The sequence below is a fragment of the Vreelandella populi genome, assembly GCF_003989825.1.
GTDB classification, from domain to species: domain Bacteria; phylum Pseudomonadota; class Gammaproteobacteria; order Pseudomonadales; family Halomonadaceae; genus Vreelandella; species Vreelandella populi.
The window spans coordinates 1-113,431 of record NZ_RZHE01000006.1 but is presented as its reverse complement, the minus strand read 5'-3'; the positions used below and the strand labels follow the sequence as shown (position 1 = coordinate 113,431).

Below are 113,431 nucleotides of genomic sequence, written 5' to 3'. Positions count from 1 at the left end.
GTGAGCTAGCGAAAGTACGCACTCAGTTGGGAATGGTTTTTCAAAGCTTTAATTTATGGCCCCATTTAAATGTCCTCCGTAACGTGACAGAAGCGTTGATCTACGTACAGGGGCTTAAAAAGAGCGATGCGGTTGAACGTGCCATGGCATTTCTACATAAAGTCGGTATGGCTGAAAAAGCTGCGAGTTACCCCGCGACACTTTCTGGCGGGCAAAAGCAGCGGGTAGCCATTGCTAGAGCATTGGCCATGCAGCCAAAGGTAATGCTGTTTGATGAACCGACCTCAGCACTTGACCCGGAATTAGTAGGGGAGGTTCTGAGTGTAATGAAAGATCTTTCAAGCGAAGGTTACACTATGATTATTGTGACCCATGAGATGGATTTTGCCCGCAATGTTTCGGATCAAGTAGTGTTCCTTGAAAAGGGAATTATTATAGAAAAATCGGCTCCTGAGATCTTTTTCCACTCCCCAAGAAGTGAACGTGTACGACGTTTCTTGGAGCTAGATAAAGTTGTATAAAGCTATCCTCGATAGAGCATTTAGCGTTATGGGCCTGAGGCCAGCTACTCAATGCTTGGCACAAAAAAGGTAATGGCTAGGTTTATAAATCCGTACCGCCCAACTCCCGTTTAAGCCACTCGGCCAGCTGTTCACTGCGTTGGCTATTGTGGTGGCGGGGCAGCCATAGGCAAAGCTTGGCGGGTGTTTCGATAAACCCCCAGGGCGCAATGAGCCGTCCGCTTTTCAAGTCATCTTCCACCAGCAGTTTTGGCGCAATGGCCACGCCCAGGCCTGCCACGGCGGCTTCCATTAAATAGTAGAGATGATCAAACCCCTGGCCTTTACGTAACGCCTCTTCAAGGTGTGCCAACTCAAGTTTTTGGGCGCTTGCCCACTGCGGCCAGGCCTGAGGGCGTGAGGCGGTGTATAACAGCTTGCTGGAAAAAAGCGTCTCGGGCTTTGCGGGGTCGAGCTTGTCTTGCTGGTGAGGGCTTACCACCGCGCCAATCTGCTCAGGCATTAACTCTACGACGTCTACCTCGGCGGGCCAGGGCGGCTCGGAAAAGGCCAGAGTAGCGCTGATAGTGTCCTGCTTGGCGGGCAGTTCACTTTCGCTGACTACAACCTGCAGTTTGAGCTGGGGAAGCTCGCGATTCAGGCGGCCCAGCCGGGGAATCAACCAGCGCGCCAACAGGCTGCCCGGGCAGGCGAGTGTGAACGGCGCTTCCTCCACATCTCGCTTGAGATCTGCGCAACTATCGCGCAGGCGAGTAAACGCCTCGCCAATGCCGTGATAAAGCCGTTCGCCATGGTGGGTAAGCTCAATGCCTCGGCCCGCTTTGGCAAACAGCGCGACGCCGAAATGTTCATCCAGGCTGCGAAGCTGGCGGCTAACCGCGCCGTGGGTCACGCTTAGCTCATCCGCCGCGGCGGTCACGCTGCCAAGCCTCGCGGTGGCTTCAAAGGCTCGCAGAGCGCTTAAGGGTGGCATGCTGTGTTGCATCGACAGTTGACTCCAGCTCACATATTAACGATATCTTATCGATTTTTATCTCGGCCTGCTTGCGCTACTTTCAATGCAACTGTTACTCCGCTTTGAGAGGTCATCATGAACCAATCTGCGATCCAGCCTGATATCAACGGCCTGTTTGGCCAATTCGGTGGCCGCTTTGTTGCCGAAACGCTGATGCCGCTGATTCTTGAGCTGCAGGCCGAATACGACACTGCCAAAGATGACCCCGAATTCCAGCGCCAGCTCGCCTACTTTCAGAGCGACTACGTAGGTCGGCCCAACCCGCTCTATTTCGCCGAGCGGCTTACCGAGCACTTTGGCGGTGCGAAGATTTATCTCAAGCGTGAAGAGCTTAACCATACCGGCGCGCACAAGATTAATAACTGCATTGGCCAGGTGCTGCTAGCCAAACGCATGGGCAAAAAACGCATCATCGCCGAAACCGGCGCCGGTATGCACGGCGTGGCGACCGCCACCGTGGCGGCGCGGTTTGGCTTACCCTGCGTGATTTACATGGGCTCAACGGATATCGAACGCCAGCAGCCCAACGTATTTCGCATGAAGCTGTTGGGTGCTGAAGTGATTCCGGTCACCTCAGGCACCGGCACTTTGAAAGACGCCATGAACGAAGCGCTGCGCGACTGGGTCACCAATGTGGATGACACTTTCTACATCATCGGCACCGTGGCCGGCCCGCATCCGTATCCTGCCATGGTGCGCGATTTCCAGGCAGTGATTGGTCACGAGACCCGCGCGCAAATGCAGGAAAAAGAAGGCCGCTTGCCGGACTCTTTGGTTGCCTGCATTGGAGGCGGCTCCAACGCCATGGGGCTGTTCCATCCATTCCTGAACGATGCCTCGGTCGAGATGATTGGCGTTGAAGCTGGCGGCAAGGGCGTTGAGAGCGGTCAGCACGCGGCAAGCCTGAATGGCGGCGCACCCGGTGTGCTTCACGGTAACCGCACCTACCTGCTGCAGGATGAAGACGGTCAGATTATCGACGCCCACTCCATCTCGGCAGGCCTGGATTACCCAGGCATCGGCCCAGAACACGCGTGGTTGCACGAGCAGGGCCGCGTTGAGTACGTGTCGGCCACCGACGACGAAGCGCTTGAAGCCTTCCAAACCTGCTGCCGCCTTGAAGGGATTATCCCCGCCCTTGAAACCGCCCACGCCTTGGCCGAAGTTGCCAAGCGGGCGCCGAATCTGCCCAGCGATCACCTGATGGTGGTCAATCTGAGCGGACGTGGCGATAAAGACATGATGAGCGTGGCCCACTACCTGGGGGAAAAATTCAAATGAGCGTACATAAGGAGACTGCCATGAATCCCAACTCGCGTCTTGCAGCACGCTTTGCCGCGCTCAAAGCCGAAAACCGTCCGGCGCTGGTGAGCTACGTCACGGCGGGCGATCCGGACATGGCTACGTCACAGCGTATTCTTGACGGCCTGCCCGGTACCGGGGTGGACGTGATCGAACTGGGCATGCCGTTCAGCGACCCTATGGCCGATGGCCCTGCGATTCAAAAAGCCGCCCTACGTGCCCTCAAAGAAGGCCAGACCCAGGCCAAAACCCTGGAGATGGTGCGCGCCTTTCGCGAGAAAGACACCACCACGCCCATCGTACTGATGGGTTACTACAACCCCATCTACCGCTATGGCGTTGAGCGCTTTTTGACCGACGCTGCCCGCGCCGGGGTAGATGGTCTGATTGTGGTCGATATACCGCCTGAGCATGACGACGAGCTTTGCCAGCCCGCTGCCCAGCACGGTATCGATTTTATCCGCCTGGCCACGCCCACCACGGACGCCAAGCGCCTGCCCAAGGTGCTGGGCAACGCCTCCGGGTTTGTCTACTACGTCTCGGTGGCAGGTGTCACCGGTGGCAGCGCGCCCACGCCCGAAAAACTGGAACGCTCGGTGAGCCAACTTCGCGAACATACCCAGCTTCCCATCGCGGTCGGCTTTGGTATTCGTACGCCCGAGCAGGCCGCCATCATTGGCCGATTCAGCGATGCGGTTGTCGTTGGCTCTGCGCTGGTGGATTGCATCGAACAGGCCGCAACGCCTGATGAAGCTGTCAAAGGTGTGCATGATCTTGCCCGCGAACTGGCACAAAGCGTTCGGGACTGCCGCGAGGTGCGCGAGCCACAGGTTAGCTAACCGATATAGTAACGCAGCAAACGCATGCTATAAGAGCAGGCCACTGAGCCTGCTCTTTTTTGTGCCTAACTTTTAATAGAGTTTCAGATGGAAGCCGCTCAGGCTCGCGAGCGTTCAAGCACAATCTATTCTCAGGTAAATAAAGCGTCTTGCTTTCTTATGCTTGTACGCGTCTATTGCCCTAGGCATTATCTGCGTTCTCAACTACCTGCCATGTTGGCAACCCAGGTTTTGTATTCAAGAGGACATAATGGGAAAGCTTATTTCACTGATTGTGCTGGTCGCGCTGGGCTATACCGAAGTGTACTTCTATTACGGCCATGCCGTTAAACAGGAAGTTCAGCAACAGCTGGATAACCGCGGCTTATCTTCCGTCAGCGTCGATAACGTTGAGTACGGTGTGCTGGCGCCTATTAGCACCTCCGCGAACCTTACGGTAAGTATTACCTATCGCGGAACTCAGGCTGACCTGGATTTAACCGTGGAAGGCCACCCCGTGTTTTCTGATGAGGTAAGCGTCAGGCTTGATGGCCTGCAAGCGCTGCGCTTGGGCATCGGCTTCTAAAATCAAAACCAACACTCATACAAAAGAGTAGGGCGCTAAGAGTAGGCTGAACGGTATCAATTTTGCCACGGCTAATCTCACACCACGGGAATAGTGCCGCCATCAATCACGTACTCCGCTCCCGTGATGGTGGCTGCTAGTGGTGACGCTAGAAACGCAATCAGATTGGCCACCTCAGCAGGTTTTGAGGGTCGGCCAATCGGGATGCCGCCCAGCGATTCCATGATGATCTGCTTGCCGCCTTCGTAATCAGTGCCTGCCTGCAGAGCAAGCCGCTCCGCCAAGGCAACGGATGCTTCTGTCTCAATCCAGCCCGGCGCTACTCGCACTACGCGCACGCCTTTGGGCGATACCTCTTTGGATAGGCTCTTGCTATAGGTGGACAGCGCCGCTTTGGCAGCCGCGTAAGCCGTCGTCGACTCAGGCAGGGGAAGCTCACGCTGAATAGACGTCACGTGGATGATCACCCCTTCGCCCTGGGCCAGCATGCCGGGCAACAAGGCACGGTCCAGCCGCACGGCTGGAAAGAGATTGAGATCAAGTTCCCTCTGCCACTCCGCTTCTCCAAGTGCTGCGAACCCACCGCCCGGTGCTGATGAGCCGCCTAACACATGCACGATAATATCCACGCCACCCAACCGCGCGTTGACCGCATCGGCCACCGTGGCGCAACCCTCGGGAGCCGTGAGATCAGCGGCAATAAACAGCTCTTCAGGCAGTGCGGCGGTGCGGGCGCGTGCGGTTGTCAGTACCTTTGCTCCTGCTTCGCGAAAGAGCGCCACCACGGCTGCGCCCATCCCTTTGCTCCCGCCGGTTATCAATACGCGACGTCCATCCAGGTTCAGGTTCATTAGTGGATCTCCAATGACTGAATTTGCTCACCAGCTAGCTGGAAGGTTTGATCAAGCTGAACCGGGCTGCCAGGAAAGTTACCGGTGACGGTCGTGGCAACCATAACGGTACTGCCTTGTTGATCAACACTGGCTGGCGTAACGCGATATTCAAACTTACGACGAGCGGCGCGTAACCAGGATTGAATAGCCGTGTGGCCTTGGTGTGTTTCTTCCTCATCAAACACCCGGGCATCTTGCGTAAAGCAATCGACAAGGTGAGTATCATCCCCACCGTTGCTGATCTCAAAATAGGTGGCGATGGATTCAGGTAGCGACAAATTCATGATAGGCATCTCTTCAAGCGTTGATGAGCGCCAATCTTCTGCCTAGGCTTACTGGTTAACAAGAACGCACAAAAAGGTAAGTGACTCACCAATGAGAAAGATTTATACGCCTACTAGCGCCGCAAGCGATGTAGAAAATATATTAAAAATGCTGGAAGGGCGCTGGAAGCTCATCATTCTCTTCCACCTCTTTGATGGCAACGTTCAGCGCTACTCAGATTTTGAAAAACTAATCCCCGGTATCTCCCAGAAAATGCTGGCCCAACAGCTACGCCAGCTGGAAGCGGATGGAATTGTGGCTCGCAAGGTCTATCCACAGGTGCCGCCAAAAGTGGAGTATCGCCTTACCGAATGGGGGCAAATGCTCTGCCCGGCGCTTGATGCTTTGCTGAAGTGGGCAGAGCAGAAGGATGACTTTGCCAGCCCTGCCCAGCAGAACGATCAAGATGTAGCTACCTGTTGAGAACCCCCTGATGCACTACCGCCCCATGACGATTGAAGATTACGACGCGGCCGTAGCGCTATGGTTGAATACGCAAGGCGTGCGGTTGCGCGATGCGGATTCCCGCGAGGGCATTGCCCGGTATCTGCAGCGTAACCCCTGTTTAAGCTTTGTGGCCTAGGCAGCGGGAGAAGTGGTAGGCACCATTATGGGCGGTCATGACGCGCACTGGGGCTTTATTCAGCACCTGGCGGTCGCGGTATCCCATCGCAATATGGGCATCGGCTCGAAACTGGTAACCCTGTGCCTGGATGCGCTTAAAAATGAAGGCATCCAGAAATCTCATAATGCTGTTGATCGACAACGAAGCCGGTAGGCGCTTTTGGAGCAAGCTGGGCTGGGAGTTTCGAACCGATATCGCGCTCTACTCGTTTATCAACGGCGGCGGCCCCAATGCCTAAGAGCCGCGCGTTCTAGCGAATTGTTTTTAGTGTTTAAAGGCCTTGGGCGCCGCGTCGTAACCACTCATGCACAAAGGCAAGCTTGTGCATTGCCACGTCAGATAACACGAACGGATAAATATCTGAAAGCCCCATGGAGCGGTTAACGTGATTGACCCCGGCCACCAGGGCCGCTGCAATATGGATCAGGCGCTCGGCGTCCGGCTCGGCGTAGGCATCCCACTTGTGGTCGCGGGGTAGCTCCGGTGAATCCATGCCGGATGACACGAAGCTGTCGGTAATGTCGGTTAAATGCAGTAGGTGAGACGTGGTTTCGGCCCAGTCCTCATGAGGGTGGGATGAGGCATAGGTAGAGAGAAACCGTTCACGCCAATCTGCTGGCGGGCCTTGTGTGTAGTGGCGTTTAAGGGCGGCCGGATAGTCGGCACGTTCATCGCCAAACTCCTTACGAAAGGCGTCTAGAAAATCTTCCCGCAGACTTAACCGCCACCACAGCATATGGGCGATTTCATGGCGCATATGGCCAATCATGGTGCGGTAGGGTTCTTCCAGCGCTTCGCGGCGCGTGGTGCTCAGTACTGGGTCCGCCTCCGCTACGCTAATCGTTACCACACCGCCTACATGGCCCATGGGCACCGGCGTGGCACCTTCGGCCAGCATATGAAACGTGGGCGGCGCACCCGGATCTTCCGGCCTAAACCAATGCCAGCGGCCCAGGTTATCAATCACCCAGCGCTTGGCGGCTTCAGTTTTCGCCCAGTTAGCAATCGCGTTAGGGATTTCAGGGTCCGGAGCCAATGCGGTCATTGCACAGGCGCGGCAGAACTCGCCCTCTTTAGGGGCAACCCAGTTACAGCCAATCACTTCACGGTTCGCGCAGAAGGGCGGCATGGGAATAAACGCCCGTGCCTGGGGGTCGTAAGCCACCGGCACGCCATCGGCCGTCACCAGATTATCAAACCACAACGAACCGGCACCGACCGGGTTAGAGAAAACGCGCATGTGCCGGGTACTCATAAGAAAGGAGGTTTGAGTCTAGGCAGTGATGCGCAAGTGCGTCCAATGACTTCTGCACACAAGTAAAGCTCAACGCTTATCATCCGAATAATCTGTAGGCGCAGGCTTTAGCCCGCGACGATTCCAGCGCGTGCTATAAATAACCGCACGTGTATAAGACCCTGCTTAATCTTTGATCTAAAGGTGCCTCATGGCGATAAGCGAACACCCCTGGGCAGAAGAGCTGCCGCTACTCTATGACCACCTTTGGGCGCGCCTGACCCTAAGCGTAAACGACCGCCACGCACCGTCCCGTTATCCCACTTTGGCCACCGTTAGCGAAAATGGTATGCCGCAAGCGCGCACGGTAGTGTTGCGCGATGCTGATAAGCAGGCGGCAACGCTTGCCATCTATACGGATATTCACTCAGAAAAGATAAGCGCCCTGCGCGCCACACCCGTAGCCGCGTTGCACGTATGGGATGCGGCTGAGCAGTTGCAAATACGTATAGAGGCCAATGTCACCCTACTGACTGGCGAAGCAATCAGCGAGCAGTGGCAGCGCTTGCCTGAACATGCCCGCAGCGCCTACAGCAGCGGCCCGGCGCCGGGCGAGCCGATTGCTGATTCACTGGCCTATACCAAAACGCCAGACGAAAACGCTTTTGCGGTGCTGTGGTTGGATATTCAAGCGATAGAAGCATTGCACCTGGGCCAAAGCCATCGACGCGCAGAGTTCTCACGCGCCAATAATTGGGTAGGGCAGTGGCTGGTTCCTTGATACCTGCACTTTGGTGGCATGTAGGAGCAGGCTGCACTCGGCTGATAAACGCGTAGTCGCTTTTATCCATTCATCCAGCACGCCATCTAACACCTGTTAGGTAAAGGTATAGCAATGGCATTCGTTTCGGTGACTCGGTTGCGGATTCGTTCATTACGTTATATTCCGCTGTTCATGATCTACACGTTGAAAACCGCACTCCAGGCAAAAAGAGCACCTGGGAATCTTGGCGTTCGATTAAGGAAAACAAAAGGGCTCACCTTCTGGACGTTAACCTCCTGGCACGACCAACAAGTGATGTCCGCCTATCGTGCTACTAATCCCCACCGCAACGTAATGCCTAAACTCAAACTTTGGTGCGACGAGGCTTCGGTAGTAAACTGGTCACAAGAGACTAGTGTATTGCCAAATTGGGACTACGCAGTGACTCAAATGTTGAAGTCTGGTCGTCTATCAACAGTCGACAACCCATCGAATGTTCAGGCAAGCGGACAAATTAACGTTACCTAAGTACGCTGCAGCCGATTGGCTAAACCTCATTCGGCCTTGGCGGCGATAGGCGAGCTGGGAAGTGTAGTACTTGGAACTTGAACGATGCCGCGCTCATGCGCGCGGTTGCATGACTAAATAATCCCAGGAGCCTTATGCCCGCCTCTAAGCCGAACGACCACGACATGCCTAGCTTTAACACCCCCGCTGGCGAGATTATTGGCTGGCGCGACCGTGGCGTTATACGCGCGACGGGCATTCTCTACGCCCGCACTCAGCGCTTCTGCGCCCCAGAAGACGAACCGCCAGCCACCGATCTCATCTACGCCACCAAGTGGTCGCCAGCATTACCGCAAAATACTATTCCTGAGCTGAATGAAGCGCTTGGCGTTACCGCCCGAGAGTTTCACCCCCGCGAAGGTGAACTGCATTTGTCGGTCACCGTGCCGGATAGCCCCTCCACAGCGCCGCGCCCTGTAATGGTATGGATACACGGTGGCTCCTATGTGTTTGGCGCCGGGGATCTCTCGGTGTTCGATGTGCGCCCGCTCGCGCTTGAACAAGACGTGATCGTGGTGGCTGTGAACTACCGGCTCGGCCTGTTGGGTTTTCTGGGCGGCTACGCTAACCGGCCTGCCAACCTGGGGCTGCTTGATATTATTTCAGCTCTACGCTGGATCAATACCAACATCGCATCCATGGGCGGTGACCCCGGCAATGTCACCTTGTTCGGCCATTCGTCTGGCGGGGAAGCGGCGGCCCATTTGATGATTGCTGAAGGCACAGAAGGGCTTTTTCAGCGCGTGATCATCCAAAGCGCGCCGCTGGGCATCAGCCGCGGCCGGGCGAAAATGAACGCTAAGATGAGCCAAAAAGCCGCCACCTTAAAAGATGATGCGCCGCTGGATGAAATATTGCGCACACAGCCTCACGTGGCGAAAGCCGCACGGGGTTTTGGGCTGAAATCGTCCATGCCGTTTGGCACCCAGTACGGCCACTATCCGCTGCCTGCTGAATCCCAAGCTGACGCCGCCTGGCGCCGCGCTGCGCCGAAGTTTGACGTCTTCATTGGCCACACCGAAGAAGAAACCGCCATGTTTCTGGTGATGTCACCCAACCTGATGCGGCTGCGTAAGCTTCCTTTAATAGGCGAGACGGCCACCAAGGCGATGGTGGCCTCCACGACGCACAAGGTGTACAAGCGGGAGGCACTTAAATTTGCCCGCCGACACGCGAAGGCCGGGGGCAACGCCTACATTTACAGGCTGGACTGGGGCAAGGGCCGCTACCCGTTTGGCGCCGCGCACACGATTGAGCTTCCGCTGCTGCTGGGCGAACCCGCCAGCTGGCAGTATGCCGACCTGGTAAAACACGTGGATGAAGCCACCTTGCTTGAGCACGGCCAGCGCCTGCGCGCCCTATGGGCCGACTTCGCGCGAGATGGGCAACTACCGCCCACCGGTCAGCTTGAGCCGCAAATAGTGCAGTGGTGGCAGGCTAGCTAGGCTGTGCACGGACCTGCTAGCCGTTCATAACTCTTGAAAGGGTTATTCGTCACTCTTACCTACATTCGCCTGCGAAGCGTCGTAATCCTGGGTATCGTCCGAGTCGGACCCAGGTTCGCTTGAGGTTTCGGCCTCGTAGAGCCGCGCCGCTTCAATAGCCTCGGGCTCAAGGTTGTGTCGTGAAATTTCCTGCGGGGCGTCGGGGTCGGTAACGTCTATGACACGCCACGCTAAACCCATGATGGCATCCTCTTGATCTTCGCTGACGGACTCTACGCGTGTGGTACGGGTCATGTTCTCTTCTCCATGAGTGCGGCTGCTGGGTAGTCTTTTACTATGGCAGAGCAGGGTGAAACCTGCCGGGCTTGCGAATAAATTTAACCAAGCGCGGGGTAAGCGCTCGCCACCTTGGCCGCCACTTCCTTTCGTGGGTGTGAAATAAAGCAAAGTATGCTCAGCTGAAGCATTCTGATTGCTATAACGTTACCACTAATAACAACTATCCCTTGAGGAGGCATTAATGAAAGCCATCGTGTTTGACGTGTTCGGCACGGTTGTCGACTGGCGAACCAGCCTGATTCATCAGTTCGCAGAACTTGGAAAAGAGCTGGAGAAAGAGCTGGGCTTCGAGCTGTCCGGTGAAGCGCTGGCGGATCAATGGCGGCAGCTTTACGCGCCTTCGATGGATAGGGTACGCAAGGGCGAAATCCCCTGGACGGACCTCGACGATCTGCATCGCGAAAGCCTGGTTCAGCTTCTTGGTCAACACGGTATTGCGCTGGACGAGGCAACCATTGATCGCATCAACCTATTCTGGCATCGGTTGACGCCCTGGCCGGACGTGCAGCGCGGTCTCACGCAACTGAAAGAAGACTACATCATCGCTACGCTAACCAACGGCAACATTTCACTGATGGTGGATGTGGCCCGCCACGCCGAGCTGCCCTGGGACATGATCTTCTGCGCCGAGCTATTCGAGCACTACAAGCCAGACGCGGAGGTTTATCTGGGCGCGTGCCGTTTGCTGGGTTTGCCGCCCGAAAAGGTGATGCTGTGCGCCGCACACAACGCCGACCTGCGGGCCGCGCGAGCACTCGGCATGAAAACGGCATTCATCCCCCGGCCCACGGAGTACGGCCCGCAGCAGCAAAAGGATTTAGCTGCCGAGGAAGCGTGGGATTTCGTGGCGGAAGATTTTATTGCGCTGAGCGAGCAGCTAAGAAAGTAACCAGGGAAATCTACCTGAACGCACATCCCTCTACGCGCGCCACATCTTAAAGATAATTCGGAAAAAGCCATTGCCAACGCCAATGTCTTCGACTAAAAAACTAAGCCGCCGCGATGGGATTAATCTAAATTAACTGCTAGCCTCGAAATATTAGAGCGAAAAACGCCGCAGGGAATACACGATGCAGAATTCTCGCCAACGGTTCACGCTACCAAGCAGCTCATACAAGGGCAGGCCAACGGCATTCTGCCGGCCGGCTCTACGGACGGTTGCCCCCCGCGAACGCGGCTATCTGCCACGCCACTACTTTTCATGCAAGGGCGTGCCGGTAGACGACTTATTCAGCGTTTCAGAAACCACGACTTATCGCCCTTTTAAACGGCATACAGTATGTTTTTCGCTGAGTAAGATTAAGGGTGTTGCTTGGAGTTATAGCAGCCGGTTGAGGCTATAGTGACCGGGATAGAGTATTATGAGCCAATTGATAAATGACGCCTTTCGACCCAAAGCGGCCCTTCCAGCGAAAGCTGCATGCTGATTCAGCCGTGTGTTATACAGCTGGCACGATAATCTATGCTATGCTGCCTATTTATACTTAATTTATTTTAATTTCAACAGAATAGTTCGTGAATGATGGGCTGTATAATCTGAGTGAACGCGCCGCCGAGTTCATTCAGGTTATGTAGAGGGGTGTATAATAACTGTTATGCATCAAAGGATGATTATGTTGGAAGCAAAGAAGATTTTTGACTGGCTCAAACTATCCCCTAAGCACGCTTTCATCTTGCTAGTGCTTACCAGCATTTTACTTTTTGGTGGCGATAAACTGACAATACTGCTTGGTTTAGAAAAGGCGAAGGAGCTGGCTCAACCTTGGCTAGGTGTTGTTTGGCTTCTTTGCGTATCTCTATTAGCTGCTGAGCTTTTCATTCCTGGTTTTAAATGGGCAAAAGGTCGCATCTCCCATCTACTAAAGATGAAGTTCTATCGAGAAAAGTTGCACCAGCTAACTCCAGAAGAGAAAGTGTTTCTGAATCAGTATATTGAAAACGATACGAAAACAGTTTCGGCTCGCTATACAGATGGCATTGTCCAGGAACTCATCACAAACAGAGTTATTAGGATCGCATCGAGTATGTCGCAGTACGGTGATGTTTTTCCGTTCAACATTCAGCCATGGGCATGGCGCTACCTTAAAAAGAAGCCTCACTTAGTGAAAGTTGATGCATAACAAGCAAATCAACTAGGCACTCGTCGCTGCGCTCCTTGCGGAGACAAGTGCCACTACGCGGCGGAGCCGCTGCACTTACCCGTTATTTGGGCGTTATATTTCAAGGAGGCTGAATTGAGTTTTATTGATGAATCTAGGGCTTATCTAATTGAAATGGGTATAGATTCTGATCTATACCATGCTGATTTGTCATTGCGCTTCAATAACGATGTTGACTTAATCGATTCATTGATATCTAAGTTTGGGGTTAAAGCAGGTAGTGGTGATACTGAAGCTTTTAACTCGCATATCAAGCAATACGGTATATCTGGTGGCAGTGACATTTGTAACCACGCCTATGATATTTTTAATTACATCAGGATGTTCAAAGACGGTGGCCGTTTTGGGCTTTATAAGGGGAGACAGGCCGAATGGGAAGGGCCGGTCGTAACTCTTCGCCCAGATGATGTTCCAAAATCAGACCTAGGTGTATTAACTGAAGGCATGTCAATCTTCCGAGGTATGTCCGAAGCTGAATTCATTAGTGGTCGGTTTGGACAGTCTTAGACAACGAATCTTGACGTTGCCAAAAGATTTGCCAAAGAAACTTATAGTGACATGCAGAAAGGTATGGTTGCTAGAACCTCTCTGGACAAAAAAATGCGATCTATCGCTCTGAGCCTGATTCTGAACTAGAGGTGCTAATGGCACCGCAGAGTATAGTGTTGGGGGATAAAAATGAAACATAACAAGCCAATCAAGTCGGACGCCTAACAGTTGGCTACGTTCACTTCGTTCACAATTTTAGCCAACAATTATTCACCGCTTATTGGGGCGTTATACCTAAGGAGTTATACAATTGCAAAAAGATGAAAAGAACAATTCAGCTTCACGAGCTAGATGGCTACTTTTAAATGCTCAACGTCAAAATGATCAGAAGAAAACAATTGATGCATGGCGTGAGGTTTTAACATATGGTCAAGGAGACGAACTTGACGCATTTGAAGTTATTCGGCTAGTTGAACTTCTTAGAAATGAAGTAAAAATAACAGAGCGGCTCCTTGCAAAGGAAGGAGTGCCCGAAAACAAATATAAATCTCATATTAATAATGCATACCGAGCTACGGCTTTAGAGAATGTGAACGCCTCATGGGCAAACTACAGGAAATATATTACGCCTGAACTCCTAGTCTGTTTTTCGTTCGCTGAGTTCATTATTACCGACGACGAGCCAACATTTGACGAAGAAGAAATATTAAAAATTCAAGAGCTAATAGCAGAACTAGAAGCAAGCCTTGAGATAGGTGAGTTCTCGAATGAGTTGGTGGACTTTATAAATGACCAAATCGCGTTACTTAAGCGTGGCTTACATGATCTGTCTATTCGCGGGTCTAAGGCGCTTCAAAAATGTTACGTCGACGGTTTAGGTGAAATTATAGAAAATTCCGACGTTATTAAAGATAATCACGGGACTGAGCCGATTGAAAAGCTTCGGTCTGCATGGGAGCATATGAAGTCAGCAACGAACAAAGCCGCCGAACTTAATAAATCCATAGATACTTGGTCAAAAGTTACTGAGAAGGGTGCCAACCTTCTAGAGCATTTAGGTAATTTAATATAGGTATAATAAAGGAGCCTGTAAATAAAACTGTGTAAACCGCCTATCATTGAACCCGACTGGGTAAGGATAGGCAACAGCTTTTCTGTTGCGGCTTCGCCTCCACTCTAAAGCTACGCGTGTTGGCGGCGTTATATTGAAAGTCTGCTTCTGGCTGATAACTGACAATGCTAGAACCAGTAATATAAATTTTAATTAGCCACCGTCCCACTAACCCGCATAACCGCCCGAACAACCGCATCATTCAATATCCCGCGTTTGGCTTCCACCAAGGTAAGCCATTCGCGGGCGCGGGTGATGCCAGTGTAAACCAGCTCACGCGTCAGAATCGGATTGGGCGTTTGGGGTAGCAGTAGGGCGGTGTGTAAAAACTCCGAGCCCTGGGATTTGTGTACCGTCATCGCGAAGACGGTTTCTACCGCGTGCAGGCGCGAGGGCAGTACCCAGCGGATAGGGTTCTCAGGATCGCTGGTCGGAAAGGCGACTCGATGCAGTGAGCGGCCCGGCGTGCGCGGGTCGGGCACGGCGAGCGTAATGCCAATATCACCGTTCATTAGCCCCAGGCTGTAGTCGTTTTGCGTGACCAGCACTGGGCGGCCTTCATACCAGCCTTTCTCTAGTTCAATGTCGCCTGCGCTCAAAAGCTTATGGCTGCGTAGTACTTTGGCGATGCGTAAGTTCAAGCCCTCCACACCCCACGGCCCTTTGCGCAGCGCGCAGAGCAGTTGGAAGTGGCCGTAGGCTTTTAGCACGTCGCTGGCCCAGCTGTTATAGGTGGCGCGGTTATCTTCAAACGTTAGCGTTACGTCTGGGCGCTGTTTGTTCAACGTCGTCAGGTAGTGCCGATAACCCGTGGGCGGGGCGAGTTCTTCGTTACTTCTCTTATCGAGTCGGCCTTTACCCGCATTGGGGAAGCGCTCCGGGGAGCCGGTAACTACCAAACGCTCCAGGGCGCTGTCATCTTCACCACCCAGCACCAAATGATGCAGGTCGGCGTAGCCGTGGCGTAGCGCGCTGTGTACGGCGTTTTGTTTATCGCGCTCGTTGAGTATGGCGCTTAACGGCTGGTTGATCGCCTCGGCCAGTTGGCCAATACCGCTGGCGGCGTCAAAGCGATGGCTTACCCGCAGCATGGTAATTGCCTGGTCGAGCGCCTGGCCGTTGGGGCAGGTTAGCGCTTCGGGCAGCGGTTGGCTGGTGAGCTCGGCAAGCCACTGGGCGGTTTCCGGAGTGTAGTGGGCGGCCTCGGCGCGGCGGCATAAATCGCCCAGCACGGCACCAGCTTCCACGGATGCCAGCTGATCCTTATCGCCCAGCAGCACCAGCTTGGCGTGGGCGGGCAGGGCGCTGAGCACGGCGGTCATCATCTCGATATCCACCATGGAGGCTTCGTCGATCACCAGTACATCCAGCGCCAACGGGTTGTTGGGGTTGTGGCGGAAGTGGCGGGTATCCGGCCTTGCGCCTAGTAGCCTGTGCAGGGTGGTGACTTCCGTGGGAATAGAGGCACTTAGTTGTTCAGTGCATGAATCTTCGCCCAATGAATTGGGCTCCCACAAGGCAGCAAGCTTATCAGTGGGTAGTAAGCTGACCTGCCCGGCGATGGATTCATTCAGCCGGGCGGCGGCTTTGCCGGTAGGTGCGGCCAGGCGAATGCGCAGTGCCTGTTTGGGCGATTGGGCCAGCTGCAGGGTTTGCAGCAAAGCAAGCAGACGCACCACGGTGGTGGTCTTGCCGGTGCCGGGGCCGCCGGTAATAATCGCAAAGTGGCTGCGCGCCGCCAGCGCACAGGCTACCTTCTGCCAGTCCAGCATGTCGGTGGCGGGAAACAGCGTATCTAGGGCGTCTTTAAGCAGTAATGAGCGACCAACGCTGGGTGTTGCCTTCTGGGCAGTCCTAGCGCCAGTAACGCTTAATCGCGCAGTAATTTCCTGGTGCAGGGTTTGTTCGTACTGCCAGTAGCGGCGCAGGTAAAGCCGCGTGGTGTGCGGGGCATCCGAGCGTACCAGCGGCGTATTGCCGTGGCCGCTGCAGATCAGCGCGGGGTGCTCAAGCGCCGCCTGCCACTCGGCAAGCGTTAGCGTGGCCAGCACTTCACTGGGTAGCGGCGGCGGGTCGCTCAGGTCATCGCCTTCAGGCGGTAGCGAAAGCGCGAAATCCGGCGCGCTTAGCGTGGCGCTTAAATCCAGGCATACGTGGCCACGGCCCAACTGGTGGCTGGCAAGTGCGGTGGCAAGCAGAAGCAGTGGCGGTACCTGGCCCACCTCACGGGCGAAGAAGGCCACCAGTGCGCGGTCCAGGTCGCGCAGCCAGCCGCGGGCTACCCAGCGCTCGAAAAGCGCCAGTAGGGCGTCTCTATCGCTAAGGGCGGGGTGTGGCTTGCGGGCCGGGATTTCCACCACGCGGTTAGCCGGCTTTGAGGGGGCGGCTTCCGGCGCTGGCGGCTCGCTATCGCCGAACAGGTCCAGGGTAAGTAAATCTCTCATGCCGTTTCCTTCAGGCCTATGTTGCTGGCCGTGCCTGCAAATAACGCATCCAATGCTTCAATCAGCTCAACCGGCGCGGGCTCCGGGTGTACACCGCGCGCCACGGTGCGGCTACCGCGCAAGAATACCGTGAGGGAGCCGCCCAGGTGCTTGCGCGGGTCGTAGTCCGGCAAGCGGGCTTTTAACAACCGGTGCAGCGCCAGCAGGTAAAGCGCGGCCTGCAGGTCGTAGCGCTTTTCAAGCAGTGCCGCACTCAGTGCCTCAAAGGTGTAGGCGCTGTCGTCCGCGCCCAGGTAGTTGGATTTCCAGTCCAGCACGTAGAAGCGCCCCTCAAACTCGAACGCCAAATCAATAAAGCCTTTCAGCATACCGTTGAGCGTGTCGGCATCCAGCGCAGGCCTGGCCATGCCGGGGAGTAAGTGCTGGCTAACCAGCGCATCCAGCGCCTGGGTATCCACCTGATGGGCGGCGAACCAGAACTCCAATTCTACCTGATAGCCGCTTAGCTGGTTAAGCGCTACGCTTCCTTGCTGACTGGGAAGCGGCAGCGCGGTGCTGAGCAGATCCTCAAACCAGCCTGCCAGCGGCTCATACCACGCCTGCCAGCCGCGCAGCTGCAGGCGGCGGCGCAGGGTGTCTTCACGGGTGGCGGCGTCTTCAAGCGCCTTGGCAAAGCCCAGCTGGCCTGCCCACTCCAATAGGCCGTGCAGAAAGGTGCCGGGGCCAGGGCCGCGCGGGAAGCGGTGCAAGTGGCTGGTGGCTGCACTTGGCTGCTCACTGTCGGCCTGCAGGGGGAAGTGAAGAGAGGAGTGAAAAGAGGAGTGAGTGGTTACACTCGGGGCGCTACCGACTAGAGGGGAGCCTTTAAGCAGGTCTTGCGGCTCATCCAGCATTTCAAACGTGGTGGCTTCCTGGGGTGTGGTGGGCTCCGGCGTGGGCGAGGCGGGAGTATTGAGGTCCCCGCCTGAAATACCGCCTGTGGTACGCAGCGCCGAGTAGCTGGCAATCCACCACTGCTCACGGGCGGAACGTGTGGGCGTGCGGGCCTGCCCCAGGGCTTCGTGCTGTTGGGCGGGTGTAAAACGTAAGGCTGTAGGTTCCGGCGCAGGGCCAAAAGCTATTTCGCTTTTATCGACCAGCGTGCCAAGCGCTTTGCCGAACTCACTGGGCGCAATGGTTTTGCCACCATTAAGCAAATAGCCCAGGGCGCTGCCTTCGCCCTCTTTTAACGGCGCAAGCCCAAGCCAGGTGGCGTGGCGGGCGCGGGTCAGGGCCACGTAAAGCTTGCGTAAATCTTCGCCCAGGCGTTCGCGGTCGGCGGTGGCTAGCGTTTCATCATCAGCGCTCAGGCTTAGCTGTAGATTGCCTTCGCCATCGTGCCAGCGCAGCGGCACATCGCCCTGTTTGGTGGGGCGGTGGTTGGCAATAAAGGGTAAAAATACCAGCGGGTACTCAAGCCCCTTGGATTTATGAATGGTGACTACCTTGACCAGATCCGCATCGCTCTCCAGGCGCAGCTTGTGGCTGTCGCCGTGGCTTTCCGGGTCGGCAATCGCTTCCGCCAGAAAGCGAATCAGGGCGTGCTCGCCGTCCAGCTCCTGGCTTGCCTGCTGGAGCAATTCACCCAGGTGCAGCAAGTCGGTTAGCAAGCGCTCACCGTCGGTAAACTCAAGCAGCCGGGCGGGGATATTAAAATCCACCATCAGCTTGCGCACCAGCGGCAGCACGCCTTGGCGCTGCCACAGGCGGTGGTAGCGACTGAACTGTTCCACCCGTGCTTCCCAGGCAAGCTCGCTTTGATTGAGGTGATCTAACTCGTTCAAGCTAAGCCCGAGCAGCGAGGTGGCCAGTGCTGCGCGCAGCTTGGCCTCCGCCTGGCGCGAGTTGGCCTGGGGCTCGGCGCAGGCCCGCAGGCAGGTTTCCAGCTGCTGGGCAATCGGCGAGCTGAACACCTTGTCGTTATCCGAGAGATAAACGCTTTTAACACCCCGGCTGGCTAGCGCCAGACGAATAGCGCGGGCTTCCTGCAGGCCGTTGACCAGCACCGCCATATCGGAAGGCTTTAATGGAGTTAGCTCACCCGCCGTTTCAAAACCTGCTTTTTGGTTGCGGCCCGCTTCCAGCAGCATGGTCATATGGGAGGCGCAGCGCTCGGCCATTTCAAGCTGGTAGGCGGTTTTGGAAAGCGGCTCGTCCGCTTCCAGCTGCCACAGCGTCATGGCGGGCAGCGGCTCGCCATTCAGTACCAGCTGGTCGTCGCGGCCTTTTGCGCCCACCGGTAAAAACGGCAGCGGGTTATCGCCGCCCTCGTCACGGAATAAAAACGCGCCCGTTTCGTGCTGGTCGGCGTAGTGGAAGCAGTGGTTAACCGCCTCAACCATCGCTTTGCAGGAGCGGAAGTTGGTGCCTAGTGTGACATGGCGGCCTGCGGTGTCCTGGCGGGCTTTCAGGTAGGTAAAAATATCCGCACCGCGGAAAGCGTAAATGGCCTGCTTGGGGTCGCCAATCAGCATCACCGCGCTGTCGCGGCGGGGTTCAGCCACCTTATACACCGCGTTAAAAATGCGGTACTGAATCGGGTCGGTGTCCTGAAACTCGTCGATCAGGGCAACCGGAAACTGGCGCTGGATCTGGGCGGCCAGCGCATCACAGTTGGGGCCTTGCAGGGCGCGGTCCAGGTGGGTGAGCAGGTCGTTGGGGCCCATCTCGGCACGGCGCTCCTGCTCGCGCTCCAGGCGCTTGCGGCACCACTGCACGGCGTGAATCAGCAGGTCATTACGTGGCTCGGGCAGCGCGTTAAGCTCGCCGGGCAGTTGGGCCAAGGCTTCCCATACATAGGGACAGGGCGGCGTACCCACTTTCCAGATGTCGGCCATGCCATCAGGCGTCATGCGCTTCCAGGCGGCATCGGTCAGCGTGGGGCGGTCAGTGTCGCCTGTGCACCATTCGCGCAGCGCCCCCAGCCAGTTGGCGCGGCTTTTGGCGTTGAAGCTTTGCCCTTTGAAGGCTTTCTGCTTGGCGGCTTCTTCCAGGGCGGGCACCAGCTCATCCAGCCAGGCAGCCCAAGGAGCTTTTAACTCATTAAGCTTGGCGGCACGGGCGGCCTGGCAGGTAGTCAGCGTTTGCTCCGGCTCCGGGCGCAGCTCGCCCAGGGCATCACACTCGGGCAGCAGGCGCTGTAGGCTGGCGTGCAGGTCATCGGGGGATTGCCAGTAACCCACAATGCTTTCAAGCGAATCGCTTTCAAGGGCGTAGTAAAAGCTGCGCCAGTAGTCGCGCACTACGTCCTGCTCAAGCTCGCGCTGGTCGTTTTCCAGGTTTAGCGAGAACAGGCTGCCGCTATCAAAGGCGTGCTCGCGCAGCATGCGATAGCACCAGCTGTGAATGGTGGACACCGCGGCTTCGTCCATCCACTCGGCGGCCAGCGCCAAACGCCGGGCACAGGCGGGCCAGGCCGAGGGTGGGTAATCACTGCGCAGCTCCAGCAGCAGCTTGTCGCCGGCTGGCTGAGTAGCGCTTGCTTCATTACGAAAGACCTCGGCGGCTTCCACCAGCCGGTTGCGAATCCGCTCGCGTAGTTCCTGGGTTGCGGCGTTGGTAAACGTGACCACGAGAATTTCGGGCGGCGTCAGCGGGCGGATAAAAGCGTCGTCGTCCTCTTTGCTGCGCCCACCCAATACCAGGCGCACGTATAAAAGCGCGATGGTGAAGGTCTTACCGGTACCGGCGCTGGCTTCAATCAGGCGGCTGCCGTGCAGGGGCAAGCTCAAGGGGTTGAGTGGGGCGGGGTGGCTCATCACTGATCTCCAGGAGCAGGCGCAAGCAGACACAAAAAGCAGCACGCCCCGGCGGGAAAAGGGGCGGTTCGGGGCACTATATCGCGATGCCCCTTAGGGAGCAAAAAGCAGGGAGCAAAAGGCACTCACGAGCGGTGTGGGCTGGGAGCCGGCGCCGTCACCTGCTAATCTTGTCGGCTAGCCACTTTGCGGGCAACCGGTTTACGCTACCGCGGCTTCTGTTCACGTTGATGATGAGACTCCATGCTGACCTCGCTTCTGGATAACGACTTTTACAAAATCACGATGCAGAATGCCGTGATTAAACGCTTTCCGTATGCCCATGCGCGTTACGCCTTTATTAACCGTGGCGAACATGCGTTTCCTGATGGGTTCGGTGCTGAGCTTCGCCGCGAAATCGATAAGATGGCGAAGCTTCACCTGCGTGATGATGAAAAGCGCTATCTTGAAATAACATGCCCTTATCTTGATCCTACTTACCTCGATTTTCTTGCCGGTTTTCGCTACGACCCCACTGAAGTGATTATCGAGCAGCAGGGGGCGGATCTTTCGGTGGTCATCGAAGGCCCCTGGTATCGCACCATTCTCTGGGAAGTGCCGCTGATGGCGCTGATCAGCGAGCTTTGGTATCGGCTGCGCGGGATTACGGTCACGCCTGAAGCGGATGCGGTGATCGAGCAGCGCGCTCAGGAGAAGATCGAGCTTTACCGTCGCATGGGACTCAAAATCGCTGAATTCGGTACCCGGCGACGCTTCTCCTTTGACGTTCACGACCGTGTGGTGGGTGCGCTTCACCATCATGGCGGCGAATCGTTTACCGGCACCAGCAATGTGCTGCTGGCCATGCGCCACGGTGTCAAGCCGATTGGCACCCACGCCCACGAGTGGTTCATGTTCCACGGGGCGCGCTTTGGTTTCAAGATGGCCAATAGCCTGGCCCTCGAGCACTGGGTAGATGTGTACCGGGGCGACCTGGGCATCGCGCTAACCGATACGTTTACCACGCGGGCCTTTTTCGACAGCTTCGATAAGAAGTTTGCCAAGCTGTTCGACGGCGTGCGCCACGATAGCGGCGATCCTATCGATTTTGCCTCCCAGACGATTGCTCATTATGAGCGCCTGGGTATTGACCCGATGAGCAAGGCGATCATCTTTTCCGATGCGCTCACCCCGGAAAAGATCGAGCGCATTCATGCCTTCTGCAAAGACCGTATCGGCATGGCGTTTGGCATCGGCACCAACTTCACCAACGACGTGGGTGAGGAGCCCATGAACATGGTGATCAAGATGGTCGAGGCGCGCCCTGAAGGCCAAGGCTGGCTGCCGGTCATCAAGCTTTCCGATGTGCCCGAAAAGAACACCGGCGATCCGGAAATGATCTCGCTGGCCAAGCGGATATTTCTGGTTAACCAGCGAGATTAGACGGACCGCTATTCCTTTACCGAGCGATGCTACTCTTTCACCGCACGATAAAGGGGCGCATAGAGTACTTCTGTTAGTGAGGCGAAGGTGTGACCCTGGCCGGTAGATTCACCGGTACGTGCGTTAAATAGCGCCTCAAAGCTGGGCCATTGGCGGGCGAGGTAGGCGCTTTGTGCCACTTCGCCGGTCTGAAAACGGCCACCTTCATAAGCGTTTGCCGCTGCGCTGAAGGCGTCGCTCTCGGGCGTGCTTTCCGGGTTGCCCTCTTTGCCCAGCCAGGCAAAGGCTGCCTGGGGTGCCAGCGGCAGGGGCGCTGCCATGCCATCCTGCCAGCACTGCAAGATAGTCGTTAAATGATCCCGCGCCGTATCCGCGTCTAACGGTGCAAAGCGCACATGACCCGCCTTGGAAAGCAGTTGCGTCGTCATGGGCGAGACCGCATTGGCCGCCAGGTGCGCCACCCAAGGGCGCAGTAGATGCTGCCAGCGGTACTGCCCACGGCCGCGCCCCTGGCTAACCAAGCTATTGCTGAGCAGCAGCAGGCGGCAGCGGTTGCCGTCCTCATCCGTGCGAAGTTCGTTAATCCAGTCGTTAATCGAAAGCGCATGGGCGCTAAACGCAACCGCCTGAGGGGCTTCCTCCGGATAGGGCCATTCAGCAAGCATGTCCTGGTAATCATCGAACAGTGCCTGCATGGGTTCGGCCAGCGTTTCGCGCATGCGCTCGCCAAAGGCGCCCACGGCCAGCACGCCCTGGCCCTTGATACGCTCGAGCGCGGCAAACATGGCCTCTTCGCGAGGCTCGCCGTTATCCACCGCGCGGCGCTGGGCAGCAATCAGCTGGTCCTGCAGCTGCCAGTGCTGCAGGCCGTTAAGCACAAATGGCTCCACGTCCAGCTGGGTCAGGGCCTCCTGCTCAAAATAAACCCCCAGGCGGGTATTGAAGAACGCCTTGGCGGGTTCGCGTAAAAAGCTGCCTAGCTGGGCCAGGGTAAGCGGAATTTCCTGCTCAAAGGCGGGCAGGGCGCTTTGTTTTTCAACGATACTGTCTTGTGGGGCGTGCAACGCGTGCCACTCATGAGCATAGGTGAACAGCCGCGCCTGCGACGTCGAGCTGGCGCCAGCGGCAAAATAGCGGTGGCTGAATGGCTGCAGCGGGTGCTCGGTGGTAAGCGCATCCAGAAGCGGCTCTCTGTCTTGGTTCTGGCTTTGCCAACCAGCGGCCAAGTGGTCGCGCAGTTGCCCCACCAGCACCGAGGGCGGCATGGGGTTGTTGTCGATCTGGCTACGGCCCACCCAACTGATGTAGAGCTGATGGCGAGCGGAAAGCAGCGCTTCCAGAAACAGGTAGCGGTCATCTTCACGCCGCGAGCGGTCGCCGGGGCGGTAGTCGCTGCCCATCAGATCGAAATCCATCGGCGGCTGGGAGCGCGGATATTCGCCGTCGTTCATGCCCAGCAGGCACACCCGCTTGAACGGAATCGCGCGCATGGGCATTAACGTGGCGAAGTTGACCGCCCCGGCTAAAAAGCGCTGGGAGAGACTGTGCTCATCAATCTGCGAGAGCCAGTGTTCGCGCACCATGGAAAGTGGCAGATTCTCATTAAGCTCGGCCTCTTCGGTGCTATCGAACAGCTGTTGAAGCGCGCCTTCCAGCTTGGTCAGCATCACGCTTTCTTCGGCATCATCGGTAAGAAAGAAGGTTTCCAGCAGCTCGCGCAGCCGGATAACCCAGTTGGCCGCGGTAGTAGGCTTACAGAAAACCTCCCAGGTGGTTTCCAGCTTTTCAAGCAGCGTGGCCAGCGGCCCGGCCAGCGAGGCCTCAAGACCGCCGATGTCGTCGAACGGCTCAATCCCCTGCCACGCATCGGCCACACCTACGGTGTAGCCCAACAACAAACGGCGCAGGCCAAACGCCCAGGTGTTCTGGCTCAAGCCTTGGGGTAAATCAAGCTGCATGCGCTGCTGGGCATTCAACCCCCAGCGGATACCCGCACCTTCAATCCAGCGGTTAAGCGTGGGCAAGTCGCGCTCTTCAATGCCGAAGCGGGCACGCAGGGCGGGTACGTCCAGAAGATCGAGCAGATCGCTCACCGAAAGGCGCAGTTCCGGCAGGCGCAGCAACTTTTCCAGGGCAATCATCAGCGGCAGGCGGTGGCGGCTGGCCTGGTCTGAAAGCGTGTAGGGAATATAGCGCGGGTCATCGCGGCCAGCGGTGCGGTAGTTTGAGCGGTACTGACCAAACACCGCTTCAATATGCGGCGCGTAGCGGTCGATATCCGGCACCATGACGATGATATCCCGCGGGCGTAGTTCCGGGTCGGCGCTGAACGCGGCCAGCAACTGGTCGTGCAGAATCTCCACTTCACGCTGGGGGCCGTGGGCGATATGAAACACAATCGAGTCGTCTTGGTTTACATCAACAGCGGGCCAGGTGGTTTGGGTTTCGGCCACCGGGCGCAGCTCACGGATATCGTCCTGCAGCTGGCTGAGCAGGCAGGAGTATTCCGGCGTGCTGAAGGGCTCGAACATATCGATACGCAGCGCCTGCTGTTCAAACAGGGTTTGGTAGTTGCCTGCATCGTCATGCTCATCCAGCAGGCGCAGGTAGTCGCGCCCCTGTTTGCCCCAGGCCGCCAAGAGCGGCTGGGCATGCAGATGCAGGGCGCTGTCCACATCGCCATCACCGAGGACGTCCAGCGCTTCGGGCATGCCCGCTTTACGCTGCTGGCGGTAGCGGTTGGCGCGTAGCAAATCTTTATGTTCGATGATATCTGCCCAGTAAAACTGGCAGGGGTTGTGCACGCACAGCACAATCTGGCAGCAGCGCGAAAGCGCTGCCAAGGCTTCAAGGGTTTGCTGGGGCAGTGAGGAGATGCCAAAAATAATCAGCCGCCGAGGCAAACCTGAGGGGCAAGCCTGACCTTCAAGCTGTTCGGCCACCTCTAAAAAGCGGCTATGCACCTGGGCGCGGCTGCTGTTCAGCCCGGCCTCGCCCTGAGTGACGGCAACGTCATCACGCAGGGCGCGCCACAGCTCCGGTTGCCAGCGCTGGTGCTCTTCCAGCGGCCGGGCCTGGCCGCTGGCGGTAATCAGCACATCCTCACCTTTTGCCCAGGCCTCAAGCCAGTCGGCGCGGTACACCTGATATTGATCGAACAGATCCGCCAGACGCTCGGCCAACTGATAGTGCTTGCGCTGGTCGCGGTCAGTTTCCAGAAAGCGGGCCAACGGGGCAAACGCAGGCTTCTCTGCCAGGCTAGGCAGTAAGCGCAGCAGGCGCCATACCAAGCGCGACTTATCAAACGGCGAGGTCTCAGGCACCGCCTGGGCGTCGCCGGTGATGTGCGTTAACACCGTACGATAGGCCTGCCATAAAAAGCGCGCGGGCAGCGTAACGTTCAGCGCTGCCGCAATGCCCGCGCCACCTTGCGCCGGGTCTTCTGCCAGGGCCAGCTTCAGCCACTGGCCGATGCCGTTGCTCTGCACCAGAATCGTTTCGTTCTCAAGCGGGCCTAGCGGGTGAAGGCGCATCCACTCCACCGCTAGCCCGCGCAGGTCTTCCAGGCGGTTGGCATGCACCACCATAAAACCCGGCGTAAGGGACGATGTATTGGCAAGCAGGGAGTGTGACGACATGCAGCGGTATTTCCTTCACGGGAGTAGCGGTAAGGCATAGTGCTTAAGAGACAGTGCTATGGTGCCATAAGTTAAACGTATTGCGGGATGCGAAATAACACCTCAAGCTGTGTTGATACCGTGCACAACACAAGAGAGAGCCCTATGACCGATACATCGAACCATACTCGCCGCCATTCCGCCCCGGTGGTAGATGGCGTGGGCAAAGCCGCCAGCCGCGCCATGCTACGTGCCGTGGGTTTCACCGACGACGACTTCAAAAAGCCCCAGGTGGGCGTGGCTTCTACCTGGAGTATGGTGACGCCATGCAACAGCCATATTGGCGAGCTTGCAGAACTGGCCCGTGATGGTGCCGATGCCGCAGGCGGCAAGGGCGTCATTTTCAATACCATCACCATTTCTGACGGCATTGCCAACGGCACTGAAGGCATGAAGTACTCGCTGGTCTCGCGGGAGGTCATCGCGGATTCTATCGAGACTGTCGCGGGCTGCGAAGGCTTTGATGGCCTGGTGGCGATTGGCGGCTGCGACAAGAACATGCCGGGTTGCGTGATGGGGCTGGCGCGTTTGAATCGCCCCAGTGTGTTTGTATACGGCGGCACGATCATGCCAGGCAAAGGGCATACCGATATCGTCTCGGTATTCGAAGCCATGGGCGCCCATTCACGTGGCGATATAGACCTGATTGAGCTCAAGAACATCGAGGAAACCGCGATCCCCGGCCCCGGCTCCTGTGGAGGTATGTACACCGCCAATACCATGGCGTCGGCCATTGAAGCATTGGGAATGAGCCTGCCGGGAAGCTCGGCACAGAACGCGATTTCCCAGGAAAAGCGCGATGACTGCAAGGCCGCAGGCGAGGCGGTGCTTGAGCTGCTGGCGCGCGACATCAAACCTTCGGACATCATGACACGCAAGGCGTTTGAGAACGCGATTACCGTGGTAATTGCCTTGGGTGGCTCGACCAACGCGGTGCTGCACCTGATTGGCATGGCGCGCACTATCGGCGTTGAGCTGACGCTTGAAGACTTTACCGAGATTGGCAAGCGCGTGCCGGTAGTGGCGGATCTTCGCCCCAGCGGCCACTACATGATGAGCGAGCTGGTGGCGCTCGGCGGTATTCAACCGCTGATGAAGAATCTCTTGGAAGCAGGTTTGCTCCACGGTGACTGCCTGACGGTGACCGGCAATACTTTGGCGGAAAACCTGGCTGACGTTGCGCCTTACCCGGACGACCAGCAGATCATCGCACCGCTGGATAAGCCGATTAAGGCCGAAAGCCATCTGCGGATTCTTTACGGCAACCTGGCGCCGGAAGGTGCGGTTGCCAAGATTTCCGGCAAGGAAGGCGTGCGCTTCTCGGGTACGGCACGTGTGTTTGGTTCAGAAGAAGAAGCCCAAGCACGGATTAACGACGGCACCGTCGTGGCGGGCGATGTTGTAGTCATCCGCTATGAAGGCCCCAAAGGCGGCCCCGGCATGCGCGAAATGCTCACGCCCACCTCCGCGATCATGGGCCGTGGTTTGGGCAATGATGTCGCGCTGATTACCGATGGACGCTTCTCCGGCGGCAGCCACGGCTTTGTGGTCGGGCATGTATCGCCCGAGGCATTCGAAGGCGGCCCGCTGGCGCTGGTGGAAAATGGCGACCGCATCACCATCGATGCCGAGGCGGATACCATAGAGATGCACGTGGCCGACGACGAACTAATGCGCCGCCAGGCAGCCTGGCAGCGACCAGAACCGCGCTATACCCGCGGTGTGCTGGCCAAGTATGCACGGCTGGTAAGCTCGGCAAGCACAGGGGCGGTCACCGACCAAAGCGAATAAGGACCGTCCACCCGTTCACAAGGCTGGGGCAAGCGCCATACCCGTAGCGCGTGGTAAGCGCCAGCGCACCCGCGGAAGCAGCGCGCCCAGCGCTGCCGGGGTTGGTTATGTGGCGTAAAAGCAAGATCAGGTGGTATGGCCGGGCGGCTTAACAGCCGCCATTCGCGGGTGCCTCATTCGCTCGTGCCTCGCGAGATTCGTTACCACGCGCTACGGTTGCATTACCCAACCTTGGTGCCGTATCCGCAGCGCGTGGTAAGCCGCCAGGCGCGCCCGCAGCGGCGGCTTGGCGCGGAAACAGAGTGGCGAGCGCTGCCGGGGTTAGGTGAAGGAGGCGTAAAAGCAAGATCAGGTGGTACGGCCGGGCGGCTTAACAGCCGCCTCCCGCGGGTGCCTCATTCGCTCGTACCTCACGAGATTCGTTACCACGCGCTACGGTTACATTACCCAACATAGGCGCCGTACCCGTACCCGTACCCGTACCCGTACCCGTAGCGCGTGGTAAGCCGACAGGCGCACCCGCGGGAGCAGCGCGGCGAGCGCTGCCGGGGTTAGGTGAAGGGGGCGTAAAACAAGATTTGGTGGCACGGCCGGGCGGCTTAACATCCGCCTCTCGCGGGTGCCTTATTTGCTCGTGCCTCGCGAGATTCGTTACCACGCGCTACGGTTGCAGTGCTCTACTTGAGCGTTGTTTCCTTTGTTCATTCATTGTCATCACCGTGTCAAACGTGACGTTTATGCTCGGCATTTTATTTCAAGGAACCGGTGCCATGACGCAACAAATGGCCGCTCGTGCCCATATCGGCGAGGTCTTCAGGGTTTTCTTGCTGCTCGGTTTGACCTCTTTCGGCGGGCCGGTGGCGCATCTGGGCTATTTTCGTACTGAATTTGTGGAGCGTCGTCGCTGGCTCACTGAGACTGCCTATGCGGATTTGGTAGCGCTCTGCCAGTTTTTACCCGGCCCTGCGAGTAGTCAGGTGGGTTTTGCCATAGGGTTACTGCGCGCCGGGCCTTGGGGGGCGGCGGCCGCTTGGTTTGCCTTCACACTGCCTTCGGCCATGGTGCTGGTGCTGTTTGCCCTCGGGGCATCGCTGCTGGATGGCCCGCTTGCCAGTGGCATTATTCACGGCTTGAAAGTGGCAGCGGTCGCCATTGTGGCTCACGCGGTGTGGGGCATGGCGCGTAACCTGTGCCCCGATAAAACCCGCGCCGGTATTGCGCTGCTGGCCGTGTTGACGGTGGTGGGGGTGAGTGGGTCGCTTGGTCAGGTAAGTGCCATCATGCTCGGTGGCCTGGTGGGTTTGGTGATGTGCCGGGAGACTGCTGCTGCCTCACAAAACGCGACGCTTCACTTTGGAGTGTCGCGTTCGGTAGGCGCCATGGCCTTGGGTCTCTTTGCTGGGCTACTGATTTTGCTGCCACTGTTAGCGGAGAGCGCTATTTGGCTGGATCTTATCGACGCGTTTTACCGCTCAGGCGCGTTGGTATTTGGCGGTGGGCATGTGGTACTGCCGCTGCTTGAAGCTGAAGTGGTACAGTCAGGCTGGATAACGCCGGATGCGTTTTTAACCGGCTACGGGGCGGCGCAGGCCGTACCGGGGCCGCTGTTTACCTTTGCGGCTTATTTAGGCGCGCTGGTGCCGGGCGTTAATGGGCTGGTCGGTGCGTTATTGGCCCTGCTGGCAATTTTTGTACCCGGGTTTTTACTGCTGATCGGCGTACTGCCATTCTGGAACCGCTTTCGCCAGTGGGGCAGTGCTCAGGCGCTAATGCGCGGTGCCAATGCAGCGGTAGTGGGGATTCTGGGGGCGGCGCTCTATCAGCCGGTATGGACAAGCGCCGTGATAGGGCCTTATGAGTTTGCCTTGGCACTGACAGGCTTTTTACTGCTAACGGTATGGAAACTTCCCGCCTGGGCGGTAGTTGTGGTGATTGCGTTCGGCGGTCTCTTTATATCGACGCTATAGGTAGACCTGACTTTGCCATTAATCAAAAGCGGCCCAGCACCTTTTCCCTTAACGGTTTTGTCTTCTACGCTGGTAATACGCCAATTGTCGTAAACCCAAGGAGAGTAGAATGTCTACCCGACAAGCCCGTATCGACCCTGTGTTTGATGTCAGCGACCTGAAAGAAAAAATTACTGGCTATCAAGTCGTGGATGTATCCCAGCCGGAAAATGAGGTCGTGGTTTCTGAGCATACCTCTGAGAAAGAGGCGATTCAGGCCGCCGAAGAGTTCGAGCAGCGCGAAGTCTAGCTGGCTACCTGCTAATCGACTCAATAAAAAACGCCTCGCATTTGCGAGGCGTTTGTCGTTTGGGTCAAAGGAAGGCTACTGCTATGGCGCCTCCAATTCTAGTGTTCGACGCAGGACATTGAGTTCATCAATATCCAGGTGCTCAAGCCGGCCGGCGAGCAGGTCGCTTACCTTTTGAACTGGAAGTCCTGCCTGGCGGGCAATTTCCCGGCTTCCAAGGTCTGAAACTGCAATCAAACGCGTAATGATGCGCATCAGGCGCGTGCGTTTCTCTAGATCCCTGACATCGAGGTCAGGGCTACTTCGCGGAGGATCCAGCGTTTCTGCGCGAGCAGTCGAGTATGCCGTACTCATGTGACTCCATAAGTCTGAAATGACACGTACACAATGCCGCCAACGCAGGTGCTTTTCAATGTTTAATTTGATGAAAATTTCGCGACATTTGTGAACACCCGCTTGCCGCCTAGCTCTGGTAAACTATGCGCCTTATTTTTGCGTGCGCAGCCTCTTTCGGCGTGCGGCACTTTTATCATTTTATAAGGCCACTGGCCGGGGAGAATGGCATGTCGTCGAATAGCGCACCCAAAGTGGGCGTCATCATGGGGTCCAAATCCGATTGGCCGGTGATGGAGCACGCGGTGACGATGCTGGAGCGTTTGGGCGTGGCTTATGAAACGCGCGTGGTTTCCGCTCATCGGACGCCCGACCTGCTGTTCGACTATGCCAAAAGTGCAGCGGAACGTGGCCTGCAGGTAATTGTGGCCGGCGCTGGGGGGGCAGCTCATCTGCCAGGCATGGTGGCCTCGCAAACGCCGCTACCCGTGCTGGGCGTGCCGGTTGAGTCCAAGGCGTTGAAAGGCCTTGATTCACTTCTTTCGATCGCCCAGATGCCGGGTGGCATTGCAGTGGGCACGTTGGCGATTGGCAAGGCAGGTGCCACCAATGCGGGCCTGCTCGCCGCACAGATTGTCGGCTTGCAGGACAGTGCCGTGCGCGATGCCGTTGAGGCTTTCCGTACTGAACAGACCCAGTTGGTATTGGATAACCCGGACCCGCGCCCCGCGCCGGATACAGAATAAGGAGACATCCATGAACATTGGCGTTCTAGGCGCAGGCCAGTTAGGCCGCATGCTGGCGCTGGCGGGTTATCCGCTAGGCAACCGGTTCACCTTCCTGGATACCACGGGTAACCCAAGCGCGGGCATTGGCGAGGTTATTGTTGACCCGGATAACCAGCACCTGGCCGAGTTTCTTGCCAAGGTCGATGTCGTGACCTATGAGTTCGAACACCTACCGGTAATGCTTGTGCAGGAGATCGAAAAGCACAAGCCGGTTTACCCTAGCAGCCGGGCAATCGAGGTTTGCCAGAACCGGGTTGAAGAGAAAGCCCTGTTTGACCGCCTGAACATCCCCACCCCGTCTTATCGCGTCGTTGAAAGCGCCGAGCAACTTGAAGCCGCTGCCCGTGAGCTTGGCTGCCCGGTGGTAGCGAAGTCCGTCACTGAAGGCTACGACGGTAAAGGCCAGGCGGTATTGAAAGCGTCGGAAGAGGCGGCCGAGGCTTGGCAGAGCATTGGTCATGCGCAGCTGATCGTCGAAGCGTTTGTCGATTTTGTGCGTGAAGTATCCATGATTGCCGTGCGCGGCCGTGATGGCGAGGTGGTTTTCTACCCCATGGCGGAAAACCAGCACGTGGGCGGTATTCTGCGTTATTCGGTAGCGCCACTGCCGGACCTGGACGTTCAGGTTCAGCAAACTGCCGATACGTATATTCGCACCTTGCTGGATGAGCTGGATTACGTAGGCGTGTTGGCCCTTGAGCTGTTCCAGACCCGTGATGGCAGCCTGCTCGCCAATGAAATGGCGCCACGGGTGCATAACTCCGGCCATTGGACGATGGATGGCGCGGTGACCAGCCAGTTTGAGAACCACCTGCGGGCTGTTCAGGGTTTGCCGCTGGGTAGCACTCAGGCCATTGCGCCCACCTGCATGGTCAATGTTATCGGCCGGGAAGGCGACAATACGGCCATGCTGGCGCTTTCCAATACGCACCTGCACCGTTACGACAAAGCCGAGCGGGCAGGGCGCAAGCTGGCCCACGTGAACGTGGTGGCGGCTACCCATACGGAGCTGCTGGAAAAAGTCCGCGCCTGCCAGGCGCTGATACCTGACGCTCCTCCGGTTGAGTGGAGTTTTTCCAATACGCTGTAATGTAAAAGCCGCCTCATTGTGAGGCGGCTTTTTTATCTTCCGTGCAACGCTAAAACCTACCAGCCCAGCGCAATTCGACCAGTGATCAGTAGCCACAGGGCAATTAAAGCAAAATGCCCGGGGTACCAGGCAAGCCAGAGCCTGCGTGGCATGGCTACTTGCACGGCAGGGATTCGGCGCGCCGCGCCTGCGGCGAGTATCAGTACTAGAACACAAGTACCTACGGTAAACGATTTAGCCATATCCGAGGCGTTCATCTGCCCGGCGATCCACAGTACCGGGAACGCGGCAAGCCCTGCCCATAAACGCGCCTGAAAATGCGAGTCCGCCTGGCTGAGCGCGTGCATGGCAAACATGAATAGCGGAATCAGCAGCAGGCCGTTGTGGCCGTACTCTACCCAGAAACCCAGTAGGTACCAAAGCGTGACTCCCACTGCTGCCCCTAGCAGCAGCCAGCCAAACCCCAGGGTCTGCTGCTGGTAATGCTGCCAGCCCAGACGCACCAGCGTCCCCAGGGCCAAGCCGCTGGCCAGGGTAAAACAGACGTTAAGAATCAGTACATCGGAGGCGCGTGGCATCAGCATGTAAGGCACTTGTGCCACTAAACCAATGATGAGGATACGCCGTGAATAGCGCAGTGGATTACGCGTATTGAACAGTCCATGCCAAGCCACCATGGCGGCAAATAGCGGAAAGGCAATTCGGCCAATGGAGGAGCCTGCCCAGCTCAAATCCCAAGGGAGTACGTAGCGGGTAAGATGATCCACCGTCATGGTGATCAGCGCCAGCCACTGGCCCCATCCCGTCCAGTGGGAAGAGGGTCGTAACGGTGACAATGCATTAGCCATAAAACCTCCCTGTTGGTCACTAGCCTGCTTTGAAAGACTGATAGTAGCACGGCTAGTTCACTGAATTTGCTCATCTTGAGAGCAAGCCAGGCAAAACCGAGCGGCGTTAAACGCACAGAAAGCGGTAAATATCAGGTAAGGAGTGAGAGAGGATGAATGCAGGGGGAATAAGGTGAGAACCTCCCCGGGCGAGGCCGGGGAGGGTAGAGATTACTCTTCGCCGAAGTAGCGAGCGAAAATCTCGTCGTAGGTGCCGTCTTCTTTCAGCGTGGCGAGTGCCTCGTTGAATTTCTCGGCCAGCGCTTCATCACGCTGGCGGAAGGCGATACCAAAACCGTCACCAAAGTACTCTTTAGGTTGGGTGATTTGCTCACCCACGATGGTGTAGTCACCGTTGTCGTTTTCTACCAGCGTTGACTGGCCGATCGGGAAGTCGAGGAACACGATATCCAGACGCTGAGCGTCCATATCCAGCACCATATCGTCGGCGGTGGAGTAGCGGCTGATATCGGCCACGCTGCTGTAGTTATCGGTGACGTAGTTGTCCTGGAGTGTGCCGCGCTGAACGCCGATGGTCAGGCCTTCAAGCGTTTCTTCGTTGGCTTCATCGATATCTAGATCACTTGCCGCAAACCAGGCTGACGGCATGGTGATGTAGGGGTCGGAGAACAGCACCTGCTGGCGACGCTCGTCGTTGATCGTCATGGAGGACATGACGGCGTCGTAGTTGCGTGACAGAAGGCCGGGGATGATGCCGTCCCACTCTTGTTCGATCCACTCGCAGGTCACGCCGATTTGTTCGCACATGGCGTTGCCGAGATCAATGTCGAAACCGGTCAGGTCGCCTTCAGCTGTGCGGTACTCCATCGGCACGTAAGGAACATCAACACCAATACGCACGTGATCGTAGTCGCGTGCCTGGGCAGAAGAGGCCGCAGCGACAGCCAAACCGATCAAGGAAACCGATAGCAGTTTTTTCATTATTAAACTCCGTTGTAAAACAGGTTCACGCAAAGTAATCCTCTTTAACGTAACCCAGGTTGGGGTTGGCGAAAAGAGAAAAACATCATGTGAACCAACGTTTGTTTGACGCTTGTGTTCAAGCCTGACTTTTTAAAGAGTTTGTGGCTTAAGATGAGCCAGTAATTTCTTCTCCAGAAAGCGGAAGAAGAACAGGATGGCAAACGTAAGGCAGAGATAAATAAGCGCCACGAACAAAAACGGCTCAAAAGGCGTATAAAACCGCGAGTAGACATACCGGGCCGCACCCGTCAGGTCCATCAGGGTCACCACGCTTGCAATGGCGCTGGCATGAAGCATGAAAATCACCTCATTACCGTAGGCGGGCAGGGCACGACGAAAAGCGCTGGGGATAATGATACGCCGCATCATCAAACTCTGAGACATGCCGTAAGCACGCGCCGCCTCAATTTCACCCTTGGGCGTTGACTTGATGGCACCCCGGAAAATCTCGGTGGTATAGGCGGCAGTATTGAGCGTAAAGGCGATCAGCGCCGGGTAGAACGCCTCACGAAAGATTGGCCAAAGAAAGCTTTGCTGAATGCCGTCAAAAAACACCACGCCATAGTAAATAATATACAGCTGAACCAGCAGCGGGGTGCCGCGAAATACGTAGGTATAAACGTATACGGGCAGGCTGATCCATTTACGCCGGGAACTGCGCATGATGGCCAGCGGTACGGCGAGTACCAGGCCAATCACCAGCGATAGAAATACCAGCTGAGTGGTGGTAACCAGCCCGGTCCAATAATAGCCCATTGTAGTGGGCGTAAAAATCAGATTGCCGGATAGAAGATCGTTAAACCAAGCGGAAATATCTGGCATGTCAATGCTCCCCGAAGCCGATATCGTAGCGCTTTTGCAGCCGGGCGAAGATCCACTCCGAGACGCTGGCAATCAGCAGGTAGGCAACCGCTACAGGGATTAGAAACACAAACGGCTCGTGAGTGGCCCGGGAGGCTTCGGCAGCCACACGGACCATATCGGTCAGGCCGATCACCGAAACGAGCGCGGTCGTTTTCAGCAGCACCATCCAGTTATTGGAAAGCCCCGGCAGCGCATGCCGCATCATCTGTGGAAATCGGATGCGGCGAAATACCAAGGCATTGCTCATGCCATAGGCCCTTCCTGCTTCTACCTGACCGTTATCTACTGCCATGAAAGCGCCTCGGAAGGTTTCACCCATATAGGCGCCAAAAATAAACCCAATGGTCAACACGCCAGCGGCGAAGGCATTAAAATTGATATAAAGATCAATCTCGAAATCGTAGTAAAGAATATCGCTGATGGCGTTAACGCCAATTTGACCGCCGTAGAACAACAGCATCATCAGTACCAGGTCCGGTACACCACGAATCAGGGTGGTGTAGGCCGTCGCGATACCGTGCAGCAGCCAGCTGCGTGACATTTTGGCCGTGGCAGTAAGAAGCCCCAGCGCAATGGCTAAAAGCAGCGATAAAACGGCCAGTTGAACGGTGACCCCGGCGCCTTCGATCAAGCGGGGCCCGTACCCTTGCAAATCCAGCATGGTAGCCTCGCAGATCAGTAATTAGGGGTAAGAAACTGTTTGAGCCGTGACGACTGCGGGTTGCCTAGAACGTCGCCTGGCGTGCCGGCCTCCTCGACCAACCCCTGATGAAGGTAGATCACCTGGCTTGAAACGTCGCGGGCAAAGCTCATCTCGTGGGTGACTACCACCATGGTGCGCCCCTCATTGGCCAGGTCGCGCATTACCTTGAGCACATCGCCCACTAGCTCCGGGTCAAGGGCTGAGGTGGGCTCATCAAACAGCATCACCTCAGGGTCCATGGCAAGCGCGCGAGCAATAGCGCCGCGCTGCTGCTGGCCGCCGGACATCTGCGCTGGATAGGCGTGGGCGCGTGCGGTTAAACCGACACGTTCCAGCAGCGCATAGGCGTGCTCGGTTGCCTCTTTCTTGGATTTACCCAGTACATGAATTGGCGCTTCAATGATGTTTTCAAGCAGCGTCATGTGCGCCCAGAGATTGAAATTCTGAAATACCATCGACAGCTTGGCGCGCATCTGCACGACCTGTTTTATGTCGGCTGGCTCACGCCCCCGCCGGGTCTCTTTAAAACGAATAGTGTCGCCGTGGAGAATAATCTCGCCCTCATCGGGCTGCTCCAACAAGTTCATGCAGCGCAAAAAGGTACTCTTACCTGAACCTGAAGCGCCAATCAGTGTGATCACATCACCTTTTTGTGCTTCGAGTGAGAGACCTTTCAGGACTTCGGTATCGCCAAAGCGCTTTTTTATATTACGCACTTCAAGAGGGGTAGCGGCCATAAACATAGGCTCCAGTACAAAGTTGCCGCGGTAGCAACGTATTTAATTGACGTAGGCTTTAGTGCGGCTGGCGCGAAAAAAGTGGCGATTCTATCAGGCCCAGCGGAAATTGCGTGCTTTCCTTATACGATAAATGTAGGAAAGCTGCCAAATGCGCCGCATGCTGGGAAAGTGAATAGCCCCTAAATTGTTGTTATTAAAGTGCTAATAGAGATTTTTTTGAGTCAGGCAGCGGTTTGAACCGGCGCTACCAAAAGCGCCGCTCTGGCACCTATTTCCACGCCGGCATTGGGAAACACCACGTGCAGAGGAGTATCACCCACAATGAAATCCCCCGCCACGCTATCGCAGGCCAAGCGGGTGCCCGGTTCAAAGCGGCTGAAGTTGGGCGTATGGGTATCAAAGCAGAGCGTAAAATCATCGGCCTGGCGCATCAGTTCATGCTGCACCCGGAAAAACGTCATGCTACTCGGGGATTGCCGTGACGGTACTTTCCCTTCACTCAACGCGGTTAATAGCGCCTGCATGGGCCCAAGGGACGCCATGTCGTTTTGGCCGAAAGGGGCAACACGGCCTAGCTCAAACGTAAATGCCTGGGCTTGATGATAGTGCTTGCTGTAGTGCGAAAATGTCCAGCTTGTTTGGTGCTGATGAAGTACTGCCTGCATATCGGCAGCCGCCAGCCACTGCCATTGCTCGGATTTAGTGGGCGTGTCGGAAAATGGCTCGACCACAAAACGCGGGTAAAGGCTGCCCCGAATCGCGGTATGCAAATCATAGTGCAGTTTGGGCAGCGCTTTATGGGCGGCAAAAAATCGATCGACGGCGGTCATCAGCTCCCGGGCGCGTTCAGGCTCGGCGCCGCTGTCTGCCAGGTCGCGCTTAAAAAGACGGTTCAGGTTGGTATCAATAAAGCGTTTCTGAGCGCGCAGGGCGGGAATATTGCCCAGTATCACCAGTACCGGGGCACCCAGCTTGATTGTGCCTGCTTCCAGAGCGCTTAGCCAATCACCCAGCAACTCAACTGGGGCGGTTTCATTGCCGTGAATGGCCGCTGAAAAAACGCAGCTGTGCGCATTGGGCGTTAACCTATTAGGCACAAGCTCCAGCACCCCCGGGGTGTGAAGCTGATAACGACCACTGGCAAATTGGCCACGCTGCTGTGCGGGCGGTTGTCCATCAAGCATCCAGTTGAACCAGTGCTCCAGCATGTGCGGCCTCTTGTTATTAGTTAAATATCCACGTGTTATGTTTAGCACGCCTGCAAGGCTGGACAAGCGTTGACGTCGTGGTTATGAAAATGGCGAGGGTCTTTATATAAGACAGGATTTCAAAACGCCATGGTAGCGAGGCGTTTTAATAAGTGAAGACATAGCGTGCTCTCTGCTACGGACGCTTAGCATCGAATGCTAAAAACCAGTCACACCTGTGTGTCTGCACAATGCAAAACAGTGGTAGAAATCGAAGAGAAGGGATGAAAACCTTCGCTTTTATAAGCTTCACGCTAGGCTATGGTGTAGTTATTCCCGTGGGGAATGCCGTTAAAGCCTCTAAACGCAGTTTGAAGGAGTAAACAATGTCGAAGGTATTGGTACTTTACTATTCCATGTATGGCCATGTTGACACCCTGGCCAAGGCCGTTGCTGAAGGCGCGAAGAAGGTAGATGGCGTGGAGGTAACCGTTAAGCGAGTGCCTGAAACCATGCCCCAGGATGCTTTTAAAAAGGCAGGCGGCAAGCAGGATTACGATACGCCCGAAGCCACTCCCCAAGAACTTGCCGATTACGACGCGATTATTTTTGGCACGCCTACCCGCTTTGGCAACATGGCAGGCCAGATGCGCACCTTTCTGGATCAGACCGGTGGCCTTTGGGCCAATGGCACGCTGCGTGGCAAGGTAGGCAGCGTATTTACCTCGACCGGTACCGGCGGGGGCGAAGAGATGACGGTCACGTCCACCTGGACGACGTTGGCCCATCACGGCATGGTGATTGTGCCCATTGGTTACGGCATTGAAGAGCAGTTCGATATTTCAGAGGTAAGCGGCGGCAACCCGTACGGCGCCGCAACGCTTGCCGGCGGCGACGGCTCTCGCCAGCCCAGCGAGCGTGAACTGAAGCTAGCCCGTTTTCAGGGTGAGCATGTGGCCAAGATTACTGCGAAATTGGCCGGTTAATCGCTACTTTATAGGCGTTTTTAAAACAAAAGAGCCTCACCGATGAAATTCAGTGAGGCTCTTTTGTTGCTTATGCGCAACATTATGAAAGCCGAGCAAATCTAGCTATAAGGGTTGCAATATCAAAAGCGTTAGATGCTTAACTGATAGAGTAGAAGATGGAATCAGTATCTACGCACCGCGAGTCGCCGTGTAAATGGTGTAAATGGATTGGCTCGCTGTCATAAACAGGCGGTTACGCCCCTGGCCAGTGAAGCATACGTTAGAGCAAACCTCGGGTAATAATATGCGGCCCAAGAGCTCGCCTTCCGGCGAGAACACCACCACGCCATCAATACCTTCGCCGCCGTTGGCACTCGACCAGATATTACCGTCTATGTCGCAGGCCATGCCGTCGAAAATAGTGTCTTCACTGGTGACGACTACCTGACGGTCGCTAACGCTTCGCCCATCCTCGCTAAGCGACCAGCGAATGATCCGGGCGGGTTCTTCAAAGTGGGTCGGGGCGCTATCGCTGGCGTAGAAGCTGCGGCCATCCGGCGTCAGCACGATTCCATTGGGCTTGTAGATCTCCTCGGTGAGCTTGATCGGCTCATCAAGGCTGTCATCAACGTAATAGATCGCTGTTTCGAGCTCCAAAGCGCGCTTTTTACCCTCGTAGTCAAAGTGAGCGCCATACCCTGGGTCGGTGAAGATCACGCCACCTGAAGGTAGTGTCACTAAATCGTTAGGGGCGTTCAGTGGTTTACCCTGATAGCGCTCAGCCAGCACCGTGGTGCTGCCATCCCATTCGTAGCGCAATACGCGTGATGGGTAATGCTCGCAAGAAATTAAACGCCCTTGATGATCGAACGTATTGCCGTTGGAATACCCGACATTGTGTCTTAAAACGCTGACCTGGTCGGTTGCTTCGTCCCAGCGCATTTGCAGCGCCCGGGGAATATCACTGAATACAACGTAGCGTCCCACGGCATTCCATGCCGGACCTTCGGTCCATAGCCCTCCGCTCCAGTGACGTTCCAAAGAGCTATTGAAAATCATATAGTTGTTGAAGCGTGGATCCTCGACTTTCCAAGCATCTATAGGGTAACGGTCAGGAACGGCGCCCTGAGAGTTTTGAAAAGCAAAGAGCGGAGATGAAGTGCCGACAGCGGCTAAGGCAGCCGTTGCCGAGAGGAACTGACGACGTCCAAGTTTCATGGGATTGTCCTAGCTTTTGTTATTAGTGCTATTGGCGAAGCGAATCCGAAACTGTTTTAAATACTGTCTTAAATACTGGCTCAAACAAAAGGTAGAACATAAGTCGCTATAAGTCATGCATACGGCTGCCCGACGTGTTTCATTCGGGCAGCTCGTTGTTATGCCAAATAAACGTTATTTAGCAATGGTGTCAGCAATCGCTTCGCCTAGCGTTTTGGTGGTGCCCTTACCGCCGATGTCGCCGGTGAGTACGCTCTGATTACCTTCGGCGAGTACCTCTTCAATAGCCGCCACCATCGCATCGCTGGCTTCTTTATAGCCCAGGTGCTCAAGCATCATCGCACCAGACCAGATCTGGCCAATGGGGTTGGCGATGCCTTTACCCGCAATATCCGGCGCGCTGCCGTGTACCGGCTCGAACAGGCTGGGGAACTTGCCTTCGGGGTTGATGTTGGCTGAAGGCGCAATACCAATGGTGCCAGTACACGCGGGGCCCAAGTCGGACAAAATATCGCCAAACAGGTTGCTGCCGACTACCACGTCGAACCAGTCCGGGTGCAGCACAAAGTTAGCGGTCAAAATATCGATATGGAATTTATCCACACTGATGTCTGGATACTGCTTGGCCATTTCCAGCACGCGCTCATCCCAGTAGGGCATGGTAATGGAGATGCCGTTGGATTTGGTCGCCGAGGTAAGCTTTTTACGCGGGCGGGTTTGCGCCAGATCAAACGCGTACTTGAGTACACGGTCAACGCCAGTGCGGCTCATCACGGTTTCCTGAACGACGATTTCGCGCTCTGTGCCTTCGAACATCTTGCCGCCGATGCTTGAATACTCACCCTCGGTATTTTCGCGCACGACAAAGAAGTCGATATCGCCCGGTTCACGCCCGGCCAAGGGGCTTTTGATACCAGGCATCAGTTTGCAGGGGCGCAGGTTGATGTACTGATCGAACTGGCGGCGAAACTGCAGCAGTGACCCCCAGAGCGAAATATGGTCAGGCACCTTGTCAGGCCAGCCCACCGCGCCGTAGAACAACGCATCGAAATCTTTGAGCTGTTCAAACCAGTCGTCCGGCATCATCTTGCCGTGCTCCAGGTAGTAATCGCAGTTGCCGAACTCAAAGGTGGTGAACTCAAGGTCAATATCAAAACGCTTGGCGGCGGCGTCTAAGGCGCGCAGGCCTTCGGGCATCACTTCAGTACCAATACCGTCGCCGGCAATGACTGCTATACGGTGGGCCATGTGAACTCCTGACTTGTTGTTGAGAGGATAACGACACGCTAAGTGTAGTGGCTATGGCAATGAAAATAATCAGGCTACCATGAAAGCTATTGTTGCCTAAAAGTAGAGAATTCATGTCAGCGTTAGATGATCTGGCGTTTTTTCAACAGCTGGCCCGAGCCGGCAGTTTAACGGCGACTGCCCGCGAGTTGGGGCTTTCGCTTTCAGCGGTAAGCAAGCGGTTAAAACAGTTGGAAGCTCGCCTGGGGGTGGAGCTTGCGGCGCGCACGACGCGGCGGCTAACGCTCACGATGGAGGGCGAGCGCTATCTGTCTCGCGGGGCGCTAATTCTGGATGAGTTGGGGGAGCTTGAAAATTCGCTGGGCGATAACGAGCGCCATACGCTGGGCGGGCGGCTGCGGGTAAATGCTACGTTTGGCTTTGGCAGACGGCATATCGCGCCATTGCTCTCCACGTTTTGCTCGGTACACAGAGGGGTTGACGGTTGGCTGGAGCTGACCAATTTTCCGCTTAACCTGAGCGATCACGGCTTTGATATCGGCATTCGCATTGGCGAGCCGCCGGACTCGCGCCTGATCGCCCGACCCATTCTCGCCAATCGGCGCGTGCTGTGTGCCGCGCCTGGTTATATTGCCCGCATGCCGCCACTGACTACCCCGGCGGATCTGGGAAAGCAGGCGTGCCTGGTGATTCGTGAGAACGATTCGGATTTTCCGCTTTGGCGATTTGAACGCTGCGGCGAGTCCGGTGATATTCAGTCGGTAAAAGTCAGCGGGCGGCTGGCGAGTAACGATGGAGAAGTGATTACCCGCTTGGCCCTGGATGGGCACGGGATCATGCTGCGCTCCTGGTGGGATGTCAGTGAACACCTAGTCAGCGGTGCGCTTCGCCCGTTATTGCCCGGCTGGCAGGGCGTGCGGGCTGATTTCTACGCCGTATACGAGCAGCGTCGTCATGTGCCCACCCGGCTTCGCGCGTTTATTGATTACCTGGAGCGGGAAATTGCCGGGCGGGTGCGGCCGTTACCCGAAGCTGGCGCTTTTAGTGTGTGCCTGCCATGAAGAAAGCCAATCGCAATGACGGGTATCTTAGTCCTGCGATTAGGCTATGGTGAAGTGAACCTGACAAGAAGGGCACGCCGTGACGTGCCCCTGACGCATTAAAAACAAAGGAGTGTTTTATGTGGCATCAGCAGGAAATTCATCTGCCGGAATTGGCACGCGGCTTCCATCTCATTACTGGCGAGGTGGTGCATGCGCTGCCGTCTTTGGCCGAGTGCAGTGCGGGGATGCTGCATCTTCAGTTAATGCACACCTCGGCCTCCATCACGCTCAATGAAAATACCGACCCCGACGTTCGTCATGACTTGGACGCCTTTATGCGCAGGCTGGTACCCGACGGGCTTGATTACTTTCGTCATACCCTTGAAGGACCGGACGATATGCCGGCTCACGTAGCCGCGAGCCTACTCGGCACGCAGATAACGCTTGGCGTGCGCGATGGACGCCTAGCGCTTGGTACATGGCAAGGCATTTGGCTGGGTGAACACCGCGATCAAGGCGGGTCACGGCGTATACTGGCTACCTTGAATGGCTGCGAGGCTCTAGATCTTTAAGACGCAATTGGGCTTTTTAGCTCGCGCCGATGCTTTCTTTTTGGACCGAAGTGCTCTTAATTGAATAGCAGGCGCTTAATAAGAGTTAGCGTCTATTCCAAGCGTTATATGAATAAATACGCCAATTTTCTTGCCATTTTGGTGCAGGCATGAAGAATGAAGCGCTTTCGATAAGTTAAAAAAGGGCATGTGGTATGGATTTTTCGATTCCTCAACTGTTGACCGCGTTCGTTGATCGCGGCAACGGTCTTTTATGGGGCAGTGTGCTGATCTATCTGCTGATTGGCGCAGGCCTTTACTTCACGATACGAACGGGCGGCATCCAGGTACGTTATTTCGGCCACATGTTCAAGCTGCTGCGAACCTCTCGTGATGCCGGTAAAGGTATATCCTCTTTTCAGGCGCTTTCCACGAGTCTTGCCGCACGCGTGGGTACCGGCAACTTGGCGGGTGTGGCGGTTGCGATCTACTTTGGCGGCCCGGGGGCGATTTTCTGGATGTGGATGACCGCCATGGTCGGTATGGCAACAAGCTTTATCGAATCCACCCTGGCACAGGCCTATAAAACGGATCATGGTGATAGCACCTTCCGGGGCGGCCCTGCCCGCTATATAGAGCGTGGCCTGGGTTTGCGCTGGCTGGCCGTGCTGTTTTCCATCTGTTTGATCATAGCGTTTGGATTGGCGTTCAACAGCGTACAGGCCAACTCCATCGCCCAGGCCATGGAGCAGGCATTTGCCGTTCCCACCTGGGCCATGGGGTTAGTCTTGGTCGTGGTGGTAACGCCCATCATCTTTGGTGGCTTGAAATCCATTGCCAAGGTCGCTGAGCTGGTCGTGCCGCTAATGGCGCTACTTTACCTGGCGCTGGCGCTGGTCGTGGTCGCGCTTAATATCACTGATTTTCCGGCGGCCATCATGACCATCGTGCGAAGCGCGTTTGGTATCGAGCAGGCGGCGGGCGGCGCCGTGGGCTATGCCATTTCACAGGCGATCATGAACGGCATTCAGCGCGGCCTGTTTTCCAACGAGGCGGGTATGGGCTCGGCGCCCAACGCGGCGGCAACGGCCAGCACGCGGCCGAACCACCCGGCAGCCCAAGGCTTTATTCAGATGCTGGGCGTGTTTCTGGACACGCTGGTCATTTGTACGGCAACCGCTGCCATCATCATCATGGCGGGGCCGGAGCTTCTGGCCGGTAACGAGAACAACGGTATTCAGCTGACCCAGATGGCGCTTTCAACCCATGTGGGCGACTGGGGCGCCATGTTCGTAGCGATTGCTATTTTGCTCTTCGCGTTTACCTCGGTAATTGCCAACTACTCCTATGGGGAATCCAATATCGAGTATATTGCCGGCCAGCGTGCGCCGGTCGCCGTCTTTATCTATCGTCTGGCGGTGCTGGCGATGATCATGGTCGGCTCGGTAGCCAGCCTGGGCGCGATCTGGAATTTTGCCGATCTCTCCATGGGCATGATGGCGATCATCAACCTGGTGGCAATCCTGCTGCTTTCACCCACTGCTTTCGCCCTGTTCCGGGATTACGAAACGCAGTTGAAGGCGGGCAAAGAGCCCACTTTCGATCCCAGCCAGTTCCCCAAGCTGGCCAATAAAGTCGATCCCAAGGCATGGCCTAAAAAGCAGTAAGGCCAGCCAGTTAAGAACCCCGCCGCGTGCGGGGTTTTTTTATGGACGCCATAACGATTCGATTTTATCGAATATGGCGCGCATATCATTGCGCTTTTGATTAATCAGAATCACCGTAGAATAGCCCCATTCCTCTTAATTATTATGTGTCTGGAGCATTTACATGTCGACTCGTACCTTGCTGGTTACCTCTTCCGTACTTGGTGAAAACGGTCAATCCATCGCCCTGGCCAATCATTTCGAAAGCCGTGCGGCTGCCCGCGACAGTGTAGAAGTCACTAAACGTGACGTGGTTGCCAATGCGTTGCCTCATCTGGATATCGCCGAGCTGGGCGCCTGGCAGACACCAGCTGATGATCGCAGCGACGAGCAGAAAGCCCTGGCCGCTCACTCTGATAACCTGCTGGCGGAATTGCGGGCGAGCGATGTGCTGGTGATTGCAGTACCGATGTACAACCTGGGCATTCCTTCACAGTTAAAAGCTTGGTTTGACCGCGTACTGCGTGCCGGAGAAACTTTCCGCTACACGGAAAACGGTCCGCAAGGGTTGATTGAAGGTAAGCGGGCGATCATTCTGGCTGCACGCGGCGGTATGTATGCCGGTACGGAAATGGATAGCCAAACGCCGCACCTGAAGAGCATGCTAGGCTTGATGGGTATTACCGATGTTGAAGTGGTGTACGCAGAAGGTTTGAACATGGGTGAAGCACAGCGTGATGCGGCGCTAAAAGAAGCTTTCCAGGCAATTGATCAACTGGTTGAAGCTCTATAATTCAGCCAGTCTGAGATAATTACGGAGAACCAGTTCATGGCACGCCCCGAGCTTTTGGAGCAGATCTATACGATTGTCGATCAGATTCCGGCGGGGCGAGTCACCACGTACGGGCGTATCGCCGCCATGACGGAAGGTGCCACCCCGCGCATGGTGGGCTCAGCCATGCGCCATTTGCCCGATGGCCACGAGCTTCCCTGGCATCGGGTAATTGCTGCTTCACTCAAGCTTGCTGACCACGGCGGCGCTACCCGCCAGCACCAAAAGCTGCGTGATGAAGGCGTGGCCTTTGATGCAAAAGGCCGCGTGCCAGCGCATCTTGTCTGGCCCGATTGAAGCCAGCAATTGATATGAGAACGCCGCCCCCAGAGGGCGGCGTTTTGCGTAGATGAGGTGACGCTTTTTTATTCCTCACTCATCCCGATTGGAGCCGGACTTCAACGACCAGTCGCGCCAGCGTAGGTCAAACAGATCCTTGCGGCGGTCCTTCAGGTTCGTCACCGAGCCCTCAGCGCGCACCACGGTCAGGCGGGTCAGGTCCAGGTCCGAGAAGAAGATCATCTCGGTATTCGGTGTGGTTTCCGCCAGTACTGCATCATGGGGGAAGGCAAAATCCGAAGGGGTAAAGACGGCGGATTGTGCGTACTGAATATCCAGGTTTTCAATCGAGGGCAAGTTGCCGACACTGCCACAGAGCACCACGTAGCACTCGTTCTCGATGGCGCGTGCCTGGCCACAGTGGCGAACCCGCAGGTAGCCGTTCTTGGTATCGGTCCAGAAGGGGACAAACAGAATATCCATGTCCTGGTCGGCCAGCAGGCGACCGAGCTCCGGAAACTCCACGTCATAACAGATCAGGATGCCCACGCGGCCTGCATCGGTATCGAATACCTGTAGGCTGTCGCCGCCTTCAATCACCCAGTCGCGGCGCTCTTGGGGAGTGATATGCAGCTTGGCTTGCTTGTCCACATCACCGTCGCGGTGGAAGAGATAGGAGACGTTATATAGCCGGTCGTCCTCGCCTACCTCAATCATCGAGCCACCGACAATATTGATATTGTAGGAGATCGCCATACGCGAAAGCTCGGCCTTGAAGCGTTCAGTAAAGCTTGCCAGAAAACGGATGGCGCCCATCTGGTCCTGCTGAGCGGCGCGGTCTTGCAAGCCCATCAGCGGGGTGGTGAAAAGCTCTGGGAAGACGGCAAAGTCACTCTGGTAATCCGAGAGCGCATCGACAAAGTACTCAATCTGCTGGAGCGCGGCCTCCACCGAGGAAAATTCGCGCATCTGCCATTGTACGGCGCCTACCCGCACCTGGGTCGGACGCGTATCCAGCACGTTCTCGGCAGGCTCAAAGAGAATGTTATTCCACTCAAGAAGCGTTGCGTAGCCCCTGGACTGTTCATCTTCCGGCAGATATTTGCGCAACAGGCGCTTTACCTGAAAGTCGTTGGCCAGCTGGAACGATAGAATCGGATCGTAAATCTCCTTGCGAGAGACCTTGTCGATGTACTGAGCCGGGGACAGCTCATCGGCGTGCTGGTAGTACTCGGGGATTCGCCCGCCAGCCAGGATGGCGCGGAGGTTATGCGAACGGCACAGCTCCTTGCGCGCTTCGTAAAGGCGTCGCCCCAGACGGTAGCCGCGGTAGTCCGGATGGATCAGCACATCCAGCCCGTACATCGCGTCGCCTTCCTGGTTGTTGAGGATGATTTCACGGTGGCCAATCAGGTCGTCATACTTGTGGGGGTTGGAAAACTCGTCGTAATCCACCTGTACTGTCAGTGCCACGCCTACCAGGTTGCCATCGTCTTCAATGGCAATCTGGCCGTCGGGGAACTCCTGAATCAGCTTGTCGATCGTGTGCCTGGGCCAGGCACCGCCGATATCGTGATAGACAGCGTCCATCAATGTCTTGAGCTGATCGTAATCATCGCTCGTCAGGTTGCGCAGATTCAGATGCAGTTCTTCTAGGGACATATCAGGGGGTTCCAGAATAAAAAGAAAACAGCTTAGTATATTACTGCGAGGCGCTGCCTGGCTTATTTGCCGCCACTCCTCGCACCAGCGGGCGGGTCAGAGTTTGCGCCATGACCACGCCTGCCAGAATCAGAAGCCCACCGGTAAAGTGAAAGCCTGCCACCTGTTCGCCAAGCATTGCCATGGCGATTAGCGCGCTGAACAATGGCATCAGATTGATAAAAATGCTCGCCTGGTTGGCGCCAATCTGGCGGACGGCGCGCATCCACAAATAGGTGGTAATGACGGATGCAGGAATGCCCGCATACACGATCAGGCCGATGTTCTGGCTATCTACCGGGGTCATGGGGCCCATCAGATAAGGTGGGAGCAGAAACAGCACTGCAAAACATACCTGGGCATAGAGCATCACCCAGGGGGGTAAGTTCATTTTCCAGCGTTTGAGCATGACGCCGTAAAGCGCGTAGCAGCTTGCGGCCACCACCATTAGCGCATCGCCACGGGCAACCTCTAGGTTAAGTAGCGAAAGGGGATTGCCACGGCCCAGCAGCACGGTTACACCAATAAAGGCCAGCACGCCGCCCATGACGCCGCCAAGCGTGGGCGGCTCGCGCAGAATAAGCGCACTCAGCAGCACAGTAAGAAGCGGCACCATGGCAGCCAGAATGCCCATATTGGTGGCCGTGGTGGTTTCAGCCGCCACATAGGCAAGCCCTTGCCATAACCCCATACCTAAAAGTCCTAGCGCGGCCAGCTTGTACCAGTTGCGGCCTATTTCATCGCGGTGGCGAATGAGGGCGGGCAGGACAAACGGCGTCATGACCAGAAGCGCCAGCAGCCAACGTAAAAAGGCGATACTGCTGGGCGCAATGGCACCCACCGCTAACTGGTTGATGGTCATGTTGCCCGACCAGATCAGGACGGTGGCAAGTGGCGGTAGAAAGTAGATCAGCGGCATCACAGTTTCCTTGTCGTTAGCCGGGTAATGTTACGTGCTTTACAGCTTGTCGCAAGCGAAGACTGTACGCGGTGACAAGGATGTCATACGCTTGTTTGAATAACGCCAAGGAGAACCGTGATGACCCGTGCGCCCGCTTACCCACATCTTTTTCAGCCGATTACCATTGGTCATTTAACGCTGCCTAATCGCGTGCTGATGGGCTCCATGCATACCAACCTGGAAGAAGCGCCCAACGGCTTTGCCAGACTGGCAGCATTTTATGCTGAGCGGGCGTGCGAGGGGGTAAGTTTAATCGTGACCGGCGGCATTGCACCCAATCCGGAAGGCGCGGTGTTTCAGGGCGCCCATGCGTTGACTGATGAGGCGCACCTGGCAGAGCACCAGCAGGTAGTGAAGGCGGTGCATGCCGAAGGTGGTCACCTGTGCATGCAGATTCTCCATGCCGGGCGCTACGCTTACTCGCCGGATTTGGTGGCCCCGTCGGCCATTCAAGCGCCGATCAATCCGTTCACGCCGCGTGCGCTAAATAGCGATGAGGTCGAGCAGCAGATTAACGACTACGTGCGCTGCGCGCTGTTGGCCCAGAAGGCCGGCTACGACGGTGTGGAAATCATGGGCTCGGAAGGCTACCTGATCAATCAGTTTATCTGCCAACGCACCAACCAGCGCACGGATAGCTGGGGCGGAAGCTTTGAAAACCGCATGCGTTTTCCCGTGGAAATCGTCAGGCGCATTCGGGCAGCCGTGGGTGAACGCTTTATAGTTATTTTTCGTCTCTCAATGATCGACCTGGTGGAAGAGGGCAGCAGCTGGGAAGAGATTGTCACCCTTGGTCAAGCCGTGGAAGCGGCGGGCGCGAACCTGATCAATACCGGTATTGGCTGGCATGAAGCCAGGGTGCCCACCATTGTGACCAGCGTGCCGCGGGCGACTTTTACCGAGGTGACCCGGCGGGTGAAAGCCGCGCTCTCGATCCCGCTGGTGACCACCAACCGAATCAATATGCCCAGTGTGGCCGAAGCGGTGCTGGCCGAAGGCCATGCCGATATGGTGTCCATGGCCCGGCCGTTTCTGGCTGACCCTGCCTGGGTCAGCAAGGCCGAGGCGGGGCTGGCAGAGGAGATCAATACCTGTATTGCCTGTAATCAGGCCTGCCTGGATCACACCTTTGCCGGCAAGCTGACCTCTTGCTTGGTGAATCCCCGCGCCTGCCATGAAACCGAGCTGGTCATCGAGCCTGCCACGGCGCCCAAGCGCGTAGCGGTAGTGGGCGGTGGGCCAGCCGGGCTTGCCACGGCGGTCACGGCGGCCAGCCGCGGGCATAGCGTAGTGCTGTTCGAGCAGCGTGCGCAGCTTGGCGGGCAGTTTAACTATGCGCGTAAGATTCCTGGCAAGGAGGAGTTTAACGAAACCCTGCGCTACTACCGCGTGATGCTTGAAAAGCATGCCGTCGAGGTGCGCTTGAACACCTCCGCCACGCCGGAAGTGTTGACCGAGTTTGACGATGTTGTTCTGGCAAGCGGGGTGCGTCCGCGCACGCTTTCGTTACCCGGGGCCGACCATGAAAGTGTGATCAGCTACGCCGAAGCAATTGAAAACCCTGCCCGGGTGGGGCGTCGGGTGGCCGTGATTGGCGCAGGCGGCATCGGCTTTGATGTCTCCGAGCTGCTCGCCCATCAAGAGCACACGGCGCTGGATATCGACACCTGGTGCGATGAGTGGGGAGTAGACCTTGCGGTTAGCGAGCGGGGCGGTTTGAAAGCGCCTGTGCCCCCACCTGTATCTCGCGAGATTGTGATGCTCCAGCGTAAAACGTCCAAGGCGGGCAAGTATTTAGGCAAAACCACGGGCTGGGTGCACCGCGCGTCGCTGAAAGCGCGCGGTGTTACCACCCTAACCGGCTGCGAATACCTGAAAGTTGATGATGCGGGGCTGCATATCCGCCGCGACGGCCATGAGCAGGTGCTTGAGGTGGATACCGTTGTGGTCTGCGCAGGCCAGGAGTCCGTACGCGACTTGATCGCGCCGCTTGAAGCCTCCGGCAAGGGAGTGCACGTTATTGGCGGCGCCGATGAGGCCGCAGAGCTGGACGCCAAGCGTGCCATCGATCAGGGCATGCGCCTGGCCGCCGCGCTTTGAAGCCGTTGAGAGTAGCGGGTGACGCTTATCCGCAAATGGCGATAGACTGACAGGCCCATCACCTTATTAAGCATAAAGTGATGTTTAAGGCGCGAGTGGCACCCAGCTTGCGCTGTAACAGAGCCAGTAAAAGACAATGTCAGTGAAAGACAACGTCAGTGAAAAGGATCAACACCATGACTTCGGAGTGTACCCCGCGATTTCTAGCCAGTGATAACACCTCGGGTATCTGCCCGGAAGCCATGCAATACTTGATGGAAGCGAACCAGGCCGACGACTTGGCCTATGGCAATGATCGCTGGACCGAGCGGGCCGCAAACCGCTTTCGTGAAATGTTCGACTACGACTGCGATGTGTTTTTTGTTTTCAACGGTACGGCCGCCAACTCACTGGCGCTTTCGGCGATGGGGCGTAGCTACCACAGCGTGATTTGCCACGAGCTTGCGCATATTGAAACCGACGAATGTGGCGGCCCTGAGTTTTTTTCCAATGGCGCCAAACTGCTGACCTCGCCGGGGGCCAACGGCAAGCTTACCCCTGAAGGCATCGAGGCGCTGGTCACCCGGCGAAGCGACATTCACTACCCCAAGCCCAAGGTGGTATCGCTGACTCAGGCCACCGAAGTGGGTACGGTGTATACCCGAGAGGAGCTGCTGGCGATTCGCGCCATTGCCGACAAGCATGATTTGCGCCTGCATATGGACGGTGCACGCTTTGCCAACGCCTGTGCCGGCCTGAATGCTACGCCTGCCGAGCTGACCTGGCAGGTAGGTGTTGATGCGCTGTGCTTTTCCGGGACCAAGAACGGCCTGGCGATGGGCGAAGCCATTCTGTTCTTCAACCGAGACCTGGCGGAAGACTTTTCCTATCGCTGTAAGCAAGCAGGCCAACTAGCCTCCAAGATGCGTTACATTTCAGCGCCCTGGCTTGGATTGTTGGAAAGTGGTGCCTGGCTGACTAACGCCCAGCATGCCAATGCCATGGCCGATTATCTATCTGCTGGACTGCAGGCACTGCCTGGGGTGTCGCTCATGTTCCCCACCCAGGCCAACAGCGTCTTTGTTGAGCTGCCAGCGCATGCGATTAATACGCTCAAGGCCAAGGGGTGGACGTTCTACACCTTTATTGGCGCAGGTGGGGCGCGCTTTGTGTGCGCCTGGAACACGACCGTTGAATTGCTTGACCTGTTGATTGCCGACATCAAGGCCGCGCTTGAAAACAGCCGTTAATACGCGACGCCTGCGAGGCTCTTTCTCCCTAATCTTTATCACGCCGCTGCCTCTCAGCGGCGTTTTTTGCGCGCTTTCTCAAGCGTTAAACGCTATTTGGTTAATGCCGGACGCGTCAAAGTGCCTACCTATCAATAGCCTATGTTTTTAAGCCAGGGCTTGACAAGCACCCCGGTTGGGCCGGCAGATGCTTGCGTTGAAGTTTTCGTCATCACATTTTGCTAATGCTGGCTACGCTAATAGAGCGACACCTCGATTGGCACACCACAACAACAATATTGTCTTAGTGGTGACTGTCTGGGGATGGCCATAGGAGATTTCCATGAGCATCTTTGATCACGTTCAAGACCGTTTCGCCCGCGTTCAGCAAGAAGATATGAGCCTTGAAGAGTATCTGGCGCTTTGTCGTCGTGACCCCAAGGTTTATGCCAGCGCTGCCGAGCGTATGCTGGAAGCCATCGGCGAACCCAATGTTATCGATACGGCAAAAGATCCGCGCTTGTCGCGTATCTTTTCCAACAAGGTGATACGCCGCTATCCGGCGTTTGCCGAGTTTCACGGTATGGAGGAAGCCATTGAGCAGATCGTGGCTTACTTCCGTCATGCCGCTCAGGGCCTTGAAGAGCGCAAGCAGATTCTCTATCTGCTCGGGCCTGTCGGTGGCGGCAAGTCATCGCTTGCCGAACGTTTAAAATTACTGATGGAGCGTATCCCTTTTTATGCCATCAAGGGGTCGCCGGTTTATGAGTCGCCGCTTGGGCTGTTTTCACCCGAGGAGGATGGCGAGCTTCTGGAAAAAGAGTACGGCATTGCCCCGCGGTATATTAAGAGCGTGATGTCGCCCTGGGCAGCCAAGCGGTTGAAAGAGTACGGCGGTGATATTTCACAGTTTCGCGTGGTACGCCTTTATCCTTCCCGGCTTAACCAAATCGCGATTTCCAAGACCGAGCCTGGTGATGAAAACAATCAGGATATCTCCTCGCTGGTGGGCAAGGTGGATATCCGCCAGCTGGAGCTCTACTCCCAGGATGACCCGGATGCCTACAGCTTCTCGGGCGGGCTATGCCGCGCCAACCAAGGGCTGATGGAGTTTGTTGAGATGTTCAAGGCACCCATCAAGGTGCTGCACCCACTGCTGACCGCTACTCAGGAGGGGAACTACAACCCTACAGAAGGAATGGGGGCTATTCCGTTTGATGGCGTTATTCTAGCCCACTCCAACGAATCCGAGTGGCAGGCGTTTCGCAACAACCGCAACAACGAGGCGTTTCTTGACCGGGTGTATATCGTCAAGGTGCCGTACTGCCTGCGGGTTTCTGAAGAGATCAAGATCTACCAGAAGCTGCTGGAAGACTCCTCGCTCAACGCCGCCCCCTGCGCGCCGGATACGCTGCGCATGCTGGCGCAGTTCTCGGTGCTCTCGCGCCTGAAAGTGCCCGAAAATTCCAGCATTTACTCCAAGATGCGCGTGTATGACGGCGAAAATCTGAAAGATACCGATCCGCGCGCCAAGTCGATTCAGGAGTACCGCGATGCGGCTGGGGTGGATGAAGGCATGCAGGGGCTTTCCACGCGCTTTGCGTTCAAGATTCTTTCCAAGGTGTTCAACTTCGACAGCCTCGAGGTGGCCGCCAACCCGGTGCACCTGCTGTACGTACTTGAGCAGGCGCTGGAGCGTGAGCAACTGCCGTCTGAAGTGTTTGAGCGCTACCTGGGCTTTATCAAGGAGTTCATGGCGCCACGCTATGTAGCGTTTATAGGTAAGGAGATCCAGACCGCTTACCTCGAATCCTATAGCGAGTACGGCCAGAATATCTTCGACCGCTATGTCACCTACGCGGATTTCTGGATTCAGGATCAGGAGTACCGCGACCCGGAAACCGGCGAGCTTTTGAATCGGCAATCGCTTAACGAGGAGCTTGAGAAGATCGAGAAACCGGCGGGTATCTCCAACCCGAAAGACTTCCGACATGAAGTGGTGAACTTCGTGCTGCGTGCCCGTGCCCAGAACAACGGCATGAACCCCAGCTGGCAGTCCTATGAAAAGCTGAAAGGCGTCATAGAGCACAAGATGTTCGCCAATACGGAAGAGCTTTTACCGGTAATTTCGTTTAACGCCAAAGCCTCGAAGTCGGACCAGAAAAAGCACGAGGACTTTGTGGCCCGAATGGTGGAACGCGGCTATACCGAGAAGCAGGTACGGCTACTTTCCGAGTGGTATCTGCGCGTACGCAAGTCGCAATAGTAGCGCCTACCTTCCGGGTTTAAGGAGGTCGCATGACCTACTTTATAGATCGAAGACCGAACGCCAAGCACAAGAGCGCAGTTAACCGCCAGCGCTTTCTGGAGCGCTACCGCAAGCATATCAAGCGCTCGGTGGAAGAAGCGGTGAACCGTCGCTCCATTACCGACATGGAGCGCGGTGAGAAAATATCCATTCCGACCAAGGATATTTCCGAGCCGGTGTTTCAGCATGGCCCGGGCGGGGCACGTAATATTGTCTCCCCGGGCAACAAGGAGTTTTTGCAGGGAGACAGGATTCGCCGACCCAGCGGTCAAGGAGGCGGGGGAGGCGCAGGCGAAGGTGGCGCTTCCAATCAGGGGGAGGGCAACGACGAATTTGCGTTTACGCTAACCCGTGAGGAGTTTCTGGAATTCGTGTTTGACGGTCTGGAGCTTCCCCATCTGCAGCACAAGCCGCTCAAGTCGATAGAAGAGATCAAGATGGTGCGTGCGGGCCTGTCTCGCGATGGAGTACCTGCGCGTATTAGTATTACCCGCTCCATGCGTGAAGCTTATGCCCGCAGGATCGCCATGCGCGCACCGATCAAGCGTGCTTTGCAGGCGGCCCATCAGGCGCTGGAAGAGGAGGAGCGTAAAGATCCGGTGCTGCGCAACCCTACACGTATCGTCGAGCTGAAGGCGGAAATCGAGCGCCTTGAAAAACGCATCGAAGCGGTACCCTTCATCGATACCTACGATTTGCGCTACCACCAGCTCAGTGCTCAGCCGCAGCCTTCAAGCCAGGCCGTCATGTTCTGCGTGATGGACGTTTCCGGTTCGATGACACAGAACCACAAGGATATCGCCAAGCGCTTCTTTCTTCTGCTGTATATGTTTTTGGAAAAGCATTACGAAAAAGTAGAGCTGGTGTTTGTGCGCCACCATACCGCGGCACGCGAGGTGAGCGAGGAAGAGTTCTTCTACTCACGTGAAACCGGGGGAACGATTGTTTCCAGCGCCCTAAAGTTGGTCAACAGCATCATCCAGGCACGCTACCCGCCTGAAAAGTGGAATCTTTACGTGGCCCAGGCCTCGGATGGGGATAACTGGGATGACGATTCCAATACTTGCCGCGACCTGCTGGTCAAGCAACTTATGCCGCAGCTGCAGTATTACGCGTATGTGGAAATTACCCCCCACAATCATCAGTCGCTGTGGCATGAGTACGAAAGCGTGGCGGGTCAGTTTCCTGAACGCTTTGCCATGCGTCAGATCGTTGAAGCCAGCGAGATCTATGCTGTTTTCCGTGAACTGTTTAAGCGCCGCTTGAGTCAAGCAAATTAGGTGCGTGAACCGCATGTTGAGGAGTACGCCATGAATGCGTCGCAAAAGCCCCTTGCCACTGGCTCTGACTGGAACTTCAGCGTACTTGAACGCTTTAACGACAGGCTGGCGGCGCTTGCCGATGAGTATCGCCTGGACACCTATCCCAATCAGATTGAGGTGATCACCACCGAGCAGATGATGGATGCCTATGCCAGCGTGGGCATGCCGGTAGGCTACCATCACTGGTCGTTTGGCAAGCAGTTTCTGGCTGTCGAGCAGGCCTACAAGCGCGGCCAGATGGGCTTGGCTTACGAGCTTGTGATCAACTCCAACCCCTGCATCGCCTATCTGATGGAAGAGAACACCTTAATGATGCAGGTGCTGGTAATGGCCCACGCCTGCTATGGGCATAACTCATTCTTCAAGGGTAACTACCTATTTCGTACCTGGACCGATGCCGAGTCGATTGTCGACTATCTGGTGTTTGCGCGGCAGTACATTGCCCAGTGTGAAGAGCGCCACGGTGTGCATGCGGTCGAGCAGCTTCTAGATGCCTGCCATGCCCTGCAAAATTATGGGGTAGACCGCTACAAGCGCCCCTCGCCCATTTCCGCCGAGGAGGAGGCCAAGCGCCAAGATGAGCGTGAGGCGTACCTGCAAACCCAGGTCAACATGCTGTGGCGGACGATTCCTGAGCCGCCTCCTGACGCCTCACCTTTGCCTGGCAGCCTGAGCAGCGATGAAGACCCGCTGGGCCTGCATGTGGGGGGCGTCTATCCGCCCGAGCCCCAGGAAAACCTGCTCTACTTTATCGAGAAGAACGCGCCACTGCTGGCGCCCTGGCAGCGTGAAATCGTACGGATTGTGCGTAAGCTGGCGCAATATTTTTATCCGCAGCGTCAAACCCAGGTAATGAACGAGGGCTGGGCCTGCTTCTGGCATTACACGCTAATGAACCGACTGTATGACGAGGGCGATGTGGATGAAGGCTTGATGCTGGAGTTCCTGCAATCTCACGCAGCGGTGATCAATCAACCAGATTTCGACAGTCCCTATTACAACGGCATCAACCCCTATGCGCTGGGGTTTGCCATCTTCAGGGATATTCAGCGAATCTGCGAAGAACCTACGGAGGAAGATCGTCAGTGGTTTCCGGATATTGCCGGTACGCCTTGGCGTACGACGCTTGAGTTTGCTATGCGCAATTTCAAGGATGAGTCGTTTATCCAGCAGTTTTTATCCCCCAAGGTAATGCGGGATCTGAAGCTTTTCTTAATTGTGGATGATGATCAGTCAGAAACGCTTGAAGTGGCGGCTATTCATGATGAGCAAGGGTATCGGCGGGTACGCGACGCGCTTTCCACCCAGTACGCGCTCTCCGTGAAAGAGCCCAATGTGCAGGTAGTCGAGGCAGCGATTCGTGGCGATCGCTCTCTGACCCTACACCATGTACAGGATAGCCGACGCCCGCTTGGGCGCAGCGTTTATCCCGTTATTAGGCATCTGCACGAACTCTGGGGATTCCCTGTCCGGCTGGTATCCATGGATGAAGGGCGCGTTACCCATCGCTATCATTGGCCGGTAGAAGAGGAGCCCAAGGAGAAAAAGTAAAAATCACCCCTTTAATGATCAAACTGGCCTAGCCTTGCGCTACCCAGGATTGGCACCAGCCGCCAGGCTCAACGCTGTTTTCGGGAAACAGCTGACAACCTTGGGTATTTTCAGTATAAAACATGCAGTTGTCGCAACGCTCACCCGATTCATAGGCAGGATGGTCGCTGGCGTCGCTAGCCTTTTCGACATAATTCAGCGCCTGCGCGCTGGGCGCGGATGGGTCAAGACGCGGAAGCGACTGCGCAAAGGCCGTTTTGGATAGAACTCCCAGGCCCAAGGGAAGGGCGGCTAAACCCAGTGCGCTGCTCCGTAAAAAATGCCGACGGCTTTGATTGGCCATGATTTCTCCTTAAGATCGATTGCCTATTTCCATTCTCTTTAAGCTGCGAACGACAAATGTCAGCTCATCTAGGACAGCTTTTGGCGCCAAACTATCCCTTCATGCTGTCCATTCATTCCACCCCTTCGCCCGATACTCCTATAAGCAAGTCATGCTAGCGAGCGTTGGCGCAGTGGGAGACTGAAAGGGGCAAGGTACAAGTACTTGGTCATGTGCAGCGCAAGCTGCGGATTAAATCAGGCCTGTTATACTCCAGTCTCATTTCCGTATCACTTACATTTTAGTGAGGGCGCCATGCAAAACGCAGTTATTTTGATCAACACTGAAAAAGGTCAGGTTAAAGCAGTGGCCGAGCGTTTAGCGGATGTAGAAGGCATTAGTGAAGTGTACTCCACCTGTGGGCGTTACGACCTGGTAGCCATTGCGCGTACCCCGGATTTTGAAAGCCTTGCTGAGCTTGTCACCGAGCGCCTTAATGCAGTGGAGGGCATCAGCGATACGGAAACGCTGAATGCTATGCAGGTACATTCACGTCATGATCTTGAAACCATGTTTTCACTTGGCTGGTAACCTTGGAACAGGCACCGGCCATGGCAACGACCGCGTGTTATAAGCAAGAGATAAAAAATTAAAGAGTAGGGAGTGGGGAACTTGGGAAGATCGCTTCTGCGCTTGCGTCAGCAAGGGCGACGCTTGGGTATTGCCGTACTGTTTGTAGTAGCCGGTGCCGGATTATGGGAGTTTCAGGAGCGCCAGCATCAGGATGACTACACATGGATGGGCGTACCCACCTGGGATGGCTTTCATCCCACGACGTTTCACCGTGTATTACGCAATGATGGGTTTCTGGTGGGCTGGTCCGATGTGCGCGTCAATCCGCTCTGGGTAAGTTACCAGCTCGAAGCGGTAGATGACGATACGCGCATCGGCTCGCGGCCCAACTTTCAGGCCGACTGGCGAACGCTCTGGCCGATTACCACCGATAGCTATTCAGGTAGTGGCTATGACCGCGGTCACATGGCGCCCAACTATGCCATTGCCGCAGTCCACGGGCGCAGCGCTCAGGTCGATACGTTCTTGATGAGCAATATGTCCCCCCAGCGGCCCAACCTGAACCGCCAGTTATGGCAGCGGCTGGAGCAGTCGGTAATGGATCATTTTGCGCCACGCTTTGACCGGTTGCAGGTGATTACCGGGCCGATATTTCCCGAGCACTTTATGGATAACGTGTTCAACCGGGTGGGGTTTGTCGAGGTGCCGGAGGCGTTTTACAAGATAATCGTGGCGCCACATGCTGATGCCCCTTTAGCGCTGGCCTTCATCATGCCCCAGGATGTGCGCGGCAACGAGCCGCTGGCAAACTATCTGGTCACTATCAATGAAATAGAAGAGCGCACCGGGCTCAACTTTTTCCCGAATCTTTCGCCAGAAATCGAGGCCGTGCTGGAAGGGGAGCTGCGCACCCAAGGCTGGGCGTTGGAAGAAGTGTCGAAACGGCCGGGGCGGTTTCAGTAAGGTATGAATTTTCTGTGGGAGGTTGCGTAAACCGCTTCAGGCTAGCGCTACTTCCCATCTATCTAAATATTAGCCCATATTGCTAGGCAGCCCATATTGCTAGGCCGATAATCAAATTTGATGGGACAGTAAGAGGTAACAAGCGTACATGCCGCATATTGAGAATGGCGGCATCTAAATTGAATAAATAGGGAATAAAACAATTACAGGGGGATAAAAAGCATAATGATGCGGACGGGACCTTTAAATGGTGCCCAGGAGAGGACTTGAACCTCCACGTCCATACAGACACTAGCACCTGAAGCTAGCGCGTCTACCAATTCCGCCACCTGGGCGCATCATTTACATCTGTTTGTATTCGTATGGTGCCCAGGAGAGGACTTGAACCTCCACGTCCATACGGACACTAGCACCTGAAGCTAGCGCGTCTACCAATTCCGCCACCTGGGCGAATACAAACATTTACTTGCTTTCACACCACTTCGTATCGTGAAAAGAGGATAACACGATAAAGATGGTGCCCAGAAGAGGACTTGAACCTCCACGTCCATACGGACACTAGCACCTGAAGCTAGCGCGTCTACCAATTCCGCCATCTGGGCAAGTGGCGCGTATGATACGCTTGTGTTGATGAAATGCAAGCCCTGAAAACTGATTTTATTGCATAAACCGCGTAATCGACGCTCAAGATGGTTGGGTCATGGAACGTGCAGCGCTATACTGCATCCATGACCAAACAAAACATTGAATTTTTCAGCACTATGAAAGCTGAAACCCCTCGCTCGCAACGCTTGGCGTTTGCGCTTTTTCACTGCCTTCCGAAGACGCCTTCAAGGATGTTGATCGCATGAAGTACTGGACGTTAAGTGATGATCCGCACGCTGAACGCGAAGCGCACAAATACGATAACCCAGCCCCTAGTCGCGAATACCTGCTCGCGGCGCTTGAAAGCTATGGCAAGCCGATCACTCATGAAAACATGAGCCGCATGCTGGGCCTGGAAGATGAAGACCATCATGAAGCGATCAGGCGTCGCCTTGCTGCCATGGAACGCGATGGCCAGGTGCTGCGTGACCGGCGCGGCGCTTATGCACTGATCGACAAGCTTGATCTGGTTAAAGGTAAGGTGCTTGGACACCGCGACGGCTTTGGCTTTTTGCTGCGTGATGACGGTAAAAAGCCGGATCTGGTGCTGCCGCCACGTCAAATGCGCCGTGTCTTTCACGGCGATCATGTGCTGGCGCGGGTTAGCGGCACCGACCGGCGGGGCCGCGATGAGGCGACTATCGCCGACGTCATTGCTCGTAATACGCAGACCATTGTCGGCGTTTACCGAAGCAATACGCCTGAATTCGGCATCTTGATTCCGGAAAACCCGCGTATCACTCAAGAGATTATCATCCCGCATAGCGCCTGCGCTGGCGCCAAGGATGGTCAGGTAATTTCGGCCAGGATCGTTCAGCAGCCGGCTACCCGCGTCCAGCCGGTAGGTGAAGTGATTGAAGTGCTGGGTGAGCGTATGGATCCCGGCATGGAAATCGATATTGCAATTCGCAGTTACGATATTCCTGCTGAATTTCCGCCCGAGGTGCTGGATCAGACGTCCGGCATTTCTGCCGAGGTGCTGGAAGAGGATAAAAAGCATCGTGTTGACTTGCGCGACACGCCGCTGGTCACCATTGATGACGAGTCTGCCAAGGACTTCGATGACGCCGTTTGCGCGTGGAAAACGAAGTCGGGCAGTTGGAAGCTACTGGTCGCGATTGCTGATGTTTCGCACTATGTAAGGCCGGGCACCGCGCTGGACGACGAAGCGCGCACGCGGGGCAACTCCGTGTACTTCCCCGGCCAGGTAGTTCCCATGCTTCCTGAGCTCTTGTCCAACGGCCTCTGCTCGCTGAACCCCCACGTGGATCGACTGGTCATGGTCTGTGAGATGAATATCTCCAAGACGGGTGCTATCAGCCGCTACTCATTTTATGAAGCCGTGATGAATTCCCATGCTCGCCTGACCTATAACAAGGTGGCGGCGATGCTGGATGAAGAGAGCGAAGAGGGTGGCGCGCTGCGTGAAGAGCATCGCGAGCTGGTCAAGCCGCTGCAGGATCTTCATGAGCTGTACAAGTTGCTGCGTGAAGCGCGCGATGAGCGCGGCGCGATCGATTTCGATACGACCGAAACGGCCATCATCTTCAACGATGAGCGCAAGATCGAGAAGATCGTGCCGCGCACGCGTAACGACGCGCACAAGATGATCGAAGAGTGCATGTTGGCCGCTAACGTGGCCACGGCACGCTTTCTGGACAAGCACGATTTGCCGGCGCTGTACCGTATTCACGAGCGGCCCACGCCGGAGCGTCTGGACAAGCTGCGCCTGTTCCTGAATGAGCTCGGGCTTTCCGTCGGTGGGGGCGATCTGCCCACGCCGCAGGATTACCAGGCACTGCGCGAGGCGATCATTGACCGCCCCGATGCCGATATCATTCAGACGATCATGCTGCGCTCGATGAATCAGGCCGTGTACTCGCCTCAGAATGAGGGTCACTTTGGTCTGGCCTATCAGGCCTACGCACACTTTACCTCGCCGATTCGTCGCTATCCCGACTTGCTGGTTCACCGGGCCATTCGCTCGGTAATCCGCGGGCCGCGGCAGACAAATACCGTCATGCGTGTTGAAGGTGCGCCGGTCGAGCCGCCGAGCAAGTGGTGCCCGTACACCTTTGAGCAGATGCTCGAGCTTGGCGAACACTGCTCAATGACTGAGCGGCGTGCCGATGAAGCAACCCGAGATGTCGAGAGCTGGCTCAAGTGCGAGTTCATGTCTGACAAACTGGGCGAGACCTTTGAAGGCACTATCGCGTCAGTCACGCAGTTCGGCCTGTTTGTGCGCCTCGATGCGTTCTACGTGGAAGGCCTGGTGCACGTAACGTCGCTGCCATCAGATTACTACCACTACGAGGCGGAGAAGCATCGCCTGAAAGGTGAGCGCACCGGTACCACCTATCGCCTGGGTGACGGCCTCACGGTTCAAGTCGCGCGCGTTGATATGGATGATCGCAAGATCGATTTCAGCCTGACCGACGACAAGCCGCGCCCGCGCCGTCAGCCGCGCAAGCGTCGCGGTGGTGAAGGTGGTGGTGATACACCTAAAGGTGACGCAGCCAAGAGTGATTCAGCACCCAAGAAAGACAAGCCGTCAACGCGTCGCGGTCCAAGACGCACGCGTCAGTCAACACCGAGGAGAAGCTGAGCATGAAGTCAGCGTCATCTCGACGTGGTGGGGCGCGTACGGTGCGTACCCCCGACGGGTTGGATCAGGTTTATGGCATGCATGCCCTGCAGAGCCTGCTGGAGCGAGGTGAAACGCCTCGTGAGTTGTGGGTGCAGCAGGGTGCCGGGAGCCGCCTGGCGGAAGTGGTGGCTCAGGCGCAAGCGCGCGGTGCACGAATCAAGGAGCAGCCACGCGAGCTTCTAGATCAGTTAACCCAGGGCGCGGCTCACCAAGGGGTGGTCGCATTCTGCCCACCGCTGACGCCGGAAGGGGAAGAGTCGCTCTGGCTAAAACTGCGCGCCTGGCAAGCACCAACGCCGCCGCTACTCCTGGTACTGGATGGTGTGACTGATGTTCACAACTTTGGCGCCTGCCTGCGCAGCGCCGATGCGGCCGGGGCGCACGGCGTGATTGTTGCAAAAGACAAGGCGGCGCCGCTCAACGCGACTGTACGCAAGGTAGCGTGCGGTGCGGCTGAAGTGGTGCCGGTTTATCAGGTGACCAATCTGTCGCGTACACTGGCCAAGCTTAAAGACGCGGGCGTGTGGATTACCGGCACAGCGGGTGAGGCTGAGGCCAGCGTGTATGACATCGACATGACCGGACCCACCGCGCTTGTCATGGGCGCCGAAGGCAAGGGCATGCGTCGTTTGACCCGCGAGGCATGCGACAACCTGGCCAAGCTTCCCATGGCGGGTCAGGTATCAAGCCTGAACGTGTCAGTGGCTGCCGGTATTTGTCTGTTTGAAGCAGTACGTCAGCGCCAGCTTGCAAGTTAGGCGCTTGCCCACTAGAATACCTGCGCCCGTTTGTCTGCAAGTGGGCGTAGGCTTTCAAGCCTGATTGAACACAAGTTCTGTTAAATGCTTTGGTTGTCATTAGCGGCATATCAGATGCATTTCAGTTAACTCCTTGCTTCCCTGTCGCTGTTCTTCGCCTGTTGGTGAAGGCGCACACCGGAAGCTGTCAAACCGCAAGGAGATCCCATGCGTCATTATGAAATCGTGTTTATGGTCCACCCGGATCAGAGCGAGCAAGTGCCGGCTATGGTCGAGCGCTACACCAGCATCGTTACCGAAAACGGTGGCACTGTGCATCGCTTGGAAGATTGGGGCCGTCGTCACCTGGCTTACCCGATCAACAAGATCCACAAAGCCCACTACGTGCTGATGAACGTTGAATGTACTGGTGAGACGCTCGAAGAAATCGAGAACATCTTCCGCTTCAACGATGCCATCATCCGCAGCCTGGTTGTACGCTGCAAGGAAGCGATCACTGAAGCTTCCCCGATGATGAAACCGGCAGAAGAGAAGCGTCCGCGTCGCGAAGACAAGCCGCGCGCTGACCACGACTCTGAAATCGAAACTGCCTGATTCTATCCACTGCACGTTTTAAGGAGCTAATCCATGGCACGTTTTTTCCGTCGCCGTAAGTTTTGCCGCTTCACTGCTGAAGGCGTCAAGCAGATCGACTATAAAGATCTGGACACCCTGAAAGCTTACATCACCGAAACCGGCAAGATTGTTCCGAGCCGTATCACCGGTACCAAAGCACGCTACCAGCGCCAGCTGGCGACTGCTATCAAGCGCTCGCGCTACCTGGCGCTGCTGCCCTACTCCGATAGCCACCAGTAAGCGGTTAACGTGATGCTGGCACTGGCACGATGGCTAATGCGGGGGCTGCCCTACGCCGCAGGCGGGGCGGCACTTGCAACGCTAGTGCCATGGCTGTTCTGGTTAGGAGCAGCTATCGCTGCCTTGGTGACCCTGCGTAAAGGCTTTGCGCCTGCGCTGCCGGTCATTATCGCAGCCGCGCTACCGGCAGGTTTCTGGTGGGCGCAGGGGGATGTGATTCCGCTTGCCAGCGTGTTGCTGGTAACGCTGATGGCCGTCATCCTGCGTGAAAGGATGCGTTGGAGCGAAGCCATGATTGTGGGCGCCTTGGTGGCCGCAGCGATGGTGCAGTTCGGCATCTTTAGCCCGCCTGGCGGTACAGAGCTAATGCTTGAGCAGTTGCGTCAGGGTTCATCGGACGTTGACCATATGCTCACGGAGTTGGCTAATCAGGGGTACAACACCCAGCAGCTTGCCATCATTGTGGTGGGGGGCGTAACGGGTCTTGTGGTTCTGGTGGCGGCTATTGCATGTTTGGCCCTGGCACGAAGCTGGCAGGCCGGGTTGTATAATCCGGGCGGGTTTCGTGAAGAGTTTCATGCGTTGCGACTCACACCTAAAGAGCTTGCCGTATTGGCGGTGCTCAGTGTGGTCAGCATGATACTGGGGGCGCATGCGTTGGCGGTGCTTGGCTGGATTCCGCTTTTGGTTGCTGGCATTGCGTTAGTGCATGGTTATATTGGATTAAAGGGGATGAACGGGCTGTGGCTAGTAGCATTTTATGTGTTGCTGATCATGACCTGGCCCACGATTCTCATTGTGCTGCTGTTGGGGCTGATTGATACATTTGCGAACATTCGCGCACGCCTTGCCCGCGGCAATTGACAAGAGGTTTACGAGATGGAAGTCATTCTGCTCGACAACATTGGTAAGCTGGGCGGCCTGGGTGACAAGGTCACTGTTAAGCCTGGTTATGGTCGTAACTACTTGGTTCCTTACGGCTTAGCCGTACCGGCCACCAAGGAAAACGTTGAAGCGTTTGAAGCACAGCGTGCCGAGCTTGAAGCTCAAGCCGCTGAGCGCAAGGCAGAAGCCCAGGCGCGCGCTGAACAGCTGAACGACATCGAGCTTTCTCTGGTGTCCAAAGCTGGCGACGAAGGCAAGCTGTTTGGTTCTATCGGTCCGCGTGACCTGGCCGACGCTATTTCCTCTGCTGGCATCGACGTTGCCAAGAGCGAAGTACGTATGCCGCAAGGCCCGATTCGTCAAACTGGCGAATACGACATCGACCTCCACCTGCATGCAGAAGTGGACGCCGTTGTACGCGTGGTAGTTGTTGCAGAATAATATTTGCTAACACTATTAACGCCAAAAGGGCGCGGGACTTCCCGCGCCCTTTGCTATTTATGATCAGGGTTATTTCTAAGTGGCTGACAGGGTTTAGTTATCTTAGCTGTTTAGAAATAACATATAAGCAATGGCCTAGCGGTAGTGGCCAACGGTTTGTCCGATTAAGATAGTGGCCTTTATCGGCTATGCTGCACTGTTGAAAGGAGCTCGCTATGGACCAGCCTTCTGCTGATCAGGAAACGGCAGCGATCAAGCTGCCGCCGCATTCGCTAGAGGCGGAGCAGTCAGTGCTGGGCGGGCTAATGCTGGATAACCAGGCGTGGGACAACGTGTCCGAGCGCCTGGTCGCAGATGACTTCTACCGCTACGAGCACCGCCTGGTGTTTAACGTCATGATCCACCTGGCCGAATCAGGGCAGCCGCTGGATGTGATCACGCTATCGGAAGCTCTGGAAGCCCGTGACCATCTGGACACGGTGGGTGGGCTTGCCTTTCTGGCCGAGCTTGCGCGTAATACGCCCTCAGCTAGTAATATTCGCGCCTACGCTGACATCGTGCGCGAGCGGGCAACGCTTAGAAAGCTGATCCGGGCAGCTAACCAGATTGCCGAAGGTGCCTTTGCTCCTCAAGGCCGGCCTGCCGATGAGCTACTCAACGAAGCCGAGCGTCTGGTCTTTCAGATTGCCGAAGAACGCCCAAAAACGGGCGGTCCTATCGGCATGAGCGAGCTTCTGACCAAAGCTGTCGACCGGATCGATGAACTGTTCAACATGAAAGGCGAAATGACCGGCCTTTCGACAGGCTTTCGTGATCTGGATGAGATGACCTCGGGCCTACAGCCGTCGGATCTAGTAATCATTGCCGGGCGTCCCTCCATGGGTAAAACCACCTTCGCCATGAACCTGGTGGAGCACGCGGTCATTTCCAGCGATAAGCCGGTCATGGTGTTCTCCATGGAGATGCCTGCCGAGTCACTGATGCTCAGGATGCTGTCATCGCTAGGGCGTATCGATCAAACCCGCGTGCGCTCAGGTCAACTGGAAGACGAGGATTGGCCTCGTCTGACCTCAGCGGTCAACCTGCTAAAAGACAAGCAGCTGTTTATTGATGATACGGCCGCGCTGTCGCCCAATGAGATGCGCTCTCGACTGCGCCGCGTTGTACGTGAGCATGGCAACATGGCGCTGATCATGATCGATTACCTTCAACTGATGCAGATCCCTGGCTTTTCGGAAAACAGAACGGGTGAGATCTCGGAGATTTCACGCTCGCTGAAAGGGCTAGCAAAAGAGTTTCAATGTCCTGTGGTCGCACTTTCCCAGCTTAACCGCTCGCTGGAGCAGCGCCCAAACAAGCGCCCGGTCATGTCGGATTTGCGCGAATCTGGAGCTATCGAGCAGGATGCGGACGTTATTGCCTTTGTTTATCGTGATGAAGTGTATAACCCCGATAACCCCGATAATCAGGGCATTGCTGAACTGATTATTGGTAAGCAGCGTAACGGGCCTATCGGTGCGGTACATATGGCATTTATTGGTAAATATACCCGTTTTGAAGATTTGGCCCCGGATAGCTATGGTGGCCAGGCTTTTGGTGAATGAATGAGATATGAGGGTAAGGCACCGTTGGTGCGCCTTCATGACTTGCGAATACTGCAATAGAACATACGGGAGTAAGACATGGCAGGTGGTTTTCGGCGTGGTAATCGTCAGCGTCTTCCTAAGCTTGAAGGGCGTGGAGAGCTTCAGGAGCTGGAGCGGGAAGGGCCCTTTAAAGAGTGGCTAGGCATGCCCGATCTTTATCGCTATTACCTGGTCGTTGAGGGTGAAAAATACAGCTATCAAACGGAAGATGCTGAGCTGCCGGTAACGGTCGGTGACAAGGTGGTTTTTCGTTACAAGGAAACCAAAGGCGGTAACTGGATTGACCGTAATTCGTTGGGTAAGGCTATTGACCCTTCCGAGTACCAATAATTTGACCCGCTTAGCATATTAGCGCTCCGGAACTCTCCTGAAAAGTTGCCCTCTTAGTCAAGTAGTGCCAAGGTAAAGGTAACAGGAATGTAATAGGGCGCAGTCATCCTGTGCTCTATTGTTGTATCCAATAATAGGAGGGAACCATGGAGCTGAAAGCGCTTAAACAGTTCGTTGATAGTCACGATAACTTTGAAATCCGTGTTATCACTCATTCAGGCAGTCGGTTTTATCAACTTGAACTTGAAGATATGGAAGGCAAGCGGCATATGCTCACCCAGCGTAGCAAGCCGATGCTGTTTCGTTCTCTGGATGATGTCTATCTAGAATTGAAACGGGCCGGTATTCACCGGGCGTACCTGGTTCAGCATGTGCCCCAGGATGAAATGATTGGCCGTGATGCGCATTATAGCGAGCCGTTGACATCACGCATGCCGCTGGTGTTCTGATCGTTCTGATTAGCACAACGCTGCGCCATTCAGATAGCATTATTAACCTTTGATGTGATGTTGCGCCCACCACCGCCCTAGCCGAACCCGGCGACGGGCAAAGAAACGGTAGCCTGCATTCATTACCCCTCGCAGGCCCGGTAAGCAAGAAAGCCTTACCAGCCGCCGGTAGCCCAGAAGCGCATATAGGGCCCGGCTGGCATCCATGCCCACGTACCACTGCTCATTTCGATCCTTTAAATGCAGCTGCCCCATCAGTTCATCGAAGGGCCGACCGGTCTCTTCGGCATTGAAATCGCTATCTTGGATATCCACTAACCTTACGTGCTCACGGTATGGGTGTCTTTTCAACCAGTTGACCTCTACCTGACAGAACGGGCAGTGACCGTCGTGATACAGCGTAACGGGTGGAGCGGCGTTCAAGACGAAGTGATGGCTCATTGCAAACTCCTTGAATAACGCTAGATATGGATTTTGTGCCAGTAGTCTTAACGAGTCTTGGAGCCATTGCCCGGCAGTGCTTGGGCAAAACGCCGCATGACAGCCAATAAAACGATTTTGTGTATATGGTATGAGCGTGCCGAGTTTCCTCGATTATTTCGTATTACGCGACCACCGTCGTGAGGGCGCCATCGCAAAGCGTGCTGAGCAAAAGCGATAGCAAGTTGCTCAGTACCAGCATCAAAGGCTTAGACGCATTTTAACCGATGGTTATACAAATAATGTTGATAGTATAACTTTATGCCGCGGCTTTGCTGAAAAGTGTTAAGATTTTTACCCACGAAGTCGCCTTTTGGGAGTAAGCGTAATGACTGATAGCGTTGTAATGGATCAAGCGGGAGAGGGTCGTCTGACGAATGCCCCAGCCAGTCACCCGGGCGTACCTAGCGCTAAAGTGGGTGTTGTTGTGGCCAACCTGGGCACACCCGATGCTACCGACTATTGGTCTATGCGGCGCTATTTAAGCGAGTTTTTATCCGATAAGCGAGTCGTGGATTATGCTGCCTGGAAGTGGCAGCCGCTGTTACAACTGATTATTTTGACCAAGCGGCCTTTCTCCTCAGGTAAAGCGTATAAAAGCATCTGGAACAAAGAGAAAGATGAAAGTCCGTTGCTAACTATTACCCGCGTCCAGACCGAAAAACTCACTGAGCGTTTAAAAGCCTTATATGGAGAAAATGTCGAAGTCGATTTCTGTATGCGTTACGGCAATCCTTCCACTAAAAGCGTGCTGGGCCGCATGAAAGAGAAGGGGTGTGAGCGTATCGTTTTCTTTCCGCTGTACCCCCAGTATGGTTCGCCCACAACGGCCACGGCCAATGACGAAGCGTTTCGTGCCCTGATGAAGATGAAATGGCAGCCGGCCATTCGCACGGTGCCCGCCTATTTTGATCGACCCACTTATATACAAGCGCTCGCCAACTCGGTCACCGACGTATACAGCCAGCTTGAAACGCGACCCACCAAGCTAGTCGCCAGCTACCATGGGGTGCCCGAGCGCTATTTGCTGGAAGGCGACCCCTACCACTGCCAGTGCCATAAAACCACGCGCCTGTTGCGCGAAGCGCTAGGGTTTAGCAAGGAAGAAGTGGATACGGCATTTCAGTCGCAATTCGGACCTGAAAAGTGGGTAGGCCCGCAAACCGTTGAGCATGTAGCCACACTCGCTAGGCAAGGCCATAAACATATCGCTATTTTATCGCCTGCCTTTTCAGCCGATTGTGTTGAAACACTTGAAGAAATTAAAGAAGAGATTTATGACAGCTTTATCGCCGCAGGAGGCGAAACGTTTAGCTATATTCCCTGCTTAAATGATCGTGAAGATCACATGGATGCTTTATTAGAAGTGATTAATAATGAACTTTCAGGGTGGCTTTAGTTAGCATGAAAACAATTACCAGTTAAAACACATTAATAAAAATAAGCAAGCTATCTAGTTGATTTCGTTTAAAGGGGTGGCTGGTAACAGCTGGTTGTCTGTTATAGAGTCTACGACTTTAGATCATCTCTAGTTAACGTTTAGCGCGCTAATTAAAGCGCGACTGCCTGATTGCAAAAAGCAGGGCGCTTTGCGCTATACACAGGTTTGTTGGGTAAAAAGCGGGTGACATGGACCACGTTGTCCGCTTGCCATGAGAGGCCCCGTACGTCACAAGGACCCGCCCAGCGTGGGACTGTTACTCAGGAGATATCGCTAGATGCAATTCGCCGTCTTAATGGGGTTTGTGTTAGCCGCGCTTGCGCCACTAATGCATCGCTGGTTTGCAGACCGTACAAGCTGGGTACTGGCTCTTTTTCCTGCGCTGATCGCTGGTTGGTTATTCTCCCAGGCCCCCACGATTATTGAAGAAGGCTCGCTGCTTTTAGAGTGGCAGTGGGTGCCCTCACTGGGGATCAGTCTTACCTTTTTGCTCGACGGCCTGTCATTGCTGTTTGGCCTATTGATCACCGTAATTGGCGCCTGCGTATTTATTTATGCGGGCGGCTATTTAAAAGGGCACCCAGATATCGCGCGATTCCATATAGCGCTGATGGCGTTTATGGTTTCCATGTTGGGTCTTGTTCTGGCAGACGGGCTGGTTACGCTGTTCATTTTCTGGGAGCTGACCAGTATTACCTCTTATCTGCTGATTGGCTTTAACCATGCCGATTTGCAGGCTCGCAAATCTGCCCGCCAAGGGCTTTTTGTCACTTTTGCGGGCGGGCTCGCCTTAATGGCGGGGCTGGTATTGTTGGGGGTTGCCAGTGACAGCTGGTCGTTAAGCGATATTCGTGCCATGGAAACCGACCTGCGCGACCATGCACTTTACACCCCCATGCTAATCTGCCTGCTGTTAGGCGCCTTTACCAAGTCAGCCCAGTTTCCGTTTCATTTCTGGCTACCCAATGCGATGGCCGCGCCAACGCCGGTATCCGCCTACCTGCACTCCGCCACAATGGTAAAAGCAGGTATTTATTTGCTTGCACGGTTACAGCCGGAATTGGGTGGCACGGCTCTCTGGGTGGGTATTCTTTCCTTGGTGGGGGGGACGACGCTGCTGGTGGGTGCCTTTTTGGCCATTCACCATACCAATGTCAAAAAGCTGTTGGCGTATTCAACCATCATGGCGCTGGGTACGCTGACGATGCTGCTGGGCATTGGTACTGAGTATGCCATGACGGCGTTTGTCACTTTCTTGCTTGCGCACTCCCTGTACAAGGGGGCGTTGTTCATGGTGGCAGGTAACCTGGACCACGAAACAGGCACTAAGGATGTGACGGCCATGGGTGGGCTGCGGCCGCTGATGCCGGTAACAGCCATGATTGCCCTAGTGGCTGCACTGTCACTTGCTGGAGTGCCGCCCATGTTCGGCTTTATTGCTAAGGAACTTCAGTTTGAGGCAGTGCTGGGGGCCGAGGGTTACCGAGGTTTGCTGGTTCCATTTGTCTTCATTAGCGCGGTGCTCACTATTGCCGTTGCCGCCATTATTGCATTGCGTCCTTTTTATGGAACGCGTCGCCAAACGCCTAAAGTGCCTCATGAGGCACCCTTCAGTATGCTGATTGGTCCAGGGCTCTTAAGTGTAGGCTCCGTGGTATTTGGCATAGCGCCAGCGATGTTCGGCGCTGATGCGTTGCTAACCTCGGCGGCGAGCGCTGTGGCGGGCCAACCCGTGGAGATAACGCTGTCGCTCTGGTATGGCGTTAATCTGGCATTGATCATGTCGGTCGTAAGCCTTGGCCTGGGCTTTCTGCTGTTTAAATATTGGGACAACGTGCGTGCCAGGCTTTCACTGCTGGCGCCCATCATGCGCCATGGCCCTGAAGCCGGCTATGAGCACTTGCTGAATGGTGTGGTGCAGTTTTCCGAATGGCAGACCCGCATACTCCAGAACGGCTATATGCGTAACTATATCCTGGTCATGCTGGTTGTTCTAATCGCGCTGATTGGCAACTCCATACTGGTGCGCCACTCGCCGCTTATCGCCTTTGACCTTGATGTACGATTCCACGAAATCATTGTGGTAGGCACCATGACCATGAGCGCCCTGTTTGCCACCATTACCCGCTCGCGGCTTGGCGCTGTGGCATCGGTGGGCATTATGGGCTTCTCTATTGCGCTTGTGTTTATCCTGTTTAGCGCACCCGACTTGGGCATTACTCAGCTTCTGGTTGAAACCCTCACGGTTATCCTGCTGGTGCTGGTGCTCTTCAGGCTGCCGCGCTTTTCGCATCTTTCCACCAATCTTGAGCGAATTCGTGATGGTTCGGTAGCGGCGATGATGGGCATTCTGATGTTCCTATTGATCATGACGGCCTGGAGCATCGACCAGTTTGAGTCCATTTCCACCTATATGGTGGAAAACAGCGCGCCGCTCGCTCACGGGCGCAATATCGTCAACGTTATTTTGGTCGACTACCGGGCGCTGGATACCCTGGGCGAGATGTTTGTACTGGCGCTAGCGGCTATCGGGGTGATCGCTATGCTCAAGCTGCGCCACGAACCGGAGAGTCCTAAAACGGCCGCTGAAGGCAGCAAGACAGATACCAAGGAGCCGTACGATGGTTAAGTCAGGGACGATCATTCTCAATACGGCCGCGCGTTTTTTAATGCCGTTGCAGCTGATGTTCTCGGTGTTTCTACTGCTTCGGGGGCACGATGAACCTGGCGGCGGTTTTATTGCCGGGCTGGTCGCGGCGGGGGCGTTCACGCTCTACCTGCTGGCTTTCGGGGTGAGTGCCACAAAAGAAGTGTTACGCATGGTAGACCCACGCGACTTGATTGGCGTGGGTCTGCTGCTGGGCATGATATCGGTACTACCTTCCTGGTTTATGGGCCAGCCATTTTTAACGGCCCAATGGTGGACGATCCCAGTGGTTGAATTCAAGGCATCAACGCCGCTGATTTTCGATATTGGCGTTTATCTGGCGGTGCTAGGTTCGGTAGTTGGCATGGTCATGGCCTTAATGGAGGTGGACAAGGATGAGCCTTAAGGTAAGCGGAGGACACGTATGGAACCGTTAATGGCGCTGGCGATTGGGATTTTGTATGCAACGGCCATTTTCATGATGTTGCGACGCTCCATCGTGAAGCTGGTGATCGGACTGCTGCTGCTTTCCAACGCTGCCAACTTGTTGATCTTTACGACGGCGGGAATGACCCGTGGTGCGCCGCCATTGATTCCTGAAGGCATGCTTCAGCCGGTAGGGGATGTTGCCGACCCGTTGCCTCAAGCGGTTGTTCTGACCGCCATTGTGATCGCGTTTGGGGTATTGGCTTTTGCCGTGGTGTTGATTCGCCGCGCCTATGAAGTGGTCAAGGCCGATGATCTGGATAAGATGAAGGATACCGACACGTGAGGCCTGAAGTTGCTCTTCCCGTTCTTTTACCCCTGCTTTCCGGGGCGGTTTCCCTGCTGTTCTGGCGTTCACGCCCGATGCAGCGGTTTGTCGCCGTCGCTGGCAATATCGCGCTACTGGTTGCTAGCCTCTGGCTGTTTGTAGCCACGCTTTCTGAAGGCTATATCACCATGCAGATGGGGAGCTGGCCGGCCCCATTCGGGATTACCCTGATCGCCGATATGCTAAGCGCGGTGATGATTCTGATGACCGGTATCATTGGACTGGCCATGGGGATCTATTCGCTGGCCACCACCGGGCGCGGGCATGAAAAGTTTGGCTACTATCCGCTGATGCACCTGCTGCTCGCCGGGGTGGCAGGCGCCTTCCTGACCGGTGACATCTTCAATCTCTACGTGTGGTTTGAAGTCATGTTGGTGGCCTCCTTTGCCTTGCTGATTCTGGGCGGTGAGCGGGCGCAGATGGAAGGGGCAATCAAGTATGTAACGTTGAACCTGCTGGCTTCGGTTATCTTTTTAACCGCAGTTGGCCTGCTTTACGGTACCGTTGGCACCCTGAACATGGCAGATATCGCGCTACGAATAGAAGTGGCTGAGCACGATGGCATGGTGGAGGTGCTTGCCGTCATGTTCATGGTGGCTTTCGGTATCAAGGCCGCAGCGTTCCCTCTGTTTTTCTGGCTCCCGGCTTCCTACCATACGCCACCCGTCGCGGTTTCAGCGCTTTTTGCAGGCCTTTTGACTAAGGTAGGGGTATACGCGCTCTTCCGCGTATTCACTTTAATCTTTGATCAAAGCATGGGCTACCTGCAGGATATTATGCTCTGGGGGGCCGTGCTTACCATGGTGACCGGTGTGCTGGGTGCGGCGGCGCAGTACGAGTTCCGGCGTATTCTCTCGTTTCACATCGTCAGCCAGATTGGTTACATGATTCTGGGGCTGGCGCTATACACTCCGCTGGCAATTGCCGGTGGCGTATTTGCCATCATGCATAACATCGTGGTCAAGACGAATCTGTTTTTGATCAGCGGTATTACGCACCGCTTGCAAGGCACCTACCAGCTGAAAAAAATGGGCGGGCTTTATAAAGAGCGCCCCTGGCTTGCCGTGGCCTTCTTTATCTCTGCCTTTTCGCTGGCTGGGGTGCCGCCGCTATCGGGCTTTTTTGCCAAGTTCGTGATTGTGCGCGCAGGTATCGAAGCCGAGGCGTATGTAGTGACTGGCATTGCTCTGGCGGTGGGCTTAATGACGCTTTATTCCATGGTCAAGATTTGGAATGAAGTGTTCTGGAAGGCGTTGCCGGAAGAGAACCATGTGCCGGTGTCCAGCACGCCTGGCGGTGACGATGGCCGTTTGATCAAGCCAAGCCTGTGGATGATGTATCTGCCGGTCGCTGTGCTGGCTCTGTTTTCACTCCTGATAGGTATTTTTGCCGAACCTATCATGTTCGTAATGAATATGATTGGCGATCAGCTGTTTGAGCCGGACGGCTATATCGAGGCGGTGCTGGGCGTCTCGGCCAGTGCCGAGGAGGCCTTGCTGGAGACGGGTGAGTTACACGTCGAGGCGGACACTATTGGCGGGGAGGAAACCCCATGACCGGCGCTATCTGGAACCTGCTTCTCGGCTTGGCGTGGGTATTGCTAAGCGGCGACTTTTCAGGCCTGAACCTACTGGTAGGCATGGTTTTTGGTTATATTGCCCTGGTGCTCATTGAGCCTCAGGTGAGTGCTCTTAAGGGATATCCTGCGCGAATACCGCGAATTATTGGGTTTCTGGGGTTTTTCCTGAAAGAGCTTGTACAAGCCAACCTGCGCGTTGCGTTCGATATCGTGACGCCGCCCTGGCATATGCAGCCCGGTGTGATTGCCATGCCGCTTTCTGCACGTACTGAAATGGAAATCACCATGGTCGCCAACCTGATCTCCTTAACGCCGGGCACTTTGAGCCTGGACGTTTCCGACGACCGCAAAGTACTTTATATCCATGCCATGTTTCTTGATGATGAAGAAGAGCTGCGCCGGAACCTGAAAGAAATGGAGCACCGGGCCCTGGAGTTATTTCGCTAATGGATACGGTACTGTTAATAAGTCAGGTCATCATGGGTTTTGCGTTGATATTGGCCTTTGTTCGAGTAGTGCGTGGGCCAAGCCTCCCTGACCGGGTCGTGGCGCTTGAACTGTTCTCCACGACCGTGGTCGGGCTAGTAGGGGTTTATGCCATTCAGTCAGGTGTGGCCAGCTTTCTGGATGCCGCCATTGTTATTGCGCTGATGGGCTTTCTGGCCGCTATTGGCTTTGCACGTTTTCTGGAACGGGGAGGACCGCGCGATGATTGAGGCCATAAAAGGGGGGCTTTTAATCACAGGCTCTCTGTTCATGTTATTGGCAGCGGTCGGTTTGTTACGCCTGCCCGATCTGTTAACACGTATGCATGCCACTACCAAGGCAGCCGCCCTGGGCGTTATTTTGATTATGCTGGCGGCCGCCATGCATTTTGCTGAAGTAGGGGTTGTCGCCCGTTCTTTTGCCATCATCGTGTTCATCCTGATGACGGCCCCTGTAGCGGCGCATGTTATTGGCCGTGCTGGTTACTTTGTAGGCTCACGGCTCTGGAGTGGTACGGTGAAAGATGAGCTGCGGCCCAACTATGACCCGCTAACCCATGAGTTAAAAAGTGGGCTGGAAACCCATGAAAATGCCAAGCGCCAGCCCCGAGCCAACGACCCTGATTAAGTAAGGGGTTAACAGCGATTAATTCGGAAAAGCCATCTTCGGATGGCTTTTTTTATAGCTAGCAAAAAGGTATGCCTTTAAAACTTAATCTAAATGTTTATGTACAGTAATTGTACTGTATAAGTTATGATGTCCATGTTTTTGGTTCGCCAACCGTATCTACCTTATAAACCCTGGCGATACCTGTTTACCTGACGCATTCAGTGTGCGTTTAAGCAATACCAACGCTTATTTTATTGGATGATAAGCGCGCTGCTGGGGCCGTGTGTTACTGCAACACGCGCGGCCACGATAAAACCAGACAGCAACGCATGCCGAGGAGGCAAGATCATGAACAACACGATCGACATAGTCTGGTTGCAAGACGATTTGCGTGTCGCCGATAACCCCTTACTAAGATTTACTTCAAGACCTGACCAGTTGTTGTGTCTCTATGTTCTGAATAGCCAGTGGCTTGCACCAGTGATTGAGGGCGAGCCAACGCCACGTATCGGTCCTGCTCGATTACGGTTTTTATGGCAAAGTTTGATGGAACTGCGCGGAGAGCTGCTACAGCTAGGCAGCGACTTGCTGGTACGTATTGGCAATCCTGCTGAAGCCGTCGTGCAGCTAGCGACCTCATATAACGCCCGCGAAGTGCGCGTTGCTCGGCACCCGGGGTTTGAAGAGTCGCTGCAGATCCAAAAGGTTGCCCAGACACTACCCAGCACCTCTACGCTCAGCGTAATGGAAAGTGGCCGGCTTTTAGATTGCGGCTCGCTTCCCTTCGAGCTTGACGAATTACCGGAAAGTTTTTCAGCGTTTCGCCGCTGTGTAGAGAAAGACTGCTCTATTCCTCAAGCATTCGCGGCACCCATTACGCTCCCTGGCTGGCCAGAGGCGCCTCGGGGGTTTCCTCCGCTGAAGTCGGTATGCGCGCAAACAGCCCATTGGCAGCCCGATGAGCGCCAGGCCGTTGTATATGTAGGCGGTGAGAACGCTGCCAATGAGCGCATGCAACACTACATCTGGCGCCAGAATGGCCCCGCCAAGTATAAAAAAACCCGCAACGGCCTACTCGGAGCCGATTTTTCAACACGGTTTTCAGCTTGGCTGGCGCGTGGCTGCCTGTCAGCGCGTCAGGTTCACGATGCGGTGAATGCTTGGGAGCAAACGCACGGTAGCGACGAATCCAGCCAGTGGATCACATTTGAGCTTTTATGGCGTGAATACTTTCATCTGGCGGCCTGCCTTGAAGGAGCTAAGCTGTTTGGTCCTCAACCACTTCCAGCCCCATGTCAGGCATTCAATACGTGGCGCGAGGGCAAAACCGGGGTGCCGTTTATCGATGCTGCGATGCTGGAACTGCGTCATACGGGCTGGATCTCTAACCGAGCGCGGCAGAACGTAGCCAGCTTCCTGGTGAAGGACTTGAACGTCGACTGGCGCTTGGGCGCCCGGTGGTTTGAACACTGCTTGATTGACTACGACGTTGCCAGTAACTGGGGTAACTGGCGCTATATCGCAGGGGTGGGGCGTGACTCGCGTCACGACCGCTACTTCAACGTACTTAAGCAGGCAAGCTACTACGATCCTAAAGGTCTGTATGTAGCTTACTGGCTGCCTGCCCTGGACTCACTGCCTTATGGGGTTGAACGTCATCAGCCGTGGCGAAGTGCGCCCACTCAATTTGCCAAACCCTATGTAATACCTGGTGAGTGGCAGCGCTGGCTGATTGCGAGAACCGAGCTTGAAGAGACGGACGAGTAAAAGCGCTGACGGTAGCTGGTAATTGGAAACGCCTGTTTTAGGTTCAGGAGTTGATAAGGCTTGGGTGGATATGTGAGGTCAGTGTGCACGGCCGTTTTCGTACAAAGTCTGGTATCTAGTTATTTTCTGATCCATTATCAGCCATGCCAAGGACTGCCCAAGGATAGACGCTATGCCATTTAAGACCCAATTACCGCTTCGCCATATTATTCGTCATGCAACACTTACCGCGGGCATGGCCTCCATGCTGTTCGGTGGGAGCGTTCAAGCCAGCCCTCACTTGATGACTGAAGTGGATGCACGTGGAGCTCAAGAGCTGCGCTATGCCAATTTCTCCCAGTGGCTTGACGAGTTTCGTCGTCATGCCTCTACCCAAGGAATTAGCGAGGCAACGCTTGCCTCAGCGCTGGATGGGGTGCGTTATCGTGATCGGGTAATTGAGCTGGATCGCTACCAGCCGGAGTTTGTACGGCCTGTCTGGGAATATCTGGATTCAGCTACCTCGGATACACGCGTCAATAATGGGCGCGAGAAGTTGGAGGCAAACAGGCAAACAGCGCTTGAGATGCAGCAGCGCTTTGGCGTACCCGCTGAAATCATCGTGGCTATTTGGGGCATTGAGAGTAATTACGGCAGCAACTTCGGCGACTTTTCAACCATTGAGGCGCTAGCGACCCTGGCTTACGATGGGCGCCGACGAGATTTTGCCCGCGGCGAACTGCTTGCTGCTCTGCGTATTATTGATCAGGGGGATATTTCTGTTGAGCGCATGAAAGGCTCCTGGGCAGGCGCCATGGGCCATACCCAGTTTATTCCCAGCAGTTTCGAAGCCTATGCCGTTGATGGCGATGGCGATGGGCACCGCGATATCTGGGGCAGTATTCCTGATGTAATGGCGTCAACCGCCAATTATCTCGCCAAGGCCGGCTGGCAAGCTGGCCAGCCCTGGGGCGTTGAAGTGGTGCTTCCGGGGTCATTTGATTATGCCCAAACCGAGCGGCGCAGCAGCGCCGAGTGGGCTAGTCAGGGCGTGCGTGCCTTGCAGGGCGAGTTGCCCCGTTTTGATAGCGCCGCTGTGGTTGTCCCTGCAGGAGCTGAAGGCCCTGCCTTTCTTGTCGGGCCCAATTTTCGGGCGATTCTACGCTACAACAACGCTACCAGTTACGCGCTGGCAGTCGCTACCCTGGCCGATAAAATTGCCGGACGCGAAGGGATTCAGCAGTCTTGGCCAAGAGATGAAGCAACTTTGACCCGTGATGATGTCAAAGAGCTTCAGCAACGCTTGAATGAGGCTGGCTACTCGGTAGGTGGAGCAGACGGCGTGATGGGTCCTAATAGCCGGGAAGGGTTGCGCGCATTCCAGCGCGACCAGGGGCTAACGCCGGATGCCTTTGCCACGCAGTCGCTGCTTGAAAGGTTGCGCCAGAGCCGTTAGGTAATAATTGAACGCTTATTTCACCAAGGATGATGTTATGGGATTTGTGGGTAAAACGCTGCTAGGTGGTGTATTGGCAGGTACGTTGGTTTCAAGCGTAATGGCAAGCGATGACGATGTGTTTGGCTGGGTTGAAAATGCCACTATCGAGCCATGGGGCATCATGGTGAAAGCCAAGCTGGATAGCGGTGCCCTGACTTCATCGCTGGATGCCCGAGATATCGAAACCTTCGAGAAAGATGGCGAAGATTGGGTACGCTTTCGTTTGAAACTGGAAGACCAGGAAAGTGGCGAAGAGTTTAGCGACCGCTTAGAGCGACCGCTTTACCGTGAGCAGACAGTACGTGGAGCAGGTGGCCGTGACGAGCGCCCCGTGGTGCTGATGGAAGTCTGTATGGGCGACACCATCTATGAAGAGCAATTTAGCCTGCGTGACCGCGAGGAAATGCTCTATCCGCTACTGCTCGGGCGCCGCACCATTAGTCATCTGGGGCTGCTGGATGTACGCAACACCTTCTTGCAGGAGCCCCAGTGCGGGGACGATGCGAAGGTAGTTCATCATGACCCCGAAGACAACCAATCGTAAATAGCCTTTTAAAACAGCCGTGACAGTAGCGCCGTCACGGCTGTTTCAACGCGAAGAATACGCGGGCCCAGATGTATTCCCTGGCAACCGGCTTCCAGCAGTTTCTCAACTTCCCATGGAATAAACCCACCCTCAGGGCCGACCAGCAGCAGCGTGTTTTCGCTAATGCCACGAGGGCACTCCATCGGCATGCCGGGATGGGCCACAAGGCCGCGCCGTTCATGAAGTAGGGTCGGCAGCTGTTCTTCAAGAAAAAGACGAAATCCCTTGCTTAGCATGATGCTAGGTAATTGCGTATCGCGCGCCTGTTCCAGCCCCAATACCAGATGCTGATGAATCTTCTCAGGCAGCAGCTCGGGCGACTGCCAGTAGCTTTTCTCTACGCGTTTGGTGTGCAGTAGCGTAATCTCTTTAACCCCAAGTGCGGTAACATGCTCAAGCGTTCGGGCCAGCATGCGTGGGCGGGGCAGCGCGAGCACCAAGTGAACGGGCAGGGCAGGCGGTGGAATATCCGCTAACGGTTCCAGCGCAAAAACGGCTTGATCGGGGGTGAGCTCAATAAGCGCTGCCTTGCCCATCAAACCACCCTGAACACCAACGGTCAGCCGGTCGCCAGGAGTAGCGCGGTGGATATCACGTAAATGGGCAAGCCTGCGCGGGTCTCTGATACGCGCGTAGCCCTGCTGATCAAGGTCGCCGGGATGAAGCAAAATCAAGTTCATGGTAGACATCTACTGGTCAAAGGATGGGCACACTATCGCACGCTAATCTGAGCACATGGCTTGCATGGGCGTGTGGTGCAGGCACAATAATAGCATTGGGGAACAACCCCTATCGCGTTTAAGGAGATGCGCTGTGCGCGTAATTCGCAAATATGCCAACCGCAGGTTGTACGATACCCAGCAAAGCCGTTATGTAACGCTTGAAGACCTGCGGCGTTTAATCATTGAAGAAGAGCCATTCCGGGTTGAGGATGCCAAGAGTGGTGAAGATCTGACGCGCACGATTCTGCTCTCGATCATTATCGAACAGGAGCAGTCCGACAATGAAGCCGAAGTATTTTCCAACGATTTGCTGGCGCAGTTGATCCGGGTGTATGACATGTCGTCTCCACTGCCGCTGGCGCGCTACCTTGAGCAGGGCACGCAGCTGATGCTTGAGCAGCAAAAGCGTTTGCAGAGCCAGTGGCAGCAGGCCATGCGCCATACGCCCATGGAGTTCATGCGCGAGCTTGCCGAAGAGAACATGCGTTTTTGGCAGAAGACACTGAATCAAACGACCACTACCCGTGATGAGGATGACGAGGATAAAACCTCCTGACCCCATGCAGGACCACCTTGTGGCATAATGCGGCGCATAATCGCTCTCCCGTTCGAGAAGGAAGAACATGAAGGTTTTGATGATAGGTGGCGGCGGCCGCGAGCATGCTCTGGCATGGAAACTGGCGCAATCCAGTAATGTTGAGCAGGTATTTGTGGCGCCAGGCAATGCCGGTACCGCAACAGAAGACAAGCTGACCAATATCGATATTGCAGCGACTGATCTGGCTGGGCTTGAAGCCTTCGCACGCCAGGAAAATATCGGCTTGACCGTGGTAGGCCCAGAAGCGCCGTTGGTAGACGGTGTGGTGGATCGCTTTCAAACGGCGGGGCTGGCTATCTTCGGCCCGACACAAGCCGCTGCCCAGCTGGAAGGCTCCAAATCGTTCACCAAGGACTTCTTGGCTCGCCATCAGATCCCGACCGCTGCCTATCAAACGTTTACCGCTGTAACACCTGCCTTGGACTACCTGAAACAGGTCGGCGCGCCTATCGTTATCAAGGCGGATGGTTTGGCCGCTGGCAAAGGCGTGATTGTGGCCATGAGCGAAATGGAAGCCGAAGTGGCCATTCGCGATATGCTTGAAGCCAATGCCTTTGGCGACGCCGGCGCCCGGGTGGTAATCGAAGAGTTTCTTGAGGGTGAAGAAGCCAGTTTTATTGTCATGGTGGATGGCGAAAGCATTGTGCCGATGGCCACCAGCCAGGACCACAAGCGTGCCTATGATGGCGATACTGGCCCTAACACAGGGGGGATGGGCGCTTATTCGCCAGCGCCTGTGGTTACCCCCGAAATCGATGCTCGGATTATGGAGCAGGTCATTGTGCCTACCGTTAAAGGTATGGCGGCCGAAGGCAATGCCTACACTGGCTTTTTGTATGCCGGTCTGATGATTGACGCTTCCGGGCAACCCAAGGTAATTGAATACAACTGCCGGTTTGGTGATCCAGAAACCCAGCCGATCATGATGCGCTTGACCTCTGATCTGGCTGAACTTTGCCTGGCCGGTGCCAAAGGCCAGCTGGCTGGCAAGGAGTGTCAGTGGGACCCGCGCGCTGCCGTCGGTGTAGTAATGGCTGCCGGTGGTTATCCTGGCAGCTACCGTAAAGGCGATGTCATCAGCGGCCTGAATGATGCCGAGCAGCACAGCAAGGTCTTCCACGCAGGTACTGCACAAAACGCCACGGGAGAAATCACCACATCAGGCGGGCGGGTGCTGTGTGTCACCGCGCTCGGTGATAGTGTGCTTGAGGCTCAGCAGCAGGCTTACAAAGGGGTGGAAGCGATCTGCTGGGAAGGGGCGGAGTATCGTCGCGATATCGCCTATCGTGCTATTGCGCGTGAACAGAAATCGTAATCTCATGTAATCCATCATTGCAGGTGTTCCCTACATTACCGAAAGGAAGCAGGCATGGAACGTGTAAAGCTGGAATTTCCTGCTGAAGCGATCATTCATCGTCATCCCTTGACGGTACGGGTCACCGACATGAATTACGGGCGGCATTTAGGGCATGATGCTCTGGTGTCACTATTGCATGAAGCCCGCATTCAAGCGTTTGCAGCGCTTGATCTGGTGGAGTGGGATATGCACGGCTATCCAAGCGTTGTTGCTGACCTAGCCGTGCAGTACCAAAGCGAAGCCCGCTGGCCTGATGCGCTGGTGATAGAAACGGCGGTGCCCGAGCCCAGTGGCAAGGCGCTCACCGTTTACCAGCGCATTGTGCAGCGTGATGGCGAACGTGTTGTTGCCACTGCCCGGGTGAATCAGCTATTGATTGATCTGAAAGCGGGTCAGCCTGTGGCAGTGCCCGAGCAGGTGTTGCAGATTTTGGCACAAGCGAGGGGCGCTTAATGTCGCGCGAGTATCCGATCATTGCGGTAACGGGCTCCTCCGGGGCGGGCACCACCACCGTTCGACGAAGCTTCGAGCGCATGTTTTTACGCGAAGACGTGCATGCCGCCGTGGTGGATGGTGATGCGTTTCACCGCTATACGCGTGATGACCTACACCGGATCTTTCGTGAGGAGCCAGAACGCAAGGATGAGCTTTCTCACTTTGCGGTTGAGGCAAATCTGCTGGACCGTCTTGAAGGGCTGTTTATTGAGTATGGCGAGCACGGGACGGGCACCTTTCGGCACTATATTCATGCCGAAGATAAACAGAAAATTGAGGCGGGCTGCCGTGTCGGTACCTTTACGGAGTGGCAGTCGTTGCCCTGCGGTACCGACCTTTTGTTCTATGAAGGGCTGCACGGGGGGCTGGTTACCGAGAATTACGACATTGCCCGCCATGTTGATCTTCTGGTAGGCGTGGCGCCGACCATGAATCTGGAGTGGATTCAGAAAATCGACCGGGATACCAAGCTGCGCGGTTACTCCCAAGAGGCGGTCATTGATACGATTTTGGGCCGTATGAATGACTATGTGCGCTATATCCAGCCCCAGTTTTCGCGCACGCATATCAACTTTCAACGCGTACCCACCGTTGATACCTCCAACCCCTTTGAAGTGCAGGATATTCCCACTGATTCGGAATCCTTTGTGGTAATACGCTTTCGTGACCCTTCAACCGTGGATTTTCCCTGGCTTTTGGCAATGATCAAGGATGCCTTTATGACCCGGCCACATACCTTGGTGGTGCCGGGCGCGCGTATGTCGCTTGCCATGGAGCTTATTTTGGCGCCACTTGTGCGTCATCTATTGTCCCAGCGACGCTTTCGTTAAATATGTTACAAGGGCAGCGCTGGACGTAAAGATAAAAAAGGAGATGGTATGGACTGTCTGTTCTGCAAGATCATCAATCGTGAAATCCCGGCGGATATCGTATTTGAAGACGACGATGTCATCGCTTTTAACGATATTAGCCCGACGGCGCCTACGCATCAGCTGATTATTCCTAAAAAGCACATTGCTACCTTGAACGATATCGATGAGGCCGATCTGGCCATTATCGGGCGTTTGCAGTTCACCGCGGCTCACCTTGCCAAGCAGCAGGGCTTTGCCGAAGATGGCTATCGCGTTGTGATGAATTGCAACGAAAGGGGCGGGCAAACGGTCTACCATATTCACATGCATTTATTAGGTGGCCGACAATTTACGTGGCCTGCGGGCTAAATAGCGCCAGCCACTTTTGTCCTCATCTTCATTATCCCTTTTGCCGTTATGCGGAGCGAGCCATGAAGCGTCAACTTAGCCGGTCAGATTGTTTGATTCAGCAGTTCGATACCGCCTTGCGCTCAATGATTCCTCACGCGGCTCGAGCGCAGCGTAACCATCCGGCAAGCAAGCTGGACGAGATGTCATTTGACGGCCACCAGCGCCGCCATACCGCTGGATTGATGCGTGTCAATCATCTGATTGGCGTGGCCAATCAGGCGCTTTACCAAGGGCAGAGTGCGACAGCGGCGCTGCCTCATGCACGTCAGCAAATGGAGCAGTCTGCCGCTGAGGCATTTGATCATATGGCCTGGTGTGAAGAGCGCTTGGCGCAGTTAAATAGCCGTACCAGTTATTTTACGCCGCTTTTCTATGCGTCCGCTTTTGGTATGGGGGCTGTCTCAGGGCTGGCCAGTGACCGACTGAGCATGGGCATGATTGCAGCGTCGCGTGAGCTTGCTGGAAAACATTTTGAAGATCAGCAAACGCAGCTGATTGTGGGTGATCAGCGTTCGCATGCGCTGCTTCGCCAGATGGCTTCTGATGAAGCGCATCAGGCGCATCTTGCAATAGAGTCAGGCGGCATGCGTTTTCTCGCGCCGTTTAAGTGGACAATGCGGTTTATCGCCCAAGGTGTTACCAAGGGTGCTTACTATTTTTAACGTCCAGTTTTAATTAGTCATTCATTGCATACCGAGTTTTCAAAGGCAAAATATTTATCGCCTCGCGAGAAGTGGTAGTCAAGTTAACTTCAATTTCTTGACGAATAGCGCGTTGTCGCTAAAGCTAAGTAGTGTCAAAGCGAATCGTACGTAAGGAACGTACGCTTTTAAATGGAAAAGCGTCACCAAGGAAAAGGAGTAAGACGATGCTGGGCAATGCGATGCTTTTTTTGATTATTGCGATTGTGGCAGGCGTGCTAGGGTTTTCTGGTATTGCGGGCGTTGCTTCTACTATTGCCCAAATCCTATTTGTGCTATTTCTAATTCTGTTTATCGTTTCACTGTTTACTGGTCGACGCCGTTAACGCACTTGACTGGTACTGGCCAAGTTAATAGTCAGATAAACAAAAAGCCCCGAACGGGGCTTTTTGCATATTAGGTAACGCTACCTGATACTTCGTGGGTAAGTATTAGGCATCAATACGCTTATACTTCATTCGCTTGGGCGTATCGTTGCCTACCCGCTTTTTATGGTCTTCTTCATAGTCTGTGTAATTACCATCGAAGAAGACAACTTCAGAGTCACCTTCAAAGGCCAGAATATGGGTAGCGATACGGTCGAGGAACCAGCGATCGTGAGAAATCACCATCGCACAGCCGGGGAATGCCAGCAGGGCCTCTTCCAGTGCGCGCAAAGTCTCGATGTCCAGGTCGTTGGAGGGCTCATCCAGCAGCAGTACGTTAGCGCCCTGTTTCAGCGTCTGGGCTAGCTGCAGACGGCCACGCTCCCCGCCCGATAGCTCATCCAAGCGTTTTTGCTGGTCGTTGCCCTTGAAGTTGAAACGGCCCACGTAGGCGCGTGATGACACTTCGTAGCCATTGATATTGAGAATGTCCTGCTCGCCAGACACGGCCTGCCAAACGGTCTGTTTGTCGTCGAGTGCATCACGCAGCTGTTCGACATAGGCAATATCGACCGTTTCGCCGATAACAACGTTACCTTCATCCGGCTGCTCTTTGCTCGTAATCAGCTTGAACAGCGTGGATTTACCGGCACCGTTACCCCCTACAATACCGACAATCGCACCTTGCGGAATGGTGAAGGAAAGATCCTGATAAAGCAGCTTGTCGTCAAACCGCTTGGTGACGTTGTGGAACTCGATAACCTTATCACCCAGGCGCGGACCAGGCGGAATGTAGATTTCGTTGGTCTCATTACGCTTCTGGAAATCGCCAGACTGCATTTCCTCGAAACGGTTAAGGCGCGCCTTGCTTTTAGCTTGGCGCCCCTTGGCATTACTGCGAACCCATTCAAGCTCTTGCTTGATCGCTTTTTGACGTGAAGCTTCCTGCTTGGCTTCCTGGTTCAGGCGCTGTTCTTTCTGTTCCAGCCACTGAGAGTAGTTGCCTTCAAAAGGAATACCCTGACCGCGGTCAAGCTCGAGAATCCAGCCCGCGACGTTATCCAGGAAGTAGCGGTCGTGGGTAATGGCAACCACGGTACCGTTATAGTCATGAAGGAAGCGCTCAAGCCAGGCCACCGATTCAGCATCCAGGTGGTTGGTAGGTTCATCCAGTAACAGCATATCGGGGCTTGACAGTAGCAGGCGGCAAAGCGCGACACGACGCCGCTCGCCCCCTGACAAATTACCCACTTTAGCGTCCCAAGGGGGGAGGCGAAGTGCCTCGGCCGCTACTTCAAGCTTGCGCTCAAGGTTATGGGCGTCAGCGGCTTCGATAATATTTTCCAGGCGAGCCTGCTCGCTTGCCAGGGCATCGAAATCAGCGTCGGGTTCAGCATAGGCGGCATAAACCGCGTCGAGCTTCTCCTGTGCTTCTTTGATAGCGCCCAAGGCTTCTTCGACGGTATCACGAACGTTCTTCTCGTCGTCGAGCTGCGGCTCCTGGGGCAAATAACCCACATTGATACCCGGCATCGGACGAGCTTCACCTTCAAACTCTTTATCGACACCGGCCATGATACGTAGCAGTGTGGATTTACCGGCCCCATTCAAACCTAGAACGCCAATTTTGGCGCCCGGGAAAAACGAGAGCGAAATATCCTTGAGAATTTGTTTCTTGGGCGGCACAACTTTGCCAACCCGATTCATGGTGAATACGTATTGCGCCATGGAAATCCGTTAGGTTGATGAATAACGACAGCAATATGCTGGAGTAGGGCTCAAATGATAGTGCGCTGCGTCTGGAAAGGCCAGAAGAGGGGGCATGAATGCATTAGCCCATGCATGAAATGTGAGGCAAGTATCAAGTGCAAAGGGCATGCACACTCGCTGCCCCTTGTACGAATATTTCTTGGAAGGCCGATCAGGCGTGCAGCTTATACATCCCAGTCGTCTTCAATGGCACGCTGCAAGCGGCGCTCTTCAAGCCAGGCTTCTACCTGACGACGAGCACGTAATGTATCGGCCTTGCTGGGCTTGTGCTTGCTGTACTGATCATCGTTGACGGCATCAAGATTTTCGAATTCGTCGACTTCCAGGTTTTCGTTCGAGTAGTTTTCACGATTTAAGGGGTTACGGCTCATGGTATGCCCTCCAACCCACGCCGGCGTACCGGCATCACAACGGCTTCTCTTTTAAAAGGAAGCGCCAAACGCTGTTTCAGCGCCTAGCCGCTATATACCGCTGTATGGGTTGAAGGTCAAGACATTTTTAGGTTTTTATAAAGCGTGTTCTACACGGGGCGGGTTATCGCTATTTTGTAATTCGGCCAGGGCATGCTGTGCTTCGATACGCGCAGTCACATCTTTCTGCACGCCGATGAAATACATCAGGTTCTCAGACTCATCGAACACTGGCGTCATGGAAAGCTCGTTCCAGAACATGGTGCCATCCTTGCGATAGTTGCGCAGAACCTCACGGCAGGGCCGCAGGTCTTTCAACGCATCGCGAATGGTGTTTAGTGCCTCTTGATCGCGGTCATCGTTTTGCAGGAACCGGCAGTCGCGGTAAAGAATTTCATCGGCACTGTAACCGGTCAGGCGCTCAAACCCTTTATTGACATAAATGAGGATATTTTCATCACCTTCTTGTTCGGCAACCACAATGCCGTCTTCAGAAGCGTCAATGATGCGTTCGAGTAGTTCGGGGCTGATCAAGGGAGATCGTTTCATCTAAGGATTCCTATTGCTGCCTTGGTTCTTCCGTAGCCATGGCGCTGTGTATCAGCGCTGGAGCTAAGCGGCATTTCAAATCACTTATCAAGCTGTAGAATAGCAAAAGCTCAGCATGTCACTGCTATTTGTCTACCATCATGGCGAGCGCTGCGGTTCATTGCAATATTGATCGTCATTCTACTTCTGGGAGCTTGTGGGCACTCAGCATGGCGCCGGCGGCCGTAACCGCTAACAGCACCAGCAGTGCTGCGCTGCCCAGCCATTGGGCCAGCGCGCCAATAACGCCCCCTACCAACAGCATTAATACGCCTGTCAATGTATTGGAAAGCGCTACATAAAGCGCCCGATCATCTTGAGTGGCCATATCAACAATATAGGTTTTACGTCCCAGGCGCACTCCATGGTGAACAATCACCAGTAATCCATATACCAGCGCATAAGGCCAGACACTTTGCGTCCAGCCGCCGGGTAACCAGGCAAAGCTGGCCCCCAGCAGGCAGCACATAATAGTGCCTATAGCGGCATTTCGCATGACGCGACGGCTTGATTGATCAGCCAGCTTTCCCCAAACGGGACTGGCTACCATCCCGGCAATACCAGAAACCACCACCAGCAGGCCTAACCCGCCCAAGTCAGCGCCGCTTTGCTGTTGGCCAAGTAACGCAATATAAGGCAATGCCAGGGCGCTGGAGAGTAACAGGGCGCGGGCCACGTTAAAATGTAAAAAAGTGCGGTCATCCCTCATGAGCGACAGACCAAGTTTGATGCTGTCCCAGGCATTTTCTCCACCTTCCACCGCGCCGGGTACTTCCTTGATACGTGCGGTGCATAGCGCATTCACTAACCAGCTGCATGCAGCAGCACATAGCAGCACGGCCAGCGCCAGGTTTCCCGGTTGATCTCCCAGCAGCATCAACACACCGCCCGCGACAAGTGTCGCGGCCCCGGCGATGCTACCGCTCCAGCCCATGAGCGTTCCGCGCCGACGCTTGGCAATGGTCTTACCCATAACATCTTTGCTGGCAATAGAGGAAAGACCCCGTGCCAGTGACAGAGCTATCAGGACGATCAAGACAGCGGCCCCGCCCACGCTGCCACTACCGGTCAACGCTAGCCCGGCGAGGGCAAAGGCCGCGACTGCCTGAAGTATCGCTCCCATTACCCATACGCCCTTGCGCTTGGGCTTCAGGCGAATAAAGCCCGCCACAAATATCTGAGGCAGCAGGGCACCCGCTTCGCGAATAGGCACCAACAGTCCGATCATCCACACCGGCGCGCCAATAATTCCCATCAACCAGGGTAAGACCAGCCGTGCGCTTGATAGCTCATCGGCCAACTTATTGCCTAGCGAGGCCCACAAATGCAGAAAGAAATTACGCGGCTGTTCATTGCATGCTCCTTCGGGTATGTCATCACAGAGGCGGCTATCCTCATCGCCTGTCAGCCATTCAAAAAGACGCGACTGAGAAACATCATGTTCGGCCATTAGTGCTCCTTGGCGGTTACTGTCCTGGGGTGACAAAATGCAGTACCACAATGCCATATTATATTGAGCGGGAGCCCAAAAGTGTCACGAATTCAGATTCGTTATTGTACCCAGTGTCAGTGGCTGTTACGCAGCGCCTGGTATGCGCAGGAGCTGCTTTCAACCTTTGGAGAAAGCCTCGATGAGGTAGCGCTTGCGCCTTCCCATGGTGGCACCTTCGAAATTTGGTGTGATGACATATTGCTTTGGGAGCGCAAGCGCGATGGTGGCTTTCCGGATAGCAAAGTGTTAAAGCAGCGCGTTCGCGATCAGATCGAGCCTGACCGTGACCTAGGGCATGTCGACCGATGAGTCAGGATCGCCAGGCTATCCTGTATGGGCTCGGGGCGGTGGCCTTATGGTCGACCGTTGCTACCGCGTTTAAAGTGGGATTGGGTTGGATGAGTCCACTTGAGCTGATGTGGATCGCGGTGCTGGTTTCCTGGCTGCTTATGGGCGGGCTCGTCATTCGGCAGGGCGCAATGAAGCAGGCGCTGAACCATGGCTGGAAAACGGCGCTGTGGGCAGGTGTGATGAACCCGGCGGCTTATTACCTAGTGCTGTTTGCCGCTTACGACCGCCTGCCTGGGCAAGAAGCGATGGCGCTTAACTACACATGGGCGCTCGCCATGGCGTTTCTGGCTGTGCCACTGCTTGGCCAGCGTTTAACGCGCTTTGATGTTATTGCCGGGTTGGTGGCCTATGCGGGTGTTTGGGTTATCGCAACGCGCGGTGCCGTGTTGAATGTTTCGTTTGCCGACCCTTTGGGTGTGTTATTAGCTCTCTCCTCAACACTCTTATGGGCGTTTTACTGGCTACTTAACGCGCGTGACACGCGTCAGCCCCTAGTCGGCCAATGGCAGAATTTTACTGTCGGCCTGCCCATACTGACGGTTTTATTGCTAATCGGCCCAGGTTTTCAATGGCATAGCTGGACAGCTTTCGGGGCAGGGGTCTATGTTGGTTTGTTCGAAATGGGCATCGCCTTTGTCTTGTGGCAGATGGCGGTTCAGCGTGTATCGCGAACAGCTAAAGTCTCGAACCTGATTTTTCTCTCGCCTCCCGTTTCTTTAATGCTGCTCCACTTTGTAGTGGGCGAGCCAATTCTTTCTTCCACGTTTGTGGGCCTAATTTTGATTTTATCTGGGCTGGGACTTCAGCAGTTTCAGTCAGCGTTCGCATGGCCGAAGCCATAAAATAATTTATTTTGTTGGCCATTTTTGAAACACGATGATGTTGAATACTTCTAGAAATTTTCTTTATTACAAATAGGTATTCAATGAATGGATGTTGCAATTGTTAATAGAAATCCGCTTGTTACTTGAATCTCTATAAATTAGGCAATTGTAATTTACTAATTTTACTGTTGAAATGAAGCTGGAATTAGTATAAAAGGCAGCCTTTGCGGCTAGTGTAAAAGTATGGGCGCAAAGCTGAGCAGATAGGGAGGTATTGCTAGACATACTATGACAAAGTTATTATATATTAAGAGGTTATGATAAATAATGAGTGAAAAAGCTAATGCCAATGTCTTAGGTGGGCAGGTCGGTGATCATTTCTCTTATCGTCATTTCGAAACAGGTAGTTCACCTAACGTCGATCATCAGCAACGCTGGAAATTGCTTGAAAGCATTGCGAATCAGGCCCCTGGATTATCACAGAAAGGGCTAGAGCCTCTTGCATCAGCGATTAAGCCTTCTTACCTTTCTCCGGTAGCCCTTGAGAAAGATTCTTTGCACGTTCAAGAAAAGCGAGCAGAACCTGTGCAAAGCGTGGACAGTTCAAGTATTCATGATGGCACCAAGCGAACCTCTCCACTATCTACATCCTCTCAAAAGCCTCCCTTTGATCATCTTTTTAAAGCTTATAGTGGCAGTGTTGAAGAACCAGAGCATAACGATCATAAAAAAGCTTCTTTAAAGTCACTATTAAGGCAAATCAATTCATGACGCTTATTTGTATCGCTTCTCCTAAAGGTGGCGTTGGCAAAACTACATTAACTGCGAACCTTGCCTACACACTCCAGCGTTTAGGGTTAAACGTAACGGTCATTGATTTTGATAGCCAAGATGCACTCAAGCTTCATTTCGGTATTCCTGTTAATGATACGCAAGGCTATGTAGCCCATGCAGGTACCTCGGCAGACTGGCGGCATCTGGTGCGTTCAACACCTAGCGGTATTAATGTTTTGGCGTATGGTCACTCCACTTATGAAGAGCGATATAATTTTGAAAGCTTTCTCATAAATAAACCGGAGGCCTTCAAGCAAGCGCTGCAAGGGCTTTGCAAATCGCCTGGCGATATTGTATTAGCTGATTTACCCCCGGGGCACTCTGGATCGCTCCATGCTGTGTGCAGGCTAAAACCGCTTTGCGTGACAGCGCTTTTAGCTGATAGCGCGTCGCTTGCCGTGTTGCCTACCATTGAAAATAAAAGTTTTTACCCTGCAAGTGTTGAAGGGCATATTTACTACGTTATTAACCAGCTGGATTTACGCAATGAGCTAAGTAATGACGTTTACGGATTGCTAAAAAAACGGTTAGGCGCTTCTCTTTTAGGTGCAGTCCATCGTGACGCAGCGGTTTCCGAAGCCCATGCACAACAAATTTCAATTTTGCAATACGCCTATACGTCAGCAGTAGTTAATGACTTGGAAGTCATCGCACACAATATTATGCGATTACTCCCAGATGTTTTAGCGACACAACCGCTCTCGAGAGCCAAACAATGAAAAGCTTGCTGTATAAAAGCTGGGTTTTATTGCTGCTGCTGATCTGCTTGCCCATTCTGGCGATGGTAGTTTCTACGCCAATGACTATCCATAATCAGTTAATCTTCGGTTTGATGACCGCGCTTTTGCTTCTTGTAATGGGACAGGTCGCATCTAAACGAATGCGCCTGGGCATGGCGCTACTCACCACTATAACCGCAACCCGCTATATTTACTGGCGAATAACAGAAACACTGATTACAGAGCCTGGTCTGGAAGCCTTTTTAAGCTTTGGCTTATTAACGGCTGAGTGCTACGCATGGCTGGTATTGGTGTTGAGTTTTTTTCAGGCGGCCTGGCCCTTGGAAAGAAAAGTGGTGCCGCTTCCCAAGGATATAAGCCAGTGGCCGTCAGTAGATGTTTATGTACCTACTTATAATGAAAGCCTGGAAGTTGTCCGTGATACGGTGTTAGCCGCACAAAATTTAGACTACCCAGCAGATAAATTAAATATTTATTTGCTGGATGATGGAAAACGCGCTGAGTTTGGGGCATTTGCTTCTCAAGCGGGTGTTGGTTACATAACGCGTTCAGATAATAAGCATGCAAAAGCCGGTAACTTGAATAATGCCTTAACGCGTACAGCTGGCGAATTAATCTGTATTTTCGACTGTGATCACATTACCACCCGAGCTTTTTTACAGGCGACAACAGGCGCTTTTTTAGTTGATGATAAGTTGGCGCTTATTCAAACACCGCACCACTTTTATTCGCCAGACCCGTTTGAGCGAAACCTGGTAAGTGGCCGAGAAGTGCCGCATGAAGGCGAACTTTTTTATGGGCCAATACAGAAGGGGAATGACTACTGGAACGCTACCTTTTTCTGTGGTTCTTGCGCCGTTATCCGGCGCAGCGCGTTAGAAGAGATCGGTGGTTTTGCTGTTGAAACAGTCACCGAAGATGCACATACGGCGCTTAAGTTGCAGCGTAAGGGGTGGGCAACAGCTTATCTGGGAATTCCACTTGCCGCTGGTTTAGCCACAGAGCGGTTGGCTCTGCATATTGTGCAACGTGCTCGCTGGGCGCGTGGCATGACACAAATATTAAGGCGTGATAATCCTCTTTTAGGCAGGGGGCTAACCCTTCCTCAGCGTTTATGCTATTTAAGTGCCATGCTGCATTTTCAGTTTCCACTGGCACGGTTTGTATTTTTAACCGCGCCACTCGCCTATTTGCTCTTTGGCCTTAATATTATTGAGGCTTCTCCAGCGTTGGTTGCTGCCTACGTAGTACCTCACTTATTTGCGGTTATCTATACCAACGCAAAACTAGTAGGTGAGTATCGCTATACCTTTTGGAATGAAATTTATGAAACAGTACTGACGTTCCATTTGTTGAAGCCTTCTATTGTGACGCTTTTTAATCCAAATCGCGGAAAGTTTGATGTAACCGAAAAAGGTGGGTTATTGGAGCGTAGTTTTTTTGATTTTAATGTGACTCGCCCTCATCTTTTTTTACTGGGCCTTTTAGCGGCAGGTGTCATCTGGAGTGCTATTCGCGTGGTATGGTGGGACCCAAGTAATGCGCATTTAAATGCGTTACTTTTCAACGTGGCATGGGCTTCATTCAGCGCCTTGTTTTTAATGGCGGCGGTGGCCGTAGGTAACGAACAAAAGCAAGTACGTGAGTACGTTAGGATTAATTTAGTGCGTCCGGCAATCCTGCACCTAGAAGGTGGTTATACGTTATCGACTAACACCCAAAATCTTTCAATGGGCGGAATGCAGTTAGGTGCCGTTAATGGCTTTTCAGAGGGGGCGCATATAGATTTTGTTGAGATGACGTTCGATGAGAACCCAGTGCTATTTCCTGTGCATCTGGTAAGTCGTGACGCACAACACATTCGTTTGAAATTTGGTCGTTTAAGTATCGTTCAGCGCCGTCAGTTGGTTAAATTGGTAATGGGGCGAGCTGATGCTTGGATACAAAAGCGCAGTCATCCCCGCGATCAGCCCATTCGTTCCATGTGGACAGTCATTCGTGCTGTTTTAGGACTTTTCTTTCAGCGCTGGAAAGAGCGCCGGCTATTCGCCGGAGGTCCTGCAATAGCAAAGCCTCATCGGAAAGGGGCAGCTGAAGATACTGCGAGCTCATCTGCAAAAGCCGCTAAGATAACAGCCTCAACCTGGCTATGGCGAGCGGTGCTGGTCAGTTTGATTATTGTGGGCGTCCTGTCGACCCAACGGGCATGGAGCCAGACGGCTGTTAACACGCCGGATAGCGCGCACTCTTCATGGCTTGACTCGCTGACTGACAACGCACGCATATTACCTGACGTTGCGGTCGATACTCAGGGTGGGCTTGCATTTACGGCACCGGCTCTTACTAAAACACACCGCTTTTCGCTAACCCCCGCTTTTAATGAGGAAATAGTTCAGTCATTGCGTTTGCAGGGTAACGGCGCTCAAGCGGGGCTAGACTTTTCGCTACGTCGTGATGAAGTGGCGACTAACGCTACCTTAACACTGCGCTTAAGGTACTCCGATGCATTGCTAGAGGGACTTAGCCGTTTGAACCTAAGTCTTAACGGTATTGAACTACAGGTGATTGAACTTGACCGGTTTAATGCTCAGGAGCTGAAGGTAGATATCGCCATTCCTCCTGCGCTGATTGTGACCTATAACACTTTGCTGCTGAATATAACGGGCCAAACGCTTGAGCAATGTAACAATTTGCTCAGCGAAGATATCTGGCTGGAAGTGTTACCCGGGTCTTCAATGGAAATAGAGGTACAAGCGCTTCCCCCCGTTACGGGGCTGGAAGCATTGCCTACCCCGTTTTTTGATGAAGCAGATTTGGAACGCTTGGTACTGCCATTGGTATTGCCTATTGCTCCTTCTGAAACCTTGTTGCGCGCCGGAACTGCGCTGACCTCGCATTTTGCTGTACTGGCAGATTTCAGAGGCGCCGACTTCCCTGTACATCACAACCTGATACCGGACCAGCATGCGCTGGTGATAGGCACGCCCGAGCAAATGCCGTTAGGCATCGATCTGCCGCAAATCAACGGACCGACCCTGTTGCAACAGGTAAATCCTAATAATTCGATGTACCGTTTATTGGTTGTGACTGGTCAAACAGAACAAGAAGTAAACGCTGCTGCGCGATACCTGGCCCTTCAAGATTCAGATTTGACAGGCAGCATTGAGCAGGTAAGCGCCCCATCTGTAGCACCTAAAAACGCCTACGACGCCCCTAAATGGCAGGCGCTTGATGAACCCATTTACCTTACCAGTATGGCGAGTGAAGACGCGTTGAAAGGCGAGGGCGTTCGCCCCCCCCCGCAGCGCTTTAGCTTTCGCTTGCCGCCAAATATGTATTTATGGCCAGGTGATGATGTCACGCTGAAGCTAGGCTATGAATTTCCTTATGGAGAGTGGCTCAATGAGCGAGATTCGCGTTTGGAAGTGGGTCTTAACGGCACCTATCTCGGCTCTTTATCCGTTGAAAAGCGCTCGCTTGCCTGGGAAATATGGCGCCTATTAGGCAATGATATCCGTTCTAATGAAGCGACCCTGCGTGTTCCCTCTGAACAGCTCTACGGCAATAACCAGCTCGATTTCTTTTTCAATATGGCCGTTAATCTACCAGAGGAAGGGTGTGACTTGGGGCTACCTAATCGCATTGAAACGCGCCTTTACCCCGACTCGTATTTAGATGTGCGTGACGCGCAATATTTTGCAGCTTTGCCGGAGCTTTCATACTGGTGGAATGTCGGCTTTCCATTCACTCAGTGGGCGGATTTATCCCAAACCACCCTGTTACTGCCTGACGAGCCTAATACAGCCGAGATGAGCACAGCGTTTGGATTAATTGGCCGTATGAGCGCTGCTACCGGTTATCCAGGGCTGGAGCTTGAGATACATAAAGGTTTGGCTCTAAACGAGAATATGGTGGATCGCGATGTACTTGTAGTTGCCCAGGCGACGCAATTAGAGCAAAGCGAACTCAATCGTCAATTGGGTCCTTTTAGCATTCAGCAAGACACACTCCGTGTAGCGCCACTAGATTTAAAGAGCCGCTTAAACCTGTTGGCCCAGACGCGTCTGGGAAGCGACGTCGAGCGTGTACGTAACTGGTTAAGGGGCCAGACACCCGATCAAATAGTAATGGGTGCACGCTCTCCCCTTAATAAAGAACGCAGTATCGTTGTGGCTACGGCGTTTGGCGCTGACGAACTACGCGCGTTACCTGCACTCATGGATCGGCCACAGGTGAGCCGCCAGGCTGTCGGAGATTTGGTTTTGATGGGACCTGATAATCAGGTTAATGCGTTTGAGGTAGGATCGCGCTCAGTTCGTGGAGAAATGCCCTGGTATCGACTAGTGCGTTGGTATGCTGGCCAATACGTTCTTCCCATGCTGTTAGCAATGGGGCTAATCGTAATTTTGATAGCAGGGCTACTTTATGGCGCCCTAAAAAATCGAGCACAGCGTCGAATGGGTAGTGATAACAACATCGAGAACAGGGAATAACATGCACCGACCTATCACTGCCCCTAAAAAACTGACAAAGCGCTTACTATTGAGCGCGATGGCATGTTATGCCCCCTGTATAACGGCATGGGCACAAGAGGGATCCTTACAAGATAATTCTCTACAAAACGGCGTTCAACAGAATGGTGCTCAAAATGCTTTGGAAACGTTACTGAACCAAGCCGATTTCTGGCAGCAAAACCAGCGTCCTGATTTAGCCAGACAAACGCTCGAACGCTATCTGGCCGGGCGCCCAAATGATCCGGAAGTGCTCTATCGTCTGGCGCGCCAGGCCCTGAATGACAATCAAGCGTCAGATGCCGATCAGTGGGTAAGTCGCCTGGAGCAGGCCGCGCCGAATAGTCCCTATTTAACTGAGCTTGATCAACTAAGGCAGGGGCAAACTCTAAATGTCGAGCAGCTTAACCGCGCACGTCAATTAGCAAATGCCAACCGTTATGAAGAGTCGGCAGCTGCTTATCGCGAATTATTTGAGGGGGCTACACCGCCACGAAGTCTTGCTATTGAGTATTATCAAACACTGGCGGGCGGCAGTGATGAGCATTGGCGTCAGGCACGTGATGGATTGCGGCAACTGGCTAATAATGCTCCTCAAGATGCAGCGTTAACGCGCGCTTTGGGAGAGGTGCTGACCTATCGTGAAGGTACACGACGAGAGGGTATTGAGCGCTTGGCGCAGCTGAGCCAGCGTGGCGGGCCGCAAGCGGCTAATGCCCGAAACTCTTGGCGCCAAGCCCTGCTTTGGCTGGATGCGACGCCCGCTGATGAGGCACTTTACCAAGCTTATCTCCAAGCGAACTCGGAAGATCGCGATGTTGCCGCCCGCTTTGAGCAATCCACGGTTCAGAATACACGTGCCTCCGGGTTTACCGCTCTGGAAGCAGGCCAGCTAGGTAACGCCGAACAAGCATTCCGCCAGGCGTTGGAGGAAAACCCGCAAGATGCTGAAGCTAAGGCAGGATTAGGCCTACTGCTACTGCGCCGCCAGCAGTTTGCCCAAGCCAGGGATCTATTGGCAGAAGCGATGGACCAGGCGCCTGAGCAGCGTGAGCAGTGGAGTGCTGCGTATCAAAGCGCGTCTTTTTATGCGCGATTAGGCGCGGCGCGACGTCTAGCCCAAGCTAACAATCTTGAGCAAGCGCTCACGCAAGTAAGACCCCTGACCCAGCAAAGCGGTGACGCCGGACGGGCTGCTCGCCTGCTGGAAGCCGATATCCTGCGCCGCCAGCGTAGGTTGGATGCTGCCGAGCAAGCGTATCGTGCGCTTCTGGAAAGTCGTCAAAATGATGTGGAAGCGCGAGTGAGGCTGGTGCAAGTGCTGTCTGAAAAGGGCAACTGGTCAGAAGCGCAACAAATTGCTCAAACGCTGCCAGACGGCGCTCGTTCCCAGATCAGCGGTTTGACCAGTACGCAGGTAGAAGCGTTACGTGCCCAGGCACGTCAGCAGGATAACGTTGGCGCGGAAGTTAATCTGCGTCAGGCATTGGAATTGGAGCCTAACAATCCGTGGGCACGTCTTGATCTGGCGCGGCTATTGGTAGAACAGTCCCGACCTGATGAAGCCCAGGCGTTAATGGCATCATTTTCGGGTACGAACGCAACGCCTGAACAGCGCTATGCCGCGGCGCTGTTTGCATCAGAACAAGACCGCTGGACGGATACTCTGCGGTTATTATCCAGCATTCCGTCCGCTAACCTGACAGCGGAAATGAGCTCGCTTCAGCAGCAGGCGCAAATCCAGCAGCCTTTAACCCAAGCGCTTGCACAGCTGGAGCAAGGCAATCGTACTGTCGCCATTAGCTCCTTGCAGCAACTATACCAGCGCTATGGCGATTCTGACCTAACGCCCTCTCAGGTGAGTCAAATTGCTAGCGCTTTATCGCAAGCAGGGGCTAATGATGAAGCCTTGCGCTGGGTGGAGCGGGATATGGCTCGCGGCTTTGATGAACAAACGCCCAACAGCTATATCAACCATGTGTTAGTGATGGCTCAGGCAGGCAGGCCTGCTGCCGCTCGCCAATTGCTTGACCGCTTAACTGCTTCTTCTCAATGGCGAGAAGACCGGGATGCGGTAGGCGTAGAGCGTGGTCTTGCCATTATAGAGGCGGACCAATTACGTCAAAGCGGGCGGCTAGCCAGTGCTTATGATCGGCTTGCCGAGTCCCTTCGACAGACGCCTGACGATGAAGGTCTGTTATTAGCCATGGCGCGCTTATACGAAGATGGTGACCGCCAGGCACAAGCGGAACAGATTTATACCTATACGCTGACCCGTCATCCTGATAGCCAGCAGGCGTTGAAAGGTGCTGTCCAAAGCGCGTTGTCTAATAACCGACCACGCCAGGCGAGCCAACTGCTGAATCGTTACTCACCAGAGCAGCCCACAGCCGATATGTGGCTGCTCCGTGCTCAAGTCGCCCGGGCTAATGGAAACAGCCGCGAAGCCTTGACGCTGTTGAGCCAGGCACGACAGCTCCTGGGAACAGCAGAAGATGGAGCGCTCACGCTTGCTCAAGGCAATAACCCGTTTACTGACCGTACGCGCGCTAGCGCTACCACTGCCACGCAGCGTCCTAATTGGTTGCCAGGAACTACGCGTGAGGTGGGAACAATATTCGCTTCTGAGCCAGCCAATACACCACCGACCACTGCACAGCGAATTGACGAACTGGCAAAAGAGATACGTCGCGAACGGGCGCCGAAGGTAACTACAGAATTTGTCTTTAATTTACGCGATGGAGAAAGTGGCTTAAGTCAACAGGACCGCATCGAAGCACCGATCGGTTTTTCCTTTATACCGTATGGGGAAGGCCGTTTTGAAGTGGAGGTAACACCTACGCTTGTATCATCAGGCACGCCAGAAGGCGATGCCTTGCGCCGCTTTGGACGTAGCGGGCTGGCGGAAAGTGCGGCAGTGTTGAATCAGTCATTAGGGGGCGTAACTGCCATATTGGATAATATTCAGTCCAATGTAGATGGCTACTTTGCCGCCTTGAACCGTTTACAGGCCGCCCCTAATGAACAAGAAGAAATTCGCCTGACAGCAGAGCTTGAGGAAGCGAGACGCTTTTATGAAAGTGCCCTGGCACGTAATCCGCTGTATGAGGCAGGCTTGACCGTTGATGATCTAACGCAAGAGCAGCGTGACTTGTTTAATCGGTTCCTGGCGGAAAGCAGCGTTGATTTTGATTCGCTGGGTCTGGATGGCTCCTCACCCGCGGCATTTGTGGAAAGTCGCCAGCAGATTGAGCAAGCGCTGGCCGGGATTCAAGGGCGTCTACAGGCCACTGCGCGGGCAGCAAGCCCTGACAGTTTGCGGGACAGTGGAACTGGTTTAGCACTTAGCTACGAGAACGAGGATGTTTCCCTTGATATCGGTAGCACCCCTTTAGAGTTTGAAGAAACTAACATGGTGGGCGGCATTAACTGGCGCCCACAGATTAGTGAAAATACCTCGTTATCCTTTACCGCTGAACGCCGAGCTATCAAAGATAGCGTTCTGTCTTATGCAGGTGCCTACGATACTTACAGTGGGGACTCGTGGGGTGGCGTGGTACGCACCGGCGGCCGCGCGGGGGTTAATTATGATACCGATGCTGGTGGCCTTTATGCCGACATTGGCGCTTATCGTTATACCGGGCATAACGTTGCGGATAACCAGTCCTATGACTTGTCGCTGGGAGGATATGCGCGACCGATCAATAATGAACGCCGTCAGTTGCAAACCGGCGTACATATTTCAGCGATGGCATTTGATGATGACCTAAGCCACTTTACGTATGGCCATGGCGGTTATTTCAGTCCTCAGGATTATGTGAGCGTCGCCTTCCCGATCAACTACCGTGAAAATATTAGTGATCAATTGACCATCGGCGGGTACCTAGCCCCTGGCTTTCAAAGCTATAGCACAGACGACAGTGATTACTTCCCCACCGACCCAGAGTCTCAGGCACTGCTAGATGTATTTGCAGCATTAGGGGCCACACCAGCCTCACGCTATGCGGGGGAAAGCGAGAGCGGTGTAGGGCTTTCATTGGGTGGTGCCATGGAGTATCGGATGACTCCCGATCTCTCACTCGGTGGTCGCGTAGATTTCAATAGTTTTGGTGATTATAACGACACATCCGCCAGCGTATTTATGAACTACACCTTTGGAGAGAGCGGTGAGCGAGCCAGATAATCATATTCAGCATGTGGCGTATTACGCCAACCGGCACTGTAGCCGCCAGTGGAGTCTTTTTCTAGAGCTGGTTTTTGATGAGCTCTTAAGTAGCGCTGGCCAAGAAGGGGCCTCAGGATTTTTACGTCATATTGGCGGTCGAATAGCGGCTGAGCTGCCCATTGGCGAGTGCGATACATTAGAGCATCTTGAAAAAGTGATTAATGACATACTCAGTCAACTGGACTGGGGGTATGTCACTATCGCAGCCGATAATCAAAAAATGCGCATTTGCCATATCGCTTGCCCGGTGCCAGGGTCATCGCCTGAACGTATTGAAGCTAGCCTGTTGGCCATGTCAATGGTGCTGGAAGAGCTTTATAAAACGTGGTTGCAGCAGCAAGGGGGGGAAGTGGATGTACCGATAGCGTGCATAAGTCGCCGTGTAGAGCAGCGCGAGTGTACTTTCCTTTATGGTCGTTAGCATTAGCAGTGCCTTGCCTTTAAAAGCTGCTTTATCAAGGAGTTTACTGAACATGCTGAGCCGAGCAGTATGGGGGGCCGGATTGGCCTTATGTATTTTGCTAAGTGCTTGTTCTGCTCAGGCTGATCCGGCCTGGGATGCTTATCGTGAACGCTTTGTTAGTGGTGATGGCCGAGTGATTGATACAGGCAACCGTAATATTAGTCATTCGGAAGGCCAAGGGTGGGGGATGATGCTAGCCCAGCACTACAATGATCAAGAAACATTTGAAGAACTATGGCAGTGGACCCGTCGTCACCTTGGCCGACGCGATATGTCACTGTTTTCGTGGCGATATGATCCAAACGATAAGCCTCATGTGCGCGACCTCAATAACGCGACCGATGGCGACTTGTTTATTGCATGGGCGCTGCATTTAGCTGCAGAACGTTGGAATGATGCCAACTATGCCAGCGCCTCGCGAAGTATTCGAGGTGCTATTGTTGAGAACCTGACTACTGAGGTCGCCGGTTATCAGCTATTGCTACCTGGGGTAGAGGGATTTCGGCGTACCAATGAGGCTGACATCAACCTCTCTTACTGGTTTATACCCGCATTACGTGACTTCGCTGAATTGGAGCCCGATGAGCCGTGGCAACAGTTGATTGATGATGGCGTTACTTTGCTGGATAAAGCACGTTTTGGGGCTTATTTATTGCCTACTGACTGGGTCGAGATCAATCAGCAGGGAAACGTAACGCCTGCTGCCAATTGGCCGCCTCGATTCAGCTTTGATGCCGTACGTATTCCGCTTTATTTCGTATGGGGCGGGCGTGACGACGCCAGTGGTGTAGGTAGTATCACCGCATTTTGGAATGATCCAGCCCATCAGCCAGCCTCAGCCTGGATTGATGTAGTTAGCGGTGAGCGTGCTGAGTACGCTATTTCACGAGGCGTTGATGCAATCAGAGCGTTTTCAAGCGGCGAGACCTTACCTAACGCTATGCCATCCCCTGAGGATGACTACTTCTCGGCAACGCTTCTACTGCTTGCCCATATGGCCAATGACATGCGCCCCTAAGCGGGGCGCTGCTAAATGCTCTCAGTCTATCGATGCCTGATAGTCACTGCCCAGCAGAGGTTCAAGCTCAGGCCATACGTTATCTAAAATAATCGCCTGTGCCTCGGCGGTGGGGTGAATTCCATCGCTTTGCATGAGCTGTTCGTTAAGCGCTATGCCTTCCAGTAAAAAAGGAACAAGTGGCACGTCATACTCCTCTGCCAGCGAGTAATAGACGCCGGTAAAGGCATCCCGGTAGGCTTGGCCGTAGTTGGGTGGAATATCAATTCCCAACAGCAATACCTGAGCATCGGCTTCTTGGCTTTGCTCGATCATATCGGCCAGGTTGGTGCGCATTTGATTGGGTGCCAGCCCGCGCAGGCCATCGTTACCGCCCAGCTCAAGGAGGACGATATCGGGCTGCTGCTTGTCTAGAATATCGCTAAAGCGCTGTAAGCCGCCGGAAGTCGTCTCGCCGCTGATGCTGGCGTTCACTACGTTTGCCTGATTGCCCAGGCGCTCTTCCAAGAGCGTTACCCAGCCCTGTTCGCGCTCGATACCGTAGGCGGCGCTTAGGCTATCGCCCATAATGAGCAGGGTGGGGCGCTCGTTTGCGTTGATAGTTGGGGCGCTTAAGGTGACTATCAGAACCACCAGATAGCCGGTTACCATGCGGTTAAGTTTTTGCCATGTCACAGGGATGCTTCGCTTCATGCCTTACTCCTCAGATAAAGCTGCACAGTCTTCTACCGCCGGTACGTCATCACAAACGGCCAGCCAGCCCAACACGGACCGTATAGCCAATGACAAGGTTCCTTCTATGCCTTCCAGTCGGCCTGTACTACATGCTGAAAGGCTGAGCAAAAAAGTGACTAGCGGTGAGCGAACGCTAACAATACTACACGAACTTTCATTAAGCGTAGCAGCCGGGGAAAGCGTCGCCATTTTAGGCAAAAGCGGGGCGGGGAAGTCGACCTTGCTGGGCCTGTTAGCTGGGTTGGATACGCCGAGCGACGGCGAACTCAGACTATTTGGACAGCCGCTTAGCCGGTTGGATGAGGACGGGCGCGCGGCATTAAGAGCCGGCCGGGTAGGCTTTGTATTCCAGAATTTTCAGCTGTTGCCGACCTTAAGTGCGTTGGAGAATGTGCTGCTGCCGTTGGAGCTCTCACCGAGGGCAGGTGAAGATCAAATGGCCAAAAGCTGGCTGGCAAAAGTGGGGCTGGAAGAGCGTATCGACCATCTACCCAAACAGCTTTCCGGCGGTGAGCAGCAGCGGGTAGCCATTGCGCGCGCCTTTGTCACTGATCCTGAGCTAGTGTTTGCCGATGAACCGACAGGTAACCTGGACGCTGATACCGGCGCTCAGATTATTGATCTGCTGTTTACCCTAAATCGCGAAGCCGGCACCACGCTGATTCTGGTAACCCATGACCATGCCTTGGCCCGTCGTTGCGATCGCTGCTTACAGTTGGACCAAGGCAGACTCATGCCCTTTGCTTCCTCTGATTTCAACGCGGCAGGAGGAGGACAATGAGTGATATACCCTGGCGGCTAGCGGCCAGAAGCCTGAAGCGCGATTTACGCTCTGCCGATGTGCGCGCCCTTTTTGTTGCGCTGGTGCTGGCAGTGGCGGCATCCACCATGATTGCCTTTTTTCTCGACCGCCTTGAACGTGGCCTTGAACGTCAGGCAGGACAAATGCTGGGCGGGGATTTAGTGCTGGAACAGCGCAGTCCTTTTTCAGACGCATTACGCACTACGCTGGAAGAGGCCGGATTTACGCTTAGTGACCAAGTTGGTCTGGTATCGATGATTAGCCTGGGGGATCGTTTTCAGCCCGCAAGTCTTAAAGCGGTTGATGATGTTTATCCTCATTACGGCGTATCCCGCGTCGATCTAGGCCAGGGGACTGAACAGATAGCGTTTGGTCCGTCTGCGGGGGAAGCCTGGGCAGACCCGCGCCTGGCGGAACTGATTGAGATAGAGCTGGGTGATCGTGTGCAGGTTGGCCAAACCGAGCTCACTATTACCGGTATTGTCGAGCGGGAAGCTGACCAGTCCGGCGGCTTTGGTAATTTTAATCCTCGCCTGATGCTCAATACGGCGGATTTGGAGGCGACGGGGCTTGTTCAGGATGGCTCGCGAGTTGAGTTTGAGCTATTGGCCGCAGGCCCCCCGCAAGCGCTTGACCAGGTGCAGGAACTGCTCGGCGAGCTGCGCCGTGAAGGGGTAGAGGTACGCGATGTGCGTGTTGATCGCCCGCAGTTGGGCAATGCGTTGCAGCGGGCAGATAGCTACCTGGGGCTTGCCGGGCTTGCTGCCGTGCTGTTGGCAGGTGTGGCGGTTGCTATGTCGGCGCGCCGCTACGTAGAGCGCCATCTGGATACCGCTGCACTGCTACGCTGCTTTGGAGCAAGTCAGCAGCAGCTTGTCATACTATTCAGTATTCAACTGATCGGGCTTGCGCTAATAGCGTCCTTCATCGGTGCATTGCTGGGGCTTGCCGGTCAGGCGGTTCTGCTACGCCTATTGGCCAGCTTTTTCCCCATGACACTACCGCCTCCCGGCGTGACGCCTCTATGGCTTGGCATACTGACAGCCCTAGCTGTGTTAGTGGGGTTTGCAGGCCCTACGCTTTTGCGCATCAAACAGGTGAGCGCGCTCAAGGTGTTGCGCCGTGAGCTAGATCCCATGCCGCCTGCTGCCTGGCTGGTGGTAGCGGTAGCGGCTATCGTATTTGGCGGGCTTTTATGGCTGTATTCAGGAAGTTTGCCTTTGGCCATTGCCTTGCTGCTGGGCGGAGCCGTTCTATTAGGTGCCTTGTGGGGCGTAAGTGCGCTTCTTCTGAACGCCGTGCTGCATGGAATCAAAAAAATAACCGGCACCGGGGAGTGGTCACAGGCACTTCGTTTGGGCGCGCGTCAGCTAGCTCGCCGACGCCAGGCGGGCGTCGGTCAGCTATTGGCGTTTTCGGTCACGTTCTTCGCCATGGCAATGATTGTACTGGTGCGTGGCGATCTTCTGTCAACCTGGCAGGCCCAGTTGCCTGACGACACACCCAATTACTTTGCGATCAATATTCAACCTTCGGAGCGCGATGCCTTTGAGCAGGCGGTCGCGCCCCGTGTGGATACGCAAAGCACACTTTACCCCATGGTACGCGGGCGGATTACAGCGATAAATGAACAGTCGCCAAGAGATGTAGTGCCTGAAGACGCCCGGGGAGACGGCTCACTGCGCCGAGAGCTTAACCTGACCTGGCAGGCTGAGCTGCCAGAAGGCAATCAGGTGGTTGCCGGTGAATGGTTCTCCAGCGAAACACCGATGAATGAACCACAGGGCTGGTTAGGCGCGGTGGATGCAACGCCGCAGGCTGAGATCGTACCTATCTCCGTGGAAGAGGGCTTGGCTCGCCGATTAGGGCTGGCCCTCAACGATACGATGACCTTTTCGGTAGGCGGCGACGAGCTAACCACGCGTATTACCAGCTTACGCAGCCTTAACTGGGACAGCTTCAAGCCTAACTTCTTTGTAATTTTTCCCCCTGGCGTGCTTGAGCAGTTTGGCCATAGCTATATCACCGCGTTTCATTTGTCTGATGAAGAGCAGGGGCTAATACGCCAACTGGTCAGTGATTTCCCCGGCGTATCGTTGCTAAACGTGGATGCGATTCTCGGCCAGGTGCGCGATGTGTTGGCGCAAGTGACTCGGGCAATAGAGCTTGTATTGTTACTGGTACTGCTTGCTGGTATCAGCGTGTTGTATGCCGCCCTGACGGCCAGCCAGCCGGTGCGTGCTCATGAAAGCGGCTTGCTACGTGTCTTTGGTGCGGGTAATCGGATGATTTCCCGAATACAGGGAGCGGAGTATGCGCTGTTAGGGTTTGCCAGCGGTTTAATGGGCGCGGTACTCGCCGAAGTGGCAACCGCCGCGCTCTACATTTACTGGCTAGACTTAACGCCTCGGCTGCACATTACGCTTTGGCTGACCTTGCCTTTAGGAGGCGCGCTACTGATCGGCGTTATTGGCCATGCGCTTTCGCGCGGGCTGCGCCGCCAGGCACCCGCGGCCAGTTTGGGTTTATTAGGCGAAGCCTAAATTAATCGCTGGGCGAAGCTGACATCTTCAGCCCAGCGGTTCCTTCCAGATCCATCATGAGCGGCATTCATAGCCTACCTGATACGGATGCGATGAAAGTCGTCTCAGGCTACGTTATGATAGCGGCCTGATTTCTTCCATGACCGATCCTTATCTACGAGGTTCCCCGCCAATGTTCAGCCGCGATATGACAATTGCCGGATTTGATGATGCGCTGCTTGATGCCATGCAAAAAGAAGTGGCCCGTCAAGAAGCCCACATCGAACTTATTGCTTCCGAAAACTACGCAAGCCCGCGCGTAATGGAAGCCCAAGGCAGCCAGCTGACCAATAAATACGCTGAAGGCTACCCAGGCAAGCGCTACTACGGCGGCTGCGAGTTTGTCGATATCGCTGAAAACCTCGCGATTGACTATGCCAAGGAACTGTTCGGCGCAACCTACGTAAACGTACAGCCGCACTCTGGTTCCCAGGCTAACAGCGCCGTATTTTTAGCCCTGGTCAAGCCGGGCGACACCATTCTGGGCATGAGCTTGGATGCCGGTGGTCACCTGACCCACGGCGCCAAACCCAACTTCTCCGGCAAGCAGTACAATGCGGTTCAGTACGGTTTGAACGAGCAAGGCCTGATCGATTATGACCAGGTGGCCGAGCTTGCCCGTGAGCACAAGCCCAAGATGATTATTGCCGGTTTCTCGGCCTATTCTCAGGTGATTGACTGGGCCAAGTTCCGCGAAATCGCCGATGAAGTTGGCGCTTACCTGCTGGTCGATATGGCCCACGTGGCAGGCCTCGTCGCTGCTGGCGTTTACCCCAGCCCCTTGCCTCATGCCCATGTAGTGACGTCAACCACCCATAAAACGCTGCGCGGCCCGCGTAGTGGCGTGATCCTTTCAGCTGAAAACGATGCTGATATTGAAAAGAAACTGCAGTCCGCCGTATTCCCCGGTGGCCAGGGCGGCCCCTTGATGCATGTGATCGCCGCCAAAGCGATCTGCTTCAAAGAAGCCATGGCACCTGAGTTCAAGGCCTATCAGCAGCAGGTCGTCAAAAACGCCAAGGTAATGGCGGGCGTGTTTATGGACCGCGGCTTTGATATCGTCTCCGGCGGCACCGAAGACCACCTGTTCCTGCTCTCGTTAATCAAGCAGGGCGTAACCGGTAAAGATGCCGATGCAGCACTTGGCCGTGCGCATATCACCGTCAACAAGAATGCTGTGCCTAACGACCCGCAAAGCCCGTTTGTCACATCAGGCCTGCGTATCGGGACGCCCGCGGTAACCACGCGCGGTTTTGGCGAAGAAGAGTGCCGTCAACTGGCAGGCTGGATCTGTGACATTCTGGATGTGCTGGCTAAAGGCGAAGATACCAGCGAGATTGAAGCCCAGGTGTTGGATAAGGTGGCAGAAGTTTGCGGCCGCTTCCCGGTTTATAAATAAGCGCTGTACTAAAGAAACAGTTCTCCGGCTATGGATAGCCGCAACGCGCGGGAGGCCGAAAGGGCCTCCCGCGTTTTGTTGTGAAAAGATTGTATGGCTATCTTTTGAAAAGAAAGAGCTAATAATAAAGTTATCAATACTTAATAGTTGAAGACTTGGGTCCCACTACTTCAACTTTTTGCTGTTCTTTGGTCCACTTACCTGCAGGCTTGTCGATATACTGGAAATGCTCGTTGGTGAAACTGCCTTGGTTACACGCATGTCGATAAGAGACGCTAGGCACACATGTTTTATCCAGCGTTTTATTGAAAACGCCAGGACCTGTAATATCAAATACATTGGTTGATTCATTCATCTCAATATTGTCACAAACGTTACGAATGAGTCTGGCAAGATTGGGGGTATTAGGTTTACTGGCAATAAAATAATTGCTGAAATCGCCTTGACGCGTAACAACATAAAGCTCATCTCGGTCATAACCCACGGTACTGGCAAGCGGCCAGATCGCATGGGCATCAATATCCAGATAAACACCGCCATGTTGGTTTAGCACGATCAATCGCCAAAGATCTGCTTGAGCAGCTCCAATTTGCAAACGGTCATAGCAAGTGAGTACTTCGTTATCACAATGGGCTGCAATAAACTGGCGTCGCGCATCTGTCATCATAAAGCGGTATTCAAAGCGGGGCGCCATCAGCCGGTTGAACAGGTAATTGAGGTAGACTGGAAGCGTGACCTTATTGGTGAAGTTGGTCTGCCAGATAATGCGTGGAATAGTGGCTTCCCCTTTGGGGTAAAGCCACGGTGCAGCCCGCTCTGGTAAGGTAAACCGCTTGTTGGGTAAAACGGCATGAAAAACATAGCTCAACAGCTTGGTAATATTGGCAAATAGTTTAATTAATCGGCTTGTGCCAACAATAATCGCACTTTTAAAAACAGTTGAGGCGGACATGAAGATTTTCCTGACAGGCAAACATGCCGCTAAGCTAAGCGGCGAAAGCAGCTAGTTTACCAGCCTCCTTGGCCTTCAAGTAGGCTACGCATGTTATTGTCCAGCTTCACGCGAAAATCCGCACTGCCCAACACCATGGCATCGCCTGAGCGTACTACCCGAGTGCTTACGTACAAATAGTCCTGCCCTTGAGCATAGGTACCCATCAGGATAGAGCGTGCGTTATGTTGTGAGCTCAAGCGCTGCACCTGCCGAGAGAGAATCAACTCGCCCACACTTTCTTCAATGAACATGCTGTCACGCATTTTGACTTCGCGTACCTGCATACCCTGCTGGGCAAGAGCTGACGCCATGATCTCAGAGCTGATGCGCCCAAAGGTGGAAGATTGGCTTAGGTTATCGATGCTTACAAAGGTGGCGGCAATCATGGGGCTATAGCGCGTGAGGTCTGGATTGCTGGCAATCATCTGTTGCGCTGCCCTATGGGCCAGCTCGGAAAGGTCAGGCTCAGGTTCTCGCTGCTTATTGTTTGAATTACCCATGGTACTGCAGCCCACTGTGGCCATTAGTAAAAGCCCAACGATGAACAGTCGGCTAATGGATAAGAGCTTACGCGGTTGCAGTACAAAAAATGATGTCAAAGGCATGGCGTTACCAGGTATCAGTGATGGAAACAGTGGGGGTTACCGGTGCGCGATGAACGCGGTGGGGCGCATATTGGCGGCGGTCGCCTGCATTGATGTAATAGATATTCGATGAAGAGTAAAGAATGTGCTCACCGTCAATAATCTGTGTGGTGATAATAACTTCTTCGTTGCCTGTATGGGTCCAGCTACCGCTAACGGCGTCAGCGGCGATGGCGGCAGGAATTAACCCAAGCGCCGGTTCTGCCCATCGGTTGATGGGAATCGTGGCAACAGCAATGCCCGCTGTGAGTGCAGTAAAAGCGCCTGTGGGTGGGCGAATAAAGCCGCGGTCGCGATGTTCGACCACTTCTACACCGATATGTATATTGGCGGTATTAGGTGTCGGTACGGTAGTCAGATTGGCACCGCGTGAGACGAGTTCGCTCGTCAGTAGCGTGCGAAAGCCACGCTCAAACTCGCCGCCGCTATAGAAATGCAGGTCCTGATTATCAGAGTTGGTGATATGCAAATCGCGAAAGCGGACCCGCTCGCGTTGCAAAATATTATTGGCCTCATGGCGGGCTAGCACTTCCCAGTGATGGGCGGCCTGCATGCGCTGCTGTTCTGTATAGGGATAGGTGGTGGCAATGGGCGCCTGCGAGGTGTTGGCGTAGAAACACCCACTTAGTAGCAAGCCTGTAAGTCCTATACTGGCCAAGCGAAATAATTGAGTAGTAAATAAACGGCTTAAGCAGCTATGCACCAGAGGTTCCTTATCGCGTCATAGGGTCTTTGATAGACTAGTTCAGATTTGCCATGCCCAGTAACCATCGGCCATAAGGTTGAGAACTTGAATGAGCGATAACCCGAATGCTTGAAGATCACCGCGGCGGCTCGCGCCATGATTCGCTAATGTCAGCTTATCCCTCTGATGAGAGCGGTAGCGGGTGGATGATTAGCTATATCGATATTATGACACTGCTGGTGGCGCTTTTTGTCATTATCATCGCGGCGGCTGGCGCAACGAACGCTGAAATTTTTCAAGCATCATCAGAGCAGGCATCGTCAGAAGAAATAGCGCAAGAGACAGGTCCTGTGTTTGAAGTGCCGCTTCCCGAGGTGATGGAAAGTGCGATGCAACAGCCAGTTCTAGAGGAGTGGCGCCGTGGCTTGGAGCCTTCTGCAGTTAGTGCAGCGCTGGGAGTGGCCGGCTTGCCCAGGCAAAATCCGCTGCCAGACGCGCCGCCACCCTTGCTGGCACTTGCACGCCTTGAAAGCCCGCCGCCGGTAGACCCTGATGAGCCTTTGATATGGCTTCCTCCGGTAGCTTTGCCCACTCCGTTAGTAGCTGCGAGTAATAGCGCTCCAACTGCCGCGTTAGCGAACTATATGGTGTTACTCACTGATCATCCCCCGGTCAACGTACAGGAAATATCGGTAGACGCCATTAATAGCGCAGAGGCCATACAGGAAGCGTTAGCCGAGCGTGTCGAAACCTCGCCCTACTTGCCAAACCTGGAGGGTGTAGAGGTAACCCGTGTAGCGGAAGGGATCAGTTTGCGGGTACAGGACCAGCTGTTATTCCCTTCAGCAGAGGCAGAGTTAACTAGCGGCGGTTCTTCCCTGGTAGGTAGCCTGTTAGAAACCATACAGCGCTACGAAGGTGAGGTATGGGTAGAAGGCCATTCTGATAGTCAAAACATCAGTACCGATGAGTTCTCTTCCAATTGGGCACTCTCCAGCGCTCGGGCAATTGCGATTGTAGAGGCGTTGGAAGCCGAAGGTGTTGCTCCTGAACGCTTGAGGGCTGTTGGCTTGGCGGCGACCCAGCCCCTGGAAGATAACAGCTCGCCAGAAGGCCGGGCGCGTAACCGGCGAGTGGAAGTGGTCATTCATATTGAATGAAAAGCATAAAAAAGCCCGCCGGGGGGGCGGGCCTAAAGCTTGGCTTATTGCAACTCACCGACATCAGGCGAGGGGGGTATACAAAGGTGCCGGTGAGTACAGTTTGAATATAGCTGTAGTGTAGGTTTTTCCAAGTTCTAGTAAGCAGTTTTAGGCCGCCTAGGCGGTTTTGACGCTTTTTTTAATCTTTCTCAATGCGTATCAGGCGCACAACAATAATGCTTTTAGCCAGCTATATTTTATGGACAAGTAGCTTAATTACAGAGTGTTATTTTTTAATAGATTGATAATAAAATAGTTTTTTATTTTTGGTCTAAAAGCTGCTTGTGTACGATAGTGCTTAACGACAACACCCTGAGTTTCTCCAGCCAACAAGAGGCCATGTATGTCTGAGGATGTCAGTACTACATTGCTAGCCGATATATCTGACGCAGAGCGTCGGTCACGTTTGGTACTAACCGATTTAGATGGCTCACTGCTTGACCACCATAGCTACGACTTTTCACCTGCCGCTCCTAGTCTTGCGCGCCTCAAAGAATTAAGGGTGCCGGTCATCCCGGTGACAAGCAAAACGCGAGCAGAGTTATTGCTTCTGCGTGAGGCGTTAGGGCTTACCGCCACTCCTTTCGTCGCCGAAAACGGTGCGATTATTGGCCTGCCGCCTAGTTGGTGCCATGCGCGCCTAGACCGCCCTGGCAATGGGGGAGACGGTGTGGTTATAAAGCACATGGGGGTTGATATTGCCTTTATTCGTGCACGTTTACGGATATGGCGAAAACGTCTGGGCATCAAGTTTACGAGCATGGGTGAGCTGAGCATTCAGGACGTGGCTAAACTGACAGGCCTGGACGAAAAGGACGCTCAGAAGGCACAGCAACGCGAAGGTAGCGAGCCGCTTGTCTGGCAAGATGACGCCGCATCGATTGATACCTTTCGCCTCGCCCTTGAAGGTGATGGCCTTGAACTTACCCAGGGAGGGCGCTTTTGGCACGTAATGGGGCGTTCAGCAGATAAGGGCTGCGCTGTCACATGGTTGATCAAACGGTTTGCTACGTTACGAGGGTGTACGCCGCTCTCATTAGGCCTGGGCGATGGCCCAAACGATATAACGATGCTTGAGGCAGTCGACCAGGCAGTCGTCATTAAGGGGATGCATAAGACGCCTGTAACGCCACATACCTCAGCGTTATATCGAACGAAAGCCGCCGGGCCAAGTGGTTGGGCGGAAGGGATAGCTTACTGGTGGGGCCAGGATAGCCGTCAGTTAAGCGCGGCCAAGCAAGGCGCTGCTATTACTCAATAAAGCCAGGGAGGGAAGCATATGAGTGATTTTCACCAAAATGGAGTGATCACCGATTTTCATAACCTCACGCGTCGCCCCGTTGAGGCGCTAGAAAAGGAGCTTATCCAGTTTGCCAAGCGGCGGCCCATGGGGCTGATCTTGCCGTCACTGTTTTCTGAACTGGAAGGACCTGCGCTATCCAACATAGTGGATGAACTGGCCCAAGTCCCTTATCTAAATGAAATCGTCATTGGCCTGGACCGGGCTGACCGCGACCAGTTTTTATACGCTCGAGAGTTTTTTTCACGCCTGCCACAGCATACCCGTATTTTATGGAATGACGGCCCACGTCTGCGCGAGCTGGACGCAGAGCTTGAAAGCCATGGGCTGGGCGCTCTGGAACCCGGTAAGGGGCGTAACGTTTGGTACTGCGGGGGGTATGTCTTGGCTTCGCACCGCTCAACCGTGGTTGGGCTACATGACTGCGATATTCTTACCTACGACCGAGGGCTTTTGGCACGCTTGATGTACCCGGTTGCGAATCCGCGCTTTCACTATAGTTTTTGTAAGGGGTACTACCCCCGGATTGCCGAAGGTAAACTCAATGGCCGGGTATCACGCTTGCTGGTAACTCCTTTACTGCGTGCGCTTAAAATTGTTTGCGGGCCACTGCCTTACCTGGATTATCTGGATAGTTTCCGCTACCCGCTGTCAGGCGAGTTCGCTATGCGTAGTGAGGTATTGGAAGGCATTCGGATACCCGCAGACTGGGGGCTTGAGATCGGCGTGCTGTCTGAATTACAGCGTAACTATGCCCACCGCCAGCTCTGTCAGGTAGATATTGCTGATGCCTATGACCATAAACACCAGCCCGTCAGTGAACAGGATCCTAGCGGCGGCTTAAATCGAATGAGCCTGGATATTTCCAAGGCACTGTATCGTAAGCTGGCTACCCAGGGCGTGAGTTTTAGTAGCGAAGATTTCCGGACATTAAAGGCCACTTATTATCGGTTGGCGCTGGATCTGATAGAAGCCTATGACCATGACGCCACCATGAACGGGTTAAGTCTGGACCGTCATTGTGAAGAGCAGGCGGTTGAGATGTTTGCCAGTAACCTGTTGGAGGCGGGCAATCTCTTTTTGGATAACCCTCGTGAGCGGCCCTTTATCCCCAGTTGGAACCGGGTACAGGCAGCAGTGCCCGATCTATTAAGTCGGATGCATGAGGCTGTCGAGCTGGATAATCAGGGTAAGGTATAAAATAGTGGCAAGGCAGTTGCTCATAAGCAAAGCGCCCTCTGAGCCAGAAGGCAAAGAGGGCGTTGTTCATTTTGAAAAGGCGTTGGGTCGGGCGGGGCTCAACCTGCCGAACATGATTAAGGCCTAGAAGTTGCTCTCTTCAGTAACATAACGTGCCGATGAGGGTAGGGCGGCCGGTACTACGCTTTGATTAATACGGAAATTAGCCACGCGCTGGCGAAGCTGCGTGCTCAGCTGTGCCAGCGATTGTGTTGCGTGATTACTTTCCTGTACCAGGCTCGCATTTTGCTGGGTCATCTGATCCATCTGCGTGACCGCCAAGTTAACCTGTTCGATACCGCTACTCTGCTCACTAGTGGCTGCAGAGATTTCCTGTACCAGTGTGCTGAGTTGCTGTATATCGGTCACGACGCTATTGATTATCTCGCCGGTATTACGCACTTGCTGACTGCCATTGGCAACCTTGGCGCCTGAGTTCTCAATCAGCTTTTTGATTTCTTGGGCGGCAGCAGCAGAGCGGCTGGCAAGTTGGCGTACTTCGTTGGCCACGACAGCAAACCCCCGGCCCTGATCGCCTGCCCGCGCGGCTTCCACGGACGCATTGAGCGCCAGGATATTGGTCTGGAAGGCAATGGCATCAATGGTGTTAACGATACTGCTCATTTGCGCCGA

106 protein-coding genes and 3 tRNA genes (1 of these 109 cut by a window edge) are annotated in these 113,431 nt (G+C 54.7%); 75 read left to right on the top strand and 34 right to left on the bottom strand.

Features of this window, described 5'->3' with window-relative positions:
* Window positions 1-521 carry the 3' portion of an amino acid ABC transporter ATP-binding protein gene (locus ELY25_RS05555; protein ID WP_126950295.1) on the top strand. The gene continues 247 nt to the left of window position 1, outside the view, so 521 of the gene's 768 nt are visible here — the last part of the coding sequence; its start codon lies beyond the left edge, outside the window; it ends in the stop codon at window positions 519-521.
* An 82-nt stretch (window positions 522-603) separates the two neighbouring features.
* Here the strand turns inward: ELY25_RS05555 and ELY25_RS05550 are convergent, their stop codons facing one another.
* The gene (locus tag ELY25_RS05550; RefSeq protein ID WP_126950294.1) at window positions 604-1,506 is read right to left on the bottom strand and encodes a LysR family transcriptional regulator; all 903 of its coding nucleotides are present in this window, start codon (window positions 1,504-1,506) and stop codon (window positions 604-606) included.
* 105 nt (window positions 1,507-1,611) lie between these two features.
* Here ELY25_RS05550 and trpB point away from each other — a divergent pair, with 105 nt between their 5' ends.
* From trpB to ELY25_RS05535, 3 genes are all read left to right on the top strand, one after another.
* Window positions 1,612-2,817 (top strand): tryptophan synthase subunit beta, encoded by a 1,206-nt coding sequence (gene trpB / locus ELY25_RS05545; protein WP_126950293.1) that lies wholly within the window; start codon window positions 1,612-1,614, stop codon window positions 2,815-2,817.
* A gap of 20 nt (window positions 2,818-2,837) precedes the next feature.
* Window positions 2,838-3,677, top strand: coding sequence for a tryptophan synthase subunit alpha (gene trpA, locus ELY25_RS05540; RefSeq protein ID WP_126950292.1), 840 nt, complete (start codon window positions 2,838-2,840; stop codon window positions 3,675-3,677).
* Window positions 3,678-3,927: 250 nt separating this feature from the next.
* Window positions 3,928-4,242 (top strand): hypothetical protein, encoded by a 315-nt coding sequence (locus tag ELY25_RS05535; RefSeq protein ID WP_126950291.1) that lies wholly within the window; start codon window positions 3,928-3,930, stop codon window positions 4,240-4,242.
* A gap of 77 nt (window positions 4,243-4,319) precedes the next feature.
* Here the strand turns inward: ELY25_RS05535 and ELY25_RS05530 are convergent, their stop codons facing one another.
* Both ELY25_RS05530 and ELY25_RS05525 read right to left on the bottom strand, forming a co-directional pair.
* Window positions 4,320-5,093: an SDR family oxidoreductase gene (locus ELY25_RS05530; RefSeq protein ID WP_126950290.1), complete on the bottom strand. Its 774-nt coding sequence runs from the start codon at window positions 5,091-5,093 to the stop codon at window positions 4,320-4,322.
* The gene (locus ELY25_RS05525; protein ID WP_126950289.1) at window positions 5,093-5,419 is read right to left on the bottom strand and encodes a nuclear transport factor 2 family protein; all 327 of its coding nucleotides are present in this window, start codon (window positions 5,417-5,419) and stop codon (window positions 5,093-5,095) included. Before ELY25_RS05525 ends, ELY25_RS05530 begins: the two co-directional genes overlap by 1 nt.
* 91 nt (window positions 5,420-5,510) lie before the next feature.
* Here ELY25_RS05525 and ELY25_RS05520 point away from each other — a divergent pair, with 91 nt between their 5' ends.
* The 4 genes from ELY25_RS05520 to ELY25_RS17980 are packed head-to-tail and all read left to right on the top strand — an operon-like array spanning window position 5,511 to window position 6,322.
* Complete coding sequence (locus tag ELY25_RS05520) at window positions 5,511-5,882, top strand: winged helix-turn-helix transcriptional regulator (RefSeq protein WP_126950288.1); 372 nt, start codon at window positions 5,511-5,513, stop codon at window positions 5,880-5,882.
* 10 nt (window positions 5,883-5,892) lie between these two features.
* Complete coding sequence (locus ELY25_RS17990) at window positions 5,893-6,042, top strand: hypothetical protein (protein WP_236995652.1); 150 nt, start codon at window positions 5,893-5,895, stop codon at window positions 6,040-6,042.
* A gap of 27 nt (window positions 6,043-6,069) precedes the next feature.
* Window positions 6,070-6,237, top strand: coding sequence for a GNAT family N-acetyltransferase (locus ELY25_RS17985; RefSeq protein ID WP_236995651.1), 168 nt, complete (start codon window positions 6,070-6,072; stop codon window positions 6,235-6,237).
* Window positions 6,185-6,322 carry a hypothetical protein gene (locus tag ELY25_RS17980; RefSeq protein ID WP_236995681.1) on the top strand — a complete coding sequence of 46 codons (138 nt, stop codon included), beginning with the start codon at window positions 6,185-6,187 and terminating at the stop codon, window positions 6,320-6,322. Before ELY25_RS17985 ends, ELY25_RS17980 begins: the two co-directional genes overlap by 53 nt.
* 33 nt (window positions 6,323-6,355) lie before the next feature.
* On the opposite strand, the gene ELY25_RS05510 is transcribed toward ELY25_RS17980, so the two are convergent.
* Window positions 6,356-7,324: a zinc-binding metallopeptidase family protein gene (locus ELY25_RS05510; RefSeq protein ID WP_126950287.1), complete on the bottom strand. Its 969-nt coding sequence runs from the start codon at window positions 7,322-7,324 to the stop codon at window positions 6,356-6,358.
* A 205-nt stretch (window positions 7,325-7,529) separates the two neighbouring features.
* On the opposite strand from ELY25_RS05510, the gene ELY25_RS05505 reads away from it, so the two are divergent.
* From ELY25_RS05505 to ELY25_RS05495, 3 genes are all read left to right on the top strand, one after another.
* On the top strand, window positions 7,530-8,099 hold the full coding sequence (locus ELY25_RS05505; RefSeq protein ID WP_126950286.1) for a pyridoxamine 5'-phosphate oxidase family protein: 570 nt from the start codon (window positions 7,530-7,532) through the stop codon (window positions 8,097-8,099).
* A gap of 114 nt (window positions 8,100-8,213) precedes the next feature.
* Window positions 8,214-8,609: a hypothetical protein gene (locus tag ELY25_RS05500; RefSeq protein WP_126950285.1), complete on the top strand. Its 396-nt coding sequence runs from the start codon at window positions 8,214-8,216 to the stop codon at window positions 8,607-8,609.
* Window positions 8,610-8,743: 134 nt separating this feature from the next.
* Window positions 8,744-10,093, top strand: a complete 1,350-nt coding sequence (locus ELY25_RS05495; RefSeq protein WP_221885489.1) for a carboxylesterase family protein — start codon at window positions 8,744-8,746, stop codon at window positions 10,091-10,093.
* A gap of 42 nt (window positions 10,094-10,135) precedes the next feature.
* Here the strand turns inward: ELY25_RS05495 and ELY25_RS05490 are convergent, their stop codons facing one another.
* Window positions 10,136-10,387 (bottom strand): hypothetical protein, encoded by a 252-nt coding sequence (locus ELY25_RS05490; RefSeq protein WP_126950284.1) that lies wholly within the window; start codon window positions 10,385-10,387, stop codon window positions 10,136-10,138.
* A 226-nt stretch (window positions 10,388-10,613) separates the two neighbouring features.
* Here ELY25_RS05490 and ELY25_RS05485 point away from each other — a divergent pair, with 226 nt between their 5' ends.
* From ELY25_RS05485 to ELY25_RS05470, 4 genes are all read left to right on the top strand, one after another.
* Entirely contained in the window at window positions 10,614-11,321 is a 708-nt protein-coding gene (locus ELY25_RS05485) for a haloacid dehalogenase type II (RefSeq protein WP_126950283.1), read from the top strand.
* Window positions 11,322-12,045: 724 nt separating this feature from the next.
* Window positions 12,046-12,552, top strand: coding sequence for a super-infection exclusion protein B (locus ELY25_RS05480; RefSeq protein ID WP_126950282.1), 507 nt, complete (start codon window positions 12,046-12,048; stop codon window positions 12,550-12,552).
* Between the two features lie 114 nt (window positions 12,553-12,666).
* The gene (locus tag ELY25_RS05475; protein ID WP_126950281.1) at window positions 12,667-13,098 is read left to right on the top strand and encodes a hypothetical protein; all 432 of its coding nucleotides are present in this window, start codon (window positions 12,667-12,669) and stop codon (window positions 13,096-13,098) included.
* A 292-nt stretch (window positions 13,099-13,390) separates the two neighbouring features.
* Window positions 13,391-14,152, top strand: a complete 762-nt coding sequence (locus ELY25_RS05470; RefSeq protein WP_126950280.1) for a hypothetical protein — start codon at window positions 13,391-13,393, stop codon at window positions 14,150-14,152.
* Between the two features lie 188 nt (window positions 14,153-14,340).
* Here ELY25_RS05470 and recD read toward each other — a convergent pair whose 3' ends face one another.
* Both recD and recB read right to left on the bottom strand, forming a co-directional pair.
* On the bottom strand, window positions 14,341-16,635 hold the full coding sequence (gene recD, locus ELY25_RS05465; RefSeq protein WP_126950279.1) for an exodeoxyribonuclease V subunit alpha: 2,295 nt from the start codon (window positions 16,633-16,635) through the stop codon (window positions 14,341-14,343).
* Entirely contained in the window at window positions 16,632-20,432 is a 3,801-nt protein-coding gene (gene recB / locus ELY25_RS05460; protein ID WP_126950278.1) for an exodeoxyribonuclease V subunit beta, read from the bottom strand. Before recB ends, recD begins: the two co-directional genes overlap by 4 nt.
* Before the next feature lie 243 nt (window positions 20,433-20,675).
* Here recB and pncB point away from each other — a divergent pair, with 243 nt between their 5' ends.
* A complete protein-coding gene (gene pncB / locus ELY25_RS05455) occupies window positions 20,676-21,854 on the top strand; it encodes a nicotinate phosphoribosyltransferase (RefSeq protein ID WP_126950277.1) in 1,179 nt (392 codons plus the stop codon).
* 29 nt (window positions 21,855-21,883) lie between these two features.
* On the opposite strand, the gene recC is transcribed toward pncB, so the two are convergent.
* Window positions 21,884-25,492, bottom strand: a complete 3,609-nt coding sequence (recC, locus tag ELY25_RS05450) for an exodeoxyribonuclease V subunit gamma (protein WP_126950276.1) — start codon at window positions 25,490-25,492, stop codon at window positions 21,884-21,886.
* A 144-nt stretch (window positions 25,493-25,636) separates the two neighbouring features.
* Here recC and ilvD point away from each other — a divergent pair, with 144 nt between their 5' ends.
* The 3 genes from ilvD (at window position 25,637) to ELY25_RS05435 (ending at window position 29,578) form a co-directional block, all read left to right on the top strand.
* A complete protein-coding gene (ilvD, locus tag ELY25_RS05445) occupies window positions 25,637-27,322 on the top strand; it encodes a dihydroxy-acid dehydratase (protein ID WP_126950275.1) in 1,686 nt (561 codons plus the stop codon).
* 770 nt (window positions 27,323-28,092) lie between these two features.
* On the top strand, window positions 28,093-29,289 hold the full coding sequence (gene chrA / locus ELY25_RS05440) for a chromate efflux transporter (RefSeq protein ID WP_126950274.1): 1,197 nt from the start codon (window positions 28,093-28,095) through the stop codon (window positions 29,287-29,289).
* A 109-nt stretch (window positions 29,290-29,398) separates the two neighbouring features.
* Complete coding sequence (locus ELY25_RS05435; protein ID WP_126950273.1) at window positions 29,399-29,578, top strand: hypothetical protein; 180 nt, start codon at window positions 29,399-29,401, stop codon at window positions 29,576-29,578.
* 81 nt (window positions 29,579-29,659) lie between these two features.
* Here ELY25_RS05435 and ELY25_RS05430 read toward each other — a convergent pair whose 3' ends face one another.
* Complete coding sequence (locus ELY25_RS05430) at window positions 29,660-29,932, bottom strand: XRE family transcriptional regulator (protein ID WP_126950272.1); 273 nt, start codon at window positions 29,930-29,932, stop codon at window positions 29,660-29,662.
* Between the two features lie 209 nt (window positions 29,933-30,141).
* Between ELY25_RS05430 and purE the strand changes: the two genes are divergently transcribed.
* Both purE and ELY25_RS05420 read left to right on the top strand, forming a co-directional pair.
* Entirely contained in the window at window positions 30,142-30,657 is a 516-nt protein-coding gene (purE, locus tag ELY25_RS05425; RefSeq protein ID WP_126950271.1) for a 5-(carboxyamino)imidazole ribonucleotide mutase, read from the top strand.
* Window positions 30,658-30,667: 10 nt separating this feature from the next.
* Window positions 30,668-31,789: a 5-(carboxyamino)imidazole ribonucleotide synthase gene (locus ELY25_RS05420; RefSeq protein WP_126950270.1), complete on the top strand. Its 1,122-nt coding sequence runs from the start codon at window positions 30,668-30,670 to the stop codon at window positions 31,787-31,789.
* Between the two features lie 56 nt (window positions 31,790-31,845).
* Here ELY25_RS05420 and ELY25_RS05415 read toward each other — a convergent pair whose 3' ends face one another.
* The 6 genes from ELY25_RS05415 to ELY25_RS05390 all read right to left on the bottom strand — a co-directional run bounded on the left by ELY25_RS05415 (window position 31,846) and on the right by ELY25_RS05390 (window position 37,175).
* Window positions 31,846-32,637: a TraX family protein gene (locus ELY25_RS05415; protein WP_126950269.1), complete on the bottom strand. Its 792-nt coding sequence runs from the start codon at window positions 32,635-32,637 to the stop codon at window positions 31,846-31,848.
* Between the two features lie 210 nt (window positions 32,638-32,847).
* Window positions 32,848-33,618, bottom strand: a complete 771-nt coding sequence (locus ELY25_RS05410) for a transporter substrate-binding domain-containing protein (protein WP_126950268.1) — start codon at window positions 33,616-33,618, stop codon at window positions 32,848-32,850.
* A gap of 132 nt (window positions 33,619-33,750) precedes the next feature.
* Entirely contained in the window at window positions 33,751-34,482 is a 732-nt protein-coding gene (locus ELY25_RS05405) for an ABC transporter permease (protein WP_126950267.1), read from the bottom strand.
* A gap of 1 nt (window position 34,483) precedes the next feature.
* Entirely contained in the window at window positions 34,484-35,185 is a 702-nt protein-coding gene (locus ELY25_RS05400; RefSeq protein ID WP_126950266.1) for an ABC transporter permease, read from the bottom strand.
* Window positions 35,186-35,199: 14 nt separating this feature from the next.
* Window positions 35,200-35,970, bottom strand: coding sequence for an ABC transporter ATP-binding protein (locus tag ELY25_RS05395; RefSeq protein WP_422822371.1), 771 nt, complete (start codon window positions 35,968-35,970; stop codon window positions 35,200-35,202).
* 218 nt (window positions 35,971-36,188) lie between these two features.
* Complete coding sequence (locus ELY25_RS05390; RefSeq protein ID WP_126950264.1) at window positions 36,189-37,175, bottom strand: succinylglutamate desuccinylase; 987 nt, start codon at window positions 37,173-37,175, stop codon at window positions 36,189-36,191.
* Window positions 37,176-37,540: 365 nt separating this feature from the next.
* Between ELY25_RS05390 and wrbA the strand changes: the two genes are divergently transcribed.
* The gene (gene wrbA / locus ELY25_RS05385) at window positions 37,541-38,140 is read left to right on the top strand and encodes an NAD(P)H:quinone oxidoreductase (RefSeq protein WP_126950263.1); all 600 of its coding nucleotides are present in this window, start codon (window positions 37,541-37,543) and stop codon (window positions 38,138-38,140) included.
* Window positions 38,141-38,311: 171 nt separating this feature from the next.
* Here wrbA and ELY25_RS05380 read toward each other — a convergent pair whose 3' ends face one another.
* Window positions 38,312-39,340, bottom strand: coding sequence for an SMP-30/gluconolactonase/LRE family protein (locus tag ELY25_RS05380; RefSeq protein WP_126950262.1), 1,029 nt, complete (start codon window positions 39,338-39,340; stop codon window positions 38,312-38,314).
* A 174-nt stretch (window positions 39,341-39,514) separates the two neighbouring features.
* Complete coding sequence (locus ELY25_RS05375) at window positions 39,515-40,588, bottom strand: tartrate dehydrogenase (protein WP_126950261.1); 1,074 nt, start codon at window positions 40,586-40,588, stop codon at window positions 39,515-39,517.
* Between the two features lie 113 nt (window positions 40,589-40,701).
* Between ELY25_RS05375 and ELY25_RS05370 the strand changes: the two genes are divergently transcribed.
* From ELY25_RS05370 to ELY25_RS05350, 5 genes are all read left to right on the top strand, one after another.
* A complete protein-coding gene (locus ELY25_RS05370) occupies window positions 40,702-41,649 on the top strand; it encodes a LysR family transcriptional regulator (RefSeq protein ID WP_126950260.1) in 948 nt (315 codons plus the stop codon).
* A gap of 119 nt (window positions 41,650-41,768) precedes the next feature.
* Entirely contained in the window at window positions 41,769-42,203 is a 435-nt protein-coding gene (locus ELY25_RS05365) for a secondary thiamine-phosphate synthase enzyme YjbQ (protein WP_126950259.1), read from the top strand.
* A gap of 194 nt (window positions 42,204-42,397) precedes the next feature.
* Window positions 42,398-43,849, top strand: coding sequence for an alanine/glycine:cation symporter family protein (locus ELY25_RS05360; RefSeq protein ID WP_126950258.1), 1,452 nt, complete (start codon window positions 42,398-42,400; stop codon window positions 43,847-43,849).
* A 163-nt stretch (window positions 43,850-44,012) separates the two neighbouring features.
* A complete protein-coding gene (locus ELY25_RS05355) occupies window positions 44,013-44,621 on the top strand; it encodes an FMN-dependent NADH-azoreductase (RefSeq protein ID WP_126950257.1) in 609 nt (202 codons plus the stop codon).
* A 36-nt stretch (window positions 44,622-44,657) separates the two neighbouring features.
* On the top strand, window positions 44,658-44,957 hold the full coding sequence (locus ELY25_RS05350) for an MGMT family protein (protein WP_126950256.1): 300 nt from the start codon (window positions 44,658-44,660) through the stop codon (window positions 44,955-44,957).
* A gap of 75 nt (window positions 44,958-45,032) precedes the next feature.
* On the opposite strand, the gene ELY25_RS05345 is transcribed toward ELY25_RS05350, so the two are convergent.
* Together ELY25_RS05345 and ELY25_RS05340 are read right to left on the bottom strand one after the other, a co-directional pair.
* Window positions 45,033-46,601: a bifunctional GNAT family N-acetyltransferase/carbon-nitrogen hydrolase family protein gene (locus tag ELY25_RS05345; protein WP_126950255.1), complete on the bottom strand. Its 1,569-nt coding sequence runs from the start codon at window positions 46,599-46,601 to the stop codon at window positions 45,033-45,035.
* 40 nt (window positions 46,602-46,641) lie between these two features.
* Window positions 46,642-47,559: a DMT family transporter gene (locus tag ELY25_RS05340; protein ID WP_126950254.1), complete on the bottom strand. Its 918-nt coding sequence runs from the start codon at window positions 47,557-47,559 to the stop codon at window positions 46,642-46,644.
* A 120-nt stretch (window positions 47,560-47,679) separates the two neighbouring features.
* Here ELY25_RS05340 and ELY25_RS05335 point away from each other — a divergent pair, with 120 nt between their 5' ends.
* The 5 genes from ELY25_RS05335 (at window position 47,680) to ELY25_RS05315 (ending at window position 56,090) form a co-directional block, all read left to right on the top strand.
* Window positions 47,680-49,701 (top strand): NADPH-dependent 2,4-dienoyl-CoA reductase, encoded by a 2,022-nt coding sequence (locus ELY25_RS05335; protein ID WP_126950253.1) that lies wholly within the window; start codon window positions 47,680-47,682, stop codon window positions 49,699-49,701.
* Between the two features lie 176 nt (window positions 49,702-49,877).
* On the top strand, window positions 49,878-50,930 hold the full coding sequence (locus ELY25_RS05330; RefSeq protein ID WP_126950252.1) for a threonine aldolase family protein: 1,053 nt from the start codon (window positions 49,878-49,880) through the stop codon (window positions 50,928-50,930).
* 322 nt (window positions 50,931-51,252) lie between these two features.
* The gene (locus tag ELY25_RS05325; RefSeq protein WP_126950251.1) at window positions 51,253-53,175 is read left to right on the top strand and encodes a PrkA family serine protein kinase; all 1,923 of its coding nucleotides are present in this window, start codon (window positions 51,253-51,255) and stop codon (window positions 53,173-53,175) included.
* Between the two features lie 32 nt (window positions 53,176-53,207).
* A complete protein-coding gene (locus tag ELY25_RS05320; protein ID WP_126950250.1) occupies window positions 53,208-54,497 on the top strand; it encodes a YeaH/YhbH family protein in 1,290 nt (429 codons plus the stop codon).
* Window positions 54,498-54,527: 30 nt separating this feature from the next.
* Window positions 54,528-56,090, top strand: coding sequence for a SpoVR family protein (locus ELY25_RS05315; RefSeq protein WP_126950249.1), 1,563 nt, complete (start codon window positions 54,528-54,530; stop codon window positions 56,088-56,090).
* A 28-nt stretch (window positions 56,091-56,118) separates the two neighbouring features.
* Here the strand turns inward: ELY25_RS05315 and ELY25_RS05310 are convergent, their stop codons facing one another.
* Complete coding sequence (locus ELY25_RS05310) at window positions 56,119-56,433, bottom strand: high-potential iron-sulfur protein (protein WP_126950248.1); 315 nt, start codon at window positions 56,431-56,433, stop codon at window positions 56,119-56,121.
* Window positions 56,434-56,727: 294 nt separating this feature from the next.
* Here ELY25_RS05310 and ELY25_RS05305 point away from each other — a divergent pair, with 294 nt between their 5' ends.
* Both ELY25_RS05305 and ELY25_RS05300 read left to right on the top strand, forming a co-directional pair.
* Complete coding sequence (locus ELY25_RS05305) at window positions 56,728-57,003, top strand: Lrp/AsnC family transcriptional regulator (RefSeq protein WP_030073328.1); 276 nt, start codon at window positions 56,728-56,730, stop codon at window positions 57,001-57,003.
* Between the two features lie 81 nt (window positions 57,004-57,084).
* Entirely contained in the window at window positions 57,085-57,948 is an 864-nt protein-coding gene (locus ELY25_RS05300) for a DNA/RNA non-specific endonuclease (RefSeq protein ID WP_185856218.1), read from the top strand.
* A 248-nt stretch (window positions 57,949-58,196) separates the two neighbouring features.
* Here the strand turns inward: ELY25_RS05300 and ELY25_RS05295 are convergent.
* The 3 genes from ELY25_RS05295 to ELY25_RS05285 all read right to left on the bottom strand — a co-directional run bounded on the left by ELY25_RS05295 (window position 58,197) and on the right by ELY25_RS05285 (window position 58,550).
* Window positions 58,197-58,283 (bottom strand) — tRNA-Leu (locus ELY25_RS05295).
* A 28-nt stretch (window positions 58,284-58,311) separates the two neighbouring features.
* Window positions 58,312-58,398, bottom strand: a tRNA-Leu gene (locus ELY25_RS05290).
* Window positions 58,399-58,463: 65 nt separating this feature from the next.
* A tRNA-Leu gene (locus ELY25_RS05285) sits at window positions 58,464-58,550 on the bottom strand.
* A 245-nt stretch (window positions 58,551-58,795) separates the two neighbouring features.
* Between ELY25_RS05285 and rnr the strand changes: the two genes are divergently transcribed.
* From rnr to ELY25_RS05240, 9 genes are all read left to right on the top strand, one after another.
* Window positions 58,796-61,198 carry a ribonuclease R gene (rnr, locus tag ELY25_RS05280; protein WP_126950247.1) on the top strand — a complete coding sequence of 801 codons (2,403 nt, stop codon included), beginning with the start codon at window positions 58,796-58,798 and terminating at the stop codon, window positions 61,196-61,198.
* A gap of 2 nt (window positions 61,199-61,200) precedes the next feature.
* Window positions 61,201-61,998, top strand: coding sequence for a 23S rRNA (guanosine(2251)-2'-O)-methyltransferase RlmB (gene rlmB, locus ELY25_RS05275; RefSeq protein WP_126950246.1), 798 nt, complete (start codon window positions 61,201-61,203; stop codon window positions 61,996-61,998).
* 207 nt (window positions 61,999-62,205) lie between these two features.
* On the top strand, window positions 62,206-62,592 hold the full coding sequence (gene rpsF / locus ELY25_RS05270) for a 30S ribosomal protein S6 (RefSeq protein ID WP_126950245.1): 387 nt from the start codon (window positions 62,206-62,208) through the stop codon (window positions 62,590-62,592).
* 33 nt (window positions 62,593-62,625) lie between these two features.
* Window positions 62,626-62,853 (top strand): 30S ribosomal protein S18, encoded by a 228-nt coding sequence (gene rpsR / locus ELY25_RS05265; protein ID WP_009097135.1) that lies wholly within the window; start codon window positions 62,626-62,628, stop codon window positions 62,851-62,853.
* Between the two features lie 12 nt (window positions 62,854-62,865).
* Window positions 62,866-63,717 carry a hypothetical protein gene (locus ELY25_RS05260; protein ID WP_126950244.1) on the top strand — a complete coding sequence of 284 codons (852 nt, stop codon included), beginning with the start codon at window positions 62,866-62,868 and terminating at the stop codon, window positions 63,715-63,717.
* 15 nt (window positions 63,718-63,732) lie between these two features.
* A complete protein-coding gene (gene rplI, locus ELY25_RS05255) occupies window positions 63,733-64,179 on the top strand; it encodes a 50S ribosomal protein L9 (protein ID WP_126950243.1) in 447 nt (148 codons plus the stop codon).
* A gap of 215 nt (window positions 64,180-64,394) precedes the next feature.
* Window positions 64,395-65,783, top strand: a complete 1,389-nt coding sequence (gene dnaB, locus ELY25_RS05250) for a replicative DNA helicase (RefSeq protein ID WP_126950242.1) — start codon at window positions 64,395-64,397, stop codon at window positions 65,781-65,783.
* Window positions 65,784-65,861: 78 nt separating this feature from the next.
* A complete protein-coding gene (locus tag ELY25_RS05245; protein WP_126950241.1) occupies window positions 65,862-66,155 on the top strand; it encodes a hypothetical protein in 294 nt (97 codons plus the stop codon).
* Between the two features lie 146 nt (window positions 66,156-66,301).
* The gene (locus ELY25_RS05240) at window positions 66,302-66,604 is read left to right on the top strand and encodes a DUF6482 family protein (RefSeq protein ID WP_126950240.1); all 303 of its coding nucleotides are present in this window, start codon (window positions 66,302-66,304) and stop codon (window positions 66,602-66,604) included.
* 42 nt (window positions 66,605-66,646) lie between these two features.
* Here ELY25_RS05240 and ELY25_RS05235 read toward each other — a convergent pair whose 3' ends face one another.
* The gene (locus ELY25_RS05235) at window positions 66,647-67,045 is read right to left on the bottom strand and encodes a thiol-disulfide oxidoreductase DCC family protein (RefSeq protein WP_126950239.1); all 399 of its coding nucleotides are present in this window, start codon (window positions 67,043-67,045) and stop codon (window positions 66,647-66,649) included.
* Between the two features lie 367 nt (window positions 67,046-67,412).
* Here ELY25_RS05235 and hemH point away from each other — a divergent pair, with 367 nt between their 5' ends.
* The 11 genes from hemH to rloA3 all read left to right on the top strand — a co-directional run bounded on the left by hemH (window position 67,413) and on the right by rloA3 (window position 78,448).
* Window positions 67,413-68,483, top strand: coding sequence for a ferrochelatase (gene hemH, locus ELY25_RS05230; protein WP_126950238.1), 1,071 nt, complete (start codon window positions 67,413-67,415; stop codon window positions 68,481-68,483).
* Window positions 68,484-68,802: 319 nt separating this feature from the next.
* Window positions 68,803-71,154, top strand: a complete 2,352-nt coding sequence (locus ELY25_RS05225; protein ID WP_126950237.1) for a putative monovalent cation/H+ antiporter subunit A — start codon at window positions 68,803-68,805, stop codon at window positions 71,152-71,154.
* Window positions 71,147-71,578, top strand: a complete 432-nt coding sequence (locus ELY25_RS05220) for a Na+/H+ antiporter subunit B (RefSeq protein WP_126950236.1) — start codon at window positions 71,147-71,149, stop codon at window positions 71,576-71,578. Before ELY25_RS05225 ends, ELY25_RS05220 begins: the two co-directional genes overlap by 8 nt.
* Before the next feature lie 18 nt (window positions 71,579-71,596).
* A complete protein-coding gene (locus tag ELY25_RS05215) occupies window positions 71,597-71,944 on the top strand; it encodes a Na+/H+ antiporter subunit C (protein ID WP_126950235.1) in 348 nt (115 codons plus the stop codon).
* Window positions 71,941-73,542, top strand: coding sequence for a Na+/H+ antiporter subunit D (locus tag ELY25_RS05210; protein ID WP_126950234.1), 1,602 nt, complete (start codon window positions 71,941-71,943; stop codon window positions 73,540-73,542). The genes ELY25_RS05215 and ELY25_RS05210 overlap by 4 nt, the downstream gene beginning before the upstream one ends.
* The gene (locus ELY25_RS05205; protein ID WP_126950233.1) at window positions 73,539-74,012 is read left to right on the top strand and encodes a Na+/H+ antiporter subunit E; all 474 of its coding nucleotides are present in this window, start codon (window positions 73,539-73,541) and stop codon (window positions 74,010-74,012) included. The genes ELY25_RS05210 and ELY25_RS05205 overlap by 4 nt, the downstream gene beginning before the upstream one ends.
* Window positions 74,012-74,281: an MrpF/PhaF family protein gene (locus ELY25_RS05200; protein WP_126950232.1), complete on the top strand. Its 270-nt coding sequence runs from the start codon at window positions 74,012-74,014 to the stop codon at window positions 74,279-74,281. Before ELY25_RS05205 ends, ELY25_RS05200 begins: the two co-directional genes overlap by 1 nt.
* Window positions 74,274-74,678 (top strand): monovalent cation/H(+) antiporter subunit G, encoded by a 405-nt coding sequence (gene mnhG, locus ELY25_RS05195; RefSeq protein ID WP_126950231.1) that lies wholly within the window; start codon window positions 74,274-74,276, stop codon window positions 74,676-74,678. Before ELY25_RS05200 ends, mnhG begins: the two co-directional genes overlap by 8 nt.
* 330 nt (window positions 74,679-75,008) lie before the next feature.
* A complete protein-coding gene (locus ELY25_RS05190) occupies window positions 75,009-76,427 on the top strand; it encodes a DASH family cryptochrome (RefSeq protein WP_126950230.1) in 1,419 nt (472 codons plus the stop codon).
* Between the two features lie 172 nt (window positions 76,428-76,599).
* On the top strand, window positions 76,600-77,862 hold the full coding sequence (locus tag ELY25_RS05185) for a lytic murein transglycosylase (protein WP_126950229.1): 1,263 nt from the start codon (window positions 76,600-76,602) through the stop codon (window positions 77,860-77,862).
* A 37-nt stretch (window positions 77,863-77,899) separates the two neighbouring features.
* Window positions 77,900-78,448 carry a retropepsin-like aspartic peptidase RloA3 gene (gene rloA3 / locus ELY25_RS05180; RefSeq protein WP_126950228.1) on the top strand — a complete coding sequence of 183 codons (549 nt, stop codon included), beginning with the start codon at window positions 77,900-77,902 and terminating at the stop codon, window positions 78,446-78,448.
* Window positions 78,449-78,456: 8 nt separating this feature from the next.
* On the opposite strand, the gene ELY25_RS05175 is transcribed toward rloA3, so the two are convergent.
* Window positions 78,457-79,170, bottom strand: a complete 714-nt coding sequence (locus tag ELY25_RS05175; protein WP_126950227.1) for a 16S rRNA (uracil(1498)-N(3))-methyltransferase — start codon at window positions 79,168-79,170, stop codon at window positions 78,457-78,459.
* A gap of 133 nt (window positions 79,171-79,303) precedes the next feature.
* On the opposite strand from ELY25_RS05175, the gene phaR reads away from it, so the two are divergent.
* From phaR to ELY25_RS05140, 7 genes are all read left to right on the top strand, one after another.
* Window positions 79,304-79,768: a polyhydroxyalkanoate synthesis repressor PhaR gene (phaR, locus tag ELY25_RS05170; protein ID WP_126950226.1), complete on the top strand. Its 465-nt coding sequence runs from the start codon at window positions 79,304-79,306 to the stop codon at window positions 79,766-79,768.
* A 67-nt stretch (window positions 79,769-79,835) separates the two neighbouring features.
* A complete protein-coding gene (gene purD / locus ELY25_RS05165) occupies window positions 79,836-81,125 on the top strand; it encodes a phosphoribosylamine--glycine ligase (RefSeq protein WP_126950225.1) in 1,290 nt (429 codons plus the stop codon).
* A gap of 54 nt (window positions 81,126-81,179) precedes the next feature.
* A complete protein-coding gene (locus tag ELY25_RS05160) occupies window positions 81,180-81,620 on the top strand; it encodes an acyl-CoA thioesterase (RefSeq protein ID WP_126950224.1) in 441 nt (146 codons plus the stop codon).
* Window positions 81,620-82,492: a phosphoribulokinase gene (locus tag ELY25_RS05155; protein ID WP_126950223.1), complete on the top strand. Its 873-nt coding sequence runs from the start codon at window positions 81,620-81,622 to the stop codon at window positions 82,490-82,492. Before ELY25_RS05160 ends, ELY25_RS05155 begins: the two co-directional genes overlap by 1 nt.
* Before the next feature lie 48 nt (window positions 82,493-82,540).
* Window positions 82,541-82,882 carry a histidine triad nucleotide-binding protein gene (locus ELY25_RS05150; RefSeq protein ID WP_126950222.1) on the top strand — a complete coding sequence of 114 codons (342 nt, stop codon included), beginning with the start codon at window positions 82,541-82,543 and terminating at the stop codon, window positions 82,880-82,882.
* A 62-nt stretch (window positions 82,883-82,944) separates the two neighbouring features.
* Complete coding sequence (gene coq7 / locus ELY25_RS05145) at window positions 82,945-83,586, top strand: 2-polyprenyl-3-methyl-6-methoxy-1,4-benzoquinone monooxygenase (RefSeq protein ID WP_126950221.1); 642 nt, start codon at window positions 82,945-82,947, stop codon at window positions 83,584-83,586.
* Window positions 83,587-83,792: 206 nt separating this feature from the next.
* Window positions 83,793-83,951 carry a DUF1328 domain-containing protein gene (locus ELY25_RS05140; RefSeq protein ID WP_126950220.1) on the top strand — a complete coding sequence of 53 codons (159 nt, stop codon included), beginning with the start codon at window positions 83,793-83,795 and terminating at the stop codon, window positions 83,949-83,951.
* 105 nt (window positions 83,952-84,056) lie between these two features.
* Here the strand turns inward: ELY25_RS05140 and ettA are convergent, their stop codons facing one another.
* From ettA to ELY25_RS05120, 4 genes are all read right to left on the bottom strand, one after another.
* Window positions 84,057-85,718, bottom strand: coding sequence for an energy-dependent translational throttle protein EttA (gene ettA / locus ELY25_RS05135; RefSeq protein ID WP_126950219.1), 1,662 nt, complete (start codon window positions 85,716-85,718; stop codon window positions 84,057-84,059).
* Window positions 85,719-85,924: 206 nt separating this feature from the next.
* Window positions 85,925-86,131: a PA3496 family putative envelope integrity protein gene (locus ELY25_RS05130; RefSeq protein WP_126950218.1), complete on the bottom strand. Its 207-nt coding sequence runs from the start codon at window positions 86,129-86,131 to the stop codon at window positions 85,925-85,927.
* 135 nt (window positions 86,132-86,266) lie between these two features.
* Window positions 86,267-86,719: a PAS domain-containing protein gene (locus ELY25_RS05125; protein ID WP_126950217.1), complete on the bottom strand. Its 453-nt coding sequence runs from the start codon at window positions 86,717-86,719 to the stop codon at window positions 86,267-86,269.
* Window positions 86,720-86,894: 175 nt separating this feature from the next.
* On the bottom strand, window positions 86,895-88,208 hold the full coding sequence (locus ELY25_RS05120; protein ID WP_126950216.1) for an MFS transporter: 1,314 nt from the start codon (window positions 88,206-88,208) through the stop codon (window positions 86,895-86,897).
* Window positions 88,209-88,289: 81 nt separating this feature from the next.
* Here ELY25_RS05120 and ELY25_RS05115 point away from each other — a divergent pair, with 81 nt between their 5' ends.
* From ELY25_RS05115 to ELY25_RS05080, 8 genes are all read left to right on the top strand, one after another.
* A complete protein-coding gene (locus ELY25_RS05115) occupies window positions 88,290-88,559 on the top strand; it encodes an Rdx family protein (protein ID WP_126950215.1) in 270 nt (89 codons plus the stop codon).
* The gene (locus ELY25_RS05110) at window positions 88,556-89,443 is read left to right on the top strand and encodes a DMT family transporter (RefSeq protein WP_126950214.1); all 888 of its coding nucleotides are present in this window, start codon (window positions 88,556-88,558) and stop codon (window positions 89,441-89,443) included. Before ELY25_RS05115 ends, ELY25_RS05110 begins: the two co-directional genes overlap by 4 nt.
* Before the next feature lie 309 nt (window positions 89,444-89,752).
* The gene (locus tag ELY25_RS05105; RefSeq protein WP_126950213.1) at window positions 89,753-90,196 is read left to right on the top strand and encodes a hypothetical protein; all 444 of its coding nucleotides are present in this window, start codon (window positions 89,753-89,755) and stop codon (window positions 90,194-90,196) included.
* Window positions 90,193-90,978, top strand: coding sequence for a cellulose biosynthesis protein BcsQ (gene bcsQ / locus ELY25_RS05100; protein WP_126950212.1), 786 nt, complete (start codon window positions 90,193-90,195; stop codon window positions 90,976-90,978). Before ELY25_RS05105 ends, bcsQ begins: the two co-directional genes overlap by 4 nt.
* Window positions 90,975-95,492: a UDP-forming cellulose synthase catalytic subunit gene (gene bcsA / locus ELY25_RS05095; RefSeq protein WP_126950211.1), complete on the top strand. Its 4,518-nt coding sequence runs from the start codon at window positions 90,975-90,977 to the stop codon at window positions 95,490-95,492. Before bcsQ ends, bcsA begins: the two co-directional genes overlap by 4 nt.
* Before the next feature lie 160 nt (window positions 95,493-95,652).
* A complete protein-coding gene (locus ELY25_RS05090) occupies window positions 95,653-99,693 on the top strand; it encodes a cellulose biosynthesis protein BcsC (RefSeq protein ID WP_185856216.1) in 4,041 nt (1,346 codons plus the stop codon).
* Window positions 99,677-100,156 carry a cellulose biosynthesis protein BcsD gene (bcsD, locus tag ELY25_RS05085; RefSeq protein WP_185856214.1) on the top strand — a complete coding sequence of 160 codons (480 nt, stop codon included), beginning with the start codon at window positions 99,677-99,679 and terminating at the stop codon, window positions 100,154-100,156. The genes ELY25_RS05090 and bcsD overlap by 17 nt, the downstream gene beginning before the upstream one ends.
* A 52-nt stretch (window positions 100,157-100,208) precedes the next feature.
* Window positions 100,209-101,216 (top strand): family 8 glycosyl hydrolase, encoded by a 1,008-nt coding sequence (locus tag ELY25_RS05080; RefSeq protein ID WP_185856212.1) that lies wholly within the window; start codon window positions 100,209-100,211, stop codon window positions 101,214-101,216.
* 21 nt (window positions 101,217-101,237) lie between these two features.
* Here the strand turns inward: ELY25_RS05080 and ELY25_RS05075 are convergent, their stop codons facing one another.
* Complete coding sequence (locus ELY25_RS05075; protein ID WP_126950207.1) at window positions 101,238-101,909, bottom strand: arylesterase; 672 nt, start codon at window positions 101,907-101,909, stop codon at window positions 101,238-101,240.
* Between the two features lie 106 nt (window positions 101,910-102,015).
* Between ELY25_RS05075 and ELY25_RS05070 the strand changes: the two genes are divergently transcribed.
* The 3 genes from ELY25_RS05070 (at window position 102,016) to glyA (ending at window position 106,734) form a co-directional block, all read left to right on the top strand.
* Complete coding sequence (locus ELY25_RS05070; RefSeq protein ID WP_126950816.1) at window positions 102,016-102,732, top strand: ABC transporter ATP-binding protein; 717 nt, start codon at window positions 102,016-102,018, stop codon at window positions 102,730-102,732.
* Complete coding sequence (locus ELY25_RS05065) at window positions 102,729-105,296, top strand: ABC transporter permease (RefSeq protein WP_126950206.1); 2,568 nt, start codon at window positions 102,729-102,731, stop codon at window positions 105,294-105,296. Before ELY25_RS05070 ends, ELY25_RS05065 begins: the two co-directional genes overlap by 4 nt.
* A 172-nt stretch (window positions 105,297-105,468) precedes the next feature.
* On the top strand, window positions 105,469-106,734 hold the full coding sequence (gene glyA / locus ELY25_RS05060; RefSeq protein ID WP_126950205.1) for a serine hydroxymethyltransferase: 1,266 nt from the start codon (window positions 105,469-105,471) through the stop codon (window positions 106,732-106,734).
* Window positions 106,735-106,867: 133 nt separating this feature from the next.
* On the opposite strand, the gene ELY25_RS05055 is transcribed toward glyA, so the two are convergent.
* From ELY25_RS05055 to ELY25_RS05045, 3 genes are read right to left on the bottom strand one after another with little or no spacing between them, the layout of a single operon-like run.
* A complete protein-coding gene (locus ELY25_RS05055) occupies window positions 106,868-107,686 on the bottom strand; it encodes a glycosyltransferase family 32 protein (RefSeq protein ID WP_126950204.1) in 819 nt (272 codons plus the stop codon).
* 56 nt (window positions 107,687-107,742) lie between these two features.
* A complete protein-coding gene (locus ELY25_RS05050; RefSeq protein ID WP_126950203.1) occupies window positions 107,743-108,333 on the bottom strand; it encodes a FlgO family outer membrane protein in 591 nt (196 codons plus the stop codon).
* Window positions 108,334-108,337: 4 nt separating this feature from the next.
* Window positions 108,338-109,075 (bottom strand): hypothetical protein, encoded by a 738-nt coding sequence (locus tag ELY25_RS05045; protein ID WP_126950202.1) that lies wholly within the window; start codon window positions 109,073-109,075, stop codon window positions 108,338-108,340.
* 107 nt (window positions 109,076-109,182) lie between these two features.
* Here ELY25_RS05045 and ELY25_RS05040 point away from each other — a divergent pair, with 107 nt between their 5' ends.
* From ELY25_RS05040 to ELY25_RS05030, 3 genes are all read left to right on the top strand, one after another.
* Window positions 109,183-110,217, top strand: coding sequence for an OmpA family protein (locus ELY25_RS05040; RefSeq protein WP_126950201.1), 1,035 nt, complete (start codon window positions 109,183-109,185; stop codon window positions 110,215-110,217).
* Window positions 110,218-110,602: 385 nt separating this feature from the next.
* Window positions 110,603-111,520 (top strand): HAD-IIB family hydrolase, encoded by a 918-nt coding sequence (locus ELY25_RS05035; protein ID WP_126950200.1) that lies wholly within the window; start codon window positions 110,603-110,605, stop codon window positions 111,518-111,520.
* An 18-nt stretch (window positions 111,521-111,538) separates the two neighbouring features.
* A complete protein-coding gene (locus ELY25_RS05030; protein WP_126950199.1) occupies window positions 111,539-112,759 on the top strand; it encodes a glycosyltransferase family protein in 1,221 nt (406 codons plus the stop codon).
* A gap of 123 nt (window positions 112,760-112,882) precedes the next feature.
* Here ELY25_RS05030 and ELY25_RS05025 read toward each other — a convergent pair.
* Window positions 112,883-113,431, bottom strand: a 549-nt coding sequence (locus tag ELY25_RS05025; protein ID WP_236995649.1) for a methyl-accepting chemotaxis protein, incomplete at its 5' end; no start/stop codon positions are given.

Coding starts and splice junctions, on each gene's coding strand:
- rpsF (WP_126950245.1), top strand. CDS start 62,206: ATGCGTCATTATGAAATCGTGTTTATGGTCCACCCGGATCAGAGCGAG.
- ELY25_RS05380 (WP_126950262.1), bottom strand. CDS start 39,340: ATGAAACTTGGACGTCGTCAGTTCCTCTCGGCAACGGCTGCCTTAGCC.
- recD (WP_126950279.1), bottom strand. CDS start 16,635: ATGAGAGATTTACTTACCCTGGACCTGTTCGGCGATAGCGAGCCGCCA.
- ELY25_RS05410 (WP_126950268.1), bottom strand. CDS start 33,618: ATGAAAAAACTGCTATCGGTTTCCTTGATCGGTTTGGCTGTCGCTGCG.
- ELY25_RS05075 (WP_126950207.1), bottom strand. CDS start 101,909: ATGAAGCGAAGCATCCCTGTGACATGGCAAAAACTTAACCGCATGGTA.
- ELY25_RS05215 (WP_126950235.1), top strand. CDS start 71,597: ATGGAACCGTTAATGGCGCTGGCGATTGGGATTTTGTATGCAACGGCC.
- ELY25_RS17985 (WP_236995651.1), top strand. CDS start 6,070: ATGGGCGGTCATGACGCGCACTGGGGCTTTATTCAGCACCTGGCGGTC.
- ELY25_RS05310 (WP_126950248.1), bottom strand. CDS start 56,433: ATGGCCAATCAAAGCCGTCGGCATTTTTTACGGAGCAGCGCACTGGGT.
- ELY25_RS05080 (WP_185856212.1), top strand. CDS start 100,209: ATGCTGAGCCGAGCAGTATGGGGGGCCGGATTGGCCTTATGTATTTTG.
- glyA (WP_126950205.1), top strand. CDS start 105,469: ATGTTCAGCCGCGATATGACAATTGCCGGATTTGATGATGCGCTGCTT.
- ELY25_RS05485 (WP_126950283.1), top strand. CDS start 10,614: ATGAAAGCCATCGTGTTTGACGTGTTCGGCACGGTTGTCGACTGGCGA.
- dnaB (WP_126950242.1), top strand. CDS start 64,395: ATGGACCAGCCTTCTGCTGATCAGGAAACGGCAGCGATCAAGCTGCCG.
- pncB (WP_126950277.1), top strand. CDS start 20,676: ATGCTGACCTCGCTTCTGGATAACGACTTTTACAAAATCACGATGCAG.
- ELY25_RS05225 (WP_126950237.1), top strand. CDS start 68,803: ATGCAATTCGCCGTCTTAATGGGGTTTGTGTTAGCCGCGCTTGCGCCA.
- ELY25_RS05480 (WP_126950282.1), top strand. CDS start 12,046: ATGTTGGAAGCAAAGAAGATTTTTGACTGGCTCAAACTATCCCCTAAG.
- ELY25_RS05360 (WP_126950258.1), top strand. CDS start 42,398: ATGGATTTTTCGATTCCTCAACTGTTGACCGCGTTCGTTGATCGCGGC.
- ELY25_RS05160 (WP_126950224.1), top strand. CDS start 81,180: ATGGAACGTGTAAAGCTGGAATTTCCTGCTGAAGCGATCATTCATCGT.
- rplI (WP_126950243.1), top strand. CDS start 63,733: ATGGAAGTCATTCTGCTCGACAACATTGGTAAGCTGGGCGGCCTGGGT.
- ELY25_RS05245 (WP_126950241.1), top strand. CDS start 65,862: ATGGCAGGTGGTTTTCGGCGTGGTAATCGTCAGCGTCTTCCTAAGCTT.
- trpB (WP_126950293.1), top strand. CDS start 1,612: ATGAACCAATCTGCGATCCAGCCTGATATCAACGGCCTGTTTGGCCAA.
- ELY25_RS05390 (WP_126950264.1), bottom strand. CDS start 37,175: ATGCTGGAGCACTGGTTCAACTGGATGCTTGATGGACAACCGCCCGCA.
- rloA3 (WP_126950228.1), top strand. CDS start 77,900: ATGGGATTTGTGGGTAAAACGCTGCTAGGTGGTGTATTGGCAGGTACG.
- purE (WP_126950271.1), top strand. CDS start 30,142: ATGTCGTCGAATAGCGCACCCAAAGTGGGCGTCATCATGGGGTCCAAA.
- bcsA (WP_126950211.1), top strand. CDS start 90,975: ATGAAAAGCTTGCTGTATAAAAGCTGGGTTTTATTGCTGCTGCTGATC.
- trpA (WP_126950292.1), top strand. CDS start 2,838: ATGAATCCCAACTCGCGTCTTGCAGCACGCTTTGCCGCGCTCAAAGCC.
- ELY25_RS05220 (WP_126950236.1), top strand. CDS start 71,147: ATGGTTAAGTCAGGGACGATCATTCTCAATACGGCCGCGCGTTTTTTA.
- ELY25_RS05535 (WP_126950291.1), top strand. CDS start 3,928: ATGGGAAAGCTTATTTCACTGATTGTGCTGGTCGCGCTGGGCTATACC.
- ELY25_RS05430 (WP_126950272.1), bottom strand. CDS start 29,932: ATGAGTACGGCATACTCGACTGCTCGCGCAGAAACGCTGGATCCTCCG.
- ELY25_RS05130 (WP_126950218.1), bottom strand. CDS start 86,131: ATGAGCCGTAACCCCTTAAATCGTGAAAACTACTCGAACGAAAACCTG.
- ELY25_RS05530 (WP_126950290.1), bottom strand. CDS start 5,093: ATGAACCTGAACCTGGATGGACGTCGCGTATTGATAACCGGCGGGAGC.
- mnhG (WP_126950231.1), top strand. CDS start 74,274: ATGATTGAGGCCATAAAAGGGGGGCTTTTAATCACAGGCTCTCTGTTC.
- ilvD (WP_126950275.1), top strand. CDS start 25,637: ATGACCGATACATCGAACCATACTCGCCGCCATTCCGCCCCGGTGGTA.
- ELY25_RS05190 (WP_126950230.1), top strand. CDS start 75,009: ATGAACAACACGATCGACATAGTCTGGTTGCAAGACGATTTGCGTGTC.
- rlmB (WP_126950246.1), top strand. CDS start 61,201: ATGAAGTCAGCGTCATCTCGACGTGGTGGGGCGCGTACGGTGCGTACC.
- ELY25_RS05495 (WP_221885489.1), top strand. CDS start 8,744: ATGCCCGCCTCTAAGCCGAACGACCACGACATGCCTAGCTTTAACACC.
- ELY25_RS05070 (WP_126950816.1), top strand. CDS start 102,016: ATGCCTTCCAGTCGGCCTGTACTACATGCTGAAAGGCTGAGCAAAAAA.
- ELY25_RS05110 (WP_126950214.1), top strand. CDS start 88,556: ATGAGTCAGGATCGCCAGGCTATCCTGTATGGGCTCGGGGCGGTGGCC.
- ettA (WP_126950219.1), bottom strand. CDS start 85,718: ATGGCGCAATACGTATTCACCATGAATCGGGTTGGCAAAGTTGTGCCG.
- ELY25_RS05065 (WP_126950206.1), top strand. CDS start 102,729: ATGAGTGATATACCCTGGCGGCTAGCGGCCAGAAGCCTGAAGCGCGAT.
- ELY25_RS05490 (WP_126950284.1), bottom strand. CDS start 10,387: ATGACCCGTACCACACGCGTAGAGTCCGTCAGCGAAGATCAAGAGGAT.
- ELY25_RS05335 (WP_126950253.1), top strand. CDS start 47,680: ATGACCCGTGCGCCCGCTTACCCACATCTTTTTCAGCCGATTACCATT.
- ELY25_RS05205 (WP_126950233.1), top strand. CDS start 73,539: ATGACCGGCGCTATCTGGAACCTGCTTCTCGGCTTGGCGTGGGTATTG.
- ELY25_RS05050 (WP_126950203.1), bottom strand. CDS start 108,333: ATGCCTTTGACATCATTTTTTGTACTGCAACCGCGTAAGCTCTTATCC.
- purD (WP_126950225.1), top strand. CDS start 79,836: ATGAAGGTTTTGATGATAGGTGGCGGCGGCCGCGAGCATGCTCTGGCA.
- ELY25_RS05435 (WP_126950273.1), top strand. CDS start 29,399: ATGTCTACCCGACAAGCCCGTATCGACCCTGTGTTTGATGTCAGCGAC.
- ELY25_RS05550 (WP_126950294.1), bottom strand. CDS start 1,506: ATGCAACACAGCATGCCACCCTTAAGCGCTCTGCGAGCCTTTGAAGCC.
- ELY25_RS05055 (WP_126950204.1), bottom strand. CDS start 107,686: ATGTCCGCCTCAACTGTTTTTAAAAGTGCGATTATTGTTGGCACAAGC.
- ELY25_RS05200 (WP_126950232.1), top strand. CDS start 74,012: ATGGATACGGTACTGTTAATAAGTCAGGTCATCATGGGTTTTGCGTTG.
- recB (WP_126950278.1), bottom strand. CDS start 20,432: ATGAGCCACCCCGCCCCACTCAACCCCTTGAGCTTGCCCCTGCACGGC.
- ELY25_RS05125 (WP_126950217.1), bottom strand. CDS start 86,719: ATGAAACGATCTCCCTTGATCAGCCCCGAACTACTCGAACGCATCATT.
- ELY25_RS05400 (WP_126950266.1), bottom strand. CDS start 35,185: ATGCTGGATTTGCAAGGGTACGGGCCCCGCTTGATCGAAGGCGCCGGG.
- ELY25_RS05375 (WP_126950261.1), bottom strand. CDS start 40,588: ATGGCCCACCGTATAGCAGTCATTGCCGGCGACGGTATTGGTACTGAA.
- ELY25_RS05405 (WP_126950267.1), bottom strand. CDS start 34,482: ATGCCAGATATTTCCGCTTGGTTTAACGATCTTCTATCCGGCAATCTG.
- ELY25_RS05525 (WP_126950289.1), bottom strand. CDS start 5,419: ATGAATTTGTCGCTACCTGAATCCATCGCCACCTATTTTGAGATCAGC.
- ELY25_RS05120 (WP_126950216.1), bottom strand. CDS start 88,208: ATGGCCGAACATGATGTTTCTCAGTCGCGTCTTTTTGAATGGCTGACA.
- ELY25_RS05315 (WP_126950249.1), top strand. CDS start 54,528: ATGAATGCGTCGCAAAAGCCCCTTGCCACTGGCTCTGACTGGAACTTC.
- recC (WP_126950276.1), bottom strand. CDS start 25,492: ATGTCGTCACACTCCCTGCTTGCCAATACATCGTCCCTTACGCCGGGT.
- ELY25_RS05500 (WP_126950285.1), top strand. CDS start 8,214: ATGGCATTCGTTTCGGTGACTCGGTTGCGGATTCGTTCATTACGTTAT.
- ELY25_RS05150 (WP_126950222.1), top strand. CDS start 82,541: ATGGACTGTCTGTTCTGCAAGATCATCAATCGTGAAATCCCGGCGGAT.
- ELY25_RS05340 (WP_126950254.1), bottom strand. CDS start 47,559: ATGCCGCTGATCTACTTTCTACCGCCACTTGCCACCGTCCTGATCTGG.
- ELY25_RS05260 (WP_126950244.1), top strand. CDS start 62,866: ATGCTGGCACTGGCACGATGGCTAATGCGGGGGCTGCCCTACGCCGCA.
- chrA (WP_126950274.1), top strand. CDS start 28,093: ATGACGCAACAAATGGCCGCTCGTGCCCATATCGGCGAGGTCTTCAGG.
- ELY25_RS05365 (WP_126950259.1), top strand. CDS start 41,769: ATGTGGCATCAGCAGGAAATTCATCTGCCGGAATTGGCACGCGGCTTC.
- ELY25_RS05105 (WP_126950213.1), top strand. CDS start 89,753: ATGAGTGAAAAAGCTAATGCCAATGTCTTAGGTGGGCAGGTCGGTGAT.
- ELY25_RS05395 (WP_422822371.1), bottom strand. CDS start 35,970: ATGTTTATGGCCGCTACCCCTCTTGAAGTGCGTAATATAAAAAAGCGC.
- ELY25_RS05235 (WP_126950239.1), bottom strand. CDS start 67,045: ATGAGCCATCACTTCGTCTTGAACGCCGCTCCACCCGTTACGCTGTAT.
- ELY25_RS05175 (WP_126950227.1), bottom strand. CDS start 79,170: ATGAACTTGATTTTGCTTCATCCCGGCGACCTTGATCAGCAGGGCTAC.
- ELY25_RS17990 (WP_236995652.1), top strand. CDS start 5,893: ATGCACTACCGCCCCATGACGATTGAAGATTACGACGCGGCCGTAGCG.
- wrbA (WP_126950263.1), top strand. CDS start 37,541: ATGTCGAAGGTATTGGTACTTTACTATTCCATGTATGGCCATGTTGAC.
- ELY25_RS05040 (WP_126950201.1), top strand. CDS start 109,183: ATGCTTGAAGATCACCGCGGCGGCTCGCGCCATGATTCGCTAATGTCA.
- ELY25_RS05185 (WP_126950229.1), top strand. CDS start 76,600: ATGCCATTTAAGACCCAATTACCGCTTCGCCATATTATTCGTCATGCA.
- ELY25_RS05305 (WP_030073328.1), top strand. CDS start 56,728: ATGCAAAACGCAGTTATTTTGATCAACACTGAAAAAGGTCAGGTTAAA.
- ELY25_RS05155 (WP_126950223.1), top strand. CDS start 81,620: ATGTCGCGCGAGTATCCGATCATTGCGGTAACGGGCTCCTCCGGGGCG.
- ELY25_RS05140 (WP_126950220.1), top strand. CDS start 83,793: ATGCTGGGCAATGCGATGCTTTTTTTGATTATTGCGATTGTGGCAGGC.
- ELY25_RS05240 (WP_126950240.1), top strand. CDS start 66,302: ATGGAGCTGAAAGCGCTTAAACAGTTCGTTGATAGTCACGATAACTTT.
- ELY25_RS05030 (WP_126950199.1), top strand. CDS start 111,539: ATGAGTGATTTTCACCAAAATGGAGTGATCACCGATTTTCATAACCTC.
- hemH (WP_126950238.1), top strand. CDS start 67,413: ATGACTGATAGCGTTGTAATGGATCAAGCGGGAGAGGGTCGTCTGACG.
- bcsQ (WP_126950212.1), top strand. CDS start 90,193: ATGACGCTTATTTGTATCGCTTCTCCTAAAGGTGGCGTTGGCAAAACT.
- ELY25_RS05420 (WP_126950270.1), top strand. CDS start 30,668: ATGAACATTGGCGTTCTAGGCGCAGGCCAGTTAGGCCGCATGCTGGCG.
- ELY25_RS05355 (WP_126950257.1), top strand. CDS start 44,013: ATGTCGACTCGTACCTTGCTGGTTACCTCTTCCGTACTTGGTGAAAAC.
- rnr (WP_126950247.1), top strand. CDS start 58,796: ATGAAGTACTGGACGTTAAGTGATGATCCGCACGCTGAACGCGAAGCG.
- ELY25_RS05345 (WP_126950255.1), bottom strand. CDS start 46,601: ATGTCCCTAGAAGAACTGCATCTGAATCTGCGCAACCTGACGAGCGAT.
- ELY25_RS05035 (WP_126950200.1), top strand. CDS start 110,603: ATGTCTGAGGATGTCAGTACTACATTGCTAGCCGATATATCTGACGCA.
- ELY25_RS05510 (WP_126950287.1), bottom strand. CDS start 7,324: ATGCGCGTTTTCTCTAACCCGGTCGGTGCCGGTTCGTTGTGGTTTGAT.
- ELY25_RS05320 (WP_126950250.1), top strand. CDS start 53,208: ATGACCTACTTTATAGATCGAAGACCGAACGCCAAGCACAAGAGCGCA.
- ELY25_RS05330 (WP_126950252.1), top strand. CDS start 49,878: ATGACTTCGGAGTGTACCCCGCGATTTCTAGCCAGTGATAACACCTCG.
- ELY25_RS05520 (WP_126950288.1), top strand. CDS start 5,511: ATGAGAAAGATTTATACGCCTACTAGCGCCGCAAGCGATGTAGAAAAT.
- rpsR (WP_009097135.1), top strand. CDS start 62,626: ATGGCACGTTTTTTCCGTCGCCGTAAGTTTTGCCGCTTCACTGCTGAA.
- ELY25_RS17980 (WP_236995681.1), top strand. CDS start 6,185: ATGAAGGCATCCAGAAATCTCATAATGCTGTTGATCGACAACGAAGCC.
- ELY25_RS05505 (WP_126950286.1), top strand. CDS start 7,530: ATGGCGATAAGCGAACACCCCTGGGCAGAAGAGCTGCCGCTACTCTAT.
- ELY25_RS05325 (WP_126950251.1), top strand. CDS start 51,253: ATGAGCATCTTTGATCACGTTCAAGACCGTTTCGCCCGCGTTCAGCAA.
- ELY25_RS05370 (WP_126950260.1), top strand. CDS start 40,702: ATGTCAGCGTTAGATGATCTGGCGTTTTTTCAACAGCTGGCCCGAGCC.
- ELY25_RS05415 (WP_126950269.1), bottom strand. CDS start 32,637: ATGGCTAATGCATTGTCACCGTTACGACCCTCTTCCCACTGGACGGGA.
- coq7 (WP_126950221.1), top strand. CDS start 82,945: ATGAAGCGTCAACTTAGCCGGTCAGATTGTTTGATTCAGCAGTTCGAT.
- ELY25_RS05350 (WP_126950256.1), top strand. CDS start 44,658: ATGGCACGCCCCGAGCTTTTGGAGCAGATCTATACGATTGTCGATCAG.